This window comes from Dyella terrae (assembly GCF_022394535.1).
In the GTDB taxonomy this organism is placed as follows: domain Bacteria; phylum Pseudomonadota; class Gammaproteobacteria; order Xanthomonadales; family Rhodanobacteraceae; genus Dyella.
The window spans coordinates 2,072,785-2,185,518 of sequence record NZ_CP089414.1; the positions used below are offsets into that span (position 1 = coordinate 2,072,785).

A 112,734-nucleotide genomic window follows, 5' to 3' on the forward strand; every position below is an offset into this window, starting at 1 on the left:
GCAATCGAAACCGGTGGAGGGATCGCGCCCGCCGCGCACGTAACGGATGTCACGCAGCTGCATGGCCAGGCTGATCAGGGTCTTGCGGAGATCGGACGTGTCGTTGGCGAGTGCTACGACGGCATTGCCAGCAACGCCAGCGTTCGGCATGTCCGCGCTGTCGGCGTCGTCATCATCGCCCCAACCGGCCGACTTATCGGCGGCTGCCTTGGTGGCGGACTGGGCCGGGGCGGCGGATTGAGCCAGCATGGCGGCCGGCGAGAACACAGCCAACTGACCCATGAGGTTCGGAGCGACGGAAGACGAAGACGGCGTGGTAGCCGGAGTGGCGGTCAGCGGTTCAGCGAAGAGCGGAAGGGAAGTGAGCAGTGCACCAGCAAGCGCAGCAGCGGCGAGAATTCGCTTCGTTGGCATGTGGGACAAATCCCTTTGCGGTTCGTTAGTTACGCCGCCGTTACTTCCGACGGGCCGTGATGGAGCCGTGAACTTATCAAAGGGATGCGGGGCGTTTGTTCGGATGGGGTTAACTGAACCCTGTCGTTTCGAAATTTGGCACAGCCTATGCTTTGACCCTAAGTCCATGATCTAGAAAAGAAACATGTTTCAAATTGGTTACATATTGATCAATTAGTAAACTATTTATTCAGTTCGGTACCGTATGTTTTGAGACATGTCTCACACCAAAAATCGCCGTACCGACCCGAATCTCGGTCGCTCCCTCGGCGATGGCGAGGGGAAAATCCCCGCTCATGCCCATCGAAAGGCGCGGCAAATCGTGCCCCCGGCCCTGTTCCGCGTCCCGCAGTAGTCGTAACTGGTGGAAGCAGGCACGAACCGCAGCCGGATCTTCCGATTGCACCGCCAGCGTCATCAGGCCACGCACTCGCAGGCGGTCGTAGCCGCGCAGCGCGTCCAAAAAGGCAGGCAATCCATCGGGCGCCAGACCGTGCTTGCTCTCCTCCGGGGAGGTCTTGACCTCAATGAGCACGTCGATGGTGCGGCTCTCGATCTCCAGCCGCCGCTGCAGCGCATCGGCGAGCTCCAACCGGTCGAGCGACTGCACTTCGCTGGCCAGCCGCGCCACGTCTTTTGCCTTGTTGGTCTGCAGATGCCCGATCACCACCCACGCGATGTCCTCGCCCGCCAGCGCCTCGGACTTGCTACGGATTTCCTGCACTTTGTTTTCGCCGAAGCGATGCAAGCCCAACGCCATGGCCGCCCGCACCATTTCAGGGCCGAACGTTTTGCTGACAGGCAGGATCGATACCTCGCCCGGATCGCGACCTGCGGAGCGGCACGCGTCGTCCACGCGTTCGCGCACCGATACCCAGTTCGCGGCGAGATAAGAGAAGTCGTTTGAAGAATCGGTCATCACTGGCAACCCCTGCATGTCCGCACGGGCATCAGGCCAGTCGATACCGGCGCCCGGCGCGGGCGAAAAATGCGTTGCCCCGGCACATGGCCGGGGCAACGGTCAGCGTCAGGCCTTGGCGCCCTGTTCGAAATGACGGGCGACCACGTCGGCCACCACCATCGAGACCTTCTTGCCGGTGGGGATATGCAGGAACTCGTTCGGACCGTGCGCATTGGAGTGCGGGCCCAGTACGCCGGTGATGAGGAACTGCGCCTTGGGGAACTTCTCGCCCAGCATGCCCATGAACGGGATGCTGCCGCCCTCACCCATGTAGGCAGACGGTGCGCCGAAGTAGGTTTCCGATGCCTTGGCGACTGCTTCTTCCAGCCATGCCGACAACTGCGGGGCGTTCCAGCCGCTGCCGTCTTTTTCCAGCTTGAAGGTGACCTTGGCGCCGTACGGCGGATCCTTCTCCAGCAGCTGCTTGAGGAACTGGCCAGCCTTGGCACCGTTGAGCGTCGGTGGCACACGCAGGCTGAGCTTCACCGAGGTCTTCGGACGCAGCACGTTGCCGGCGCTTTCCAGCGGCGGCATACCGTCAACACCCGTGACAGCCAACTGCGGGCGCCAGGTGCGGTTGAGCACAAGCTGGGTGAGGTCGTCGGTCACCGGATGCATGCCTTCGACAAACGGGAACTTGTCGTACACCGCCGTGCCCAGCACTTCGGCAGACTTCTTCGCCTGTTCGATACGCTGCGGCGGGATATCGACGTACAGCTCCTTCGGCTTGATCGTGCCGGTCTCCTGATCTTCCAGGCGGCTCAGCAGTTCGCGCAGGATGCGGAAGCTCGACGGCACCACGCCCGACGCATCACCCGAGTGCACGCCCTCTTCCAGCACCTGCACAGTGAGCTCGCCACCGGTCATGCCGCGCAGCGAGGTGGTAAGCCACAGCTGATCGTAGTTGCCGCAACCCGAGTCGAGGCACACCACCAGCGACGGGTTGCCGATGCGATCAGCCAGATGGTCGACGTAGTACGGCAGATCGTAGCTACCCGATTCTTCACAGGCTTCGATCAGCACAACACAACGCGCATGCGGTACACCCTGCTCGTGCAGCGCCAGCAGCGCCGCCAGCGAACCGAAGATGGCGTAACCGTCGTCCGCGCCACCGCGACCGTAGAGCTTGTCGCCCTTGATCACCGGCGTCCACGGGCCCAGGCCTTCGGCCCAACCGGTCATTTCCGGCTGTTTGTCGAGATGGCCGTAGAGCACGACGGTATCATCGCCCGTGCCCGGCACTTCGATGTAGATGAGCGGCGTGCGGCCTTCCAGGCGCACCACCTCGAGCGTGGCGCCGGGCAGCGACGACAGCTTGCTGCGCGCCCACGTCTCCATCAGTTTCACCGCGGCATCCATGTAGCCGTGTTCCACCCACTTGGGATCGAACATCGGCGACTTGTTCGGAATGCGGATGTACTCGACCAGCTGCGGCACGATCTCGTCATCCCACAGTCCGCTGATGAAACGGTTGAGGCGGGCGGTATCCATGAGTGACTCCTGCAGCGTGAGAAAAGAGGGCCATTGTATCAGCCCCGGCGAGAGCTCCCGTCCGAACGCCCACGCTGCGCCGGGCACAAATCGCCATGGAAGCTTCCGCTTGGCCGACAGTTTTTTGCGTGACGTCTCGGCACAGTTTTCCTGCGGCCACGAAGAGGCCGCGTCAACCAAGGGAACACATTATGTTCAAGCAGATCGCAGCAACGTTGCTGGCCCTGGCATTGGCCTGGCCGGTCTTCGCAGCTACGCCCGTCAACGTCAACAAGGCGGACGCGGCCACGCTGGCCAGCTCGCTGGACGGCGTCGGCCCAACCAAGGCCGCAGCCATCGTCGCTTACCGCGACGAGCACGGTCCGTTCAAGAGCGCCGACGACCTGTCGCACGTGAAGGGCATCGGCCCGGCCACACTGGAACGCAACCGCAGCGCCATCCTGCTGGGCGATGCCGATGCCCCGGCCAAGCCCGCAACGGCACCGGCAACGACCAAGCCCAGCACCAAATCGACCAAGGCCAGCGGGCAATAACCAAACCCGTCAAGCACTTGCGTACAAGAATCGTATCCGGCGAGGTCTGGAAACCCTCGCCGGATGCGCCTACACTCGGCCGCCTTGCCATCGGTTAGGGCTGCCATGATTGTTCCGCGTTACCGCATAGCCGCGTCGAACATCGCTGGTGCGGGTCAGGGGTTGTTCTTACTTGAAGATGTCGCCGCCGGGCAGATTGTGTCGGCGCCGGACGCTATTGACCGCACATATCGCTACGACGAGCTGACCGGCTCGCCGGAGCTATCGGCACAGCTTTACGCGAGCGCTCGCTGGTTCGAGGACCGCTACACCGTGTCCCCGGACTGGCCCGACGAGTGCTACGTCAACCATAGCTTCGCGCCCACGGGGTTGTGGCATCTGGGTTTCGTGTTTGCCGCACATGACTTGCCCGCCGGCACAGAAATCACGGTGGATTACCGCCACCTGTTACCTCCGGGCGAGGAAGAGGCCTTTGTCGACGCTGACACCGGGCAGCGCATCGTAGGCCTGCCATGGATCGAAAGCCTTCGGACGAGCACGCACGCTTTGGCGGCACTGCTCGATGGCACCCGACTTGCTTGCTGAAGATCATGATCGACATACCTGTTATTGAAACCGCGCGCCTGCGCCTTACCGCTCTCGCCGAGCGACACTTCGACGATTACGCCGCCATGCTCGCCGACCCGGCCAGTACGCGCTGGATCGGCGATGGCCAACCGCTGGACCGCACCAACGCGTGGCGCTCACTCGCCATGTTGATCGGCCATTGGCAGCTTCGCGGCTACGGCATGTGGGCGCTGGAGCTGAAGGGCACCGGCGAATTCATCGGACGCGCCGGACTGATGTGCCCCGAGGGCTGGCCCGATCTCGAGTTGGGCTGGATGCTCAAACCGGAGTTCCGACACCACGGTTACGCCACCGAAGCCGGCAGCGCCATCCTCGATTTCACATGGCACACCCTGAGCTCGCCACGGGTGATCAGCCTGGTGAGGATTGGCAACGAAGCCTCCGACCGCGTGGCCGAACGGCTCGGCGGCGAACACATTGAAGACATGGATTTCTTCGGCGCGCACAACCACGTGTTCGCCTATTACCCGCCCTGCCCCGAGAAGCGTCGCGCCTGGGCATGAGCCACCTCAGCCATCTGCCCGCCGATAGCCTCCAGGGTGAACACTGTGCCAAGGGCACTGCTTTCATCACGCCAATCGCGAGCGGGCCGGAGGATAAGGCGTGGGAATGGCAGATGACCCTGATCAACATGGATCAGGAAGTCGAATTTCCCGCACATGATGACCTGCGGCGGCAGTTCGTGCCGCTCGACGCCTCTGTGGACATCACTTTCCCTGACGGTCGCACACAACACCTGTCGCGCTTCCAGATGGCGGAATTCGATGGCGCCAACGATCCACAGGCCTGCCTGCCGAGTGTTCCCACACGCACGTTCAATCTCAAGTTGCGCGGCGACGCACAGGGCGAACTGATGGCACGCCCGCTCAACGGCACCATGGTGCTACTGGCCCCGTCGGGCTGGCGCTGGTTCGTGTTGTTGCTGTCAGGTCGTGCCAATGTGATCGCCGATCACCGCTCGCAGCAGTTGGAAGCGAATGACATGCTGTGGATCGACCCGATTCCCGGTCATCCCATCCGCATCGAAGGCGGCGGCGAGATCGTGCTGGCTCGCTTGCCCACTGCCAAAACGCATCAATAGACGTCGCGCCGGTAGCGCCCTTCTTCGCGCAAGCGTTCAACGGCTTCGTCACCCAAGGTTTCACGCAACACTGCATCGACACCGGGCGCCATACCGGCAAGGCTGCCGCACACGTAAATCGCGGCGCCCGCCTCAACCCATTGCCGCAGCACGTCACCGCAGGCACGCAGGCGATCCTGAACGTACGCGCGCGATTCATTCTCGCGCGACCAGGCAAGATCAAGCCGTTCAATATGGCCTTGTCGTTGCCAGCGCTGGATCTCGTCGCCGTGGTAGAAATCGCGGGCCGATTCGCGCTCGCCGAACAGCAACCAGTTTCGATGCCTGCCTGCTTCGATGCGCGATTTCAGCAAGGCTCGCAGACCAGCAAGCCCGGTGCCGTTACCAATCAGCACCATCGGCCGATCACCGACTGGCACATGAAACCCAGGGTTGGAGCGAATGCGCAACGCGACCTCGCCGCCCACGTCGGCGTGCATGGTCAGCCAGCCGGAGCCGATACCCGATGAACCATCCTCGCGTTGCATTTGACGGACGAGCAAATGGAGTGCGCCATCCGACGGCACCGAGGCAATGGAGTATTCGCGATGCGGCAGAGCCTGCAATCCGGCCACGATGTCCAACGGTGTTTTGCCCTGTACGTCGCCCCGTTCGGGAAGATGACTGGCGATCAGCCATTCGCGTAGCGACGCGCGGCGACCTGCCCGTTCAACGAAGACATCGCCCTCAAGCCCGCATGCCGCCAGCCAGTCGTCAACCTCGCCAGGGGCATGTCGAGGCCCAATCTCCACCAGATCACCCGCCCGCCACAACGCCTTACCTTCGAGCGGACGCAGCGCCAAATGAAAACATGGGCCGCCCAAGCTGCCGGGATTAAGCCGCATGCGCTCGACCAGTTGCCAGCGCTGATAGTCGGGCACCTGCCAGTCCGGCAACTCGGCGTCACCGGATAGCAGCGCCAGATGATGCTGCCAATGCCGCAGCGCCGATGGATCGCCATTGTCCACTTCCACCGCATCGAACAGTGCCGTCGCACCGCTTTGCCGCAGCCAATGCTGCAGGGCGCGGCCGAATCCGCAAAAATCCTCGTAGTCGCTGTCGCCCAACGCCAGCACACCGTAGTGCAACGACGCCAGCGCCCGCGGCTCGCGCATGCAGTGCGTGACAAAGCGTGCGGCGTGATCCGGTGCGTCACCTTCGCCTGTCGTGCTGACAACGAACAACACCCGACGCGCGTCGGTGAGCATCACCGCATCCACATGCCCAAGCTCCACCAACTGCACTGGCACGTTGGCATGCTGGAGGCTTTGCGCGGTTTGCCTGGCCCACTGTTCCGCCACGCCAGTCTGGCTTGCATACGCAACGAGCAGTATGTCGGTCGCCGCCTGCTCCTGAGGCGAAACGAGCGCCGCTTGTCTGCGGGATCGTTCCCGCCGATGCCATCCGAGCCACGCCGTGAAACCCAACCACGCGAGCAATGCGGCGAGCGCGCAGACCCAACGCAGCACACCCGGCGAATGCCATTCCCACTCGCCCGCATGCAGCGCCATCAACCCCAGCATCAATGCAGCGAGCAACAGGCAAAGCAGGACGTTGCCCCACGCGGGACGTGGTGTGGACGCAACGACCCGCCTGCTCATGATGCCAGCGCTGCCTCGAACGCCGGTGACATGCGTTCTTCCAGCCCACGATCACCATGCAGGATAAACATCACGGCAAGCCCGCGCTCACGGGCATAAGCCATGCCCTGCTCCGGACCAAGCACCGTCATCAGCGTACCCATCGGGATCGGCTTGCATCGCGTCGACGGCCAGCACACTGACTGAGGCAACGGTATGCGGCACCGGTCGCCCGGTCCGTGGATCGATATGGTGCGAATAGGTCACGCCATCGACGTCGAAGCGGCGGCGGTAATCACCTGATGTGGCAATGGCGCGACCCGACAGGCAAACCACTTGGCTGAGTTGGTCGACGTTCTGCACCGCGCCAGTTACGGCGCCTGGACGCTCGATGCCGATACGCCACGGCGAGCCATCGGGCTTCCTGCCCTTACCTTTCAGCTCGCCACCGACTTCAACAAGCCACGCATCGATGCCCATGCTGTCCAGATACCGCCCGAGCAGATCGACGCCGTAGCCCTTGGCCACCGACGATAGATCGAGGTAGATGCCACCCGGCTGAAACACGCTGTGCGTCGCGGCGTCGAGCTTGAGTTGCCACCAACCGACGCGCTCGCGCGCATGCTCGATCGCATCGCCCGGCGGCGGCTCACGCCGTGCAGCGTCCGGACCGAAACCCCATAAATTGACCAGTGGTCCGATGGTGGGGTCGTATGCGCCATCACTTTCGCCGGCTACCTGCAATGCGTGCCTGACGACCTCAAAGCATTCGGCGGGAAGCACGTGCCACGTTCCGGCGGGCGCCGCGTTGAAACGTGACAACGCCGAGCCGGGCTTGTACGTGCTCATCTGTCCATCGACCAGATCGAGCACGGCCTGAATGCCCTTCGCGCGTGACACCAGCGACAGCTCGGCCGGCATCACCGCGCGTGCCGACCAGAACGTGCCCATGGTCTCACCTTGCACGGACTGCACGATGAGATCGCTCATGGACGCCATACCCGCACGCTCCGCTCAATGCAGTAAAGATGCATTACTGCGGCAACACTTCCAGCGTGGCCGCGTACGACAGACGACGCACCTTGGCCTGCTTGATGCTCGACTTGTCGTCCTGCGTGCTCGCACTCACCCAATACATGCCCGCATGCGGCCAGGTGATGCTGAACTTGCCGTCCTTGTCGGTGGTGACGTCGAGCTCGTCCTGCGCGTCGCGATAGCGGGTTTCACCGGCAATCGCCATCACCTTGAGGTTCGACGCCGGCTTGCCGTCCAGCAGCAGCTGGAACGTGGCCGCCTCGCCCGAGGCGAGATCGGTGACTCGCGTCACCGGCACCAGCTCAAGCCCCTTGCCGGCGGGCTTGAGCGCGCCGTCGCTGGGCTTGCCGTTGGTGACGAACGTCTCCACGCGATTGATCGACTCGGACACTTCAACGTTCTTCGCGTTCGACGGGATGGTCTTCGCAAGGTCCGCCGCATCGCCGCGCCAGCGCTTCTTCTGGCCATCCACTTCGTAGCTGGCGAACAAGCCGCCGTTCACGGCCGCGATCTTGTAAGTGCCCAGCTGAGTCAGGTGCACGTCGAACACACTGCGGTACTGGCCGGTAAGCGCGTTCTCCGGCTTGGCCGTCTGGCCGTCAGGCGTGGTGATGGCCACGCGATCCAATGCCACCGGCATGTGATCGGGATAGAACAGATCGTTGGAAACGGCGGCGTCCACCGTCACCCACGGATCGGCGCCGGACACGTTGGTGGCCGAGGGCACCATCCACATTTTGTGCGCTTGCGCGGTGAACGGAAGCGCCAAGGCGAGGGCCAGCGCGCCCCACTTCAGGGAAAGTTTGATCATGTCGTCGTTCTCCTTCGATTACGGGGCTAGGTCGACCTTGACGGAACCCAGCTCGCTGCTACCTTGCGCGGCCAACTGCTGCGACGCCGTCGCCGGCCACGTGAACGGCACACGCACGACCTCGCGGCCGCCTACTTCGCGCGCGGCTTCCACTACCAGCTCGTACTTGCCCGGAGCCAACTGGCCCAGCGGCGCCTTGCCTTCATGGAAACTCAGCTTCTGGTCGCCGGACGGACGCGTCGCGCCGGACACGCCATCCACCGGCATCTGCAGTTCGCGGCCACCACGTCGCCACCACTGGCGCAGCTCGGGCAGCCACTTGGTACCGGCGCCCTCTTTCGACTCCTTCTGCGCGTACCACACAGCCAACTGCGCGGCGACGGTGTGATCCTCACGCTCCACCCAGACGGCGGTATAGGGGCGGTGATACTCCGCGACGTTGAGCTGCGGAATCTGCACGGTGACGTTGAGATCGGCGGCGACAGCCGGTGCCGCCAGCAAGATGGCGGGAAGGGTCAGAGAAAGACGGCGCATGATTTCCTCGGTTGGGTGCGAGAAGAAAAAGTGAGAGCGTGAGCGATGCAAAACCGCGCACAGCAGGCCAGGAAAATCCCGTTGCGCGTCCGTTCGCCCTTCATGTCAGTGGATGAAGATCAACGCGAGTAGCAGGGGCAACACCAGCCCGAACGCCACCAACGGCCAGGTGGCGCCGCGCTGCGCCGCATGCATTTTCAGCAGCAGCAGGCCGGTGACCGAGAAGATCACGCAGGCCAGCGCGAAGACGTCGATGAACCAGCCCCATGCAGGGCCCGCGTGGCGTCCCTTGTGCAGGTCGTTGAGATACGCGATGACGCCGCGCGAACTGCGCTCGGTTTCCACCTTGCCGGTTTCGCGGTCGATGCTTATCCAGGCGTCGCCACCGGGGCGCGGCATGGAGATATAGATTTCGTCGGACGACCAGTCGCCCGTGCGACCGGCGACGTCCACGTCCAGCGCGCCGGCGATCCAATCCGCCACGGCAGCGGGCAGTGCCGCGCCCTTGCGCTCGTCATCGCCGCCAACGGCCTTGAGCAGCGGTGATGGCAGTTGCGCACTGCGGTGCACGGTCGTCGTCTGCGCCTCGATCTGGCCCGCATGGTTGAGCGTGAAACCGGTGACGGCGAACAACAGCATGCCGACCAGACACAGCGCGGAGCTGATCCAGTGCCATTGATGGAGCTGCTTGAGCCAGAACGCGCGGCTCGGCGCCGCACCGTTCTTCTGCAATTTGTTGTCGTGCGACCGCACCGCTGATTCCATGCCTGCCTTCAGAGCCTGTTGATGGTCGCGTAGAGCCTGTTCAATGTCTCCACGTGGCCCGCGCCGGGAGCTGTTTGCGCGCAGGACAAGTGAAGAACGAAGGAGTGTACGTCCGTACACGACTGAGTGATGACGCTGGCCTGCGGGCAAACAGACCCGGCCTGAAGGTCGTCCACCCCAAGCGCCTAGCGCGCGGTCCGCAGCTTGACCTGACCACCAGTCAGGCGCTGCGCTGCAGCCCGCGCGCTGGGCGCTTGGGGTGAACAACGCGGGCTACGTGGAGACATTGAACAGGCTCTTTGATCAGCCCAACATTGCATGACAAGCCATGCAACCGAGTCGCCTTGCCCGCTGTCTCATCACCCGCCAGAGCGTTAAGCTGCCCACCTGGGCGGCCTGTTCCTGGCACCGAGCCGGAATCTTGCCACAAATGAGAATCACTCGCAATTCAATGACCTTGCGCCGCGCACTCCCCACGCGCTGGCCCACCGCCCCTTCCGGACAATGACATGCGTATCCTGATTGCCGAGGACGATCCCTCCATTTCTGCTGGCGTCAGCGCCTCGCTGCGCCAGGGCGGTCACGCCGTGGACAGCGTGGCTGATGGCGCCAAGGCGGACGCCGCTCTACGCGACACGCCCTATGACCTGCTGATCCTCGACCTGGGCCTGCCCAACCTCGACGGTGCCGACGTGCTGCAGCGACTGCGCAAGCGCGGCACCGGACTCCCCGTGCTGGTGATCACCGCCCGCGAAGGCTTGCGCGAACGTGTGCGCGTGCTCGACCTCGGCGCCGACGACTATCTGGTGAAGCCCTTCGCGCTCGCGGAGTTCGAAGCACGCGTGCGCGCCCTGCTCCGCCGCTACACCTCGCAAGGTGCGCCCGAGCTCACCATCGGTCGGCTGCGCCTGGACCTTCCCGGTCACCGCGCATGGATCGACGACAAACCGCTGGAGCTCACCGCCCGCGAGTTCGGCCTGCTCGAAGCCCTCGCCGCACGCCCCGACCGCGTGACTAGTCGCGCGCAGTTGGTCGAAGCCTTATGCAGCTGGGACGAGGAACTCACCGACAACGGCCTGGACATCGCTATCTACCGACTGCGCCGCAAGCTGGCCGACTCCGGCACGCAGGTGCGCACCATTCGCGGCCTGGGCTACCTGCTGGAAGAAGCGAAGGAAGATAGGGAAACACAGGCATGAACAAGGCGACGCCGAAGCGGGACGATCCGTGGCTCTACCGCATGCTCGAGCCCGATGGCCGTCCCAGCCTGCGTCGCCGTTTGCTTTCCTCGCTACTGGTTCCGTTGATGCTGTTGCTTGCGGTGGAAAGCCTCATCACCTATGGCGGCGCGCTGATCTACTCCAACCACGTGCACGACCGCGACCTGGGCGACGACGCCATGACGCTCGCGCAGATGCTCAGCCAGGAAGACCTCGGCGGACAGATTTCACCGCAAGCCCGTTTCCTGCTCGAGTACGCGCCGGAAGGACACAACTATTTCAACGTCAGCAGTCAGAAGCACGGCCTGCTGGCTGGCTCCGCCGAACTGCAACCAGCACCATTGAGCGCGGCGAGTTCCGACGGCGAGCCTGCGCTCTACTCCACGTCGCTCTATACGCCCCGGCAGAAACTTCGCGAACTGCGCGCTGCCACGGTACGCATCCCCAACCTGCAGGACCCGAGTGACCAACTCACGGTCACCATGGCCGAGACGTTCCATGACCGTCATCAACGCGCGCGGGAAATCCTACTGCTCAGTATTCCGGCGCAAGCGCTGCTGATCGCCAGCGTGTTCTTCCTGGTGTTCTATGGCGTGCGCGTCGGCCTGCGCCAGATCGATCCGCTCACCGCGCGCCTCGCCGCGCGCGAGCACGACCTTGCGCCAATCGGCGATGCCGACGTGCCGGTGGAAATCCTCCCGCTCACACGCACCATCGACGGTCTGTTCGCCCGCCAGCGCGGCATGCTGGCCCTGCAGGAACGTTTCATTGCGGATGCGGCCCATCAGCTCAAGACGCCACTGGCGGGGCTGCGCGTGCATGTCGAGCGCGCGCAGATCGACCCCAGCAAGGAAACCGTCGCCGACGCCCTGCAACACATTCTTCGCCTCACCCAGCGGGCCAGCCGCACGTCCAGCCAGTTGCTCGCGCTCACGCGCGCGCAATCACCCGAACTGAGCGAAACCGCACCACTGGCACTCCTCGATCTCGCACAACTGATTCCTGAGCTGCTGGGCGTACGCGTGCACGATGCCATTGCCGCCAACGTCGACCTGGGCTACGAAGGGCCGGCTGGCCCGGTATGGATCGACGGCGACCGCCTGTCACTGCAAGAGATGCTGGACAACCTCATCGACAACAGCCTGCGATACGCCGGTCGCAACAGCATCCTCACTGTCGGCGTGTCGGTGCTCTCTGAAGGCCCCTGCATCAGCGTGGAAGACAACGGACCGGGCGTGCCCCCGGCCTTTCTCGAACGACTGGGCGAACGTTTCTTCCGCGTGCCGGGCATGACGGAAGAAGGTACGGGACTCGGCTTGGCCATCGTGCAGCGCATTGCCGAACGCCATCGTGCCCTGGTCCGCTTCCTCAACGGCAGCCCGGGCGGCTTGCGCGTGGAAGTGGTGTTCCCGCCAGCGCGCACGTCGCGCACGCCGAGTTAGGACAACACGCGCGCGGCTCCATTGACCTCACGCGCGCTACCTTTAACGCCGAACACCCACAGGCTCGCCCCCGCCAGCAGCCACACGCTGAGACCACCGTAGAGCATGACCCACTGGAAGCCCTGGGCGAGCGCGCCATGCACGACGTGCGGAGCCAGTGCCACCGGCTGCCCACCCGCCATGGCCACGGCCACCGAATGACGCACTTCTGCATCGCCGGACATCACCCGCGACAAAGCCGCGCTAGTGCCGGCGACCAGAATCAACCCCATCAACGCGATGTTGATCGCCAGCGAAATCATTCGCGCACTCATATCGATACCTGAGGCCATGCCGGCGCGCTCCGAGGGTACGGAGCCGGTGGTCGTATTGGTGACCGTGGTGTTGGTTAGCCCCAGGCCAATACCCGCGACGACGCAGCCGGGTAGCATGCTCAACCAGCTCGGCTGGGTTACACCGCTGCCCCACTTCATCAGAAAGAAGCCCGCTCCGATGGTGAACAACCCGCCGGGAATCACCCAACCCGCGCGGTAGCGATGCGCCAACCGCTCCGCCACGGGCGGCACCACCAGCGTGGGCAAGGTGTAAGCGAGCAGTGCGCTTCCCGCAACGACGTCGCCATAGCCGAGCACATCGTGGAAATAGACCGGCAGATAGATCATGAAAGGCCAGAAGCTGGCATTCATGCCCGCCGACCCGAGCAACGCACCCGAGAACGGACGGATGCGAAACACCGAGAAGTCGACCATCGGCCGCGCCGCCCATCGCTCGATCACCACGAAGGCGACCAAGCACAACAGGCTCAACGCAGCAATGACGATGGCCTGCGTACTCGCAAAGCCCATGTCGCCACCTTGGGTAATGACATAGGCCACACCGAACACCGCTAGCGACAAGGTCACGATGCCGCCGATATCCAGACGCTGCGCATGCGGGTCGCGCGACTCCACGGCACCACGCCATGCCAGCGCCAAAGTAACCAGCGCCAGCGGCCCATGCACCAGGAACACCCACTGCCAGCTCGCCAGCGCCGCGATGGCGCCACCGATGATGGGACCAAAGCCCAGCCCGATACCGAAGATCACGCCCCACGACGCAAACGCCTTCACGCGCTCAGCTGGTTCAGAAAACTGATGCGAGAGCACCGCCACCTGGCAGATCAACATGGCACCGCCGCTAGCGCCTTGCAGAAAGCGCCCGGCGATTATCACTGGCATGTTCCAAGCCAAGCCACACAGCAACGACGTGACGCCGAACAACGCGATGCATACAAGGAACAGCCGCTTGCGCCCATAGCGGTCGGCCACCGTACCCGTACCCATCAGCACGCTGGTGCAGGCGATGGTGTACGCGTTCATGACCCACTGCATATCGCGAAAATCGCCGTGTAGCACACGCGCCAGCGTGGGCAGGATGGCTGGCACGCTGGAGATCTCCAGCCCGAACATCAACGAGGACAGGCATACCGCGGCCAACGCCATGCGGTTGCGGGAGACGGAAGAAGACATGGATGTGCTCCGTGCGGGAGCAGCTACTATATCGACGCCAAACAGGCACCATTGACTCCAATTCATCCCACCAATGCTTCCATGAAAGAACCAATCAATCGACGTGCAGATGATCGGCTGGATGGTGTCGCCACCTTTGTGCAGGTGGTGGAAGCCGGCAGTTTTGCCGTGGCCGCGGAACGCCTGAGCCTCACCCGCTCCGCTGTGGGCAAGATCATCGCCAGGCTGGAGGCGCGGCTGGGCGTGCGACTGCTCCAGCGCACCACGCGCGCACAAAACCTCACCGAGGATGGTCAGGCCTATTACGAACGCTGCGTGCGCGCCTTGGCCGAACTGGATGCCGCCGAGGCTGCGCTGGACGACGGGCGACAGCAACCGCAGGGCCGCTTGCGCGTAAGCCTGCCCATTGCGTTTGGCCATCTATGCGTGGCGCCGGTGTTGATGGAGCTGGCGCGCCGACATCCATCGCTGAGCATCGACATGTCCTTCAGCGACCGCAAGGTAGACCTGATCGAGGAAGGCTTCGATCTTGCCTTGCGCATTGGCGAATTGCGCGACAGCAGCAGTCTGGCCGCACGCAAGCTGGGACTGCAATACGTGAGCATCGGCGCCTCGCCCGACTACATCGCCCGGCATGGCTTGCCTTCGCGGCTGGAAGAAATCGAGGCGCACGCTGCCATCGGCTACTCGCGCGCTGGTGTCGTCTCGCCCTGGCATCTGCGCGATGACGCCGGCCAAACGACGCCTTTGCGCATCCAGCCGCAGCTAAGCACCGATGATGTACAGATGATCGCGGCGGCAGCCATTGCCGGCTTCGGTCTGGCGCGCCTGCCGTCATGGCTGTTGACGCGCTACGTCAAAAGCGGCGAGCTGGTGACCGTCAGGGGACGTTGCAGCCTCGCACCGCAGGAAATCCACGCCGTATGGCCCACCACGCGCTACATGCCGTCCAAGACACGCTGCGCTATCGATGCGCTGGTGGCGGCGATCCCCGCCATGCTCGACGACTGAAAAAAATACGGCGACGCATAGGCGCCGCCGTTGTCACACTTCCCCTGCATGGGAACAGCTTGAGACAAACCTTCATCGGACGCCGTGGGTTTCCCCCCACGGCGCCGCATGGACTTACATTTCCTTCTTGGCCTTGGTCAGCAACTGGTCGAGCAGCGCGATGGCCAGGTCGATCTCTTCGTGCGTGATGTCGAGCGACGGCGCGAAGGTGATCACGTTCTTGTACCAGCCGCCCACGTCGAGCACGAGGCCGATCTTCTTGCCGTTGTGCTCCAGGTCGCCAGCGAGGCCGATGTCCACCATCTTGTCCAGCAGCGCCTTGTTCGGCGTGAAGCCGTCCTCGGTGCAGATTTCGGCGCGCAGCGCGAGGCCCAGGCCGTCGACGTCGCCGATTTCCTTGTGACGCTTCTGCAGGTCGCGCAGGCCTTCGAGGAAGTGCGCGCCCTTCTTCGGCACGCTGGTCTCGTAGTCCAGCTCGTAACCCATTTTGATCACTTCCAGACCCAGCGCGGTACCCAGCGGGTTGGAATTGAAGGTGGAATGGGTGGAACCCGGCGGGAAGATGGTCGGGTTGATCAACTCTTCGCGTGCCCACAGACCCGACAGCGGATTGAGGCCATTGGTCAGCGCCTTGCCGAACACGACCACATCCGGCGTCACGCCGAAGTGCTCGATCGACCACAGCTTGCCCGTGCGCCAGAAACCCATCTGGATTTCATCGACCACCATCAGGATGCCGTACTGGTCCAGCACCTTCTTCAGATCCTTGAAGAAGTTCATCGGCGGAATGACGTAACCGCCAGTGCCCTGGATCGGCTCGACATAGAAGGCCGCGTATTCAGCCTGGTTGACCTTGGGATCCCACACGCCGTTGTATTCGGTTTCGAACAGACGCGCGAACTGGCGTACGCAGGCGTCCGAGTACTCTTCCGGCGTCATGCCCTTCGGGCGGCGGAACGGATAAGGGAACGGCACGAACATCGCGCGCTCGCCAAAATGGCCGAAGCGACGACGGTAGCGGTAGCTGGAGGTGATGGACGAGGCGCCCAGCGTACGGCCGTGGTAACCGCCCTCGAAGGCGAACATCAGGCTCTTGCCGCCGGTGTAGTTACGCACCAGCTTCAGCGAATCTTCCACCGCCTGCGCGCCGCCGACGTTGAAGTGCACGCGGCCCTTCAGGCCGAACTTCTGCTGGGCGTCGACCGCGATGGTCTTGGCCAGCTCGATGCGGGTCTGGTGCAGGTACTGACTGGCAACCTGCGGCAGCACGTCGATCTGGTTCTTCAGCGTGTCGTTCAGGCGCTTATTGCCGTAACCGAAGTTGACCGCCGAGTACCACATCTGCAGGTCGAGGAAGCGCGTGCCGGCGGTGTCGATCATCCAGCTGCCTTCGCCATGGCGGAAGATCTTCGGCGGGTCGACGTAGTGCACGGTGTCGCCAAACGAGCTCCACTCAGCCTCGTCAGCCAGCAGCTGCGCGTCGGGAATCACGACGCCAGCGGCGTTCTTGTCGTAAGCGGTCATAGGGAAAATCCGAAAACGTTTGAAAGGGGGCGATCAGGAGGGGGATCTGATCAGGAAACCATGGCGAGCGCGGGCGAGGCCGGCGCGTGTTCGGCAAGCAGGCTCCCGTCAAGCAGGCGCGGCAGCAGCTCCAGCGCATCCTCGAAACCGGTGATCGGCATATATGGGATGCCAGCGGCACGGCAATGTTCGATCAGGCGATGCTTGGCGAAGACGAAATCGACGCGGTCGGCAGCACAGAAATCGGAAGCGCCATCGCCGATCAACAGCGTCTTGGTGCCACCCTTGCTAGCCTGCGCAGCGACGGCGCACTTACAAGTACCGCTACGGCAACCCTCGGCCTGGAACGGCGAGGTGAGCTGCCACTTCTGCGGCGGCGTAGCGGGCGCAAGATGGTTGGCTGCCAACGGCAGATCGTCCAGGCCATAACGGCCGAGGATCTTGCGGATGGCATAATCCAAACCGTCGCTGACCACGTGCATCGGCGTGCCGGTGGCGCGGGCCATCTTCACGAAATCCGGGAAATGGTGATCAATCCACAGGGAGGACAAGTGCTTGTCCAGCTCTTCCTGAGTCATGTCCAACAGGCCAACCTGGCCGGTCATGCATTCACGCGAGCCGATGCGACCGGCGCGCCAGTCCTGCTCAAGCGTTTCCCAGCCGGGGCGGCCGAAACGGTCGAGCAGCGAGTCGATCACGTCCTCAACGGAGATGGTGCCGTCAAAGTCGCAGAGGATGGTCCAACCAGTCACTAGGTGCAGCTCCACTCTTGCAGGATGGTGACACAATAGGTTTCACCCCCTTTCGGCCTCCTTTCTTTCCGAAAGAAGCTGCGTAAACGTCTTCCTTTGATACCTGCCTTCAGGCATTCCTATAAGCCAGTTGTAGGCAAGGTCCGGTATCCTTTGCCATCCCCCCATTTCAACGTAGTCCGAAACCCCAGGAATTTCGTGTTTCAGCGTCGAAACAACCCGGATCTACCGAACATGGAAGCTGCGCCTCGCCGGGATCGCCCTCTGTTCACCAGCAGCTTGCTGGCGTTCAGTCTCGTGGTACTGGCGGGCTGCTCTGCCCGCCCTTGCCCGAGCTCAAACCGCCGCTCCCTGATGCCTGGCGCAACGCGCCGGCTGGCGTCGCGCCACCCTCCGCCGACCTGCGCGGCTGGTGGCAAGCGCTGGGCGACCCTGCCCTGGACGATCTGGTCAATCGAGCCCTGCAGAACAACCTCGACGTGGCTCAGGCCGCTGAGCGGCTGCGTGCGGCGCGCACGGCCAACCACCACTCCCGCGATGGCTACCTGCCCTCGCTGCACGGTCGCACCAACGACGTCATCGACCCGGACACCACAGCTTCCTATTTCGTGGCCGGTTTCGACGCGCTGTGGGAATTGCCGCTGTTCGGCGCATGGCAAAGCAGCAAGCGCGCATCGCAAGGGCAGGAAAACAGTGCGAAGGCCGCCCTGCGCGGCGTCCGTGTGTCCCTGGTGGCCGAAGTCAGCCGGCGCTGGATCGAGCTGCGTTCGGCCCAGGAACAGGCACGCCTGCTCACGGGCATCCGCGACGCGCAGAAGGAAAAGCTTCGTCTTGTGCAGGTACGCGAACAACTGAAGCTGGCGCCACCGACCGACGTGGCCAAGGCCCAGGCCGACCTGGCCCGAGCCGAGGCCGCCCTGACCGAGCCCCAGCAGGCGATCAACGCCAGCGCACAGCAACTGGCCTTGCTGCTTGGGCAGCCCGAACCTGATCCGGCGTGGCTCACTCCCGGCCCGCAGCCGCGCCTGGGCGAATGGCAGCTCACCGCTGCGCCCGCCGACATGCTGCGCGCCCGGCCGGAAATCGCCAGCGCCGAAGCCGACGTGTTGCGCGCCGCGGGCGAACTTGGCATGAGCCGCGCGGATATCTGGCCGCATATCGGCCTCGGTGCATCGCTGCAATGGTCGGCCAACATCCTGTCCAACTATCGCGTGCATACGGGCGAGGCCATCTCCTCTTTTGGCCCGATCATCGACGTGCCGCTGTTCGATTGGGGACAGCGCGTCGCCGCCGCACACGTCAAGGACCACCAGCTCAAGGCCGCCGTGTATGCCTACCGACAAGCGGTGCTGCAAGGTGTCGCCGAAGCGGAAACAGCCATGGGCGACCTGGAGCAGTTGCGTACGCGCGAAGACGCCTCGCAGCGGGTTACCCAGGCACTGGATGGCAGCATGGCTGCCCTGCACAAGCGCGCAGAGCTCAATCTCGGCAGCGGCATCGATGTGCAGGATGGTCTGATCGACAACCAGCGCGCGCAGCTCGAACTGGTCACCGCCATTGCCGCACGCGATCTGGCCTACGTCTCGCTGTACAAGGCCCTGGGCGGCGCGCCCATGCCCAAGCCACCGATGCCCGCCAAGGCGCCGGGTACCGGGAGCACGGACTGATGGTCGCGCTTGCACGCAAGACCCTCGTCTACGAGTGGCGTCGTTTTCTCCCCGCTGTCGTGGCGGTGGGCTTTGCCGGCCTGTTGCAGTTGCTACAGGTCGCCCTGGTGCTCGGCATCTTCGGCAGTGCCGCCGTGTATATCACCGGCTCGTCGGCCGACCTGTGGGCGGGCTATCCCGGCACGCAGAGCGTCAACCTCGGACGATCCATCGACGCGGGCGTGGAAATGCGTTTGCGCATGGACCCGGCCGTGACCGCCGTCGAACCGTTCCATTGGGTGGATGCCGACTGGCGCGGCCCAAGCGACACCGGTGGCGTATCGGTATTCGTCTCCGGCATCAACGCGCGACCGGATGGCATGTTGTTCGCGCATGCCCTGCCTCCCAAGCTACGCGTGCGCCTCAACGAACCCGACGCGGTGATCGTCGATCGCGCTGACCTGGAAAACCTGGGCGTCAAAGTCGGCGACAGTGCTGTCATCAACGGTCACCACGTACGCGTGGTGGGCGTAAGCAACGGCCTGCGTGCGCTCGGTGGCGTCAATGTGGTGGCCTCCCTCGCGACGGCAGCGTCACTGGACACCGACCCGTCCAACAGCAACCGCATGACCTACTTCGTGGCAAAGCTACGCGATCCGGCAGAAGCCAAGGAAATCGCCGCGCGATTGCGCGGCAACCGGGCGTTCGGCAACTACGACGTATGGACCGCCAGGGATTTCGCCCGCCGCTCACAGATGTACTGGATATTCGACACCGGCGCCGGTGCTGGTGTGCTGTTCCTGGCCGGCATCGTGTTCCTGGTCGGCGTGGTGATCACCAGCCAGACCCTGGTCGCTGCGGTCATCGGTTCGATTCGTGAATACGCCACGCTCAATGCGCTCGGCGTAGGCGTGGGCGCACTGCGCAAAGTGGTGATGGAACAGGCGTTCTGGGTGGGCGCCCTGGGGCTGCTCGGCAGCGCCGTGCTCGGCGTCCTCGCCATGGCGCTTGCGCGCAGCCGCAACGTGCCGGTGGCGCTGGGTCCATGGGTAACCGTGGCCTGCCTGTCGCTATGCATGGGCCTTGCGATCGTGTCGGGACTGGCGGCCATGCGCAGTCTGCGCCGCGCCGACCCGGCCACGTTGTTGAGGTAACCGATGAGTCAGGCATCTCCCCTTCCTCAATCCAAGCCGTCGATATCGCTGCAGGCGCGCAACGTCAACAAGTCGTTCACGTCGGGCGACATCCGCAGCACGGTGCTACACGACCTCACGCTGGACGTGCGGGCCGGCGAACTCACGCTGATTTCCGGCCCATCCGGCTGTGGCAAGAGCACGCTGTTGGCGATCCTGAGCGGCTTGCAGCGGCCGGACGGTGGCCAGGTCATGGCGCTTGACCAGGATCTCGAACAGCTCGACAGCCGCGCGCTGGAGCGCTTCCGCCTGCTGCACACCGGCTTCGTCTTCCAGGGCTTCAACCTCTTTCCCGCGCTCAATGCGTTGGAACAGGTAGAACTTCCCCTGAGCTATCTGGGCCTGTCCCGCGGTGAAGCACGCCGCCGCGCCATGGCCTCGCTGGAAGAAGTCGGCATGGGGCCGCGTATGGGACTTCGACCGTCCGAGCTCTCCGGCGGCGAAAAGCAGCGCGTCGCCATCGCGCGCGCGTTGGCCAAAGAGCCGGACCTGCTATTTGCCGACGAACCGACCAGCGCGCTCGACGCCGCCAACGGCCAGATCGTCATCGACATTCTCCACCGCATCGCCCGCGCGCACGGCACCACGGTACTGTGCGTCAGCCACGACCCGCGACTGGTGGGACACGCCGACCGCGTGCTCGCCATGGAGGATGGCCGTATCCTTAGCGACCGTGTGCCCACCCCGACGCCCATGCCGGCGTCTGGCCACGAGGAACCTTCTGCATGACCCTGCGTTTGCTTCATTCCATCCTTGCGGTCGCCCTTGTTGCGCCGGCCCTCGTCGGCTGCTCGCATGGCGACAACGGCAAGTCGGACACACAGGCCGCACCCGCCGCTTCCTATGTAGCGGTTGCGCGTGGTCGCATCGATATCGAGGGCGGCCTGCTCAAACTGAGCATGCCGCGCGAAGGTGTCGTGGCCGACATCAAGGTCCGCGAGGGTGACCATGTTCATAAGGGCCAGGTGCTGGCCGTGCTGGATACGCGACCCGCACAGTTGGCCGTAAGCGCTGCCGAAGCGGAGCAGAAGCAGGCCCAGGCGCAGGGCAATGTGCTTGAGGCGCGTCTGAAGGCGGCGCAACAGCGTGCCAGTCGCCTGCAAGCCGCCGCAGCGGCAGGCGCAGGCGACGGCCAGAGCGCCGACGATGCAAGGGACAGCGCCACGCAATTGCAGGGCGAACTCGACAACGCACACGCCGCCCAAGCGATGGCTCAACAGAAGCTCGAAGCCGCGCGCTACGAGCTGTCGCAACGCAGCCTGATCGCACCCATCGATGCACAGATCGTCGAACGCGACATCCAGCCGGGCGCGACGGCCTCGCCGCAGGGTGGCGTCGCCTTCGTGTTGCTGCCGGAAGGCGCGCGTATCGTCCGCGCCGAGCTCAATGAATCCTTTGTCAGCGCCGTGCACGACGGCATGCAGGCACAGGTGGTGGACGACAGCGGTAGCGGCGTTCCGCCACTGCGCGCGCACGTGCAGCGCATCGGCGCCGTGTTCGGCCCCAGCGCGCTGGAAGAAGATCCGTTGATCCGCGCCAATACCCGCACCGTCGAGTGCGTACTGGCGTTCGACGAGCCGCCGCCGCCTTCGCTACGTATCGGTCAGCGCGTGATCGTGCAGTTCGGTGACAACGCTGCAGCCGCGCCGGCAAAGCCCCGTTCCTGAGTCGTGCCCGCATGAGCCGTCGCTGTTTTCTGCCCGCATCGCTGATACGCGTTGCTGCACTGATGCTGACGTTGACGGCTTCGGCGAGCGCTCTGGCGGACGACGTAACCGAGGGCCCCACCGATATGTTCGGCGCAGGCATGCAACGCATGCCTGCATGGGTGGGCTCCAAGGACCACCGCAACCAGGCCATTCCCTATATCCAGGCCGAACTTCCCTGGCACATCACCCTGTCCACGCTCGACGGCCTGACGGTCGACCTGATTCACGGTGATCAATGGCGCGGCGGCCTGTACGGCAACTACATGTGGGGCCGTGATCGCCAAGAACTCGGGCCAAAACTCGGTGGCGTCGTCGATTCACTCAGCCCTCGCATCAACGGCGGTGGCTATCTGGAATACCAGGCCACGGCGCAACTCAACCTGGGCACCGAGCTCAGCCATGACACGCAGGGTGCGGGCGCCTATCTCAACCTGTATGCCGACTACGACCTGCCCGCGATCGGCTATCTCAATCACAGCCTTCAGTTGCAATGGCAGGCCATGAACGGCCCAGCGATGCGCCGCTTTTTCGGCGTCACGCCGGATCAGGCGACCAAACTCGACATCGACCCGTGGTCTCCTGGCGCCGGCGGTCAGCAGGTCGCCCTCGAGTACGACGCCTACATGCCGACCAGCCTGCACACAGGCTTCGCTTTCGCGGTCAACTACACGCGCCTGCTCGGCGATACCGCCAACAGCTCGCTAGTGCGCAGCTACGGCTCACGCAACCAGCTCACGACGACGCTGGCGTTCGTCTATCGGCTTTGAGGTCCTTGGTTATTTCGCAGGTAACGACTGCGAGAATTCGATCGCCGCATCGAGCAGCCGGCGACGCATGACATCGTCGCCATAGACCGACGGTGCAATCCGCACCCAGCCTTCCATGCGTCGGCTACCGGACATCATTGGCTCGATGCCCTCCACCTTCAGCGCCCAACCGTCCCTGCCCTTGCCCAGTCTTGCCAGCATGCCGTCGTGGCGCGCGCCACAAAGCAGATTGCCGCGCATGAGCCACGCCCAACCGCCGAACATCGCCTTCGCGGTGACGTCGTGCACTTCCGCAAGATCATCGTTGACGAGTTCTTCCAATCCCCGGTCGCGAGCCACAGCGCCTCTCCGTGAATGACCTAGCGGTCGTCGCGCGTCCAGATCTGTCCATCCACCTCATGCACGGGAAAACTCGCGATAGGCTCATAGGCTGGCGGGCAGGTCACCGCACCTGTGCGCACGTCGAAGCGCGCGCCATGGCGTGGACATTCGACGTCGAAACCGTGCACCTCGCCACCGGCGAGTTCGCCGCCGTCATGGCTGCACACGTCCTCGATGGCGTAGAGGTCACCATCGATGTTGTAGACGGCGATGGCGGTGTCACCATCCCACACAACTTTGAATTCACCGGGCAGCATTTCGCTGCGCGTACCGACGAAGATCCAATCCGCCAGGTTCACGCCGTCACCTCGTCCAGCGGCTTGCTCAACCATACGAAGCGCAGGTCGTCACGCCGTGGAATGCCAAAACGCGGCTGCCCGTAGGGGAACGGACGCGTCTCGCCGGTAAGCCGGTAGCCGCGGCGCTCGTACCAGGCAATCAGTTCCTCGCGCTGCTCGATCACCGACATGCGCATCGACGTGGCATGCCACGTCTCCCTGGCGAGGCGCTCGGCCTCCGCCAGCACGGCACGGCCAAGGCCCGCACGCTGCAACAGAGGGTTGACGGCAAACATGCCGAAATAACCGGACGTGTCCTGCCGCTCGATATGGCAACAGGCCACCAGCTCGCCGCCCTGTTCCGCCAGCAGCACCAGGCTACCGTCAGAGCCGATCAGCTCGGCGACGTTCTCGACATCGGTGCGCTGCCCATCAAGCAGGTGGGATTCGGTGGTCCAGCCGCGCTGGCCGGATTCGCCGCGATAGGCGGACTCGACCAAGGAGACGACCGCCGCGACATCGTGGCCGATTGCCACGCGAAAGCTGAGAACGGAAGGGTTGTGCATCAGCCGATGATAACGGGAGCCTTGGCCCCGCGGCATCACCGGAAGACGGCAGGCGTTGCACCTGCCGTCCGGGCCCTAGCTCAGCGCGGGCTCACCACCAGCACACCAAACCCTTCCACTGCCTTGCCCTTGGCGGCAGCGGTGGCCGCGGCGAGGTAAACGGTATGTGTCTGCGGATCGAGCACCAGCGTCCGCGCGCTCGGCTGCGTCGGCAGGTTGCCCACCAGGTGATAGTGGTCCGCATCGTCCTGCACGACGACGCTGAGCTGGCCCTCTTCACCCGGGCTGAGTACCACCTTGCGCTGTGCATCGAACACCACGGCATCCGGATCCTTGCTGATCGCCACCTTGGCCACCTGATGACCGTCGTTGGCATCCGTCACGATCATCCAGCCGTTGGCACACACCGAGAACAGCCGGTGATTGGCCTTGTCCAACGCGAGGCCGGTCGGACCATCGCACGGCGCCAGCGGCCACACGTTCAACACTTTCCTGTTGGCAAGGTCCACCCGCACGAGCTGGCTCTTGTCCTCGAGATTGAGGAACAGCTGTCCCGTGCCATCGCTCACCGCGAATTCCGGCCGCCCCGGCACCGCGATGGTCGTCAGCTCTTTGGCAGTCTGCACATCGATCACGCTGATGTTGCTGCTGTGCCCATTCATGGTCAGCAAATGGCCCGAGGCATCGTCGAACACGATGGCGTCCGGGTCCTTGCCGCTGATGGCGATGTGGCCGGTGACCTTGAGCGCATCCGTATCCACCACCGTCACGTTGTCGCCGTGTCCGTTGCTCACGAAAGCCTGATGCTTCGCGGGAAGCAGCGCTACGCCGTGCGCGTGCTGCATGCCCGGAACCTCACCCTGCAACTTGCCCGTTGTGGCGTCGACCACCATCACCCTATCGTCGCGGGCAATGAACAGGCGATGCGAGGCCGCATCGAGACTGAGATAGTCCCAGCCACCCGGACCACCCAGCGTGTAGTGCTGGGTCACTGCATACGGCATGTCGGGAGCGGCAGCCATGGAGGGCGCGGCCAGCGCGGCAGCCAGCCACAGCGCGTGCGGCATCCAACGGAGAGAAGACTTGTTCATGCGATTTTCCTGAGCGGTCATAAGGGATCAGAGCTTGAAACGGACGCCGGCCATGTAGGTCTGGCCATAGAACTCACGCTGGATCGGGCGATCGGCCGCCGGACCTTCGGTGAACTTCAGGCGGGTGTTGGTGAGATTCTTGGCGTTGAAGAACACCGACCACTGGTCGTCGAAGGCATACGTCGCCCCCAGGTCCAGCGAGAAGCGCGGCTGCGACCAGACGTCGGTGGCCGACGAACTGCCGACACCGAAGATGTCCTTGCTCACGTAGTACGCGCCGATGTTCGCGCTGAAGCCGCCCAGGTCGTAGAACAGCATGAAGTTGCCGGTATTTCGCGACGTCGACGGCAGCTGCGAGTGCTCGCCGGGACGGATCTCGCCACTGGAATCCACATAGGTGTAGTTCGCACCCACACCAAAGCCGGCCAGCCATCCAGGCAACGTAGAGAACTTCTGCTGATAGTTCAGCTCGATGCCGCGGGCGTGCGCGCTGTTGATGTTGGCGAAGGTGTACACCTTGGCCGCACCGGTAAAGCCGGCGAACAACCCGTTGTTCGGGAACGTCACGCCCTGCTCTTCTTTGTTGATGATGTAGTTGCTCAACTCCTTGTCGAACACGCCCGCCGACGCGATGCCGCCGTTGTCGAGGTAGTACTCCAGCGACAGGTCAAAGTTGTCGCTGGTGGTGGGCTTCAGGTTGGGATTGCCCTGCGTGACGCTGTCCGACGAAGGATCGATCAGCGTCGAGGTGGTGAGCTGGTTGAAGCCCGGACGGGCAATGGTCTTGGAGTAGACCGCGCGGCCGATCAGCGACTCCGCGAACTCATAGCGGAGCTGCACCGTCGGGAAGAAATTGTTGTAACTGTGGCCCACCGAAATCGGCGTCGCGCCAGCAAACGCACCCGTGCTCGGATCGAGCAGCACTTCGTTGCCGCCATAGGCCCCCACGGTGCGCTCCCAGCGCACGCCAGCGAGAATGTCCAGCTTTTCGACTGGCTTGAACTGATACTGGCCGTACACGGCGTAGACACTTTCCTTGCCATTGGACGCGCCCTGCGCCTCGGCCTGCTGGTCGGCTAGCGGATTCGCCTCGGGGAACAAACCCTGGTTGTTCACGTAGAGGTCGCGCAAGCCCGCCGCATACAGGTTAGGGCCGTTCTGATAGTGCCCGTCGTAGAACGTCACTGGCTTGCCGCCGATGAACTGCGTCATCGCTAGTGCCGGGGGCACGGCGTTGAAACTCGTGATCTCGCTGTGGCGATCCTTCTTGCGCGCGCTTACGCCGAACTTGACGTTCTCGTCGCCGCCCTCGAACCAGCTGGTGGGGATGGTGACGTTGAACGCGCCGGTGTATTCCTGCGTGTGGTCGTGCTCGGTGCTGTTCTGGAAATCGGACAGCGTATAGGCCGACGGATCCAGCGGGTTGCCATTGAGCGGATTGAAACGAGGGTAACGCGGATCGCTGATGTTGTCGTAAGCCACCGTATAGGTATTGGGGTTGGCGAACGTACTGTTGTAGTCGTGCGGCTTGTTGTACGTGCCGTAGGTTGCGGCCAGCAGGTAATCGATATTGAAGTCGTGGAAATGGTTCTCGCCGCCGATGGAGGCCACGCGCGTGGCGATGGTTTCGCGCTCATCGCGCAGCGTCTTGTCGTAGGTGACGTTGGGGTCGATGAAGCCATTGGGGTTGGACGGATCGACCGTCACCGAACCCGTGCCGCCACCGAACATGTTGTAGGTCAGGCGCTGGCGGTTCACCGACTCGGTATAGCCTGCCTTGAAGTAGCGCACGTACCATCGATTGTCATCGTCAGGCTGGTAGTTCAGTTCGCCGCCGTAGCCGATGCGGCGCCGGTGGTACTGGTAACGCCGCTGCTCGAAGTCGTTCATCACCTTGTCGGGCGTACCATTGGCCTGGTCGTCCGCGTACGAGCCTTCGATGTCGTCGACGCCGCGCTTGTCTTCGTAGTACGCCAGGGTGCCGATGAAGCTGAAGGCATTGCCGGGCCCGAAGCGGCTGCCGCCGGACACCTGATAGTCCTTGATCGGCGTGTCGCGCAGGCTCTCGAGACCGGTGCCAAGCTCCAGCTCAAGGAACTGGTCCTTGCCCGGCGGTACCTGCTTGGGCGTGATCTCGATCGTGCCGCCCAGGGCTTCGGCATCCTGGTCCGGCGTGTTGGTCTTGGTCACGGTGATGGCGCCGATCAGACCTGTAGGGATCGAGTCGAAGGCCACCGCGCGACCACCACCCATCGGTGATGCTGGGTTGGTCGGCGGCAGACGCACGCCGTCGAAGGTGGCACCGTTGAGGTCGGCGTCCAAGCCGCGGATATTGATGAAGCGCCCCTCGCCCGTGTCGCTTTCCAGCGAAATACCGGGAATACGGCGCACAGCCTCGGCTGCATTCACGTCGGGCAGCTTGCGGATCTCGGTGGCGGGCTGCACGTTCACCAGGTTGGGCGCCTCCTGCTGGATGCTGCGCGCCATGTCCAGCGGCGTGGTCTGTGCCGTCACCTTCAACGCCTGCAGTGTCTTCGCAGCGCTACCCAGTTCCACATCCTGCTCAATCGTCTGACCGGCGTGCAGCATCACCTGCCGTTGCACGGGCGACTGCCCGTCGGCGCTGACCACCAGGTTGTAGTTGCCGGGCTCGACACCTTCCAGCTCGTACGTGCCGTCTTTCCCGGTCACCACGCTGCGGTTCAGTTCGCTCAGCGCCACCTGTGCGCCGGCCACCGGATGATGGTCGTTTTCAATGATGCCTTTGAGGGAGGCGAAGCCAGCCGCGTGAGCCATGCTCGCACCGGTCAATGCAGCGACGCCCACAAGAATGCTGCCTGCACGTTTTGCTGCCATGAGTGAACCCTTGGATGAATGAATGCCCGGACGGTCTTGCGCCACGCTGTCGAGCGACAAGCGCGCTGTCATCCAACAGACACTAAGGAACTGCTATGACTAGCAAGATGCAGGGGCCTTACCTATCGGTAAGGAACCGCGTGACGTGGTTCGCGTTCGCAGCCACATGCACAGGCAAGCCATTGGAACGATGCCCATGAGAATCCTTATCGTGGAAGATGACCGCGAGACCGCCGCGCACATCGCCGCCGGCCTCCACGCCAGCGCCACGCACATCGACAGCGCGCATGACGGTTATGCGGGCCTCACCATGGCTGCGCGCGAACGCTATGACGTGATCATTGTCGACCGCATGCTGCCCCGCCTCGACGGCGTATCGATGGTGCGAGAGTTGCGCCATGCCGGCCGTGAAACGCCGGTGCTCATGGTCTCCGCACTGGGGGAAGTGAACGATCGCGTCGAAGGCCTCAACGCCGGTGCCGACGACTACCTGACCAAGCCTTTCGCCATGATCGAACTGCGTGCCCGCTTCGCCGCGCTGTCGCGCAGGCCGCATATGACGGACCATGCGACGCTACTACGTGCCGCCGATCTCGAACTTGACCGCATCACGCGCGAGGTACGGCGTGCGGGCCAGCCACTCGAATTGCAGCCCAGGGAATTTCGCCTGCTGGAATACCTGATGATGCACCAGGGCCGCGTGGTGACACGCAGCATGCTGCTCGAACATGTATGGGAGTTCCACTTCGATCCGCAGACCAGTGTGATCGAGACGCACATCAGCCGCTTGCGCAACAAGATCGATCGCGACTTCGAGCGGGAGTTGCTGCATACCGTGCGCGGCGCCGGGTATTGCCTGCGTGTCGAGGATTAACCCCTTACGTACCGCCGCGTTCCGCATGACGCTGATCCAGGCATCGTTGTTCGCGGTATTGGTGGCCGCCCTGCTCGGGATCGCATGGTGGAGCGTCAGCGACTATGCCGAGGCTCAGCTGCGCGCCAACGTCAAGACCGACATGGCCAGCCTGCTTCAGGCGGCGGCAGATCGCACGCTGGACATGCAGATCCGCCAGCGCGTGGCTGTCATGCCGGTGGGACCGGACTATTACCTGCTCGCCGATGCCGCTGGCAACCGCATCGCCGGCAATCTGCGTTACCACCCGAGCGTTGCCGGCTGGCAGACGGTACCTCTCCAGGGCGCCTTGGGCAAAGACAACAGCGACGCCGACGAAGTACATCTCTACGCAACGCGCCTGCCCGATGGCCGCTGGCTGGTTGCCGGTAGCGACAACCGCAGCGTGGTGGAGCTGAGCGAGTTGCTGAGTCGCCGCTTCCTGGAGATCGGCATTTCCGCGTTGCTGCTCGTGCTCCTGACCGGCGGCATCAGCGGCTGGCTCTACATGCGCCGCATCGATGCACTGGGCGAGCTTGCCGAGCGCGCACTGGAGGGCGAAGCGGATTTCGTCATCGCACGCTCCGGCAAGAATGACGAATTCGACCGGCTGGCCAATCGCTTCCATCGCATGCTCACCCGCATGCACGTGCTGATGGACGGGATGCGCCAGGTGTCCAACGACATCGCCCACGACCTGCGCACGCCGCTGATGCGCATGCGCCAGCGCCTGGAGTCCGGCAGTAACCCTCACGCCAACGAAATGGGGCTGCGCGACAGCCTGCAACGCGCGCTTACCGAGGTGGACGATCTGCTGGCCACCTTCCGCGCGTTGTTGCGCATCGCCAGCGTGGAGTCCCGCCAACGCCGCTCGGGGTTCGACGAACTCGACCTGTCCGCACTGTTCGACGCACTGGCGGAAACCTACCGGCCCGTCGCCGAAGACCTCGGCCAGCAACTGTCGGCGAATATCGAAGCGGGGCGACGCCTGCGCGGCGACCAGGCGCTGCTGACCCAGATGCTGGCCAATCTGATCGAGAACGCGCTGCACCACACCCCGGCGGGTTCACGCATCCATCTGGACCTGCAGAGCAGCGCTGATCGCCTCATCGGCCGCGTCACCGACTCGGGCTCCGGCATTCCCGTCGCGGACCGCGAACGCGTGCTGCGGCGCTTCGTGCGCCTGGACAGCAGTCGCAGTACCCCAGGCAGTGGCCTGGGCCTGGCGCTGGTCAGTGCCGTCGCTGACCTGCATGGAATACAGCTTTCGCTGCGCGATGCGGATCCAGGGCTGACGGTGGAGCTGGACTTCCCTCTCGCCGCCTGAGCAGCGCGGGCCAATTGCAGCGCCATGCGCTGCGCGTACCGTTCAACGCGCCGCCGCGCGACGCGCCGCTGGCAGGCCGGCCAGTGCCAGCAGGGCAAAACTGCCGAACAGCCAGGGAACGGCGCGGCGTGCGCCTTCCAGACCACCCGGATCACTCAAACCTGCGGCATTGACGATGAGACCAGCCATCGCCGCACCCAACGCCATCGCATACAACTGCACCGTGGAAATGGAGGCGGAAGCGAGTGCGCCGTCCTCGGCGGGCACGCTGGACAGCAGGCTGCTCAGCAAATGCGGCCAGGCCAGGCCGATGCCAAGACCCACGCCCGCCATCGCCATGCACAGCAGTGCCAGCCCGATGCCATCGGCAAAGCCCTGCGTCTGTCGCAACATCAGGCCAAGCCATACGAGCGCCAAGGCCATCAACCATGGGCCGCTGCGCATGGCCCAGGCCGCGAAGCGCGCGCCACGTCCGGCGCTGATCATGGATCCAAAGCTCCACCCTCCCGCCATCACCGCGGTGAGATAGCCGGCCGCCAGCGGCCCGTGCCCGTGCACGACCTGCAGGAAATACGGCACAAAGATCTCGGCGTTACTGCCAATCACCAGCGCGGCCATGACCGCGTAGATCGCGCGAAGCCGGGATGGCTGGTAGGCCAGCGCAGGCAGCAGGCGCAACGAAGCGCGCCGATCCAGCCACGCAATGGGCGCCGCCAGCAACAAGCCAGCGGCGACACCCAGCACCTGCCACATAGCAGCATGGCTGAGGCTGGCCAACGAAATGACCAGCGCCGATAACGTCAGCAACAGCAGGCGCAGGCCAGGCAAGCGGAACGGCTCGTCGCTGCGCGCGCCGGCCGGCAGCCAGCGAATCACCACCACAGCCAGCACGGCGGCCACAGGCAGCAGCGACCAGAAGGCATCGCGCCAGTGGCCCCACTGCGCAAAGACGCCACCAATGGCCGGGCCGGACAAGGTGGCAATGCCCCACATCGCCGACACCAGGCCCATCGCCCGCGGCCACAACCCTGGCTCGAACACTTCGCGAATCAACACGTAAGCGAGCGACACCAGTACGCCGCCGCCAAGACCCTGCAACGTACGCCCGGCCAGAAGCGTCGGCATGTCACCCGCCATGGCGCAAATGACCGTACCCAGCACGAACGCCATCAACGACGACAGGTAGGCGTTTTTGCTACCCCATCGCCGCGCCAGCGGAGCGGCAGCGCTTGCGCCAACGATGGATGCGATCACGAACAGCGTGGTGTTCCACGCGTAGTACGCCATGCCGCCGATCTCGGCCACGGTGGATGGCATCAGCGTGGTAACCATGTAGATGTTGATGGCGTGCAATGCGGTGCCGCCGGCCAGCGCCAGGCAACGCGTGCCGTTGCGGCCGCTGAGCAATTCGCGCCAACTGGGAGATGTGGCGATGGTGGACATGAAACCTCGACAGTGCGCGCACGCGCGCCTAATATCCAAGAATGTCCTTGCATATTAGTCGAGACGGTCGGAATTAAACAAGAATGAACTTGGAAAATAGATCCGAGGCCACAGCCGAACGCATCCTGTTCCAGCTCAAGACCGTCGGCCCGCAAGGCACTGCGGCGCTGGCCGATGACCTGGGTCTAACCACGGAAGCCGTGCGCCAGCAGGTGCAGAAATTAGCGGAAGCAGGCCTGATCGCCGGCGAAGCCGAGCGCGGCAGTGGCGCCGGGCGTCCGCGCCAATGTTGGGCACTGACCCAAGCCGGGCACGCACGCTTCCCGGATACCCACGCACAACTGGCGGTCGAGCTGATCGATTCCATGCGCACACTGTTCGGTGACGCGGGCGTCGACCGCCTGATCGACGCCCGCCGCGACGACAGCCGGCGCCATTACATCGATCATCTGGGCAGCGCACGCACCACCGGCGAACGCGTTCGGCGCTTGGCCGAACTGCGCGAACGCGAAGGCTACATGGCGCGAGCGGAGCGCGACGGCCGCGACTGGCTGCTCATCGAGGACCACTGCCCCATCTGCGCGGCGGCCCGCGCGTGCCAGGGCTTTTGCCGCAGCGAGCTGATGTTGTTCCAGGATGTGCTCGGCCCGGAAGTGCAGGTCACACGTGAACAGCATCTGCTGACGGGTGGACGACGCTGCACCTACCGCATCACCCGCCGCTGAAGCCGTCGGTCGCCCCGCCATCGCGCCGCACAATGACCTTCGACACTGTCGGCTGACTGACGTCGCTCCCTAGCCTCAGCATCGGGGCCACGTGTCCCGTGTATACGACCGGATGCGCACAGCGCGTCCCTATTGGGAGATTCCATGAAGAACCGCATTGTGAAACCGCTCGCGCTTGCCGTGGGCCTGAGCCTGTGCACCGCTGCACTGGCCGCCCCCTCCGGCTCCTTCGACGTGAAGGAACTGGACACCGGCAAGAACGTCTGTAACGACTTCAACGGCTTCGTCAATGCGAAATGGCTCGCCGCCAACCCGATTCCCGCCGACCGCACACGCTGGGGTTCGTTCGATGCGTTGCGCGAAGACAGCCTGAATGTGCAGCACGGCATCGTGGATAAAGCCGCCAAGGATGCCGCGACCGCCAAACCCGGCTCTATCGAGCAGAAGATTGGCTACTTCTATGCCTCGGGCATGGATGAAGCTGCCATCGAGAAGGCGGGCTTTGATCCCATCAAGCCCGAACTGGCACGCATCGACGGCCTGAAGAGCGGCAAGGACATCGCAAGCTACATCACGGAAAACTACGCCAAGGGCAACCCGGTGGCGTTCCGTTTGTATGGCAACGCGGACTTCAAGGATTCCAGCCGCCAGATTGCCTACGCCAACCAGGGTGGCCTGGGCTTGCCAACCGCCGACTACTACAGCAAGCCGGATTTCGAAAAGATCCGCACCGAATACGTGGCGCACATCGCCCGCACGCTGCAACTGGTCGGCGTGAGCGACGCGGATGCGCAGAAGCAGGCCAAGACCGTGATGGCGCTGGAAACCCGTCTCGCTGCTGCCTCACTGGTGCCCACCGAACTGCGCCAGCCGGAAAATCGCTACCACTACATCAGCATCACCGATGCCGACAAAGTAACGCCGCACTTCGAATGGGCTGCGTTCTTCAAGGCCCAGGGTGCCGATGTGAAGGACGGCTTCTCGTTGTCACAGCCGAAATTCTTCGCCGAGTTCGACAAGATGCTGGCCGACGTCCCGGTGAACGACTGGCAGGCCTACCTGCGCTTCCACGCCATCGACGCGGCGTCACCGTACCTGTCCAAGCCATTCCAACAGGAAGATTTCGCCTTCAACGCGCAAACGCTCAACGGCCAGAAGGAAATGAAGTCACGCTGGAAGCGCACGCTGGACAGCGTAGAAGGCGGCATGGGCATGGCATTGGGCCAGCTCTATGTGACACAGACCTTCTCACCGGAATCGAAAGCGCGTGCTGAACAATTGGTCGGCGATCTGCGCGCCGCCTACAAGACGCGCATCGAAAACTTGCCATGGATGAGCGACGCCACCAAGAAGAAAGCGCTGGAGAAGTGGGCCACCTTCACGCCCAAGATCGGCTACCCGGACAAGTGGCGTGACTGGAGCGGCCTGACCATCAAGTCCGACAGCAGCTACTTCGAGAATGTGCAGGCCGCCGACCAGTTCAACTACGCCTACATGATCGGCAAGATCGGCAAGCCGGTGGACCGCACCGAATGGGGCATGACGCCGCAAACGGTGAACGCGTATTACAACTCGCTGAAGAATGAGATCGTGTTCCCCGCCGCCATCCTGCAGTCGCCGTTCTTCGACGCCAAGGCGGATGATGCACTCAACTACGGCGGCATCGGCGCGGTAATCGGCCATGAGATGGGCCACGGCTACGACGACCAGGGCAGCAAGTTCGATGCGCAGGGCAACAACGTGAACTGGTGGACCGACGAAGATCGCAAGGCTTTCGAAGCGCGCACCGATCTGCTCGCCGACCAGTTCAACCACTACGAAGCGCTGCCTGGCAAGTTCGTCAACGGCAAGCTGACCATGGGCGAGAACATCGGTGACCTCGGTGGCCTCAACGCCGCGTACGACGCGTTGCAGATGGCGCTCGCCCGCAACCCGGCCGAAGCGAAGAAGAAGATCGACGGCTACACGCAGGACCAGCGCTTCTTCCTCAATTGGGCGCGCGTATGGCGCGGAAGCATCCGTCCAGAGGCACAACTCACCTTGCTCAACACCGATCCGCACGCACCGGCGCAGTTCCGCGCCATTGGTGCACCCTCGAATATGCTGGCGTTCGCGCAGGCATTCCAATGCAAGGCCGGTGACACCATGGTCCGCCCGGCCGATAAGCAAGTGAAGATCTGGTAACCATCGTTACCGATCGTCTGAAACAAAACGCCGCGGTCATACCGCGGCGTTTTGTTTTCTGCGTAAAGCGTGGCTCGCCAATCATGCCCAGCCAGCCGCATTTGGAGTGAGCTCACGAGGCACCGATCATCCCTCGCTCGTGAGAGCGATGCGTCGCAGTAACAAAGGTTGGCAACTACAAGCTGAGAATATTTAGCGTCACGGTGCCCGACAAACTCGTCACACCCTGCGGAGTGAAGCAGGCGCCGTCCACAATATCCTGAAAGTCTGGCAAGACCACCACCAGGGTAGCGGTACTCCCCCCACCAACACCGGACATCACCGTCCCCGTGAATGTCGCTGTCAACGTTCCATCAACGGCGATCGCATCCACCACCTCCGTGTAATTCACCACACTCTGGCTGCCGTTGCTCCAGTAGTAGGTTTCCGTTGTGTTCGTCGGCTGGAGAGTCGCCGCGATGTCACAGTCCACAAGAAAATTCCCCTGCACCGTGGATGTTCCACCATTCAAGTTGGATGGCACACCGATCTTTACCGGACAACCGGTGAGATTTTGCGTAGCTGCGAATTGTACCGTTCGCTCCGTATCGATTATTCCGGGAGTGAACGTATAGGCTGTGGAGCCCGTACACAGCACCTCCAAGACAGCCGCATTCGCAACAGGAGCGAAACCCATGGCCAGCAACCCCACCACGAGAGAAACTGCACCAACGATCATGGATCGGAAGAAACCTCGAATCGCAAAAGTACTCATGACAGCACCTCCAGCGAAGGGAAATATTCGATCACTTGCCCATTACCAACCCTGCGACAACTCGGCCGCGCTCACCTTTCCACATTAAGTGTCGACCCAAACCAAGCGACTGGCGCGCAGATGCAAGCGGACAGGCATGACGCGCTCACCCACCAGAAGCGAAAGAGAACACCGTGCAACGTTGAATCAATCACGATGCAATTTCCCCACGGAATGGCGCAAGCCAAAGCCCAGGGCGAAAACCGTGGATCTCAAACGCAAACAATATTTGGACGTCTCTGATGACGAGACGAACGAACCCGGATATCTCTGACGCCCCTTATGCCCAACATCCTCTGGGGCACACTCACTAGCAGAGCACAGGATGCGTTAACGCCCAGTCGCCGCTACGTGGATATCCACCATCACCGTATGCGCATCCACTGACGTTGAACATGGGCATCACAGACGGAGATGCCGAAGATCGTAGCAACCATGACGGGGGAAATTACCAACCACTTCACCGTATTCCTACGCACTCATGCGCCCCCCCAAGAGTGCGACAGGCAATCACACCAGTCGCTTGCGCATTTCCATCAATGCCGTGATGTACGCATCAACTTGTTCGCAGGCGTTATAGAACGCGAGCAAGACACGCAACAGCGCAGATGCTCGCGGACTTTTTATTTCCGAAGCTCACCAACTGCCGGAAGCGCCACCGCCACCCGAACTGCCTCCGCCACCTGAATAACCCGACGACGACGAACCAGAGCTACTGCTACCCGAACCGCCGCGCCTTCTCCGGCTCTCCGTACCCACCAAGCCAGCGCCAGCAGGACCGGTCCAGGTGATCAGCTGTCCAAGGGTTGGCGGCCATGCTTCGACGGCGGATTTGCGCTTGCCCGTTCCACCGTGCTCGTATTCATAGCGCATACGCCGGCGACGCCAGAGCATCGCCACCAGCACATGCGTGGCATACGCCAGCACCACCGCCCACCACGGCCAGACCAGCAGCAACAGCGGCAAGGTGAGCGGCCCAAGCAGGAACAGCATCCACCAGCTTCCGCCTTCCTTCGACATCCACGCGAACAGCAAGCAGAACAACAGCACACCCACCATGAACCAGCCGGCGCCGGACTTCCAAAAGCCCATGCGCGCGATCACCTGATTCGGCGTTTCCTGCGGCGGCGCTGCCGCTGCGGATGCATCCCCATCGAGGACGCCCAGTACACCGTCCACACCCGATTCGACGCCAGCGACATAGTCGCCATCCGCGAAATGCGGCCGCATGCGCTCACGGATAATGTGCGAACTAGCCAAGTCGGTAAGCGTGCCTTCCAGCCCGTAACCCACTTCGATGCGCATGCGGTGGTCATCTACAGCCACAACGATCAGGACACCGTTGTCCACGCCCTTCTGGCCCAGCTTCCACTGCGCGAACACGTCGTTGGCGTAGCTTTCGATGTCCTGCCCGTCCAGGCTGCGGACCGTCAGCACCACCACCTGCTCGCCGGTGCGCTGTTCGTGCGCCGCCAGCTTCGCCTCGATAGCGGACGCATCCTTGCCCAGCACGTGAGCATCGTCGTTCACTCGCCCCTGCAAGGCCGGCACATCGGTGGCGTGAAGCTGGAAAGCCAGCATCAGCAACAGCACGCCAAAAACATGCCGTACATGGCGAAACGTAGAGATTTTCAAGGCAACTTGCTCCATGTCATCCATTTCCATGCGTGCCAGTGAACGCGCCAAGCATACCGCTGCCTCGGCAGAACTTCAGATGCATCCGGGTGATACGTTCCATTGGCGGGACTATAGTCGCGCAACGCCCCTTCCTCAGAACACTCTATGAAAATCATTGCCGCAACGCTGCTCGTTCTCGCCTTGTCGGCCTGCGCCACGTCATCGCCGACGCCAGAGCACAACGATACGAAGCCATCCATCGGCATGGCCAACCCGGCCTCCGTGGCCTGCATCAAGCAGGGCGGCAAGCTCGACCTGCGGCAGGACATGGCAGGCAACGTCAGCGGCATCTGCGTATTCCAAGATGGCAGGCAGTGCGAGGAATGGGCTTTGTTTCGCGATAACCAATGCGTGATGCCCGACAAGAAGCCGTGACGCAAAGACAACACGGTGAATGAGTTAGGGCAGCAGCCGCTGCAGCGCTTCAAACGTCCGGTCGACATCGTCCATGGTCGTGCGCCAGTTGCAGATCGCTGCGCGCAGGATAGGTTGGCCATGCAGGGACGATGGCGATACATAAGCCGTACCATCGGCATGCAATGCCTTCTGCAGGCGGGCAATGGCCGCTGCATTTGCATCCACTGGCGCGAAGCACACCACGTTGAGCCGCACGGGTGCCGCCAGGCGCCAGCGTGGATCACCCGCGATCAGTTCGCCCAGTCGCTTCGCCGCCCCACAGTTGCGCTCGACCATCTCAGCGTAACCATCGCGGCCGTAGGCCTGCAGGGTCATCCACAAGGGAAGCGCGCGGAAGCGTCGTGAGTTCTCCGGCGCAAGGTGTAGGAAGTGATCGGGTATCGGCTCAGGCACGGGCAAGTAGGCCGAATGGTTCTGAAAGACTTCCAACTGCAGCGGCAGGTGCGCGGTGTAGGCAATGGCACAGTCGTAAGGCACGTTAAGCCATTTGTGCGCATCCACCGTCACCGAGTCCGCCGCTTCGATGCCCGCCATCAGCGTACGCCGAGGCACTGATGCCGCGGCCACGCCACCGAACGCCGCATCCACATGCAGCCAGAAACGATGCTGCCGCTTGAGTTCTGCCAACGCGGCCAGATCATCGAAATCGACCGTATTTACCGTACCTGCACTCGCGACCACGATGCTCGGCTGGTCGCCACGCTCGCGCAGCAGTCGTGCGAGCTCATCTACCCGCAAAGCCTCACGACCATCCTGCTGGGGAATCACATGGATGGCATGGCGACCCATGCCCGCCATGCTCAACGCCTTGAGCGTGCTCGAATGTGCACTGCCCGCGAACACCGGCACCGGCGGCAGGCCGTGTAAGCCCTCCGCAGCGACGTCGCGACCGTACTCGTGCCCCACCCATTGCCTTGCCATCGCCATGCCAACGTAATTGGCCATGGTGGCGCCGGTCACGCAGGTGCCCGTCCAGGCCGAAGGCCAGTCGAGCAACTGCCGCAGCATATCCACCGCCTGCAACTCGATCACTGACGCGCAGGTGTCGCCGTTGCGCTGCGTGTTCTGGTCGTACGTGCTGACCAACCAGTCGGCCGCGAGCGCCGCAGGCGTGCCGCCGCCGGTCACGAAACCGAAGTACCGCGCTCCTGGGCTACCCGAGAGCATCGCATCGTAGTCTCGGTGGAACTGTTCCAACGCTTCGAGTGCACCCATTCCCTGCTCGGGCAGCACAACATGCGCGGACACGTCGCGCGGCAGGCTGGCCGCCACGGGCCGCTGGTCGAGTCCATCAAGGTAGGCGCCTGCTAGCTCGCGCGCGCGATCGAGGATCGCGTCCATCGCGGCGAGGTCATTCTTCAGGTGCGTGTGCATGCGATTCCTTCGTAGCCAGTGACATCCCTGCCCTTGCTGCGCTTACATCAGCAGCTTGCGCACCTTCAGCAACGCCGTGATGAATGCATCCACTTCCTCGCGCGTGTTGTAGAACGCGAGCGAGGCGCGCAGCGTGGCTGGCACTTTGAAGAACTGCATCAGCGGATGGGCGCAATGGTGACCCGAGCGCACAGCCACGCCCTGCAGATCCAACAGCGTAGCGAGATCCGTAGCCTGCGCACCCTCGATCAGGAAGGAAATAACCGGCTCCTTGTCCAGCGCTTCGCCGAACAGGCGCAGGCCGGGAATATCCCGCAGCCGCTCCGTCGTGTAGGCAAGCAACTGCTGCTCCCACGCGTGGATGGCGTCGAAGCCGATCGAATCGTAGTAATCGATGGCAGCACCCACACCGGCGAAGCCAGCGATATTCGGCGTACCCGCCTCGAACTTGTGCGGCGGGGCGGCGAAGGTGGTGCCGGAGAAACTGACCTCGCGGATCATCTCACCGCCGCCGAAGAACGGCGGCATGGCTTCGAGATGCTCCTTGCGCGCCCACAACGCACCGGTGCCGGTGGGCGAAAGCATCTTGTGACCGGTGAAGGCATAGAAGTCGCAACCGATCGCCTGCACGTCTACCGGGCGGTGCGGCACAGCCTGTGAACCATCCACCACCAGCGGGATGCCGCGCTTGCGGCATTCGCGGGCAATTTCACGCACGGGGTTGACCGTGCCCAGCACGTTGGACACGTGCGTGACACAAGCCAGCTTCACGTCGGGCGTGAGCATCTCGAAGTATTTCTCGAGGATCAGTTCGCCGCGATCGTCGATAGGTGCGGCCTTCACGGTCGCACCCGTGCGCGAGGCGACGATCTGCCACGGCACGATGTTGGCGTGATGTTCCATCACCGTGGTGAGGATGCTGTCGCCTTCTTTCAGACGCGGCATCGCATAGCTGTAGGCGATCAGGTTCATAGCCTGCGTCGTGCCCGAGGTGAGGATCACCTCGTTGCGCGACGTCGCATTGACGAAGCGCGCCAGCTTATCGCGGGAACCTTCGTAGGCCGCGGTGGCTTCCTCGCCGAGCAAGTGCACGGCGCGCGACACGTTGGCGTTGCGCAACCGGTAGTGCTGGTCCACCGCTTCGATCACGCTCAACGGCTTCTGGCTCGTATTCGCGTTGTCGAAATAGATCAGCGGCTTGTCGTGCACGGTGCGCGACAGCAGCGGGAAGTCCGCGCGGACGCGCTGCACGTCGAAAACGGTGGGGCTCGGTCGGGTCTGTGCGTTCATCGTGATCCTTTCGCCAAGATGCCGTCGCTCGCCGCTCAGGCGGAGGGAAGGTGTGCCATCAGCTGCGTGTTGATGTGTTCGCGCAGCCCATCGTCCGCCAGCCCGCCGAACACAGCGCGGCAGAACGCTGCCGTGAGCATGGCGCGCGCTTCGGCCAACGGAATGCCACGCGAGCGCAGGTAAAACAGCGAACGCTCGTCAAGCTGGCCAACGGTGGCGCCGTGCGCAGCCTTCACTTCATCCGCGTAGATTTCCAACTCGGGTTTGGTATCGATCTCGGCCTGGCCGGACAACAAGAGATTCTTGCTGCTGAGGCTGGCATCGCTGCCATCCGCGCCCGCGGCCACCACGATGGCGCCGCGGAATACGCCGCGCGAACGCTCGTCAGCTACGCCCCGCCATACCGATTCGGACGTCGTATTCAACGCCTGGTGACGAATCGACATCTGCGTATCCATGTGCTGCCGCCCGCGCAGCGTGAACACGCCGCGCGTATCCAGCCGCGACTTGTCGCCCGCCAGCACGGCATGCAGGTCATGGCGCACCAGCGAACCGCCGAGTTCCATCGCGTACAGCGCCGCGTGCGCATCTGCATCGAGGTGAATGCTGTCGTGGCGCACCAGCGTGCTGCCCTCCGACGCGTCCTGCAACGTCACATGGCGCAACTTGGCACCCTGACGCAGCACGATGTCGGCCACCTGCGTACCCAGGTCTTGCTGTGCGCCGGACGACACATGCTGCTCGACGAGCGAAAGCTCCGCGCCTTCGCCCAGTTCGATCACATGACGCACGTGCCATGCCAGCGGGCCTTCAGCCGGTGCACCGATGAACAGCAGACGCACGGCCTGCTTGATGTGGATTCCTGCAGCGACGCGCAACACCACGCCGTCGCCGGCCAGCGCCGCGTTGAGGCGTGCAAAGACGTCACCGCCCTCGCGATAGTGCCGTGACAAGGCGAAGCGCAGCGGTTCGGCATCACTCTGCAGTGCCTGCGATAGCGGCTGCAGGCTCAAGCCTTCCGGCAGTGGGTCGACGCGCGACAGATCGGGGCGGAACACACCGTTGACGAAGACCAGCGAGGGGCCGTCGACACCGGGCAAGGCAAAATCTTTCACGTCGATGGAACGCGTGGCCGCCTGCGCGTCGCCCGGCGCAAACCGGCGCTGACCCAGCGCACGGAGCGCGGTGTACTTCCAGGCCTCCATGCGCGTGTCCGGCAGGCCACCGGCGGCGAACGCCTCGAGATTCTCGCGACGCGCGGCATCCAGCCAGCCGATGCCGCTGCCCGGCAGGCGTGCCTGCGCGGCAGCCTCCAGCAGCGAGTCGACGAAGGGCGTGCGCTGCGGCTCACTCATGCTGAGGCTCCAGTCAGTGCGGGGTCCTTGTCGTTCACCCACGCATAGCCCTGCTCTTCCAGCTTCAGCGCCAGCGTCTTGTCACCGCTCTGCACAATGCGGCCGTCGGCCAGCACGTGTACGAAATCCGGCTCGATATAATCGAGCAAGCGCTGGTAATGCGTGATGACGAGGAAACCGCGTTCGGCCGAACGCAGTGCATTCACACCCTGCGCGACCTGCTTGAGCGCGTCGATGTCCAGACCCGAATCGGTTTCGTCGAGGATCGCCAGCTTCGGCTCCAGCACGGCCATCTGGAAAATCTCGTTGCGCTTCTTCTCGCCACCCGAGAAACCTTCGTTCACCGCGCGGTGCAGCAGCTCGTCGGAGATCTGCATGATTTTCAGCTTCTCGCGCACCAGCTTGAGGAACTGCATGGAGTCCAGTTCCTTCTCGCCGCGCTGCTTGCGCTGCGCATTGAGCGCGGCGCGCAGGAAGTAGGTGTTGTTCACGCCCGGGATTTCCACCGGATACTGGAAGGCCAGGAACACACCGGCGGCGGCGCGCGCTTCCGGCTCCAGCGCGAGCAGATCGACGCCGTTGAAGGTCACCGTGCCTTCGGTCACTTCGTAACCGTCTCGGCCCGAGAGTACGTTACCCAGGGTGGACTTACCGGCGCCGTTGGGCCCCATGATCGCGTGCACCTCGCCCGGGTTCACGGTAAGCGTGAGGCCCTTAAGGATGTCCTTGCCCTCGACGCGGGCGTGCAGGTTCTCGATCTTCAGCATGGTGGTTTCTTCAGTTGGCGGCGCCGTGGCGTCGCAGTTTCAAATGGTGGGTTTGGGCTTGCCGTGATCGCGCGAAGCGGGATCAGCCGACCGCGCCTTCCAGCGACACTTCGAGCAGCTTCTTCGCTTCCACCGCGAACTCCATCGGCAGTTCGCGGAAGACTTGCTTGCAGAAGCCATCGACGATCATCGACACAGCGTCTTCCTCGCCGATGCCGCGGCTACGGCAGTAGAACAGCTGGTCATCGGAAATCTTGGAGGTGGTGGCTTCATGCTCGACAATGGCGGTCGGGTTCTTCACCTCCATATACGGGAAGGTGTGAGCGCCGCACTTCTTGCCGATCAGCAGGCTGTCGCACTGCGTGTAGTTACGCGCGCCCTCAGCACCCTTCTCCACCTTGACCAGGCCGCGATAGCTGTTGGAGCTACGCCCGGCACTGATACCTTTGGAGACGATCTTCGACTTGGTGCCCTTGCCGATGTGGATCATCTTGGTGCCGGTGTCGGCCTGCTGGTGATGATGCGTCAGCGCGACCGAGTAGAACTCGCCTACCGAGCGATCACCACGCAGCACGCAGCTGGGGTACTTCCAGGTGATGGCCGAGCCGGTTTCCACCTGCGTCCACGAGATCTTCGAATCGTTGCCGCGGCAGTCGCCGCGCTTGGTGACGAAGTTATAGATACCGCCGACGCCATTCTCATCGCCTGGGTACCAATTCTGTACGGTCGAATACTTGATCTGCGCTTTTTCCAGCGCGACCAGTTCAACGACAGCCGCATGCAACTGGTTTTCGTCGCGCATCGGCGCGGTACAGCCTTCCAGATACGACACGTAGGCGCCGTCTTCGCACACGATCAACGTGCGCTCGAACTGCCCGGTGTTGATCGCATTGATACGGAAATAGGTGGACAGCTCCATCGGGCAACGCACGCCCTTGGGGATGAACACGAACGAGCCATCGGAGAACACGGCGGAGTTGAGCGCGGCAAAATAATTGTCGCCCACGGGAACCACGCTGCCGAGGTACTGCTGCACCAGCTCAGGATGTTCGCGGATGGCCTCGCTCATGGAGCAGAAGATCACGCCCGCCTCGGCCAGTTCCTTGCGGAAGGTAGTACCCACCGACACCGAGTCGAACACGGCGTCGACCGCCACACCCGCGAGCTTGGCGCGCTCGTGCAGCGGCACGCCGAGCTTGTCGTAGGTTTCCAGCAGTTTCGGGTCCACCTCGTCCAGCGATTTCGGGCCGGATTTCGGCGCGGCGTAATAGCTGATGGACTGGTAATCGATGGGCGACAGATTGAGCTTGGCCCAATCGGGCGTGGGCATGGTGAGCCAATGGCGATACGCCTTCAAACGCCATTCGGTCATCCACTCCGGCTCTTTCTTGAGTGCGGAAAGCTGACGCACGATGTCTTCGGACAGGCCGACCGGCAAATATTCCGTCTCGATGTCCGTGGTGAAACCGGCTTCGTAGCGACGACCCAGCGCTTCGGCAACTTCAGCGTTGTCGCGAAGTGTCGTGGCGGAAAGATCACTGCGTTCGGTGGTTTCGGTAGTCATGGCATTCTTCGTGTCGTCGTGCGCGGTCGAGGGTTGCGTCGTGTTCATCCGATCGGATGGATTTCGATGCGACGACTGGGTGGTTTGAGCATGTCGGACAGGCTGACGGCGCGAAGGGCGCTGTCTACGACGCTGTTGACGTGTTGCCAGTTAGCGCGCACGCCGCATTGCGACTCGCGCTCGCACTGGCCTTCGGCGAGGCTGCATTCGGTCATGCCGATGGGGCCTTCCAGCGCTTCGACGATCTGCGCGAGAGTGATTTCCCCCGCCGGACGTGCCAGGCGGTAGCCGCCGTTGACGCCGCGAAAGGACTCCACCAGTCCGGCATGGCCGAGCGACTTCAGGAGCTTGCTCACGGTGGGCAGCTCCAGACGCGCCTCATCGGCGATCTGCGCCGTGCTGAGCACGTCGTCCGGGTGGGCAGCGATGCAAGTCATCACCACCGTGGCGTAGTCGGTGAGTCGGCTGACGCGGAGCATGGGGAATCGGCCAGGGAGACTGCGGGAATCGGTACCAAAATGGTACTGATTAATGCCTCGGGGGTCAAACCGCGGCGTCGCACCAAATACGGGATTCCGCCGCGCCTTGATGCCCTGTTTGCGGGCAATGCGAGACGCCAACGCGCGAAGTGCCCGCCTCTCCCCACTGTCATCCCTGCGAAGGCTGCGATCCAGCGCCCGTCACAACCCATTGAAGGCGCTGGATTCCCGCTTTCGCGGGAATGACGGTGTGGGGCCTCGGGCGACGTCAGCCGGTCCCCTGGCACGCATCCTGCTGCACCGCGACATATCGACCGCACGGGGAGCGCTGGGGATGAAGTGGATTACGGCCATCATCAAACCGTTCACGCTGGACGATGTCCGCCAAGCGCTAACGGAAGTGGGCGTGACGGGTATGACCGTCACCGAGGTGAAGGGTTTCGGCCGCCAGCACGGACACACCGAGCTCTATCGGGGGGCCGAATACGTGGTGGATTTCCTGCCCAAGCTGAAACTTGAAGTGGCAGTGGCAGACGAACAGCTCGACCGAGCGGTGGAAGCCATCATCGGCGCCGCGCGCACCGGCAAGATCGGCGACGGCAAGGTATTCGTTAGCGAGCTGGAGCAGGCCATCCGCATTCGCACGCAGGAGGTCGACGTCGATGCGCTCTGACCCCAAGATGGGCAAGACCCTGTTCGCCGTATCCGCCCTGCTAGCCTCTTCCCCGTTATGGGCGCAGGCAGCTGAAGCACCCACGCATATCGACAGCGGCGACACCGCATGGATGCTCACCGCCACGGCCTTTGTGCTGCTGATGACCATTCCCGGCCTGGCGCTGTTCTACGGCGGCATGGTGCGCGCGAAGAACCTGCTGTCAGTGTTGATGCAGTGCTTTGCCATCACCGCGCTGGTCACGGTGCTGTGGATGGTTTACGGCTATTCGCTGGCCTTCAGCACCGAAGGCATGCAGGTACACGTAACCAATCTGCATTCATTCGTCGGCGGACTCGATCGCGTCATGCTTGCCGGCCTGAAACCGGACTCGCGCTACCAGACGGTGCCGGAAAGCGTGTTCGTGATGTTTCAGCTCACCTTCGCCATCATCACGCCGGCGCTGATCATCGGCGCCTTCGCTGAGCGCATGAAGTTCAGCGCGCTGCTGTGGTTCAGTGGCCTGTGGCTGACCATCGTCTACCTGCCAATGGCGCACATGGTATGGAGCGGCCCGGGTTCGTTCCTTGGCGACCTGGGCGTGATCGATTTCGCGGGCGGCACCGTCGTGCACATCAATGCCGGTATCGCAGGCTTGGTGGCGTGCCTGGTGATAGGCAAGCGCCGCGGCTATCCGAACGTGCCGATGCCGCCACACAACCTGGGTTACACCGTGATGGGCGCCAGCCTGCTGTGGCTGGGCTGGTTCGGCTTCAACGCTGGCTCGGCCGTGGCCGCCAACGGTAGCGCGGGCATGGCGATGCTGGCGACGCAGGTAGCCACCGCCGCCGCGGCGCTGGGCTGGTTGTTCGTCGAGTGGATCGTGCACGGACGCCCCAGCGTGCTGGGCATTGTCTCCGGCGCGGTCGCCGGCCTCGTCGCGGTGACTCCGGCGGCCGGCACCGCCGGACCGGGCGGCGCACTGGTGCTTGGCCTCATCGCGGGCGTGGTCTGCTTCTTCAGCGCGACGCGACTCAAACACAAACTCGGCTATGACGATTCGCTCGATGTATTCGGCGTGCATGCCATCGCCGGCATCGTCGGCGCGTTGCTTACCGGCCCGCTCGCCTCACCGAAACTAGGCGGATTTGGCACGGTGGAATCGCTCTGGGGGCAGCTGTGGATCCAGGCCAAGGGCGTGGGATTCACGGTGATCTGGAGTGCGGTGCTCAGCCTGGTGATTCTCAAGCTGATCGATTGGACGCTGGGGCTGCGTGTGGATGACGAGCAGGAGCAGGTTGGCCTGGATATCTCGCTGCACGAAGAGAAAGCATACAACCTGTCGTAAATGACAGGTTCATGGCCCCTCTCTCCCCTGTCTGGGGAGGCGGATGCGGAGAGAGGGGCCGCCTTCTGGTTGGCCGGTGCGCCTACAGTTCGTGCTTAGCTGCCGCTAAGCTTTACGGCATCGCCCTTTGCAACATGCCATGACCTCCGCTTCCGAACGCGCCGCCGCACGACTGGCCTGGACCCGCGCCACCCTTGGCGACGCCACGCTTGAACTCTCCTCCGCCTCCTCGGACGCCAGCTTCCGCAGCTACTGGCGCGCGGAGCGCGGCGGCAAGACCTGGGTCGTGATGGATTCCCCACCGGCGCAGGAAGATCCTCGCCCTTGGCTCCATATCGGCGAACGCCTCGCGTCAGCCGGTATCCACGTCCCCAAGGTGTATGCCAGCGATCTCGAACAAGGCTTCTTGTTGATCGAAGACCTCGGCACACACCTCTACCTGCCTCGGCTAAACGATGAAACAGCCGACCCGCTTTATAGCGACGCGATGGATGCGCTTCTGCTCATGCAAACGCGTGTCGAGCATGCCGATCTGCCGCCGTTCGATCACGCCATGCTGATGAAGGGTTTGGAGGTGATGCCGGAGTGGTTCCTGCAGCGACACTTTGGCTACACGCCGACTTGCGGTGAGTGGGATGTGCTGGAGGCGGCGTTCACCACCATCATCCATAACGCGCTTGAACAGCCGCGTTGCTTCGTGCATCGCGACTATCACAGTCGCAACCTGCTCATCGTGGATCACAACACGCCGGGCGTGATCGACTTTCAAGGCGCGTTGTCGGGCCCGATCACCTATGACCTGGCGTCGCTGCTGCGCGACGCGTATGTCGTATGGCCGCGCCAGCGGGTGGAAAACTGGGTGGAGTCGTACCGCGGGAAGCTGCTGCACGCCGGCGTGATCGATGCCACCACGACGCGCAAGCAGTTCCTGCGCTGGTTTGATCTCACCGGACTGCATCGCCACGTGCGCGTGCTCGGCCAGTTCTACCGGTTGTGGTATCGCGATGGAAAGCCCGGCTATCTCGCCGATGTGCCGCGCGTGTACGACTACATCATCTCCGTCGCGAGCAGTTATCCGGAGCTGGCTGACTTCGTCGAACTACTGAAGCGACACGCAGAAGGTCATGACCTGACGCAGGTGAACGCATGAGGCATGCACTGATCTTCGCGGCGGGCCTAGGCGAGCGCATGCGTCCGCTCACCCATCACACGCCCAAGCCCTTGCTGACGGTGGGTGGCAAGCCACTGATCGAATGGCATCTGGAGAAGCTCGCCGCCATCGACGTGCGCTATGTGGTGATCAATACCTCACATCTCGCTGACCAGTTTCCCGAGACGCTGGGTGACGGCTCGCGCTGGGGATTGCGCATCCGCTATGCCTACGAAGGACCTACGCCGCTGGAAACCGGCGGGGGCATGCTCAATGCGCTGGGCTTGCTCGGCCCCGAACCTTTTATCGTCATCAGTGGCGATGTGTGGACCGACGTTCCTTTCGCCACCCTGCCCGTCGAGCCTCGTGGCGCAGGACATCTGCTGTTGGTGGACAACCCGCCGCATCATCCCGATGGCGACTTCGGACTCGATGCGCAGGGTTTGATCCATGACGACGGCGCACCGCGCCTCACCTACAGCGGCATCGGGGTATTTCGCCGCGAACTGCTCAACAGGTGGCAGGACGTTATCCATGACGCTGGATCGCAGCAGACGCCGCCCCGCTTCAAGCTGAGGCCGCTGCTTGAACGAGCCATCGCCCGCCAGGAACTCAGCGGCAGCCACTATCGCGGCGCCTGGACCGACGTGGGCACCGCAGAACGCCTGCGTGAACTCGACGAACGTCTACGCCGCTGAGGCAGCCGGCTGAAAGGTGGCCAGCGCAAAATCCTGCCGGTTGGATGCCACCGGACGTGGGCGGTATCCTGAAACCGCCCGGTTCTGTAGAGCGCCCCACGCTTTCTCCCACCTGCAGGACCGCATACGTTTCCTCGCAAGGTGTCGATGATGTCTGAACTGTGGTCCCATCTGGTCAGCTGGTTCGCCAGCCATGGCGTGCTGCCGGTGCTGCAGTTTCTGCACCTGGAAGGCCTTGCCGGCGACCCGAACGACATCTCCGCCTCGCTACTCATCGCTGCGTTCCAGCTCTGCGTGATCGGTCTCATCTTCCGCCCGCTGGAAAGCATGGTGCCGGCGGAGAAATGGGAAGACCGCAAGCTCACCAAGGTCGACTTCCAATACACCGTGATGATGCTGGTCGGCATCTTTCCGATCTTCAGCTTCCTTATCCTCACGCCCATCGCCAACTATTTCGGCGGCCCCGACACCGGTCCCAGCGACGCCAGCGCTTCGCCGCTCGCCATCACGCACTGGCTGCCGTGGTTGAAGCAGCATCCGTGGCTGCTGTTCGGTTGCTACTACGTCATCTACGACCTGGTGTACTACTGGATGCATCGCCTACAGCACGCGCTGCCCTGGTGGTGGGCGCTGCACAGCATGCACCACAGCACGCGCCAGATGAGCTGCTGGACGAACGACCGCGGCAGCCTTATCGACGGTTTCATCCAGTCGATGATCCTGGCCTGCGTCGGCATCGTGATGGGCGTGGAGCCTGAGCAGTTCGCTTGGCTGGTGTTGATCGGCGAGTTGGTGCAGAACTTCTCGCATGCGAATGTACGCATCGCCTTCGGCCCGGTGTTCAACCGCCTGTTGGTGTCGCCCAAGTTCCATCGCCTGCACCACATGCTGGTCGATCCCACGCGCCCGAACCTGCACAACTGCAACTTCGGTCAGGTGTTCTCGATCTGGGATGTGATCTTCGGCACCGCGCTGTACAACGAGCCGCTGCGCCCCACCGGCGTGGGCGACCCCATGGTGGACGACGACAATAACCACGGCCTCGTCGGCCTGCATTGGAATGCGGCCAAGCGCTTCTGGGGCGCGGTGCGTCGTCCGGCCGGCTGGAAGTTCGGTGAGGTCGCGTTCGGCCCGGATTACCGCCCGATACCCGTGGATCAGCTCGATCTGCATGGGTTGGCCCACCACGTACTGCAGCCGGCGCACACCAGCGAGCCGGCGGACAACGGCATCGATACCGTGACCGAGTCCGCCACCACCGCCTGAGGCGGCCGTGTAGAAGTCCTCAGCGCTGCTTGCGCTGCGGACGCTGCCTCCCGGCCACGGCAGCCGTCCCGTCGTCGCCGGGAAATAGCCGCGTCGCCATAAAGTCGACGAACACTCGCACCCTTGGCAGCAAGGTGCGCCCGGAAGGCCACACCGCCCAAAATTGTCCGTGGTCAGTGATGTGGTCGGCCAGCACCGTTTGCAGCGCGCCATCGCGTATCGCATCACGGGCGAGGAAATCGGGCATGTAAGCAAGGCCATGCCCGGCGAGAGTGGCCGCCAGCACGGCCTCCATGTTGTTGCACACAAGCGACGGGCGAAGGCGCAGCGGCCCATCTGTGGCAACGCCCCACTCCATCAATTTGCCCGTGGTGACGAAGCAATAGCGAATGCAATCGTGTCGCTCCAGATATCCAACCGACAGCGGCGTACCGTGTTCGCGAAGGTAGTCCGGCGAAGCACACAGCACGAAACGGAATGGCCCCAACCGCCGTGCTGCAAGACGCGAATCAGCCAGAGTGCCACTGCGGATGGCGACATCGATGCCTGCTTCAACCAGATCGACCAGTTGATCGCTGCAATCGAGATCCAGCGTGATTTCCGGATAGAGATCCCGGAAAGCTTTCAGATGCGGCAGCAGAAAGCGATAGCCGATGGCCGGCACGCTGACCCGTAACTGCCCCCTCGGTGCCTGCACCGCGCGTGTCATCTCCGCTTCGGCATCCTGCAGTTCGTCCAGGATTCGTCGGCAGCGCTCGAAGAACACCATGCCCTCCGCGGTGAGCCGCACCTTGCGCGTGCTGCGCAGGAACAGGCGCACGCCCATCGCCTTTTCCAGCCGGGCAATGCTTTTCCCGATAGCCGACGACGACACACCCAGTGTCCGGGCCGCGCCTGTGAAGCTCAGTGCCTCCGCGCTACGAACGAAGGCGACGATGCCCGTCAGGCTATCCATGCAGGGTTTCCATTAGAGACATACGCTCCGTTATAAGCGGACATCAAGGCCAATTATCAATGGATTAGGTAGTTCATAGCATATACCGGCCCGCCAAAGCCTCATGGCTTACGCCCACTCTTTCGCACAACGCCGGGACACTCATGAACGCCCCACACTCCATCTCCTACCCATCCGGGCGAAGTCAGCGCCTGGTATTGGCTTCGGTTTGCCTCGCCGCCATCGTGCTGCCCCTGAGCTTTTCCGGTGGCGCCATCGCAACACCCGACATCGCCCGTCAGCTCGGCGGCACGTCGGTCGCCCTTACCTGGGTGACCAATGCCTTCATGCTCAGCTTCGGCAGCCTATTGATGGCTGCCGGAGCGCTGGCCGACCAATACGGCCGCAAGCGCGTATTCGCCGCCGGCATGGCGTTGTTCGTGCTCAGCTCGATCCTGCTGGCTCTCGCACCCACCGTGTTCTGGCTGGACGTGTTGCGTGCCATGCAAGGCGTCGCCGCAGCGGCGGCACTTTCAGGCGGCTCCGCCGCGCTCGCGCAGGAGTTCGAAGGACACGCGCGGACCCGGGCCTTCGGCCTGCTGGGCACCAGCTTCGGCCTGGGCCTCGCCTTCGGTCCCGTGATCGCGGGATCGCTGATTGCATGGCTCGGATGGCGTGCGATCTTCGCTTTCATTGCCGTTATCGCTGGCGTGGCCATGAGCTTCGGCCTGCCCCGCATGCGCGAAACCCGTGATCCCGCCGCAGCGGGATTGGACTGGCCCGGAACGCTTTGCTTCACCGCGATGCTGGTACTGCTGACCTTCGGCATCATCCAGGCGCCGATCGCCGGATGGAGCAGCCCGTTGATCGTGGCGCTGCTTGTCGGTGCCGGCGTGTTGCTGCTGGCTTTCATCATGATCGAGGCACGCGTCGAGCGCCCCATGCTGGACCTGTCGCTGTTCCGATATCCGCGCTTTATCGGCGTGCAGATGCTGCCGGTGGGAACGTGCTACTGCTACATCGTGCTCGTCGTGTTGCTGCCCCTTCGCCTGATTGGCATCGAGGGCTGGGGAGAAATGCGTGCGGGACTGTTCATGCTCGCGCTCTCCGCGCCGCTGTTGTTCATGCCTCTGGTGGCATCGCGGCTCGCCCATCGCGTATCGCCGGGCCTGCTGTCCGGGCTCGGTTTTCTGATCGCCGCCGCTGGCCTTATCTGGCTCGCCCGAACCTCGTTCGCAGGCGATGCGCTTCCGATACTGCTGCCGCTTTTCCTCATCGGATCAGGTGCAGGCATCCCCTGGGGCTTGATGGACGGCCTTGCCATCAGCGTGGTCCCGAAAGAGCGCGCTGGCATGGCGACCGGCATCTTCAGCACCACCCGCGTGGCAGGCGAAGGCATCGCACTGGCCAGCGTCGGCGCCATGCTCGCGTGGATCATCCAGTCCACGCTGTCCCATACGTCGCCGGGCCTGTCGCAGACGTCGATGGCAGCCGCCTCCCAACAACTAGCGACGGGAGAACTGCGGATGGCATCCAACCTGCTCCACCCGATACCTGCTGCAGCCATCAAGCTTATCTATGCCGACGCGTTCCATGTGTTGCTCCTGGGATTGGCCGCGATCACCGTTGGCTGTGCGATCACCGTCTTCTGGGTGATTGGCGCACCCGAGGCTCATGGGTCGATCTCAACAACGCGTCGTGAAGCTACGGATACTTCGTCGTGATGATGGACGTCCAAACTAAACGCGCTCGCCATGCACTTCATGCGACGGGATACCACGCATAACCGTTATCGCCCGCATCAATCCGACCCAACCCAGGAAAAGGCGCGTGAGCCGCGGCGACGATATCGCCCCGGTGGCATGCTTCGGCAAGAAAGGTGGCGCGAGTCATTCTCGCCTGCGCCGGCTCGCTGTCGTAGCAGACCGTTACATCGGGATCGGCCAATTGCACGGATGCGACATGGAACAAGTCGCCACAGAAAACGACATCCCCCTCGTCAGTGCGCAACCGATATCCCGTGTGACCTCCGGTGTGTCCTGCCAAAGGCTCCGCCGTCAGGCAGTCGCCCCACGACGCTCCCGGATCAAAAAGCCGGTAACGCCCTTCTGCCTGATACGGCGCCAGGATCTGGCGTGCGTGTTCAAACGTCGCACGTACGCTTGCATCCACCGCCGCAGGATCGCCAGCGCCCAACCAGAAAGCGTCTTCCTCACGCGGCACGTGGATCACCGCGCGCGGAAACACGGCCACGCCATTTCGCGTCAGGCCACCGATGTGGTCAGGATGAAGATGGGTCACCAACACCGTGTCGATCTGCTCAGGGCGCAGCCCTGCCGCCGCCAGCTGCGCCGACATGTCGCCGAGCGTTGCGTCTTGCAGGTCGCCGGCGCCTGCATCGACGAGCACGCGATGCGTGCGGTTCTCGATCAGAAAGGCGTTGACGTGACTGCTAACCACCTCGCCAAGGCAGGCGCGCTCCAACAAGGGTTGCATGGGCGTCTCGCCATCACGCAGAACCTCATGAACGGACAACGCGAAATAGCCATCGCACAGCGCCGTTATCGTCGTGCCACCGAGATGGAAGCGATGGAAACCCGTTATGCCGATCGGATGGTCCTGCTGCGAACCGGATGGCAAGAACACAGCATAATCGTCACTGCACATCATGGAAGCTCCTGAAGAAAGGAGCCCTAGCCTGCACGCCATCATGCCTCGCGCACACTGACACCGACGTGGGTCAGCCCTTCATGGATGTTCGGGAGTGCTGCCGTCAGCAGGCCCCAACAGGCGCACCGCGATATCCGCCAGCGCACGCACCCCGCCCATGCTCCGCAGATCCTCGTGGTAGCCCATCCAGATGTATCGCGACGGCGGTGCATCGCCCAGGTCCACGCGGGTCAGCCCGCTCGTCGCATCGCCAACAGCGTGCGGCAATACGGCCAGCCCCGTGCCTTGCTGACACAAGTGCGCCTGTAAGGCCCGATGGTTGGAGACCACCACGGGCCGCGCATGCGGGAGCGTCGCGCGCAGCCAATCCGTTTCCGGGTAGCTGTGTTCGGATGTATCCATGACGATGAGGTTTGTTCCCCGGCCGTCGCCGCGCTCGATCCGCGACTGATCGTTTCGCGCGTACAAACCGTAGTCGATGCGCAGAAGCTGGCATTGAACGACGCCGGGCTCATCGAAAGGCACCACGCGGAACACGACGTCCGCCTCGCGGCGGGATAGGTCGAAGCGCCGCGAACTCACCATCAGTTCCGGCACCACGTCGGGGTGCTCGCGCCGCAGCGCATCGATGACGGGCGGCAGAACATAGGTAGCGAACCAGTCGGCCGAGGAGATGCGCAACGGACCCGGTGTGCCGTCGTCACCCGCCAATCGACGCTGGAAGGCCATCGCCGCGCCTTCCATCTCCTCCGCCAGCGCAAGCACTCGCGCGCCGGCTTCCGTCAGAAGAACACCGTTGTCGTGCCGCTGGACCAGCGGTTGGCCCACGTCGTCTTCAAGCGCGCGAATTCGCCGCCCGACGGTGGGATGGCTGAGCTGCAGGGAACGCGCAGCGGCTCCCAGTGACCCTTGGCGCGCCACGGCGAGAAAGATGCGAACGTCACTCCATTCCATGCCCAGACTCCTGTGCGCGACCTTGGAACTGTGGGTGCGCGCGAGACGTTCGACAAGGCCGTCGGCACGGCGAGGGCATGCCCGAAACGAAAAAGGCCCGGGTTTCCCCGGGCCTTCTTTCTTCCATCGAAGTGGTGGACGCCTTACGGGCGGCGCGCCAGCTCCGGGTTTTCCTTGGTCTTGGGCATCAGATCCTGCTTGGACACACCCAGCCACAGCAGGATCGGGCTCGCCACGAAGATCGAGGAGAGCGTACCCACCAGGATACCGATCAACATGGTGATGGCGAAGCCGTGCACCGCCGGACCACCGAAGAAATACAGCGCAGCCATGGTGATGCCGGTGAACAGCGCGGTGATGATGGTTCGCGACAGCGTGTTGTTGATCGAGCGGTTGAGGATCTCCTCCGGCTCGGCCTTGCGGGCCAAGCGGAACAGTTCACGCACGCGGTCGAACACCACCACCTTGTCGTTGATGGAGTAACCGATCACCGCCAGCACTGAGGCAAGCACCGTCAAATCGAACTCACGCTGCATAAGCGCGAAGATGCCTACAGTGATCAGCGCGTCGTGGAGCTCGGTGGCGATAGCCGCCACGGCGAAGCGCCACTCGAAGCGGATGCCCAGGTACAGGCCGATGCCGAGCACCACCACGATGGCGGCGACAATGCCATCACTGCGCAGTTCTTCGCCAACGGCGGAGCCCACGTAGTCACGGCTCTTGAGCTTGGCATCGGGACGAGCCACCTGCAGCGCCTTGGTGACATCCTCGGCGATCTTGTCCAGGTTCACCTTGCCGCCGTCGGCTACGCCGGAGCTCGGGTCGTCCTTGGGCTGCAGGCGAATGGATACTTCCTTGGTACCGCCCAGGCTCTGCACCAGGGCGTGCTCCATGCCGCCCTTCTCCAGCGCGTCGCGGACTTCTCCGACCTGCACGGGGTTGTCGTAGTCCACCACCAGCGATACACCGCCGGTGAAGTCGAGGCCGTAGTTGAGTCCCTTCACCGCGATCAGCGTGATGGAGGCGATCATCAACAGAATCGCGATGCCCACGCTGATCTTCCTCATGCCGAGGAAGTTCACATTGGCGTTGTGGTTGAAGATTTCCATGTTGGATTCTCTTTATGGAAGTCCATTTCCAAGAGCGCGGCCATCCATGGCCGCACTTCTCATTAGGTGCTTAGACCGACAGCGTCTTGAGCTTGCGATGGCCGTGGATCAGCGCGGTGATCGCGTGCGTCACGGTGACCGAGGTGAACATCGAGGTCAAAATACCGATCAGCAGCGTCACGCCGAAGCCCTTGATCGGGCCCGAGCCCATCGTGGTCAGCGCTAGTGCGGCGATCAGGTGGGTGACGTTGGCGTCGAGAATGGTGGCCCATGCCTTGTCGTAACCGGCACGGATCGCGGCATGTGGCGACGAACCATTGCGCAGTTCTTATCGTATGCGTTCGCAGATCAGCACGTTCGCGTCGATCGCCATACCCAACGTCAGCACGATACCGGCAATGCCCGGCATGGTAAGCGTGACGCCGATGGCCGACATCACGGCGATCAGGATGACGAGGTTGAAGAACAGCGCCACGTCGGCCACGAGACCGAAGAGCTTGTAGTAGAGCGCGGCGGCAAGCAGCACCAGGGCGAGACCCAGGGTCACTGCGCGCAGGCCCTTGCTGATGTTGTCCTGGCCAAGGCTGGGACCGATCACGCGCTCCTCGACGATGTCGACCGCTGCGGCGAGCGAGCCACCCTTGAGCAGCAACGCCAACTCGGAGGCTTCCTTCGGACTGCGCAAGCCGGTGGTCTGGAAGTTCTTGCCGAACACGCCATTGATGGTGGCGTAGTTGATTACTTCTTCCGTGACCTTCGGCGTGCGCACTTCCTTGCCATCGACCATCTTGGTGTCGACCACGCGCTCGACATACACCACGCCCATCGGCTTGCCGACGTTGCCGGTGGTGAAGTCCAGCATCTTCTTGGCGCCTGCGGCGTTCAGCGTGACCGACACGGCGGGCGAACCGCTCTGCTGGTCGAACGTGGACGACGCATCCACCAGCTGGTCGCCGGTGACGATGATGTTCTTGCTGAGCAGGTACGGACGACCGTCGCGATCCTTGTAGAGGCGTGCGTCGGGCGGAACGATGCCGGTGCGGGCAGCGTCGATGGCCTGCTGCGGCGTACCGTAGCCCGAGCGGTATTCCAGCGTGGCCACGGCACCGATGAGCTTCTTGGCCTCGGCCGTGTCCTGCACGCCGGCCAGCTCGACCACGATGCGGCTGTCGCCCTGCTGCTGGATGATCGGCTCGGACACGCCCAGCGCATTGATACGGTTGCGCAGGGTGCCAAGGTTCTGGCGAATCGTGTTCAGCGACAGCTCGCGCAGCTTGTCCGGGCGCACCACGGCGTTGAGCGGGAAGCGGTCGCCAGTGGTGCTGCCATCCGTCACGGTGAGGTCGGGATAATCCGCCGTGATCGCGGTGGCGGCAGCAGCACGGTCTTCCGCGGACTTCAGCACCACGGACACACCCTGCCCACGCTGCGAGTTGCGCACCACCGACTCGTAGCGAATGTTCTTTTCGCGCAGCAGACTGCGGATGTCGTCCGCATAGCGCGCTTCCTGCTTGTCAACCACGTCGTCCAGATCGACCTGCATGAGGAAGTGCACGCCGCCCTGCAAGTCCAGGCCCAACGGCATCGACTTCGCGCCGATGGCGTTCAGCCAGTGCGGTACGGTGGACTTGAGGTTGAACGCCACGGTGTAGTCGTCGCCCAACGCAGCCTTGATCGCGTCAGCGGCGCTCTTCTGCACGTCGGGGTTGGCGAAGCTGGCAAGCAAATGGTCGCCATTGAGCTCAATGCCAGTATTGGTGACGTTCGCCTTCTGCAGCGCGTCGGATACCTTCTGCTCAAGCGCCTGGTCGACCGTGCCATTACGGTTGGCCGTGATCTGCACGGCAGGCACCGGCAGGAACACATTGGGCAACGCGTAGACAATGCCGAGCGCCAATACGATGGCGACCAGCGCATATTTCCAGCGTGGAAAATCACTCATGCCTTGAATCCGTCAAAAGCCGCGGCTGAGGCAGCCGCGGCGAGCAATGCTTCGTATGGACCGGGGCCCCTCCGCCCCGGCAAGTCGTCAGGACGACTTCAGCGTGCCCTTGGGCAGGACCTGCTGCACGGCGCCCTTCTGCAGCTTGATCTTCACGTTCGGCGCGATTTCGACCGTGACGAAGCTCTCACCGATCTCTTCCACGCGGCCGGCAATGCCGCCGTTCGTGACCACTTCGTCACCCTTGGCCAGACCGGAGAGCAGCGCGCGATGCTCCTTTTGGCGCTTCATCTGCGGGCGGATCATGACGAAGAACATGACCACCAACAGCAGGATCGGCAAAGCCAGGCCCATCAAGGGATTGCCCTGGGCACCGGCTGCGGGAGCGGCCTGAGCCAGCAGGAACGACATCGGAAGATTCATCAGCTTGTCTCGCAAGTGGCGGTATTGACAGACATTTCTGACAACACCTGATAAAAGATCGTGGATTATGCCACGCGCCCCCGGACCCTGCATGCGCTGCAAGGCCCACCCGACGAAGGTTCTGGCGTCGGCATGGGCGGATTCCAAGGGGCTGGACCGGTATCGGCCCTGATGGCCCCCGCACGCTCCCATCGGCGTCATCCCGGCGCAGGCCGGGATCCAGTAGCGACGACGGTGGGTTGTCGCCTAAATGCTGGACACCTTTCGCGACAACCGGCCACGATGGCAACTGGATTCCGGCCTGCGCCGGAATGACGAGCTTGAGGCCTCGTTTCAATCAGGCTGTCTGGCGGTCAAGCCGCCACGCCCCCAGCCCTGCGCGCATAGAACTCAGCCACGAAGTCGTCCAGCTTGCCGGCAGCAATCGCGTCACGCAGACCAGCCATCAGGCGCTGGTAGTGACGCAGGTTGTGCATGGTGGCGAGTTGGCTGCCGAGGATTTCATTGCAGCGATCCAGGTGGCGCAGGTAGGCCCGGCTGAAGCCGTTGCTGCAGGCGTAGCAATCGCAGCCTTCCTCGATGACGCGGGTGTCCAGCGCGTACTTGGCATTGCGGATGCGCAACGTGCCTTCGGCGGTGAACAGGAACCCGTTGCGCGCGTTGCGGGTCGGCATCACGCAGTCAAACATATCGATGCCGCGGCGCACCGCTTCCACGATGTCCTCGGGACGGCCCACGCCCATCAGGTAGCGCGGCTTGTCGGCCGGCAGCAGGGGCACGGTGAAATCCAGCGCGTGATTGCGTTCCGCCTCGGGCTCGCCCACGGCAAGCCCGCCCACCGCATAACCGTCGAAGCCGATGTTGATCAACCCCTCGGCCGAGCGCTGGCGCAGGTTCTCGTACACGCTGCCCTGCACGATGCCGAACAAGGCATTGGGATTTTTCAGATCGTCGAAGGCGCGGCGTGAACGCTCGGCCCAACGCAGGCTGAGCTCCATGGAGGTGGACGCCACTTTTTCCGTCGCGGGATACGGCGTGCACTCGTCGAAGATCATCGCGACGTCCGAATCGAGCACCTTCTGGATGCGCATCGATTCTTCCGGCGACAGGAACACCTTCGAGCCATCTACCGGTGAGGCAAACGCCACACCCTCCTCTGTGATCTTGCGCTTGTGCGCCAGCGAGAAGACCTGGAAGCCACCGGAGTCCGTCAGGATCGGCTTGTCCCAGCCGATGAATTTGTGCAGGCCGCCGAACTGCTCCACCACCTCAAGGCCGGGGCGCAGGAACAGATGGAAGGTGTTGCCCAGGATGATCTCGGCGCCGACCTCGCGGATATCCCGCGGCGTCATCGCCTTCACGGAGCCATAGGTGCCGACCGGCATGAAGGCCGGTGTTTCCACCGTGCCGCGGTCAAAGACGAGACGGCCGCGACGGGCCGCGCCGTCGGTGGCCTGGAGTTCGAAAGTCATGGAGGTCATAAGGGGAATTATCGCTTGTCCGGCGATTTCGTGCTTCAAGGGGCGTTGTCGTTGTTGTCTTCGTCCTGGCGAAGGCCAACGATATGGCTTGATTGTCGCGTTACCGCGACCTGGCCGCCTGCGCGGCGGGCGTTTCGACCTCCTGCCGGAGGCCGAGTCACTTTTCTTTGCTTGCCCAAAGAAAAGTAACCCGAAGAAAGGGCACCCCCACTTGGCGCTGGCCGGCTATGCCGGCCAGTTCGTGAGGGGTGGCCGGGCTTTTCGACAGGGCTCCTGCCCTGGCGAAAAGGGATCGGCATCCTTGCCGATCCCCCCTGCGGGCCTTTTCGTCCACCCCTCACCGCCGCACAGGGGGCCCGAAGGTCAAAAGCGCCGAGCCGAAGGCTCGTGCAGCTTCGCGGCACATCGCATTGCGGCAGGTCGCGTTACTCCTGCCCTGAGAGCGGAAAGCCAGTACACAAAGCCAAGGCAGAAGAGAAAGACGATGCCGTTCCGTAGCGAGCGATCCCCAGCGGTCGGGAAGCGTAGCGAAGCCTGCTTTAAGTCCTCTCCGCCACGGCGCGTTGCGAAGCGCTCCGATGTACCCGCTGTGTAGCGGCGAAGGTTGCCAAACAGGACGATTCCTCACCCGTTCGGGCTTATCCCCACGCAATGCAGAGCTCCTCAGCGTATCGGTGCGTTGCGGTGTAGCAGTATCGTCCAATAAGGAGATCGCCTGCTGCTGAATACCTCGAACTCCAAGGCTCGTATTCAACACTATGCTGCCGGAGCTTTAGAGGCCATTTTCTTTGGGTTACTTTTCTTTTGGGCCAGCAAATGAGGTTCTATATATACTTTCTATGTCGCTCAAGGATGACCCATGCAGGACGCACGAAACATCAAGGTCTATAGCTACTTACGCTTCAGTGATGCCCGGCAGGCAGCCGGCAGCAGCGCCGATCGACAAACCCAATACGCGGCCGCTTGGGCCATGCAGCGCCAACTTCCGCTGGATCAATCGCTCTCCCTCCGGGATGAGGGGCTCAGTGCCTATCACCAGCGCCATGTGAAGCAAGGCGCGTTGGGGACTTTCCTGCAAGCGGTCGGTGACGGGCGGATTCACGCCGGGTCTGTCCTGGTCGTGGAGAGCCTCGATCGCCTTAGTCGCGCCGAGCCCCTCCAGGCCCAGGCGCAGCTGGCCCAAATCATCAACGCAGGGATCACGGTGGTGACTGCCAGTGATGGCCGGGAGTACAACCGAGAGCGCCTCAAGGCCAATCCCATGGATTTGGTCTATAGCCTGCTGGTGATGATCCGCGCGCACGAAGAAAGCGACACCAAGAGCAAACGGGTCAAAGCAGCGATCCGCCGCCAGTGCGAGCAGTGGCTGGCCGGCACCTATCGGGGCCGTATCCGCCACGGGCAGGACCCTCAGTGGCTTCGGTGGGAAGACGGTGCATGGCACCTGATTCCGGAGCGGGTCGCGGCGGTGCAACAGGCCATCGAATGGTTTCGGGCCGGCCACGGCGCCACCACTATTGTCGATCGCCTCCAGGCGGTCGGCTTGTCCATTTCTCACCGTGGCTCGTCGGTATCGCATTTGTACAAGCTCTTTCGCCTGCCCGCCCTCCAGGGCGTCAAAACGCTGTCGATCGATGAGACCGCGTATGCGCTAACGGCGTACTACCCACCGATCCTCCGCACCGAGGCCTTCGACGAACTTCAGGTACTCATCCGCCAACGCGGACGGCGCAAGGGCAAGGGGGATATCCCCGGCATGATCACCGGCATGCGCCTCACCACCTGCGGGTACTGCGGATCAGCGATGGTGGCGCAGAACCTTATGCGTCGGAAGCGGGATGCACAGGGCCAGGTCCAAGACACGTATCGCCGTCTGGCCTGCAGCTCCGGTACCACACACCGTCGGTGTCCGGTCGGCGGCAGCACCAGCGTCGCGCCGATTGAGCGGGCGCTGCTCGACTTCTGTTCGGACCAAATGAATCTGCATGCCCTGGTCGACCCGGCCGCCGTCCATGAGCCGGCTCGGCAAAAGCTGGCTATCGCCAAAGCCCGCGCCGCGGACGTGGAAACACAGTTGGGGCGCTTGACCGACGCTTTGTTGCACGACGAGGGGGCCGCTCCCGCCATCCTCGTGCGTAAGGTGCGCGAATTGGAAGACGCGCTGGAGCCGTTAAAGCGCGAGGTGGTTCAAGCAGAACACGAGCTGGCGACGGTATCCCGGAAAGCGCCAGTCGCCGCGGACGCCTGGCGTGCCGTGGTCACGCGCGTGAAGCAGCAGGAGGCTGACGCCCGTCTTCAGGCACGCCAGCTTATCGCCGATACCTTCGCCCGGCTGGTGGTGTATCACCGCGGGGTCGAGCCGAGCGACGGCGCCGACACGGCGCTCGACTTGGTGCTCGTCCCGCATGGCGGCCCCTCGCGGGTGCTACGCATCGACCGCAAGACCGGGGCATGGCTTGCTACGGAAGACGCGATTGGAGCCCAACCACGCAGCACGGACAATGGTCGGCTATCCCAATAGAGAAGAGCGCGCCTAGTGCATGGATTTGAGGCCTTTCGACTAGCGAGAAGCAAGGACCTACAAAGCATCTCGAAAGCCACAAGAGGCGAGATGGAAGCCGATGAGCTGCTCTCCGAAGCCTTCTTTCTCGCGATGGAGATCGCGGAAAAAACGCGCCATTCTCTCAACCTCAATTTGGCTTCCGATCAGGAGCTCCTTCTTCGGTGGCTCAATGCCAAATTTGTCCGTTTCGCCGACAAGACAATGCGGCACAGCGTCAAGCTGGACGAGGGATGGGACGATGATGGGGACGATTGGAGCAGAGGTACGAGGCTAGCCAATGCGCTAACGGCTCCGGCCACTTATGACCCCCTCAATCATCAAGTGATGGTTGAAGATGATCAGCAACAGATGAGCGCAGTAGAAGCTAGCTATACCGAAGCTGCCGCCTACACGATCCTACTGATCGACCGAAGCTGGGACTTTAAGAGGCTTGCGGATGATCTCCATCTTGGCCGAACAAAAACTCTCCGAGCCAGAGTCGCGCGCGCGGCTGACAAAGCGCTCTGGCAATCTTCCTTGTTCGACGGTATCGAGCGCATAGATCCCCAGTTCATGCCCACTCGCTCTCGTGGCACCAAACGGGCTCTGACGGCCCTTCGCCATTGGTTCGCGCGATGGAAGATGTCACCGAGCACCATCTAACGCCCCATAAGCGGCGTTGGTCGCAACCGGCCGAACCAAAAAGCGGACCTGATCTAACATCCCTCCCCCTGTGACGTTGCCTCAAAGTGTCTGCTCCGGGTCGGAAGCGGTCACTCGAACCGAATCGTCACACGTCGGGATTCTGCTGCCAATCGTTCTAGGGCGGCACAGAATCGGCCATCATCAATAGTTCGCAGTTGATCGAAACTCACCAGTCGGATCGCACATTCCCCCGGCCAACCCGGGCCGCCTCCAAGGATGGCGTCACGGAAGGCATCCAAGTTGCGGCCAAAGCTTGCAGCACCCTCGGGCTTGACAGCGTCCAAATAGGCCTGCCAGAACGACGCCTCGCTTGCGAGGCCAGCGCATTCAACAACGATATCCATACTCCCCCTTTCGTTCCTTCGAACTTCCGCTGCGGGTCGAAAGCGGACTCATTAGATGAGCGCAGTATCTAGGTGTCGCTCAAGGTCCGCACCATCCACGGGCTTTCCCGCGACAAGAAGGACTCGACCTTTCCTCTGGACCTGCAAGGTCACCTCAGGACGGTCGCCCGGGTACTTCCTCAACCGAAGATCAAGCGCGTCTTCAGTCTCTGAGACAGAAATCAGGTCCCAGAGCTTGCCGGTTAGGTCGAACAGGATTCGCTCTCCGGAAATGTCCGCGAATCTTGGCGCGTAGACCCAGTGGCTCATCCGCATCTCGTGCGGCTCGACACTGACCTCGACCTCCCCACCCCAGTAAGTCTTAACCCGATCCATAGCGCCTCTCTACCCCTGATGTCCACCGAATCCGTTAGGTCTGCTTTGGGTCGGAAGCGGACATTGCGTACCCGGAAAGCCTATAGGTGGACCAAGCTCCGATCCATCCCCCTCCGGCACTAGGTAAGACCATGATCACGCGTGCAGAACGCCATCTACCCGCGTGACGCAAGCTCCTCCAACCCAAATCCGTCCATCTGATGCTTGTACGTGGATGCGCCCTTTTCTCCCCAAGGCAGTGCCTTGGGCAATGGTGAACGATGCCGGTCCCATGCCAGTCTCGATCAGCCAACGGGCGATCCCTGCGTTGAGACTTCCGGTGGCAGGATCCTCCGGCATCGCATCCCCTCCCACGAAAGCACGCACTTCGTAAGCCGCATCGCCTCGCGATGGCGCAATTAGGCCAATAGGAAGTGCGTGCAGCGAAGCGAGGTCCGGCTTTAGCGCAAGAAGCCGTGCATCATTGTTCAACATAAGCGCCAACCATCCAGCCCCGTTATCAACCCACTCAGCGTGCCGGACCTCGCTCCTTTGCAAACCAAAGGCGATGAGAATGCGCTCTACCAATGCCCCGTCGACGGCACCAGAACGCACGAGTGAAGGTGCCTCAAATGCCAAGGCGCGATCTGATATGCGTACAGGAACGAGCCCGATGGCGCATTCCTGCATCACTTGCGTATCGCGGGGCACACCACCAGCCGACAACCAAGCATGACACGTGCCGAGCGTGGGGTGCCCGGCGAATGGCATTTCGCGCAGCGAGGAGAAGAATCGGACGCGATAATCAGCACGCGGGTCGGTCGGCTCCAAAAGGAAGCAGGTTTCACTAAGGTTGGTCCAGCGTGCAAGAGCTGCCATGTCCTCGTCGGAAAAGTCATCTGCGCCATGTACCACGGCAACTGGATTACCCATGAAGGGTTCGCCAGAAAAGACGTCGATCTGGCTGAAACGCTTTGTTCGCATGCAGGTTTCGTCCTCGTGCTGAATGGATACCTAGAAAAGACTTTGTAGCCAAAAATGCCAGCTTCCAGGGCGAGGAATGATGCCTTCTCGCCCCAGCATAGGCACGCTCGCGCGTCATCGAGAAGACCTAAAACCCCGAACACGGTAGGTCGCAAAAAGGGCTTGGAGCGAGCTGCGTTCCGATGACCAAAGGCGACCTACCCGACTTGCCCCATTGTCCAGCTCATCTGGGCCACCTGCTCGATCAACCCAATAAACCAGCGTATGCCAACATCCCCCTGCTGCGCGGCTTTCCATAGCGTGCTGACCTGATGTTTCGGCGCCTCAAATGGCAGTGGGCTGATGCTCAAGCCAAGACTGCGAATCCAGATATAGGCGATATCGTCGAGCACCAAGAGCAGCGCGGATTGTTACACGCGATGACCTAAGCCCCCTCACTCGTCGCCAACAATGAGCATGTCGCCGGGAGAGCGTTCACCGTAGGGCAGTCAATTGCCAAGTCGAGGAAGTCCGCTTCGGGTCGGAAGCGGACCTTCGGTGTTTCGCCTCACTGAGGATCTGCGCGCTCTCGGCAGCTACGTGAGCGGCAACTTTTCGAGACGCATACAGAGCAGCATGGCCATTCCAAGAATGGCGTATGCGGCAAAGAAGGCGGCTAACGCCGCGGCAAGGCCCCATGTCGGATAGATGACCGCCGAGCACACAATCACACAGGCCAAAACCACCAACCCGGCTAGCGTGTTCTGTTCGACAAGCAAGCGCGACTGCCTTTTGCAGTCACCGCAACGGTACGGCCACCTCCGCGTTGCCAAAACGAGGCGGACTGCGTTCGCGCGAACGCCACAGTGTGGACAAGTATTCATATCGATGTGCCGCCGATCACGCCCTCTCCCTGCGCTGACTTGGGTAAACCTATCAGAATGACAATGTCCGCTCCGGGTCGGAAGCGGACCATGCAACAACATCAACCGCCTTCTCCCTGTTCCTCAGGCGGCCCAAATGCAGCGTAGGCGGCGATGAGAGGAACAGTCCCTGCGAGAAGCGAATAGAACGTCAGCTGATGCCATAGGGCCAATCCCGAAATCACGTATAGGATGGCCATTGCCAGCGACAGAAGGAAACCAAGAAGCGGACGCCGCTTAAGGCACATGATTGTGGCAACGCCCAAGAACCCACATGCCACCCAAACAACATGCGCAATGGTCGCCTCGCCCCTCATGCGCTGTATGACTGGCGTCGAGTTGAAAATGTGAAAGGCCAGATCGAGTCCGATCGCGAAAGGGCCTATGGACATCACGCCCACTAGCCACTGCGCTATCCATCTTGCCGAAGCTGCTGATCCCCTCATTTACCCCTTCCCTTATAGTCCATTCGTTCGCCCCGGCCATCCTAGTGCCATGTCCGCTTCGTGTCGGAAGCGGACCTTGCAGCGCCTACCTGGTAGCCCCGAATCTTGGGTCTTTGGCCAAAGCTTGTGCAAGCTCGGTCCATGCGCCCTCCAAGACCTGCCCATCGCTTTGAACGCAGACATCCGCAGCAACGCGGGTGGTAGCAACAAAAGTCTGGAACGCCGCGGAAGACAGCGCCGTGAGACTGATAAACATCATGCCCTCATGGTCATAGGGACGATATGCATCCGCGAATTCCGCTTCGTCAGGATTTGCCATTGCCCCACGTATCTCTTCAACCAAATGGTCAAAGGCCGTCGAACTCAACGGCACGCCAGCACCGTCTGAAATTAAGATTGTCCCAGCCATTTATCCCCCCCCGATTGCTTCCGACCTATGTCCGCTATGGGTCGAAAGCGGACCTAGCGAAATCTCTTTGAACTACTCAAGGAACTGAGCTGGTTCGCTGAAACGACCAGACTCGCTCAATCACCAGTCGCCCCTTGGCTTCGTTACCCCAGAACTCGCCGGCAGGCCTTGGCGTATAGGTCCCCTCGACGTCCACGTCAAACTCGACCAACGGGTGCGAGATCATATGCTCGTGAGTCGTATCGTTAAAGCGAGCAACGCTCGGGTCCACTGGATCGTTCATTTGAACGCCTTCTTGTATGACCAATCCTTTGCACCCGGGGTCATCGAGATAAGCGCCATGTCGAAGATCGGTGACGTAGTGTGCCTTGATGTGAATACGGGCCACCATGGTAGGCCCACCGTTATGCAACAACTCGCAGACCGAGACAGGCGCCTCATTGCCTCTGGACGCGTGATCGCTCGCAAGCGAATGCGATGCCGTTGCAGCCAGTAGAAGGCTGACCCCAAAACCAAAAGACGCATACCGCATGCCACCCTCCCGATACATTGCCCTGCCGAGACCCTGGTTCGAGGTCCGCTATGGGTCGATAGCCGACATTAGCGTGCGCTCTACTGACTACGGTAGTCGCCTGACTCCAAGCGCAATCAGCCTCGCCTTGCAGGCAGCCGCAAGCCCCTCATGGTCCATTAAAAGGTCATAGTCGCGACCATTGGACCTGTAACCGATGACCTCGCCGTCCATGACGTAGTCGTCGACGGTCAGCCCAGCGCCAAACAAGTAAGCATCGATCTCCTGCTCAGTCTGAGGGACGTCCATTTCTTCTCCTTTGTGACGTCCGCTGTGGGTCGGAAGCGGACCTTCCCTGCGTGCCAAAGAACCGAAAAAGGCGCCAGGGACAATTTCTGAGACCGTTGGTAGAAGACAGGACAGGTCGTTTCGCTGTTGTGCGAACGGCCGGACGCCCACCAGGCCCTACAAATTGTCCCCGACACCATTTTTCTTTGGTATCCCTAGGCGCCAAGCCGCCGACTTACGCGCTGCACTTGGCTCAGTGTCGCCGCTGGAGCCGCCTGCGTGATTTGGCCATAATCTTGCCCTAACTTCTGTAGGGCATACCGCGTACCCACCCCTAACGTTGGAGGTTCGCATCATGACTCTGAAGAGGACAGCCCGTATCGCGGGTCTATGGTATCTGGGCTTCACCCTAGGGCCGTTCTACCTACTCTATGTCCCGTCGCGGACGATCGTGCGCAATGACGCTGCTGCTACGGCGGCCCGTGTACTCGGCCACGAGACCCTATTCCGCTGGGGCATGCTCGCCGAGACGCTGGGCGCGGCCATTTTCCTCGGACTGAGCTTGGCGCTCTATCGCCTTTTCGAAGGTGTGGACCGCCACCGCGCGCGACAATTGGTTGCTCTGGTCCTCGTTTCGTCCTCGCTTGGCCTGGTGACAGTGGTCTTCAATGCGGCCGCGCTTCTCGTTCTTCGCGGTGGCGACCCCTTTGGGGCCTTCGATGACCACACACGCGCGGCTATCGGGATGCTTTTGATCCGGATGCATGGGCAAGCGATTGGCATCAACCAAGTGTTCTGGGGATTGTGGTTGCTGCCTTTTGGATCGTTGGTCGTGAGCTCACGTTTCTTGCCGCGTTGGCTCGGCTACTGGCTCTTGCTTGACGGTGTTGCATGGGTGGCCTTAAGCGTGACCTGGTTCCTCGCCCCGAATTACCAGGACGATCTCTTCCTCTATCTCCAGCCTGTGTTTCTGGCCGAGCTTGCCGCCATGCTCTGGCTCCTGATCGTGGGTGTGAGGGAACGGCGCCCTCTTGCCACAACGAATGCGTAGCAAGAATGTCCGCTTCGGGTCGGAAGCGGACGATTCAATCAATCTCAAGATTCGGGTTGTCGTTCAAAACCCACCGAAAGCGAACCTTAAAGTCGTCGACACACTGCTGGCAGACCCAGTGCCGCATATCCGATGTACACCACCCCACATGCAATTCGCCAGGCAGGCCGAGCTTCGCGAACTTGGCCCAACAGAGTGCGCAATGGTCATGATCGTCACGGACGGAGGCCGGAGCCCATTCGCGACGTGTAAGCGTGACGCCGATTAGGTGATCCGCCTGATCGGTGAGCCAGCTGTCATCCTTCTCGGCCATGTTTTCCCTTTTGAAGTCTGTCCGCTTCGGGTCGGAAGCGGACGTTGCTTTGAAAGCGCGCAGCTCAAGGCCTCCCTAGTCGGGCAGGCTAACCACCGGCTTGAAGCCGCCAAAGATCATGCGCTTGCCATCGAAAGGACAGTCAGCGGCGGCTTCCATGCGCGGATCTTGCATAAATTTCGCCATGCCGGCGTCGCGAGCGGCCTTGTCGGGCCATTCAACCCAGGAGAACACCACGGATTCATCCTGCTTAGCCTGCACGGCGCGGCGGAAATCGGTGAGCTTGCCGTCGGGCACGTCGTCGCCCCAGCACTCCACCACCCGGATGGCGCCAAACTCCAGGAAAATGGCGTCGAAAGTACGGGCGTGCGCGATGAACTGTTCGCGATTGGCGTTGGGTACCGCGATCACGAAACCATCGATGTAGGACATGATTGTCTCCTTGGCGTGAAGGGTGGCCGGTATGGTCACCTTCATGCGTGCGACGAATGAGCGCCGGCAGGATCGACACGGGCCTCTTGAGAAGCTGTCGGATGTCCGCGTTGGGTCGGAAGCGGACCTTCTCAGCATAAGCGACGAAGCTGATCGCTGAGCCTGAGCCGCAGCTTGCAGAATGGCGCCGTCATGCACGCCGTCAAAGTCCAATGCTCTCGAGATGGACGCGGACGCGACTGGCCGCCCCTCGGTCAGCGATATGGCTAGATCACTGAATACTCTTGCCCACTTGTCCCAGGTCTCTTGCCGCCATCCGTCATGAGTGGCGCTTTCCGGCATAGGACCAAATAGCTCCTCTGCCAGTGCCTTCGCCTGCTGACTTGCCTGTTCAACCGTCGAGTCCATGTGCGCCCCTGTTACTTCCACGCTTACGACAATTTGTAAGGTCCGCTGCGGGCCGGAAGCGAGCCTTAGCAATATCAGAACGGCGGCCGAAGTGCACTTTCTAAGCCAATGCGGAAATCGAAAAGTGCACTCGCATCCCCAGTTTTGTTTGGTCACTGGATCGCGCAGGCGGGGTTCTTCGCTGTGACACCCTTAGAAGCCTCTCTCTGTTGGGCCCTGAGCGCTCGCCAAACGGTCATCTTGTAGTCGAGGTCACCGCACTTCGAGTGCATGGCCACGTACTCGGCCAAGGCTCGCCGATCCGCAGGCGCCAGCGATTTGATCAGCTGCTTGGCGTTTTCTGGCCGGTCAATCTCTGCGAGCGGCATGTCCCACGCGGTACTACAACCAGCGAGAGCCGTGGCAAAGATCACTGCGGCGAGAAGAAGGGTTTTATTCTTCATGGCGTCCTTGCCCGTTGTTGGATTGTCGATGCGGTTTCTTCTTCAGTAGGCCGGGGGCCGCGCGAACTTTTTAGGCCGATCCGGAAATCGAAAAGTGCACTCTTACCCCGGTTTTGATGATGTCCGCTATGGGTCGAAAGCGGACCTTGCACCAGATCATCAGACCAGGGATGACGCGCGCATCCCAAGCTGAGGCAGGGCGTAGAGAGAAATCTGGCCGTGCCTCCATTACCCACATGGAGATCGGTAGCTGCTCAGTTCGACGCGCCTACTTGGATATCGAAGCGACCTATGGGGTAGGTGCGGACGTCATTGTCAACGGTAAAGGGGATTCGATTGACTGTTCCATCGATATGAAGATGGACGATATTTGCGTCAACCCGGGAATTGTCTGCTGCAACTACTAGGTAAGCCACGTCCGATTGATTGAATTGCACGTCGAGGGAGAGGCTTAGTGGCGTGATCCCTGACGCCTTATGGAATTCATAGCGCTTGGTCAACGGATGAACCATTTCGCCAGACGACGAAAGACCGAAGGCGACCGGCACCATCAACCGCTTATCCATGCCAAAGCAAGCGCAATAAGATGTGACGGTAAATGCCTTCAACTGCATCTGTTCCGGTTCAACCCGAAAAACCTTGTAGTACGAGGCAAATTGCGGCAGCTGCAAAACACTGTCGCCAGCATCGATCCGGCTACTGCCCTTGCCTTGGCTAAGGCCGATTGCGCCAGAGGTGACTGGTACGGCCGAAGCAGAGCTTGTGGAAGGTGAGCCGCCCATTTTGGACATATAGGTCGATCCGGGTGGGACGCTCCCGCAACCTGCCAACAAAACCACGAGCGCCATCGGCAAAACAAGACGTGTCATAACCCCCCCCTCCAATCATCAAATTTCGCGTTTGATCCCCCAGAGACCAAAGGTGCGGCTCTCACTAATAAATCATGCCAATCGAGTGGCACCGTGACAATGGGATCTTGATAAAGCGCGGGCAGCCGCCATCGCCGACCCAAAGGCCGCGCTGAAAAAAGTTGGTTTCGAAGTTCAACCGCAGGGCAATTGATTAAGTGGCGCTTGCCTCGCGCCACAGATCGGAACCGGAGTGCACCTTGCCTCAGGTCTGCCATGGGTCGAAAGCAGACTCATCGCCCCACCCGCAGCGCAGACATCAGTCCGTCCACTCAGCGCAAGAGCCTGCGTTCATGACGTCACTGATGACTACGAACTGCACTGGAAACGAGCATCACACCCGTCGAAAAAACCTGCGCATCCACATGAATCGCGAAATCATACGTCATAGCTCTTGATCCATGGCTTGCACCCACGAATCGATCTATGCTCGCGCAGCCGCGCTATGCGGCCAACGATGGAGTAGTTGCTCATGAGTCAACTAAGCGTCGATACGGAAGTGACCCCAACGATTCGCCCCCTGGCTCGCCTCACTGCCACCGCCTTCAGCGAAGAGTGGGCAGCGCCTGAGAAAGGCCACTTCCTCACCATGATAACGATGACGTCAACCATCCCTTCTCCGGCGGATGGTGGTCTGGATTACGATCGTCCGTGACGTTGATCGGTTGATTCAATGCGCCTTGGTACCAAGGCGCATTGTCACCATGGGAGATAGCCTTCATGACACGGACAGTCCACATACTTGCCTTTGAAGACGATCCGCACGCCGCTGCATTGCGCTGGGCGCTTGAACGCATGGACGTAACCGTTGAGCTTAGTTCTGGACTGGCGCAATGGCAGAAGCAGGACGTCGCCGTCGAGATAGGGCCCGGACACATAGGGCTGCGCGGCACGAGCGATGTGCCTGTCTCGGTATGGAATCGCCGCCCACAAGCACCGAAGTCCAAGCCAGGCTTGCCGGAGGATCAGGCGTTCCTTGCCGGCGAGTGGCGCACTTTTCATGAAAACCTGGTTGCGACGGCACCGCAACTGCTGCCTTCGTTCTGGGTCAACGCACCAGACGCTGCCTGGCGTGCCGAGAACAAGCTGTTGCAACTGGTAGCAGCGCGTGAGGTCGGGATGTCGTTTCCCGACACGGTGATGGGCACCAGCGCGGGCGCAGTACGACGTCTGGCTCAAGGTGGCCGCGTCGTGTTCAAGGCATTCCGTCCGCACGCATGGAAAGAAGAGGGTGGGCTTAGCGCGGCGACCACCATCCTGGATAACGACCATTTACCCGATGCGCAGGTTATCGAGTTTTGCCCGGGCATCTATCAGCGCTATGTAGAGAAGACTGCCGATATTCGCGTCACGGTGGCCGGCAATCGAATGTTGGCCGTGCGCTTGCTGGGACATTCCGGAAGCGCCTACGTCGATTGGCGGATTCATGTGCTCGACAAGGACTTCTTCGCCGAGCGGATCACGCTGCCTGTTGCACTGGAGCAGCGTATTCAGGCCTTGATGGCGTCGCTTGGCTTGGTCTTCGGTTGCCTCGACTTTGTGGTCGATGCCAACGGTGACTATCAGTTTCTGGAAGTCAATCAGGCCGGCCAGTTCTTGTTCCTGGAAGACATGGTTCCGGACATAGGAGTCATGCGCATGGTGGCTTCGTTCTTGGCTGCGGGAACACGCGACTATTCGGTGGGCCAGGATCCGACGCTCACCATGGCAGCGTTCCGCGCAAGCGAGATCTACGTCGCTTTGGCACGTCGACTACACATGGATGAGGCTTCGATTGCCTAATTTGGTCTGCGCACAGCAAAGCGTGCGATTGTCCTTGGCGAGTTCTTTCCAATGTCCGCTTCGGGTCGGAAGCAGACGCTAGATCTAGGCGTGCACTAACCACATCTGCTCGATACCCAACCGCCACTTGTCAAACTAACCCGGTATTGAACCGGGTGGCTTTCAGAAAGAAAGACAACTGCGCTTAACACGCCATCCCTGCAAAACCACACTTCACGAGAGGCACCACCCCCCGACATGTCTTGTCGCCAGCCACTGGTAGTCAGTCGCTCTCGATAGAACTGAGCAACGTCACTCGGATCCCGTTCGGAAGCATAGTTCTGTTCCGCCGTTGCGATAGTTATCCGGTCAACCAGTTTCGGCCCACCCACAAGCCAAGTGCTTGGCGGCACAGGGAGAGACGCTAATGTTGCCCTCAAGGCACCCACTGAGGCTTGGGTGTACCTGGACCCGCCAGTCCGCGCTTGCCAAAACGAATAGGCGGCAACCACGCATACAGTAGCAAGAACTAGTCTGCTGATGAGCGGACTCACGTTACTGTTCAACCGCACACCCCCTATTTCGTTCGCTAATACCTAGCACCGCAAAGGTCCGCCATGGGTCGGAAGCGGGCGTTCGTTCACTGATCACCCCTGCCGAGAATGCAGGCAGTTCAGATCAAATTGACGAAGCCAAATATCAGCGCGGCCACACCAATCAAGACCCCTATCCAGCCGTGAATAACTGCGTCCCTTCCGGAGTACGTGGTGACGCGCCCACCCTTGCTCCTGGTTCGAAGCTCGCGTTTTAGCACGCCTTTCGCACCGCTCACCAAGGCGATGATGCCGAAGACGAGCCAGAACCAGCCATCATCTCTATTGAAAAATTGAGCGCTGATAGCTTCCATCTCCTTTTCGAATCGTCGTCGCCGTCCAGCTCGGAACTGTCCGCTTTGGGTCGGAAGCTGTCATTGCTGGCTCGGAAGCCCCGCCCACCTGAAACATGCGCCATTTAGGCCTGCGTACCAACTTCTTCGCAACTTGACGCCGAAAAGCAGAACCGTCTTCCCGGAACCAACAAATGTGGAGTGTGGCGCTCCCACCACACGGCGGCCGTTGGCGAATGTGCCCGCAGCGATTCAATCGCTGTCAGCACGTCGACCGCGTAGGCTACTGAAGGCTGCTCGACGACGAGAATACCCATTAGCCGCTTGATACGAGTCAGTAGGCCACGGGCTTTGCCGAGCACTCCCTGGGTGATCCAAATACCGGGTTGTGGACCCTTGGTCTCTGCAAGCGGTAGAACCACGCCAACCCAAGCGGAACGGATTTGTTCAGGCGCCTCACCAGGGGGCATCGCGATGATGCGTATGTACCTCATGGAAGATCCCATCCTCGCACGCCAAAAAAGATAAGAGTGCCGTTAGTTCACGATGTCCGACTTGGGTCGGAAGCAGGCACTTAGCGATGAACTGAAACAGTGATCTTTGGTGCAGCCATCGATGCCACTTCGATCGTGTGATTCAGGCAGTAGATCCCCCAGTGCACAAATGGCCCGGGGAAGTCCGCCGATGCAAAGGTCACCTTCGCTAAGTAGTCGAGATATACGGACTTCGTGTATCGAACGAAAAGACGCCCCTCACCCTCCGACTCCTTAGGCTCTGGGATGTGAAAGCTCTCGTTCTGGACGGCGTAACCGATGTAGCTCTCCCAAACGATCTCAAAGATGCGGCATCCGGGTCCGTGGAGAATAGGTTTCGCCTCAGAGAGCGGCCCTGCCAGCAAGCCCAAGACTTCAAGCGGCTCTGTCGCCTGATTAAGCAGAAGGTCACTCGTGGCTTCTAGTATGACAAGGCGGAGGCAATTGTCCTCGGGCTCTGAAATGGAGCCGAGATATAGGTATTTGGCCGACCGAACGGCTTCAATCTGAGCGTCCACGTCAATCAACTTGCCAACTCCTTGATCTTTACTGGGACGTCCGCTTCGGGTCGAAAGCAGACCTAAGCCACCACGAAAACTATCCCGACTTTCGCTAGGGAAGTACTTTCCGAACGTCTAGCCGGTTGACCGGAAACTAGTCTTGCAAAGCGCCAATATTAAGATAGGTGATCTCAGATCGATCATTGAAGTTGACGACCAATCTCTTTCCGGAGCTCTGGAAGAGATATTTGCTATCAAACTTATCGAACTCTGTGGGCGGACCAAGAAGCGTGTGCACCTGCCCCTGGTTCATGTCCTTCTTTAGCCCAAACGGCAAGTCGCCTGAAAAGGCAGAAAAGCCCTGCACAGCCTGAACAAACACCTGGGCAGCAAGCACGCGGTCATTCTCAATCAACAGGTCCAGCCCCCTGCTCCTTGAGCCAATGTATCGACGAAAAGGCGGGTCCTCTTCGACCTCATCCAAAGAATAGTCCTGAATCACGCTGCGGGTATCGGCCGAACTCTCGTCCAATCCAATCAGATCTTCGATGTTGTGTGCCATTAGTTCCAAACTCCAAGCTTGGTGAAAAAGAGGCAATGACACCTTGCTTTGTCGACAATTGCTGGAAAAGTGCAGGATTTGCCTAAATTTGATGTTGCGATGGTTCGTTGCGCGCAACCAGAAAAATACTTGCTGCAATCAGGCCGACGGAAAAACCCTACCTACCTGTGGTGCGAATGTCTGCTATGGGTCGTTAGCGGACATATCACCCTACGGTAACGAGGTAGCCTTTTAGGATCGCTCGCTTCCACCCTTTGCCGTCCATGCATTGCAGGATATTGTCCTCGACGCCCTCCATTGGCGTGTACCAGTGTGACGATCGCTCCAACTGGTCCACGCATATCTTGAGGCTTGCATCAGCCGCCCCATTGCCGCAAACGGCTTGCGCGACAGGTAACGGCGCATTCTTCGGCGCCCAGCACAACGTTGCATTAGGGGCTTCCAGCATGTGCGGCTTCACCCGGACATATGGGTTGAGCTGGCTGCAACCCGCGGCCATGACGGCGATGGGCAATGAGGCCAGCAACCTGCCTATCTGGAGACGACGTTCCCTATTGGTTTGGACCATCCCTATCTTCCCTCTTTCCAGTCGCACACGACCATTTCGATAGCGCTGCATGTCCGCTGTGGGTCGGACGCGGACTCTTTCGAAATACGAATGTACCGACCGACTTACACATTGGCTCCTGGCCCTGATATGGCCAGATGACAAGAGAATCGTCGCAGGGACTTCCCCTCAAACTTACCCTCGGTAATAACCATTTGACCGCGCTCGACGAAGCCGTTCCGCTGCAGAACCTGTGCGGAGCCAACGTTTGCCACGAGGCAATGGCACAGCAGCGCCTTGAGCTTCAGTTCGACCCTCGCGTACTCCTTCACGATTCCCACGGCCGAGGTAGCGATGCCCTGGCCGTGAAAAGGAGCGGCCACCCAATAGTCCAGGTTCGCGCGCCCCAGCTCACGATTGATGTCATTGATGCTCAAGACACCCCGGAACACCTGATTCTCGGTTACAGCGAAGACCATGGCCTTTCCCTTGGCTATGCGATCTAAGACATGTTCATACCAACGGATGGCGCCATCGGCTGGATAGGGATCAGGCACATAGCTCATCGCACTGATCCTGGGGTCGGACGCGTATCTCTGGACATCCTCCAAGTGGCTTTCAGCGATGGGAATGAGCAAAGGCATGAGCGAGGCCATCCATGAGTTCGTGAAGGTTCGTTCGGTATAGGGCAATGTCCGTTTTGGGTCGGAAGCCGACGTCACTTAGGCATGCTCGAAGAAACCTCCAAGCAGCATAGTGACCAATGACCCATTCAGGAATCAATGTCTCGCGCGATAGGCTGGCCTCGGTAGGGCAAGCGCGGTGACCGGGCATGACACCGTCCAGTCGGTTTGAGCTTTCATTGCGAGCTCTGCACTATGTCGGTTGTCTTCTTGATAATGGAGAAGAACGGAGATGGAGATGCGCAAGGCGTCGAACGTCGTAGCACTCATGGCATTGACCTGGTTCGCCATACTGCTAGCGCACTGCCCGCCGGCCTTGGCACAAACGCAATCTGATGGCTTTCAATTCCTTGGAAAGCCCGGGCCTCACTCCGTCGGACTAAAGGTCGTCCACCAGTACGATCGCTCCAGGGCATTTGGGTCGACAACCGGCGGGAACGGCGACTCATCAATCGGCACTGCGGGGCCACGTCCTATTCAGACGCTCATTTGGTATCCCGCGTCTGCCAGTGACGGCAAGCCGATAACCGTTGGCAACTATGCGCAACTCTCACGATCAGAGATCCATTTCGACCGACCCGACAAGAGCAACGCATGGCTGGAGAAGCTAGCCGCATATGCCGATGTGGCGCTGCTGGCAAAAATCGATGCACCGATGGCAAAGGGACGCTTTCCGCTGGTTGTATACGCGCCAGGCCAATCGTCCGTCGCCTGGGACAATGCGGACATTTGCGAGTATCTGGCGAGCCACGGATATGTCGTTGTTGCCAGCCCATCCCTGGGTAAATCGACGCGGGATGCGGATGACAATCTTGATGACATCGAAGCGGAAGCCACCGACATTTCATTTTTGATCACCTACGCATCAACGTTGGTGGGCGTCGATTCATCCAAAGTCGCTGTCGCCGGGTGGAGTTGGGGAGGTATCTCCAACCTCTTTGCCGCATCACGCGACAACCGAATTAAGGCATTGATCGCCCTCGATGGAAGCATGCGTTACTACCCCGGACTTATTAAGCAATCGGGAGAGATTCATCCCGAACGCATGACCATACCCCTGATGTTCTTCACTCGGGGGAATCTGTCCCTTGAAGATTGGAGTCGTTATTCCACCTCTCAAAATGAGGGGCCCAGCGTACTCAACGCTTGGACGCGGGGAGATCTTTGGACAATCCACATGCTTGGCATGTCACATCCGCAGTTCTCATCGATGTACCAACGAGCCAGCTCACAGCAGAAATTTGACGACAATCGAATGGATGACTACGACCGACACGATGTCAATGTCAGCTATGCATGGGTCGCGCGTTACACGCTCGGTTTCTTGAACGCCTATCTCAAAAGCGATGCTGCTGAACGGTCTTTTCTCAGTGGCACACCCGTTGAGCACGGCGCGCCGCAGCATTTTATGACCGTCGATTTCCGCGCAGCGCAAAGCAAGCACTAATCGGCTTCGAAACTCGTCGTTTTCTCTAGCTTGCGGCTTTGGTCCGCTTCGGGTCGGAAGCGGACTCCACAAGTCACGATGTCACCGTCGACCATCCCTAACTTTCGCATCCCCAACCGACGGCCTGACCCCCGAGGGAATCTGCCTCAATTGCCAGTAGATACTCATAGTCGGAAATGCGCTCATGTGTGGGGATCATGTAAGGATGAGCTTGTACCAGCCAAAACGGCTCGCTGTCCTCGTCGTCCCCACTGAAAGACACCTTCTGCCCGCGCTTGAGCAGCGCGACAGCGAACTTCAACGCGGCATCTTCCGTTGGAAAAATGATAGAGAACGCAATCTCGCGTGGCACTGATAGGTCGTCCCCGTCTGCGGCCATCTGCCGAAGCATCGCGCCATTCGCATCGTCAGGGAAGGTCGGTTCATCATTCATTTGCAAGCTCCTGGCCCCTGGGCGCCGCCAGTACTTCGGCTCATGAGCCCGACCTGATGGTGATTGGACCTCATACAAATCCGTCCGGAAAATCGGGTAACTATCTGACCATCGCCCAGAGGAATCGAAAGCTGATTTCGAGGTAACGGCGAACCCTACTGCCCCCACCGGGCGTACTCTATTCCATGTCCGTTGGCCCCCGGGAGACCACCATGGACTACAACGCGGAAAAGATCGATGAGGCAGCTCTGGCGCTGCTGTACCTCACGCTTCACGACACACGGATGGTCTGGAAAGGTATGGACTGGGAGGTGACAGGGCGCCTCTTCGCAAAGGGACTCATCTGGGAGCCGGTGAACAAGCACAAGCAGATGACCCTGACGGGCGAAGGCCTCCTGGCGGCGGAGGCGACGTCTCGGCGGCTATTCTCTAGGCAACCCTGACGCGGCGTGAGTCGGGCCTCCGGTTTCCTTCCGAGCTGCGCGTCACTCGACTGAGCGATCGCCACCGGCTCCGCATGGTTCAAACCTCCGTTTCCTCTGACAGTGCCAGGGCGTCCTCCACCTCGATGCCCAGATAACGAACGGTGCTCTCGAGTTTGGTGTGGCCCAACAGGAGCTGGATCGCCCGTAAGTTGTGGGTTCGGCGATAGATGAGGGTCGGCTTCGTTCGCCTCATCGAGTGGGTTCCGTAGTCGGACGGCTGGAGGCCAGCACTCGCCACCCAGCGTTTTACAATGCGCGCGTACTGTCGGGTGGACAGGTGGGTCCCGGGTCGTTGCCGACTTGGGAATAGGAAGTCTTCTCGCCTCAAGCCTTTTCGGTTGATCCAGTCCATGACGGCGCGCCGGGTCTGTTCGGTGAGCTCGAATTGGACCGTTTTGCCTGTTTTGCGCTGGAGGATCTGGGCCCTGGCCCCGAGGCCACCCTCTCGGGCCAGATCGCAGACCCTGATGGCGACCAGATCGCACCCGCGAAGCTTGCTATCGATCGCCAGATTGAACATGGCCAAGTCCCGGACGCGTCGCTGCAGCTGAAGCCGGACCCTTACTCCAAAAATGTCCCGAAGCTTGAGTGGCAACTTCTGCCCAATGATCCTTCCTCGGTTCCATGGGATCAGCGGACGGCCATTTGGTTGCATGAACATGGCGATACTCCCGGGCGTTTTGAAGAGTTGCCATACTGCGCACCGGGGAATCTAGGGAACGTCTGCTACCGACCCGAAGCGGACATTATGGGTATGCTCAAAGTGGGACAGGGAAGGGGCAAATATGAGCGACGTACCCGAAGCGTTGTCGAACTTACACGACGCAACGCTGACCTCGATTGAGTTCGAGTGGAGTGCGCGCCGATGCACGCTCCGCTTTCATGGGGCGCCAGATCAGGACTTGCAACGTCCGTTTTCGATTGCCTTCGACGACGTTACCGAGATGAGCATCCCCGCCGAACGGCCCTGGGGACCATCTCAGGCATTGTTGGAAGTGGACTGCGTAGAGCCAGGCAAGTACGTACTGGTCATGCAATCTGGCGACGAAATTTGGGTGGCCGCTGGTAAGGAACCGGTTCGCACCATAGAAAGTGGATGATTCTGCTGCCTTGTACGAATCGCTTGGGAGGTCCGTGTCCAGCGCAGAGCGGACGCTAGCGACGGAACAAGAGACAGAGACGGCGACACAACCCAATTACAAGGAGGTGCTCATGTCGGATCTATCGCTGACCGGCCGACACTATGGTTTCGTGAAGATCTTGGCGTTACCCGGCATTGCACTCACCCTGGCGGCCCTCTTTGTCTTCGCCTTGCATCCCCAGTCTGGCATGTTTGGAGGCGCCTTCTACCTTCTCTTTGGATCGTGGTTCATCCCGTCTGCCATCAATCTTCTGTTGTCAGCGTGGGTCATAACGTTCATCAAGGTATCCAGAGCATGGCGCGCTGTTTTATTTGTGGGCGTATCTTTCCTGCTCGGCATGAACACGTTGCTGCCCGCTTTGATCAGCCGACGCCCGAATCCCGTCAGTTCTGCGGAGATCGTTCGAGTCATACGAATACCGCGGAGCATGAGAGTCGATGATGGACTGATGGCTCCCAGGCTACCCGGCGAAATTTTCTATACGTCATCGCCGAGCGCTCTTGGCGTACAGGTGGGCTCGAATGAGGGGTGCATGTGCATGTGGTTCACGCCGCCCGTAGGAGAGTCGACCGAATGGCAGGTTTGGCATGTCATCAACGCCTATCTCCACCGAAGGGACGCGATTGAAGGCACGACCTATCTCGATCTGAAGGGGGAAGGTCTCGATGTAAAGATGAGAAAGATGGCACTGGGTATGGCTCATTTCGACGTGCGATTTACACGCAGTGAAACGCGCAATACCGTCAATCTCCTAATCACTGTTTACGACGGCCTGGAAGTAACGGCTACATACAAGCAGGCGGACATACCCGTATGGAGCACCTTGCCGCCACAGCCCCATGCCGAGGGGTTGGGGGGCGAGTATTTCTATCGAAATGCATTGAGCATGTTAGTTCGGCATAACTTCTGGGTGTTCTACCTCGACAGTCAGATGTCCGGCTTCTCACCCGGGCCGCTCAAGGCATTTCTTCGTAGAGCGGTGGTCGTGGAATGAACAAGGCTGATGCGTGTAATGGCGCCTTCCGGTGCAGGCTCACGCCGCATGTGACACGGTCGAACTGGTACGGTGCTTAGGTCCGTGTCCGACCCATAGCGGACCCTGCCACGGGCCCTAAATTGACCACGGAGAATTGACTTGGATCGTCGTAATGCATTGAAGGTAAGTATTCTCGGGCTAGCGGCACTGACGACGCTGCCGCTGACTTCGCAGGCAAAGTCCAGCCCAGCCAAATCGAGCAAGATGGCTGCATTGGAACACCAGTTCGGCGGCACGCTCGGCGTGGCGGTCTATGACATGGAGACCGGGAAGCGATCGGGTTATCGGGCGGATGATCGATTCCTGATGTGCAGCACATTCAAGCCGCTGGCGGTCGCGGCGGTTCTCAGGCGAGTAGATGAGGGCAAGGAGTCGCTTGATCGTCGCGTCGTGTACGGGCGCGAGTCGCTGCTTTCATACGCCCCTGTAACCAGCCTGCATGCCACGGGAGAAGGGATGACGGTGGGTGAGCTGTGCCACGCGGCGATCACGGTGAGTGACAACACGGCAGGAAATCTATTGCTCACGAGCCTTGGCGGCCCCAGTGGCCTCAACGCTTTCATGCGCGACATAGGTGACAACGTCACGCGACTCGATCGCGTGGAGCCTGCATTGAATACGGTGAGTCCAGACGGCCCGCTTGATACGACATCACCGAACGCCATGATCCAGAGCGTCGAAAAGATGCTCTTCGGCGACGTTCTGGCGGAGCGGTCCCGCAAACGGCTTACCGACTGGCTCTGCGAGACGACGAACGGCCTGAGCACCATCAGAGCTGGGCTTCCAAAGGTATGGCGGGCCGGGGACAAGCCGGGACGGGGAAGTGATGGCTCAACGAACGATGTTGCCGTGGTCTGGCCATCGGGCCGAAAGCCGCTTCTTATAGCTGCCTACTACTTCAATCCCGCCATGGAAGTAAAAGATCGAGACAACGTCCTGGCAGACGTCGGTCGGATTATCGGCCACGACTTCGCTGTCTAAAACGATATCTCGAGGCGTCCGCTTCCGACCCGGAGCGGACTCATTCATCGTATGAACCTTTGGGGGCGAAGTGGGCCTGCTCGATCAATTTCTTGGCGGTTATTTTCATCAGGACTGGCATGACGACGACGCTTCTTGGCACGAAGTCGTTGAGCGTTATCGTGGAGAGAACTCGGACGCGGGTCGTGTTGCCCAAGAGATCGTGGAATTGATCCAGCGCCACCCCGATGATGAGTCGCTGGTCGCTGAGTTAAATTGCCTGGGTTGCTACTACTGGCCGGGGGCGCCGGGCTTATATCGGGCCTGGTTGTCCGAGGTCGCGGTCGCTTTGGGCTAGGCCGGGAAGCGTCGGCTTTCGACCCGAAGCGGTCCTACTTCATAGTGCATCAGTCACGAAGCCAGGCTTTGAAGGATCGGTTTACGATGCCTGTCAAACTGGGAGGTCGATATGAGCAAGCGCCTGATCATGAATCTTGTAGCGGTTTGTCTGGCCGTCTTATCGCTCCATTGTGGGCTTACGGCCACAGATCCTTACGCGGTCGCCGCCGGTTCCGTCGGAGTCACGAGTTGGACCAAAGTTTCACTTTCCATCGTGTTTGGCCTGGCAGCGTTCATTGCGCTTTGGGTTTCTTCGAAGATCAGCGCGAAAGTGCCGCAGGGCTAAGGTCCGCTTTCAACCCAAAGCGGACATGCCGGAGTCAGGCAGATTGGGGTCTTGGGGCACGGGAGTTCTGGATGAATTTCGCGAACTGGTCAATCGGCCGCCTAGTTGTCCTCGCGCTTACCCTGAGCGCGTGGACGCTCGCCAGTGCAGCAATTCAGTCGACGCCCGAGCAAATTGCCCCTACGCCGGGCGAGGAATACCGGATAGCGCCGGGTGATCTAAAGGCCGTTGAAGGCAGAGCAATCGCCGGTGATGTTCCGTTGATTAATCGACTCATCGAACACTACATGCTCTTTGTGGGTGATGAGGCGGCGGGCATATTCTGGTTGGAGCGTCTCGGCGATACGGGCGACCAGGAGGCTAGAGCTACAGTTTTGCACTATCTCCAGAGGCATCCAGCTGACGGGACAGCAGCGCATATAGACGAACTGCGGAAGCGCTGGAATGCTCCTCGGCAGTGACAACAGAATGTCCGCTTCCGACCCAGAGCGGACCCTTTTAAGGCCGTTGCCCTGTCTTCCTTTCTAACAGTTCAAGGACAAGCTGGTGCAGAAAGCGGAATTCGATGAACTGTTCGACCAAGTCATCTCGGAAGAGCTTATCCGCCGGGGATTCGTGCAACGCGGCAAGAGCTTTTTTCTGAGTGGCGGCGATAGGCAGTTGGCATGGATAAGAGGTGGCGGGCGTTTCGCGGCGCCTGGAAGCATCGCTCACCTAGTGTGTTTTAGGTACTCGTTCTTACGCGACAAGAATGAGGTCGTGCCGAAGGAAGCACCTGGCGACGCCGGAAACTATCCGTGGGTGTTTGATGCGGAGCTTTTGCCTACGACGAAAGCGCCCGACTGGCGCTTTGAAGCCTCTCGGCTAATGGGCCTCCCGTACGGTCGATACAACTTTGCGGGCGTCGCGCAATCGATCGTGAGAGCGGACTTGTCTGAGCGGCGAGATGGATTTCTTAGGTATGCCACCTGGGCAGCAAGTTTGTCAGCGGACGAGGCGGCAGCTCAAATGCGTCCGTTTGCCGACGAATATTGGGTAGCTAGGCTTTGGCTGGACGACTACGAGACAGCCAAATCCTCTGGGCTGACGACATGAATGGCATGTCCGCTCCCGACCCAGAGCGGACATGCCAGACTGGCAACTTTGACCTTCCAGTCAATGGCGTCTATCCATAGGAGGGAAACTGCGTGGAGACCATATGTCAGGCTTGTGGTTATCAAAGAAAAGTGACGGATCAGGCGCCAGATTGGGAATGCCCTTCTTGCGGCAAGGCGTATGCGAAGACCTCGGAAAAGTCACCTACATTGTTTCGATCAGACGTACGAAGTGCGGCAGTCGAACCGGTCTATCCAAAGGAACCACAGGCAGGGCCGATTACTTGGGCTGCCATATTCGGATCGGCCCTGATAATGGTCTCTGAGGTGCTGACGAAGGGGGCGAGCCACTACATGGGCTTGGTGGCGGTAGTTGCGGTTGTTATGCCCTGGGTTGCGTTGGCAATGGCTTACGCCTTTCGTGGTCAGCTATTACGCGAAGCGGGAGGTGGGGCGATTGGCGCACTTTGCCTAAGCCTGCTCATTCTGACCGCTGGCGTCGGTGGAGTCGCGCTCTTCTCTTCGCAGGTATTCGATAGCAAAAGTGCGTGGCGTCACGGCCTTCTTTTTGCCGTTCCATTTGGGTTGGTGTCTGCCATCGTAATCAGGCGTCTGCAGATCGAGATTGCGCAAGCCAGCTCTTGGTTGCTGTGGTTTTTGCCGATCCTGACGGCTTATTTATATGGTGGAGCCTTGTTTACCTTAGGCGATCGTTGGCTGGACCACACCGCTCCAGCGGTGGATGACGCAAAGATCATTGCCACGCACGTGTATTCGGGTAAGGGTGGGGGTATTTCTTACTTCGCGGATGTGGCCCCTTGGGGGGGGCGTTCGAAACGGTGCCGTGGTCATCGTCAGTCGCCGAGAATACGACACGATGGTGCCGGGCAAATCCGTGGTGTGCATGGCCGCTCATCCGGGTGCCTTGGGTCTGCCTTGGGGGGAACGAGTTCCATGCACAGAGCAGTCACCAACTGATAGGTAGTACCTCCGAGATCCGCCGGATTCGTTTCTGCATTCGGCGATGACTAAAAAGAGTCCGCTTCCGACCCATAGCGGACGTCGCTGCCCCCCCCCAAAACCGGGGCGGCAGGTCATGGGGGCTAATCGCTGGCTTCGGGGATATGTCGGTCTCTAAGCCGGACCCGGTACCCCTTGCATTGGGCTGTATCATTGCCATAGTTCGGCAGCATCGGAGATGCCCATTGATCGAGCTTCCCGTAAGAGATCCGTGTGACCTTTGTGAAACGGCAGGTCGCAAAGAAAGATGGGCGATCATCGATGAGGGCGAGCATACGCTCACGGTGATAAATCCATTGCAGTTCGAAGTCGGCCAGTGTTGCGTCATCACGCGTCGGCATGTCGCTACGCTGCTCGACCTCTCTCTTCAGGAATGCGAGGCGATTATGGTCTCGGCAAAACGTGTCGCGCAGGCGCTGGTCAAAACGTATCAGCCCCTCGGCATACTCACGTTTCAAAACAACGGGGTCTTTAGTGGGCAAGAGACACCCCACTTCCACTTTCATGTTGTACCCCGGCAGATGGGAAGCAATTGGGGCGTGGGGCCGCCACAGCTCGCGACCTTCGAGGGTGCCGGGCGTCGGAGAGGAACAACACACGACGCGGGCGGAGATTCCCAGCGTCGAGTGCGAGTTCGAGTTTCTTCCGTGCAGCTTGCTGAGACCGCAGGTCTAATTCGTTCGAATCTGCCTGAGTAGCAAGGCTTTGGAACGTTGATCGGACTGCGACGGCTAGTGAAGCGCAGCTCTTCAGCTGTAGATGTTATGAAATGGGGTCCGCTTTCGACCCAGAGCAGACCTTATGGCTCTCATTGACTAAACCACCGATCACTCATGACCGACACGCATAGTTCAACGCTCTTTGATGCCGGAAAAATGCACTGGCGAGCCTTTGTGCTGGCGTGGATTTTTCCAGTCGTGTTCCTCTTCGGTGGGCTGACTGCGGATCGCTTGGGTTACCCGGCCCTCTTCTTCTTCGCCATTCTTCCACTGTTCTTTTGGAGCTTCGTGCGAGCCAGTAGTCCGTGGAGAAGGCGCGAAATTAGCTACTGGCACGGAATGTTTTGGAGTCTCGCCGTGCCCTTTACCATTTGGGCGATCGCAGTATTTATCCATTTGGCCTTTACTGAGGGCTGAGTTAGGGCGCGCTCGGCGTTAAAAAAGGTACGTCCGCTACCGACCCAGAGCAGACCTTTCAGAGACGAGCTTGAACTATCCCGCCAAGCTATCCGGTAAGCAGTTTGTAAGGCTAGGGGTACAACGTCTGGTTGCGTAGACGAGAAAGCGGCGGTGGGCATGAGTTTGACGAGAGACCAGCTGTTCGAGCGGTTTGTGCAGCTCGACGCCGAGCTGATTAAGCTGAAAGCGGAAGGGCAGCCTGAGGAAGTCCTGTGGGAGGCATTCGAACGCCTAGCCCAAGTGCCATCGTCGGCAGTGGATCATCGGGATCGTGTTTGGTGGTGGGAGCAGCTTTACGCGACGATGGAACGCCACGGCCTGACCGAACTCAGCCGAGGGCATTTGCAGCACGAATTTCCTTGAGTCGCATGCACTTGCGAATACCACTCTCCCGTGCCAATTTGGCGGCCAAAGGGGGGGGGGGCGATGTTGCTGGAAGTGCTAGCCAATGGAGTGGCCGTTGTTGCCGTGCTGTTTTTGGCGCGCCGTGGTGCCATCGATAACAGCCGGTTGCAGTCCCGCCGGACGCGGCGAGGATAGCTTTAGACAGTGCTCCTCTCTTAAGCCCAAGCCCAGTGCATCAATTGAGCCCCGAGCGGTCAAGCGGGGCTCTTCTTTGTTGAGGGTGGCCAAGGCCCGGTTTCGACCCGAAGCGAACGCGGAAGTAATGTTGGGATTCCGTGTATAGAAGTCTTTTCCCACCGGCATCCTACTTCCCACACTGGGCTTAGCAAAGATTTGAATTAGGAATTACCGACTCCCTTTTGCAAAAGGCCTCCCTGATGTCGAAGATCACTGCGTGGATCGGTGGCTGTATCTTTGTAATTAACGGCATTTGCAGGACATATATAGAGTTCGAGGTGAAACGGCTAGGGACGCTAGTGCCCGACGCAATCCATGTCCATCGCGTACATTTCCGCGGCGTCGGTGACTACTATCTGAGCCCTCTAGTGGGTATCTACTGTGATTGGTGGATGTTGATATGGCTTGTGGGCCTCATCCTGTTCTTCACAGCGGCATCGCCAAGCAATGTTGCATCGCGGGATCGCAACACATAGCGAAGTCGTGATCTGAAATTTGATGATGGGCAAATGCGATTGTCTGCTTCCGACCCGAAGCGGACATGGCAAGTAGGCCCCTTGGCTAAAACAGCTAACGAAATGCGAGAAGGACCTTGACCCTCACCTTTGATCAGACATTCTCAGCCGACGAGGTCAGCCCTCTACCTCCGCCTGCGTTGATCAGTGCACTTGTGCCGTCAGCAGGTCGGTTCAATGAAGGTCTCTTTTCTGTACTCGACCACTCGCTGTCAACTCAGGTGCTTCGCTCTTGGCGCTGGCTTCTGGGCCAAGATGCGATTGCCTTGGTTGCGAGCAGCGTGGGAGACCTCTTTTTTTGGTCAGAGAAGTACTCGGGGATCTACTTCTTGGAGGTCCAGCGTGGAAGCTCGACATTTGTCGGAACGGATCTCGAATGGTTCTTCACTAACTTCATTACAGTTGGGGAGATCTTGGATGAAGTTCTCCATCGCCCCCTTTTTGTGAGCTTGTGTGATCGCTTACAACCTCCTCGCTATGGGGAATGCTTCATAGCCGAACCTTGGCAGCGGCTGGGCGGCAGCGGCGCTGTGGACACGTACGAAAAAGGCTCGCTGGATGTCTACACAAATCTTCTGGGTCAGGCTGTCGAGATAGCGATGACGGCTGAGCGGGCAAGGCGCCGCTAACCGTTCGTAATGTCCGCTTCCGACCCTAAGCGGACCTTCCTAAGGTGAAACACGGTAGTCTGCCAATCTGGTCAAGGATTCGATGATGGTGATGCAGTCTGAGGCAATTGCGGCCGTAGACGAGGCCTTCGGTTTTCTGGCGAAGCCTGATCATTTCACGAACTTCACGCATTGCGGTGAGTGCGCGGAGCATGACGAGCTTCTAAGAAATCGCAATCGTGAGACGCTCACATTTCAAGACGTTGGAAATCCCGGGTGGGAACCAATGTGCTTTTCAAGCGCCGAAGGCATGGCGTTCTACATGCCTTCGCTTGCTCGGCTAGCGTTTACCGATCCGCCTTACGGGTATGACTGGTACGGCTACCAACTGCTATTTCATCTCTATTCCGGCGGGCTAGACAATAAGCTTTATACGTACTGCAATGCGGCACAGAGAGCTGCGATTGCGGTCCTTATAGGTGCGATGATTGAGCTGAAAACCGCTGAAATCGAAGCGACTGGCAGCGAAGATGAATTTCTTCGGGCATACCAAATTTGGGCGCACGGAAAAGCTTGAAGTATCGATGGACTGGCTGCGGCGCGTCCGCTCCCGACCCAGGGGGCAGATTTCAAGGGGGAAAACATGGCCGAGAAGGATGACAGCTGGCTCACCGATCAGGCAGATCACCTAATCGGCGTCACGCTTATACATCGCGAATGGACTCAGGCCTCCGTCCGTGACGATCATGACCATTGCGCACTCTGTTGGGCCAAGTTCGCGAGGCTTGATCTGCCTGGCGAACTGCATGTTGGGTGGTGTACATCGGATGGGCGGCACTGGGTCTGCCAGCAGTGTGTCGATGACTTTAAGGTTCGTTTTCAGTGGATTTTGAACGACAACCTTGCGATTGATTGAAACGTCCGCTTCCGGCCCGAAGCGGATATCGGCCATTGAGCGTCAGGCTCCATGAGATGCAAAGAAAAGCCCGAAATTTCACAGGTGCCAAATGATCAAGTATCCCGTGGTGGACATCGGCGAGCTGCGTAGGATCGTGAGCGATCTCTTGGACCACGTTGAGGCCATAAACGGCCGCGAACTTCGCCTTGACCAGGATTACTACTGGAATGTCGACAGCGATCTTTTGTATGACATGGCCAAAGACGTGCCAAAGGCTGATCTGGTTGGAAGCCTTGGCGACAGCTGGGAATTCCTCCTCAACCTTCGAAAGCAGGAAGGTGATATCAAGGTTGAGGGGCCTTCGCTCATGCTTATCCATGCTGCGCCGCTATTGCGCTACATCGGAGAGAAGGTCGGTCAGTAGCAAGTGCAAAATGTCCGCTTCCGACCCACAGCGGACCTAACCGTGTGATGTCCGCTTCCGAGCCATTGATGTCGTTCGCCGAATTTCGCATAAGGGGCTTTGATGTCACTAGATACGACTGAGGAAGCAGGTTTATCGACCAAGAGCGTGGTTAAGCCAGTCAATGCGAAGGACCGCATTCACGCCATTGACATGCTTAGAGGAATCGCCCTATTCGGCGTGCTCGCGGTGAATTTGGTCGAAGAGTTCCGGGTATCACTGTTCCAGCAGTTTCTTCCTACACAGCCCTTGCTATCACCGATCGACAGCACGCTTCAGAATTTTATCTCGATATTTTTGGAGATGAAGGCGTTCGCATTGTTCTCGATCCTGTTTGGCGTGGGGCTGGCCATCCAGTCGGAACGCCTGGGGAATAGCGGATCTCGATTGCGTCTACTCATGCGGCGTTTGCTTGCGTTGCTGGCGATCGGTCTAGTTCATCTTCTACTTATTTGGAACGGCGACATCCTGACTGAGTATGCTTTGGCCGGATTCGTGGTGTTGCCGCTGCTGTGGCTACCCACTTGGAGCACAGCGCTTGCCGCATTTGGGCTACTGGCGCTCTACATCGCCATGCCGGCACTCCCCATACCAATCCCTTGGCCCTCTTTGGCCATGATGCAGCAGCACGTGCTCGAGGCGAATAGCGTTTATGCAACCGGTTCGTACGGGCAAATCCTGCGTTTCAGCTGGAACGAACTTCCCTATGTCCTACCATTGCATGAGTTCGTGTTCTCTCGCACGTTAGGACTGTTCGCGGTGGGCATGTTGGCATGGCGTGCCGGCGTGCTGCGGAGCCCTCACCGGCATAAAGCCCTTCTGCTTGTCGTGATCGGCCTTGGCTTGACGCTGGGGCTTCTCCTGAATTCGTCCGCTACGATTCACGCCGTTACGTCGTGGAATATGCCCGCTGTAACAGCCTCATGTCTTTCCAACGCCGCAGGCATTTTCATGGGGTTGGGCTATGCGGCAGCAGTTATTTCGCTGGTTGAGTTCACGAGTGCTCGGAGTGTCCTTGGCGTATTCGCTCCGCTTGGACGCATGGCATTTACGAACTATCTGTTGCAATCCGTGATCTTCAGCTGGGTATTTTTCGGCTACGGACTCGGCTATTTCGGGCGATTCGGATTAGCGGGGACTTTGCTCTTCGGAACCGTGGTCTACGGGAGCCAAATGGTGTTTAGCGTCTGGTGGCTGCGCCGATACCGATTTGGGCCCATCGAGTGGCTATGGAGGACGCTGATGTACGGGGTACGCCAGCCGATGGCTATTAGCCACGACATTATAAGAGGAGCGGCTCGCACCTCGATCTAACGTAGGATTCGCGTCAATGGGTCCGCTTGCGACCCGGAGCAGACATGGCCGTGCCGTCCTAACAAGAGATTGGAGATCATCCGTTGAAGCCGAGCACTAGCGCGAACCTCGCTTTAGCCCTAATCCTCGTTGGGTGGTTTCTTATGGGCTACGGATACCTGATGTCGATACGGGACTTCAGTCGTACCAGTCCTGGGGACTGGCAAGCGGCTTACTACGCAAGAGCGACGCTGATGACAGGTGTAGGGCTTGCTGTTGCGGCACTCTCGCTTTGGCTTTCTGGCCTTGCATTTCACGGTGCCAAGCGCAGAGCCATCGCCGTTGCAGGTTTATTTTTCTTGCCTTTTGGCGTGGTTGTTGCCGGATTCGCCCGGAATGCCCTCTGAGGCCAGCATTAGTAACCAACGTCCGCATCCGACCCGGAGGGGACCTTTCCACAGCCATGTTTTGCGAATGAAACAGGGGTAGTGATGGACTATGTAGAGAGCGTGTTGGCCAGAGCAGTCATCGTTCACTGTGAGTCCGACGGGCTGCGTGAGAGGCTCGAAGGAACGACGATGCCAGGCACTCAATCGGTTGCTATCGCTTATTCCGGCAAGCCAGAACTGGCCAACGTTTTGACGTCCCTGCAATCCCTGAAAGTACCGTTCGTATCCGCAGGTCCCAATCCGCCCTCCGACGTGTTTGAGCTTCTTGCGGCTGAGGGACTAGTTGCCGGTTCGGTCGACCGCGTCTTCTGGCGGAGTCCAGGCGAGCCCATTGTTGAACGCCTGTAACCGCGATACGAAATACGTCCGCTTCCGACCCAAAGCAGACATCGCCGTCACGGGCATTGCCCGTTGAGTCTGGGGCGAAAGTCCTTGGCGTCTTACAAGGGGAACCTTGCCGCTAATACCGGCACCCGGTTCAAAGGGGACGTTCTGACATATGGAGCCTTGTAATGAGATCTGTAGGGCGCTTAGCGAGTGTGGTCGGCTTGATGTCATGCGCGGTTTCGGCGCACGCCGGCTGGTATGTCATCCGCAACTATGAAGGGCAAGTTGGCAGCTTGCCGATACACGCCTCGCTTCAGAGTTACACCTTTGGTTCCGGACAGAATCTGGAAGGAAGCTACTACTACGACAGTCATCGCGCCCCGATCCCGCTTTACGGAAAGGCCACCGGAGGCGTGATCGCTCTATGTGAAGTCCATAACGCGGCTGAGTTCGACAAGCACATAGCTACGGGCGCGGCATTTTCTGCCGACACCTGTCCGTTTCAACTCGCGGCAGACGGCGACCATTTGCGTGGAACATGGAGCGATGGCGCCCACCGCTATGATGTTGCCCTGAAGGAAGTCGGCGCGTTAGACGATACGTCGTCAACCGCCAACATCCACGGCGAGTTGGTCATCCCCTATTGGGGGCAAACCGCGACGCACGGTTTTTTCGGCATCTACAGGAAGGTCGGCGACGGCTTGCTCGTCGATCACATTGACGTGGTCAACAAACGAACGGGAAAGACCGATCAGGTCATCTGGACCGGAAAAGCGGGTAAAGCCCTGGATCAAGAGGCACAGGATTGCTATTTTGGCTTCTACATGACGCCGATTTACATGAACGTTCAGAGTGATGGAGAGGCTGGCTCAGTTCAATTGAATTGCTACACCAAGAGCTCTCCGGACCAAGTGATACACCTTCAACTTGATTCCAAAACCGGGCGCTACCGGTCCTTGCATGCTGGAATCTGACGCCGCTCGGCCAAGGCTGATGATGTGACTTTCAGTAGTGTCTGCTATCGACCCGAAGCGGTCCTACTTCATAGTGCATCAGTCACGAAGCCAGGCTTTGAAGGATCGGTTTACGATGCCTGTCAAACTGGGAGGTCGATATGAGCAAGCGCCTGATCATGAATCTTGTAGCGGTTTGTCTGGCCGTCTTATCGCTCTATTGTGGGCTTACGGCCACAGATCCTTACGCGGTCGCCGCCGGTTCCGTCGGAGTCACGAGTTGGACCAAAGTTTCACTTTCCATCGTGTTTGGCCTGGCAGCGTTCATTGCGCTTTGGGTTTCTTCGAAGATCAGCGCGAAAGTGCCGCAGGGCTAAGGTCCGCTTTCAACCCAAGGCGGACGCCGCCCTACGCAGGACAACTTGCCCTCGGCGCGCGCGGTCATCCCCCCTCCTCGCCTGCGCGCTTCTCCCGCCGCTTTTGATGCAGGTGATGCATCTGGCCAAATGGCGCCACACGTAGGGCCATCGGTTACTCGTGGGCGCGTGGCGTGATGCAGTTTGATGCACCCGTGGACTGTAGTGAGCCCACCGGATGGCCGGCGATGGATGCATCGCGGCGATGCAGCGGCAGGGGGTCGCCAAGGGCGCTCCCTTAGCAGGACGACTCGCGCCGTTCGTCCACGATCAGCGGGGGCCTCCGGTCGCTTCGGGCCAGCCATGGCGAAGGACGCCACCGGTATCGGTTCCGGAAAAGGTAATTTTGGTAATCGGCCTCCCGAAAGGCAGGTTAACTCGTTGAATATCCGGATAAATAGGCATGATTCAAAAAGGTAATTTCAAGGTAATAAAAATTACCCTTCTTGATAAGTAATTGAATTTACCAGTAAAAATAAAGAGAAAAATTACCTTTCGTGAGGGTCATCGGATCACCCTTGAATTACCTTTTGATTACCTTTTGCCGCACGACCCAACTCGCTGTTGTTAAAGATAAATCGGGCGATCCGTCAGAAAAATTACCAAAATTACCCTTTTCCGACGAAGCCACCCATTGGGGCGACGAAGGATACGGGATGGCCTTCCTCGTTCGTCACCGTTCACCATCGACAGCCACTTAGAGCCGTTCCCCCGGGCTGCGGATCGCGTACCGGAGGCCCCACCTGCGTCGTTCGCGTATCGGCGAGAGCCATCTCGTTCGTTTCTTCCCTCAGCCCTGTCGAGGACGTCGCCCTATGACGCCCCCGAAGGAGCGATGGCGTGGATAGGGGCTCAATCGTAGGGGCCGAAGCCATGCCCCCGCGCCATGCGATAAGCCGGTGAGGCGGCTCATAATCGGTTGGCATGTCCTTGGATGGCGGTCGACCCGTTGGCCGTGATGGAACATAAGGGTCAAGCGTTAGCCACGCACCAGGGTCTTAAACGGCCTTCACGGCAAGCCCTGGCAAGGGGCGGGCAAAAAAAAGCGGCCATGAGGCCGCTCGGTCATGCCTTACTGCAGCCCAGCCGGTGGGCTCGAGAACACGCGAAGATGCCCTTCGCCGATCAGGAAATTCTTGTAGCAGGCCAGCGTGACATTCCAGGCTTCCCTGGCCACGGTGGGACCGGCCTCAATCACGTTGCCGTGCTCGTCGATAATCGCAAGCTGTGCTTTACGCCCTTCGTGTGTCCGGACGGACAACCCTTCAAAGCACACCGCCGAAAGGGTCACGCTGGCCAGTCCACCGGTAGCGGGAACACCGATCATGGCGAGACTCGCCCTGGCAAGAGCGTCTTCCACAGGGCGTAAGGTGCTAGAGCATGAGGCATGTCGTGGGGTATCCCTTGTCGTGATCGTCATGCCATAAAGCGTCGCGCACGCTCCGTGCGCCGAGCAAGGACGAGCTGTTCTGTGGGAGGCTCTACAGAACTTCTCAGGTTAGTAGGATGCGTAAAATGGCTTGACTGGCCCTGGATGCGCTGATCCGTCTCAGCGCCTAACTGCCGCATCTAGCCCCAGTAAATGCAAGGGAGGGGCGCTCCAGCACCGCCAGGCCCAACCACAAGAGCTGCAGTCGGCCTGCTCGTTCGGTGCACGGAATGCACCGGGTTTCGTTCGACGGATCGAGAGGAAACCCTGTCGGCCATCGCACAGAACTTTTCAACGCACTGCATGGCCAGCCTGCATGGTTTATATAGACTTGACTGTGGGCCAGCAAAAGAAAAGTGACTCGAGCGTCGGCAGACGATCGAAACGCCCGCTGCGCAAGCGGCCCGATCGCGGTAACGCACGAGGCGACGACCAACCACTGACGCCACTGGATCCCGGCCTCCGCCGGGATGACGGCTAAAGATGAAACCATAAGGCGAGCACCCTCCCCTCACCCCAACCCTCTCCCCAAAGGGGCGAGGGAGCTTAAGAACCACCTCGCGGCAGAATCAGCATCGAATCCCCATAGGAGAAGAACCGATACTTCTGCTCCACCGCGTGTCGGTACGACGCCAGCATGAAGTCGCGCCCCGCCATCGCCGATACCAGCATCAACAGAGTCGACTGAGGCAAGTGGAAGTTGGTCAGCAGGCCATCGACGCTGGAAAACCGGTACCCGGGGAAGATAAAGATCTGCGTTTCCCCGGCGAAAGGCTGCAATTCGCCTTCACGTACGGCGCTTTCCAACGCGCGCACCACCGTCGTGCCTACCGCGATCACGCGATTGCCCGCCGCCCGCGTGCGGCGGATCTGCTCCACCAGACTCGCGCCCACGTTGAGCCACTCGCGGTGCATCTGGTGATCCTTGATGTCGTCCGCGCGTATAGGCTGGAAGGTGCCTGCACCCACGTGCAAGGTCACGTAGCCGAACTGGACACCGAGTTCACGCAAGGTCGCGAGCATGGTCTCGTCGAAATGCAGGCCGGCGGTGGGTGCCGCGACTGCGCCGGGCTCACGTGCGAACACGGTCTGGTAGCGCTCCATGTCGCTGGCATCCGCGTGCCGTTCGATGTACGGCGGCAGTGGCATTTCACCCAGACGCAGCAGCAGGCGTTCCAGGGGATCGGGCGACTCGAAGCGCAAACGGAAAAATGGCCCGTCGCGCCCCAGCACCACGGCATGACTGCCGTCGGCCAGTTCGATACGCCCACCTTCCTTTGGCTTCTTGCTCACACCCAATTGCACGGTGGCTTCGTGCGCGCCGGTGACGCGTTCGATCAGGATTTCCACCTGTCCGCCGGTGTCCTTGCGCCCGTAAAGGCGCGCAGGCAACACGCGCGTGTCGTTGAACACCAGCAAGTCGCCTTCGCGCAGGAAGGTTGGCAGGTCGCGGAACATGCGGTCCTGGCGCGCCTGCGCCTCCATGTCGAGCACCAGCATGCGGCTGGCCGAACGCTCGGCCAGCGGTGCCTGGGCAATCAACTCGGGCGGCAACTCAAAATCGAAATCGGTTTTCTTCACGGGCGGGGTACTTGCGTCGAATGGGACATTATCGCGCAAAACCCCGCCCTGCCCTTCAAACCTGGGCTTTGCGCTTCCTGCGGCGCACCAGCCAAGCCGCGAAACCAGCCACGACGAGCACGAAAGCCCCCAGTTCGTACGGGAAGTAGTGCCGCACAGCGTGCTTCACCGCTCGCACCTGCTGGGCCCGCTTGAGCGCGCGAGCGCTGTCGAAATTCGGTTCTTCACAGGTGTGGCCGAAGTCGGTCGCCCAGCTCACGTACGCACCCTGCTTCACATAGCGCTGATAGAACGCCATGGCACGACGCTCCCGCTCGGACGGCTGGCTGGGTGCGGGATCACCGTAGTACTGGTAGTGATCCTCGTAATCCGGCGGGCCGTCCAGCATCCAGCCGGTGGCTTTGCACAGCACCGCAGCAAAGGCCTGCGAACGGGGCGGCAGCAAGTCAGCGGCCTGCGATGCCTCGTCCGCCGCGATGTAGCGGTAGTGGAAGCGATAGTCGGGCTTGGCCACGCTCTCGGCATAACGCTGGCGCTCGCCGTCGGTCACGTAATGCTGCTTCAGCGAGTCAGGCATCTGGCCACTGCCGCCCTGGAACGAGCCGCCGTTGCCCTGGAAATCCGGACCCTGCTCGTAGCCAAGGATTTCCATGCCGTTCTCGCGAGCGATCGCTGCGGCGGCATACAAGCCCTGCGCCTTGCCGATGTCCGTCCACGCGTGCTGGCCGTCGTGCATGGCCTTGGCGTAGGCGCGGGCCTTGCTGCGCAGATTGGCCAGCTCCGACTTGCCGTTGTCGTCCTGCGTGGTGATGCGCGGATCGTCATCCTTGGGGAAGTACGCGAACGCTTCGTCGTAGCGGCCCGCACGCATCAGGCGACGCGCCAGCAACCAGCGCACGTTGTCGGCCAAAGGAAACTGCATGCGGTAGTACGTGTCGGCCTGCTTGTCCTTGGGCGGATTGGGCGACTCGGGTGCATGTGCGTCGACAAAGCTCTTGAGTTCATCGACCGTCAGCACGCGCTCGGCGACGTAGGAGGCATCGTTGCCATAGCCCATGCCCACGGCGTCGCCTTCATCCTCGTACTCATTGCCATCACCACCCACGGCCGACGCCGCGTCGTACAGATGGCCCATCGCCTCGACGTACTCGCCACGCGCGAGGGCCAGCACACCGTCTTCGCCGGAGATCAGGTGCGCGTTGGCCGGCTCGATGGCGGCCTGCGGATCGTCCGTTTTCGGAAAGGCCTTCGCCGCCGCGGCGTACGCGGCGCTCGCCGCCGCCATGTCGCCCTTCTGCAGCGCAAGCTTCGCGCGCACCCATTCGGCCAGCGGGCCGGAGGATTTGTCGACCAGCCGCGCAGCCAGATCGTAGTTGCCCACCTGGTAGGCCAGCGAGGCAAGCCGGTCCGCACCGACCACATGGTCCAGCCCGCGCTTCTCGATGGCCTGCACGAGTGTCGTCAGGCGGGGATCAATCTTCGGCTTGGTCGCGGCCGTGGTGGTGCTCGCGGACGTGTCGTCCGATGCACCCTCCATGCGCGCCAGTGCATAGGCGACCAGCAGACGCTGCGGCACCGGGCTGTCGATCAGCGGATCGATCAGTTGCGGCTGGCGCATGCTGAAGTCGGCCACGGCGATCAGCGAATTCACCGCACTGTCCGACCGATGCCCAGCCTGCGCCGCGTAGAGCGTGATCGCGCGCCTGAGGTCGTCCGCCGTCAGGCCATTGCCGCAGCCATCGGTCTTGGCCGGGGCTTGGTTGTCCTTGTCACTGTCGCCGTCTGCACCATCGACGACATCCTCCGACGCGCCGTACAGAACGCCCCAACTGCACTGCGTACCATGATCGTAGAGATAGAGCCGCGCTTCCTCGCCAAAGCTGGAAACAGCCAACCCTTGCGTATCGGATGCGCCATCCACCGCGCGCGTGCGGGCGAGCCCGAAGGCCTTGGCCGCCGCCGCGCGTTCGCGCTGGAACACAGTGGCGTTAGACGCCGCGCCATTGGCCTTCGCCGCATGGATGCGGCCCAGCATGTAGGCGGCCCAGACCGAGCGGAGCTTGGCCTGATCCGGCGGCAAGACCAGCACCTGCTCGAAGCGGGCAGCGGCTTCGTCCTGCTGGTCACGGCTGAAATCCAGCGCGCCGGCCACATAAGCACGCAGGTCCGCGGGCAGATCCTTGCCCTGCTCGAACGCCTCGTCGCCGGTATGTAGATCCCGCAACGACTTGATGCGCGCCAGCTGCGCCACGCTCACGCCCAGCGATTTCGCCTCGGCTTCGTCGTTCTTCTTGTCGTCGCCGCCGTACGGAGGGGGCTCGTTACTGACCAGCTTGTCGGTGGCCGGCAACAGGTGCTGCGCCTCGAACGCGAAGCTGTTCTGCGGCACGGACTTCAGTGTCGCCTCGCGCTGATCCAGCAACTGATTGGGGAACATCGGGCCGCAAGCCCAGGCAACGGCACCGGCGAGGCCGGCCACCACCGCAGCGACAATCCATGGGCGCTTGTACATGGTTTTACCTGATAGGGGGCGCTCCGCGCCCAGACCGCGCAATTATGGCGGAAAGCCCCTGCAAATCGAGCTCAGGATTCAACATGAAGCGTTGGCGGCGTATCGCATCGCAGCCACCCCACCACAACTTGGCGCCCTGCTCGCAGCACGCCGACCCGCGTGCGCTGCAGGTACAGACCCTGTCCGCTACGTTGCAGGCCATAACCGTTGATGCCGTCAGCCGCCGCACAAGAACCTTCGACGCGGACGAGTGAAGGCAGCGGCAGATCCGCGTCGCCTTCGTTGACCAACCGCACGTCATAGCGATGCGGATCGTCCGTGCCGCCGGCAATGGCAGTCAGCGAAGCCTGCAACGGCACCCGGCCAAGCACGGACCGCCAGCTGGCCTCGCTCCATGCGCGTGCATCCTCGCCCGTCGGCAGGCGGAACCAGACGATGCCGGCCAAGCCCTCCGGCGCATCCGATTCCAGTGTCGAGACGAAGCGCTGCATCACGCGCGGGTCGGCAAACAGTTCGCTGGCCCCCTCGGCACCGACCAGTGTCAGCCGCTCGCTTTCAATCGCCGACACGCGGCCCTGATCATCCCAACTCACGCGCGTGCCGTAGGCTGGCAGCGCCACACGCCACGGCTTGTGGGTATGCCGAGCAAAGGCGCTTAACCAGCCCCGTGCAGAGTCGGGATTGAACAGCCCGGCACGCGGCGATTGCACGGCATGCACCTGCAATACGGCTTCGTCCGCCTGCGCCAATAACGCGTCCAGATGGAGGCTGTCCAGCCATGTCGGCAAGGCCGTCAGCGACAGCCGCTCGTTGGGCAGCAACGATGGCCGCAGTGCCTGAAGGAAATGCGTGTACGCAAGCAGCCGCGAGGTAGCGCAATCGTGATCGAGCTCTATGCCGGCCAGTACGAACTTCTGTTGCCGCCACGCAGCGAGGACTGCCTGTACGTCCGCAAGCAGCGTCGCCTCGTCCCACTGCTGCAATTGGCCCTCGATGCGTACCACGGCAACGACGGGCTTGCCGCTCGCCGACAGCGCGTTCCAGTCGGGCGTGAACACACGCCACCGCCCTTGCCCATCCATCTCGCCGGCCAGCACGCGCCATGCGCGTACGGATGATCCATCCTCGGCCACGGCGCGCACCAGCGCAGGCGCCCACTGTCGCTGCCACACGTAGGCATCGTTGGCGAGCGGCGTCGACCGGCCCGTGCACGCTGCAACAGCGGCAGCAACCAACAGCCATGCCAACCGGCCGATCCATCGGGACAACAAGGGAATCAAGATGCACTCGCCGGAAACCTTCCTGGCGCTATTGCACCCGAACGCGCGGGCGCTGGCTACAACCAGCCTTTCTGCCGGGCCAGCCGATAGGCTTCGATACGGTTGGTGGCGCCCAGCTTGCCGATGGCCTCGGACAGATAGTTGCGCACCGTGCCGTGCGACAGGTTGAGCTGGGCGGCGATATCGCTGGCTGATTGTCCTTCGCCAGCAAGGCGCAATACCTGCCGCTCGCGATCGTTGAGGGGGTCAGCCTCCGACCATGCCTCCAGTGCGAGTTGCGGATCGATGGCGCGGCCACCGCGATGGACCATGCGCAAGGCCTCAGCGAGATTTTCTGCCGGTGCATCCTTCAGCAGATAGCCCGACACGCCGGAATCGAGCGCGCGACGCAGGAAGCCCGGACGAGCAAACGTGGTCACGATGATCACCTTGATGGGCAGCTCATGGCGCTGGATGCGCTGAGCCAGTTCCAGCCCGGTCAGGCCCGGCATCTCGATGTCGGTGACGAGCACGTCGGGCTTCAGCCGCTGCACTTCCCTCCATGCAGCCTCGCCATCCGCTGCGGAACCAAGCACCTCGATGTCACTTTCGAGACTGAGCAGCGCGGACAGCGCGCCACGCACCATCGCCTGGTCCTCCGCCAGCAATACACGAATCATGCAGCACTCCTGTTGTTCGACTCGACGGACGGCGCACGGGGCGCGGCGTCCATAATGTTTTTCTTGATCAAGGGCACCTGCACCGTCAGCACCGTACCGCGACGCGGCGGCGACTCGATCTGCAGGCTTCCGCCCAAGGCCTGAATGCGCTCACGCATGCCGCTGACGCCATTGCCGTGCGCGCTCAGGCCGCCGCAACCATCGTCGCTGACCTGCATCTGCAGGCGTCCCTTCTCGACGGTGAAACCCACCTTCGCCGAACGCGCCTTGGCATGGCGGTGGATATTGGTCACCGCCTCGCGCAGCACCAGCGCGAGCGGGGCCTCGACTTGTGCGGGTACGCATACGTCATCGGGCAAGGCGCCGTTGAAGTCGACACCCGAGGCCTCCAGCATCAGGCGTGCCGATACCAGTTCGGCCGCGAGATCGCCGCGCCGCATACCGGTGACGGCTGTGCGCACTTCTGCCAGCGCGTGACGCGCGACGCGTTCGACCTCCTCCATCTCGCGCTGGGCGCGTTCCGGATCGATCAAGGCCAGCTTGCGCGCCAACTCCGATTTCAGCGCCACCAACGACAATGTATGCCCGAGCAAATCATGCAGATCACGACCGATGCGCTCGCGCTCGGCCAACGTGGCAAGGCGGCGGACTTCTTCCTGCGACAGGCGTAATGCAGCGTCTTTGCGATGGTTGTTCATGCGCAGGAAATGCCCGAAGCCGGACATCACGGCCACAAAACCCACCAGCAACAGAATCCATGCCGATATGTGCTGCCGCTGCGCCATGATGACGGTTGGAACGGCCAGTATCGCCAGCGCAGCCAGCCACCGACGCAAGGACGGCAGATAGGCCAGGCACATCACCGCCGACACCAGATAACCCATGGCCACGCCATTGAACGGCCACACGATGAGTCCCAACACCGCCATCGCGCTCGCGTACATGGGTAGCAAGCGATACGGTCCGGTGTACACCCGGTAATGGAAGTACAGGTACAGCGGTGCGGAGATCAGGGTCGGGAGCAGCCAGCGTTTCCAGCTCGATCCGGCATCGATCATCGGACCGACGAACAAAGCAATCACCCAGAACAAGTTCGCCATGGACTCCCAGCGCAGGTAACTGGGCGAGCCCAGCTTGCCTAGCAGGGAATCGGGATGGGTATCGAACCAGGCCTTCATGTCGCGTGCCGCTCCTGCGGCGTCCAATTCGTGGCATGGCCTTCCGGCACCCCACCTTCCGCCAGGACATCACGCAATACCGAACGCGAACGCAGAGGCACGGTGATCTCCAACCGCGTGCCCTGCCCCGGCGGAGAAACGACCACCAGCGTGCCGTCCAGCGCGCGCACGCGTTCATGCATGCCCTTGAGGCCGTTTCCGTGTACATCGATGCCGCCGCGCCCGTCGTCTTCGATGCTCAGGCGCAGGCTCTGATTGACCACGACGGCGTTCACGCGCGCCCGGCTGGCACGCGCATGGCGGGCGATGTTGGTGACCGCTTCACGCAACACCAGCGCCAAGCTCCGCTCCACCTCCACCGGCAGGGAAGGCGGTAGCTCTCCGGATTCGAACGACACTGCCGAGGACTCCAGCATCAACCGTGCCGCCGCCAACTCCGCGGCGAGATCCGTCGCGCGGATACCGGATACGGCTGTACGCACTTCAGACAACGCATGCCGCGCCACCCGCTCTGCGTCCGCCAACTCACGCTTAGCTGCCTCGCTGTCGCGGTCGAATAGCTTGCGCGACAACTCCAGCTTCAGCGTGATCAGCGACAAGGTGTGTCCAAGCAAGTCGTGCAGATCGCGCCCGATGCGCTCCCGCTCGGCCAATGCAGCAAGCCGGCGAACTTCCTCATGCGAAAGGCGCAACTCGGCTTCTTTCTCATCGCTCAAACGCTCGGCATGCACGACCAGGCCGATGATGATCGACGTCACCGGTATCCAAATCACCGCCTGCCACACGTAGTGCAGCAGCATCACCTCGGTGATGAGCGCCGCGTTGAGCAGCACCAGTGAGGCCATGTAGCGACGCAGCTCCATCCGGCAGCTGCGCAACATGATGGTGCCATACACGAAATAGGTCAGCGCGCTGGAGTACCACGGCAACAACACCAGCGACAGGGCGACCAACGCCAGCGCGAAAGAGCGCGAGCGGCGGCGCGAGGACACACAGCACTGCGCGTACAGGAATAGGAAGATCGGATAGGTGATCAGCGTGAGCAGCGCCCATCGCCACGTGTACTTGTCGAACACCGGGGTCACGAACACCCAGACCGACCACAGCAGATGGATGGCGTCCGTCCAGGGCGACTTGCCCTTCTGCACGCCGATAGCCACCAGGGAATCTGGCGCAGGGGTAAACCAAGCTCGCAGCCGCTCTCGCACTGTGTCTATCTCCCCTTGATCCACCTGCCCTTTGCGCATGCTACTTCAACCGAGGCGACGCAGGCGGCGTACCGCCAACGCGAAGCACGCCAGCCCAAAGATCAACAGCACGGCGACGTTGGAACCAACCGCGGCATGCCCCATGCCAAGCGCGCGAAGCGCCAGCGCCTGCAAGTGCGCACTCGGCCAGATGGGCGCGATCCGCTGCAGCGCGGACGGCAGCAGTGGCAGCGGAATCCACAGGCCGGACAGGAAGGACATCGGTAGATAGATGATGTTGATGATGGCCGGCGCGCCCTGCCCTTTCACCAGCGTACCCACCAGCATGCCCAGCGCGCAGAACGGCAACACGCCCAACATGCTCGTGGCGAGGAACCACCCTGCCTGCGCGGCATCCAGCGGCACATGTGCAAGACCGATGGCCATCGCCAACAGCAGCACGGCGATCACGCCGGAGCTGAGCATGGCCATCACCATCTTGCCAAGCAGGTAGGCGCCCGGCGGCATGGGCAGCGCACGCTTGAGTGTGAGCAGCCCGTTCTCGCGCTCCATGGCGAGCGAGACACCGAAGCCGAACAGGCCAGGGCTCATCACGCCGAATACGCCGTAGCTCGCGAGTAGATAACGCGCGGCGTCCCCTTCGGCGTTCTGGTGTATCACGATGCCGAACAGCAGGTAGAACATGGTCGGAAACAACAACACCGGCAGCAGGAAGCCGGGGGCGCGAAGATAGCGCACGCATTCGCTGCGTGCTTCGGCCAGGTAGGCGCCAAGCAGGCGGCGTAGAGGCATATCGCCCGTAAGCGACTTGGCATCGATGGCGGTGATGGACATTACGCGACCTCCTTTTCAGCGGCGTCTTCGCGGGTCAACTCAGTAAAGGCCTCCGCAAGGCCCGCGCGGCGTACTTCCAGTTCCGACAAGGCCGGGTCGGCATCAAGCAGGCGGCGTAGTACTTTTTCTGGTGCGTCGCTGTGTATATGGAGATGCGCATCATCGCGCTCGGCATGCGAGACGTGCGGCCAACGCATCAGCGCCGCCGCATCGAGATCGCTGATGCAACGGATGCGAGTCATCACCACGCGCGAGCGCAGCGCATCGACGCTGCCGTCGCTCAGCACGCGACCCTTGCCGAGCACGACCACGCGCTGCGCCAGCGCCTCGGCTTCTTCCAGGTAATGCGTGGTGAGCACCACCGCGCAGCCTTCCGCAACAAGATGGCGAATCGCCGCCCACAAGGTCTGTCGCGCATCGATGTCCAAGCCGACCGTGGGCTCGTCGAGAAACAGCAACTCCGGCCGACCGCAGATCGCCAGCGCGAATTGCACGCGGCGTTGCTGTCCACCGGAGAGGGCGGCATAGCGGCGCGACAACAGATCCGCGACGCCGGCCAGTTGCGCGGTTTCGTCCAACGAACGCGGCGCCGGGTAGTAGCTCATGGTCAGCCGCAACAGTTCAGATACGCGCAAGGTTGCCGGCAAAGAGGCTGACTGCAGCATCACGCCGATGCGTCGTCGCGCATCGATCTGCTGCGGGTCACGCCCGAATAGTTCCACCTTGCCGGCGTCCGTGCGCACCAACCCGAGCAATAGGCTGATGGCTGTGCTTTTTCCTGCGCCGTTGGGACCGAGCAGCGCTAGCAGTTCGCCGCGGTGCAACATGAGATTGAGACCGTCCAGCGCTGTTAAAACACCGTAACGTTTGATGGCGCCAGACAAGCTGGCGATGACTTCGACGGGCTTGGTCATGGCTCCTCCTTCCTACCCGCCATGCTAGGCAGCGCAAGGGTTTGTCAGCAGTTGCCCACGTCAGGGAACGCAGGTGACAAGCGTCACCCGGGGTTACGGCGGCGACAAGGCCGAGTTATGCTCAGTAGGTCGTTGCGTTGCCACATCCGTGATGGATCGCAATGCGACATGATCCCCCCCGGATCACGGAAACGCTGAACAGTCACGCGTTTCCACCATGCATTCGTTGACACGTCGATACGCATGCCATCGGGACGGCAGGCAAGTCGACCTTGAAGGAGGAACCCATGGGCGTGATTGATCAGCTGCGCGAACTGCGCGAATTCGGCGGCGCACCGCAGACTACTGGCCTCGACGACGCCACCATCGAGCGTTTGGCGGTGAGCCACCCTGAACTGGCGCAGGCCATCGGCGACGCGGTAGCGCGTCACCGCGAACTGCGTAGCGAACTGGGCGACTTCCTCAAGCTTGATGAAGCCGAGCAATTGACGAAGTCGCAGACGGAATTCGTCAATTTTTATCCGGACGACGCCATCAACCCGTACCTGCCGGCGGCTGCGCGCGGCCCGTGGGTGGTCAGCTTCAAGGGCGCGGTGATCCACGACAACGGCGGCTACGGCATGCTTGGCTTTGGCCATAACCATGCGGCCATCGACGCGGCGCTCGCACGCCCGCAGGTGATGGCCAACGTGATGACGCCGAGCATCTCGCAGATGCGTTTCGCCAAGGCGATGGACCGCGAGTTGGGCCGCAACCGCGGCAGCAACCCGTACGCCCGCTACCTGGCGCTCAACTCCGGCTCCGAAGCCGTGGGCCTCGCCTGCCGCATCGCCGACGTCAACGCCAAATTGCTCACCGATGCGGGCGGCCGTCATGCGGGCCGTACCATCAAGCGCGTCGCAGTGAAGGGTGCCTTCCACGGTCGCACCGACAAGCCGGCGCTCTATTCCGATTCCACCCGCAAGACCTACCTGCAGCACCTGGCCAGCTATCGCCATGAGGACACGCTGCTCACCGTGCAGCCGTACGACATGGCGCAGTTGGAAGCCGTGTTTGCCGACGCGGACAAGAACGGCTGGTTCATCGAGGCGATGTTCCTCGAACCCGTGATGGGCGAAGGCGACCCGGGCCGCGCGGTGACGCCGGAGTTCTATCAGAAGGCCCGCGCACTCACCGAAGCACACGGTTCGCTGCTGCTGATCGACTCCATCCAGGCCGGCCTGCGTGCGCACGGCGTGCTGTCGATCACCGACTATCCCGGCTTCGAGAAGCTCGCGCCACCGGATTTCGAAACCTTCTCCAAGGCACTCAACGCGGGCCAGTATCCGCTGTCCGTGCTTGCTGTCACCGAGCGTACCGCCGACCTGTACCGCAAGGGCATCTACGGCAACACGATGACGGCCAACCCGCGCGCGCTGGACGTGGCGCTCGCCACGCTCAACGAGCTCACCGACGAGGTGCGCAACAACATTCGCGTGCGCGGCAAGGAATTCGTCGACAAGCTCAACACGTTGAAGAACGAGCTGGGCGGCCTGATCACCAAGGTGCAGGGCACCGGCCTGCTGTTCTCGTGCGAGCTGTCGCCGGAGTTCAAGTGCTACGGCGCGCACTCCATCGAGGAATACATGCGCGAGCGCGGTGTGGGCGTGATCCACGGCGGCACCAACTCGCTGCGCTTCACCCCGCACTTCCTGGTGAGCAGCGACGAGGTCGACCTGGTTGTTTCGCACGTTCGCCAGGCCTTGCTGCACGGTCCGCGCAAGCTCAAGTCCGAAGCGGCATAAGCCACACCCGGAGCCAGCATCGCCCGCCCGACGGCGGCGATGCTGGCTGCTTCCCCGCATTGCGCCGCGTCCGCTTGATGCGGAAGCCCTGAAAAGCGCAACAGACTTCGCAAAAACGAACGAAGTCGCGACTTCCTTCGCGAAACTGTCGCAATAACTTACTAGCCTCGTCCCCGATGGGTCCATCCCGGCCCCAGGTAAAGGGAGTGGTTAATGAAAGCTACGCACGTCCGGCGCGCCCTTGTGGCAGCGCTGCTCGTCATGCTGTCGGCGACTGCCGCACACGCAGACGATCTGAGCATCAGCCAATTTCGAGTCCGTGGTCCGGCCGGCGGCAACGACGAATTCGTCGAGCTGTTCAACAGCGGCAGCAAGGCGCTGGACCTGTCCGGTTACAAGTTCAACGCATCCAACGCGAGCGGCACCGCAGGCACACGCCTGACGCTGCCCAGCGGCACGTCCATCGGCGCAGGTTGCTACCTGTTGCTGGCCAATGGCGCCAGCGGCGGCTACTCCGGCAATGTGGCCGGCGATATCAAGTACAGCACTGGCGTCACCGACGACGGCGGCCTGGCCATCCTCAATGGTGCGGGCAAACTGATCGACCAAGTGGGTCTGTCGGCCGGCTCGGCCTATCAGGCGGGTACGCCGTTAGCCTCGCTGGGCACCACCAACGCCGACAAGGGCTATGCCCGCAGCACCGACGCCGCCGGCCTGCCGCGCAACACCGGCAATAACCAAGCGGACTTCGTCGTCGTCTCGCCCACCACGCCGCACAACAGCACCAGCACCTGCGTGGTGATGGGCCAGTCGTTCTCCATCGCCGACGCCAGCGTCACCGTGCAAGGCGCCACCGACGTCAAGATGCCTTTCACCGTCACCCTCACTCAGCCCGCTCCGGCCGGCGGCGTGACCGTGCAGGCGACCACCCACGACAGCACGGCCACCGTTGCCAATGGCGACTACGACGCACTCGACACCACCCTGAAGATCGCCGAGGGCCAGACCCAGGCCAGCTTCAATGTGGTGGTGCATGGCCGTACCACGCCGAGCGACGACAAGGCTTTCGAGGTGAAGCTCAGCCAGCCGGGCGGCAACATCCCGCTGGCGCGCGACACTGCGCTGGGCGCCATCCTTTACAACATCCCCGTTGCTGCCGAGATCTGGCAGATCCAGGGCCGCGAACAGATTTCTCCGCTGGTCGGCAAACCGGTGAAGACCACGGCCAACGTCGTCACCGCTGTCGGTCCCGCGGGCTTCACCATGCAGACGCCGGATGCACGCGCCGACGCCGATCCGCTCACCTCCAACGGCATCTACGTCTATACCGGCGGCAAGCCGACCGCGACAGTGGGCGACGTGGTGGATGTGGATGCCACCGTCGACAACTACTACAACCTGCCCGAACTGAAGAACGCGACCGTCACCGTGAAGGCACACGGTAGCCGCCTGCCGGCGCCGGTGGTGTTTGGCGACAAGATCCCTTCGTCCAATCCCGACAAGCTGTCGTGCGGCGCCACCAACTTCCAGTGCTTCGTTGGCATGCGCGTGGTGATCGAGAACGGCATGATCAACACGGGTAACAAGCGTTTCAGCACGCAGCCGTATGCCGAAGTCAGCATCACGGCGAACGGCAAGCGTTCGTTGCGTCTGCCGGGAGTGCGCTACGGCGTGCCGGTGCCCGCGGGCGTGGAACTGCCCAACTGGAGCGGCAACCCTGAAGTGTTCAAGATGAACACGGCGGACTTCGGTGCCGTGCCGGCGAATACCCCGTTCGTGGCGGGCAGCACGTTCCGCGCGGAAGGTGTCATCTCGTACGACTTCGGCGCGTACACCTTTATCCCGACCAAGATCACGCTCAAGCGTGCGGCGGAGATGCCGCGTTCGGTGTCACCGACCGCCCCCTACGCACTGCGAATCGGCGCGTTCAACACCGAGCGTTTCTGCGACAGCGACTTCAACACCACCTTCACCTGCAGCGGCAACAGCAAGGAGCCGACCGCTGACGAGGTAGCCCTGAAGACGCAGCGTCTGTCGGCCTACATCGGCACCGTGCTGAAACTGCCGGACGTGTTGTCGGTGGAGGAAGTAAAGAGCCTGTCAGTGTTGCAGGGCCTCGCCCAGCAGTTGAACGGCGAGTACCGCACCAAGTACCAAGCCTATCTGCTGCCGGGACATGACCCCAGCGGCATCAACGTGGGTTTCCTGGTACGCAGCGACCGCGTCCGCGTGGTGTCAGTGCAGCAACTGGCTGCCGACGAAAACTGGAACGACAACGGACAGACCGCCTTCGTGCACGACCACCCGCCGCTATTGCTCACCGCAGAGGCCCGTGGTGTGCGCTTCCAGGTGATCTCGGTGCACACCAAGGCGCGCACCAATGTTGACAAGGATGACGCTGGCGCCGTGCGTGACCGTCAGAAGCGATTCCTGCAGGCATCCTCGCTGGCTCGTCAGGTGCAGAAGCTGCAGACCACCAATCCGTGGCAGCCACTGATGGTGGTGGGCGACTTCAATGCCTATCAGTTCAGCGATGGCTGGGTCGACGTGGTCGGGCTGATCTCTGGCAAGTACAAAGACAGCGAGAACCAGCTGAAACTCGGCAAGAACATCGTGCAGCCCGCGTTGTGGAATGCGGTGGAATCGGTGCCAAAGAACGATCGCTACTCGTTCCTGTTCACCGAGAAGTTCGGTCCCATCCAGGGCTATACCCAGGCGGGCTCCGGCAACTCGGGGCGCGAAGTGCCGACCGTGCAGGTGCTGGACCATGCGCTGCTGAACTATGCCGCGCGACTTCGCTTCGTAGAAATGCAGTACGGCCGTGCCGACCTCGATGCACCGGCACAGACCGCCGCCGACGCTGTCACGGCCACTGACGCGCGCAAGGCGATCGGCGTGTCCGACCATGACGGCTTCGTGGTGGATCTGTTCGTACCGGGCAAGCTGGGCCAACAGAAGCCCCGTGGCTACGACGAGCATCGGGACGATGACGACGATGACCACGGCAAAGGACACGGCTGGGGCCACTAAGCCCTGACCCCTGCCCACTGAAAAGCCACGCCCGTCGCCGGGCGTGGCTTTTCTCTTTATGGCCGGTGACACCGTTCGCTTCCAGCACGGGGATATCAGGCTGCTGCATGGCTGAATGATCTGTAGCGCTGGCCGGGAATGACCCTCCCCGACAGCCTGCCTGCAGGCATAGACTTGCGCCACCGGCACTCGCCGGTCATCAAGGAGGGTACCCGCATGTCTTCGCGTTTGAGCCTGATGGTAGCCAGCGTTGCGCTGGCATTTGCCGCATCCACCGCTTTCGCCGCGCCCCAGGCCGCAACCAGCAGCGCGCCTGCCAAGAATGCACAGCAGCAACGCATGACTGACTGCAACAAGCAGGCGACGGGTAAGACCGGTGACGACCGCAAGACCTTCATGAGCAGTTGCCTGAAGGGCGAAAGCCCGGCCGCAGCGCCAACCAAGATGACGCAACAGGAAAAGATGAAATCCTGTAACGCCGACCCGCAAGCCAAGTCGCTCAAGGGCGACGCACGCAAGCAGTTCATGAGCACCTGTCTGAGCAGCCAGCCCAGCGCCGCTCACTAAAACCCGAGCGTGTTGCGAGGGTGCCGGCCTTGGTCGGCACCCTTTTTTTGTTTGTGCTTAAGCAAGCCCTGTTATGCTGCGCACTCACCTCCACTGGGATTCGCCGCCGACATGCGCCTCTAAGCCACTCCCTTGCCGACTGACACGCCGCCTTCGTGCGCGCGTTGCGTCTGGCTACGAGTGACAGGGCGGTCGACATCCGCGCGCTTTCGCGCAGACCCCCTGTCGTATGCCACTCCCCTACCGGAGGGTCTATGACAGCTATTGCCATACACACACACCAACTCACTTTCGCGCCGCCCGGGCGCGATCCCGTATTCCAGGATCTGGACGTCTCCTTCACCGTCGGCCGCCATGCATTGGTCGGACGCAATGGCAGCGGCAAATCGCTGCTGGCGCGCATCCTCGCCGGCCAAGTCTCACCGACGCAGGGCAACGTGGTCCGCCACGTGGCACTCGACTATCTGCCGCAGCGATGGCCGGTGTTCGCCGGAGGCGTGGCCGAGGCGCTCGGCGTAAATCGTAAACTGGATGCCCTGCAGCGCATCGAGGCCGGCAGCGTCGATCCGCTGGATTTCCAGGCGATCGACGAGGACTGGGGCATACGCGAACGCCTGCGCCGTTGGTTCGACGAGGCTGGCGTGCCTAGTGATGAAACGCGCCCATGGGAAAGCCTTAGTGGTGGCGAACGCGTACGCCTGCGACTGACCGCCATGTTCGAGCAGACACATCATTTCCTGATACTCGACGAACCCGGCAATCACCTGGACCGGCGCAGCCGTCACTGGCTACGTGAATGCCTGCGCATGCATATAGGCGGCTATTTGCTGATCAGCCATGATCGCGAATTGCTGGCCGATGCCCAGACCATCGATGACCTCTCTCCGCGCGGCATGCAGCGTTATGGCGACGGTTTCGCCGCGTACCTGACGCAGCGGGAGGCCGAAACCGAGGCGGCGGAACAGCAGTTGGATCATGCGCGGCGCGAACAAAAGGCGCTTGATCGCCGGCAGCAACAAGATCGCGAGCGTCTTGAGCAACGCCAGCACAAAGCCGACCGCGAGCGCGGCAACGCCAACATCGCCACCATTCTGCTGGACCGCCGTAAGCAACGCTCGGAAGACACCGGTGCCCGCTTGCGCACCGCACAGCAATCACAGCAGGAGCGACAACGCGAACGGCTGACCGAAGCACGAACACGTGTTGACTTGCATCGCTCCCAGCGGTTCGACCTCGGCACGCTTCCGGCCACGCATGCGTCTTTGCTGCTCGAAGGTGTGATCCTCCCGCACGGTCACACCGAATCCATCGATCTGCACCTCGCACCGGGTGAGCGCCTGCATCTATGCGGTGACAACGGCAGCGGCAAGTCGAGCCTGCTTGCCGTCATCATGGGCCACCAGTCGCCACGTGCGGGGCGCATGCGGCGCGGCGCGCGCGTGCTGCTGATCGACCAGCACTACAGCCTGCTACAGGACGACCTGAGCGCACTGGACAACCTGCGTACGCTGTCACCCGGCCACACCCCCACGCGCTATCGCGAATACATCGCCGGCATTGGCCTGCGCGCCGAGCGGGCCGATTTGCCTGCACGGCTATTAAGCGGCGGCGAGCGGGTGAAGCTGGCCTTGCTTGCGCTGGACAGTGCACTGGAGCCCTATGAGCTGCTTCTGCTCGACGAACCGGACAGCCATCTCGACCTGGACAGCCGCCGCCTGCTCGAACAGGCACTCGCCACCTATCGCGGCTCGCTGATCCTGGTAAGCCACGATGCCGCGTTGATCGAGCAGGCGGGCATCGAACGCTGCTTCCTTTTGCGCAAACCCCTCGCCCTCGTCACACAGCGTGAGTGACAATTGCGTGACCCACGCAGCCAGGTTTACCCATGAAGATCGTCGAAGTCCGCCATCCCCTGATCCAGCACAAACTCGGCCTGATGCGCCGCGCCGGCATCAGCACCAAGGAGTTCCGCGAACTCGCCTCTGAAGTGGCCTCGCTGCTTACCTACGAGGCCACCAAGGATCTGGAAACGGTCGAGCAGCACATCGAAGGCTGGGCCGGCCCGCTCACCGTGCATCAGATCAAGGGTAAGAAGGTCACCATCGTACCGATCCTGCGCGCAGGCCTGGGTATGCTGCCCGGCGTACTCGACATGATCCCCGCCGCCAAGGTCAGCGTGGTCGGCCTGCAGCGCGACGAGGAAACGCTCAAGCCGATCACCTACTACGAGAAGCTCACCGGCCGCATGGACGAGCGCATTGCGATCATCGTCGATCCCATGCTCGCCACCGCCGGCACACTGGTCGCCACGGTGGACATGCTGAAGGCCGCCGGCTGCAAGCGCATCAAGGGTCTGTTCCTGGTCGCCGCACCCGAGGGCCTCAAGCGTATCGAGGCGGCTCATCCGGATGTGGAGATCTACACGGCATCCATCGACGAGCGCTTGAACGAGCACGGCTACATCCTGCCCGGCCTCGGCGATGCGGGTGACAAGATCTTCGGCACCAAGCAACTGCCCGCCAGCTAAGCGCCATCACCGCACACCATCCAACAGCCCCGTCATCACTGGCGGGGCTTTTTTGTGGTCCGACGGAATGAGAAGTGCAGCACAAAAGTCATGGGGTCGACATCTTCCCGTGCGATCTTTGCCGCGCTTCCATGCCACCCCGAAATCACCATAACAATTTGAATTAGAAGAATATTTTTTTGATTTATGGCTAAAGTTGCCGCGCGGTGAGCCGACAGCTCTTGCAGTACCCTCACCCCCGGATTCCCCCATGTTCAAGCTATCCAAGCGGATCACCGGACTGACGCTACGTCAGCGTCTGTTGCTGCGCCTGTTGGCCATCGTGGCCTTGCTGGCGATCACCTGCGTGGCGGGTGTGGTGCAACTGCATCGCGCCGACACGCGTATCCAGGGTTTGGTGGAAGGCTCGCTCAGCCCAGTGGCCGATGTAGGCCGCGTGCAGAACGACTACAACAGCACCCTGCAGGTACTGGTGCACGCCGTCATGTCCCAACTGCCCTCCGCCGTGGATGACGCGCACACGCGCATCCACGCGGATCGCGTGGATGGCGAGCGCCATTGGAAAGCGCTGCTCGGCAGTGAACTGGCACAGGAACAGGCGCAGACGCTCAAGATGGCCGCCGCGCATCGCGCCGATGCCGACCGCACGATCGATGAGACGCTCGCCTTGCTCGATGCCGGCCAGTTCGATATCGCCGGCCTCAAGCTCACCACCGAGGTGCAGCCGGCGTACGAGCCGCTGCAAAGCGATTTCGCCAATCTGTTCCAGGCTGCGCTGGCCAAGGGCAACCAGCAGGTGGCGATGCAGCACGCGGCGGACCGCGACGGCATGATCCTGTTGCTCGTCCTGCTGGGTGTGGCGCTGGTCGTCACCATCGTGATGGACGGTGCACTCATGCGCTCGCTGATGCAGCGCCTGACCCGCGCCACCCACGTGGCCGAACGCATTGCTGCCGGTACGCTGGGCGAAGCGGTAGAAGCCGGCGCGAACGACGAACTAGGCAAGCTGCTGCGCGCACTGGCGTCGATGGATACACAACTCACGCGCGTGCTCACCGAGGTTCGTACGGGCGCGGCATCCGTGGGCGAACGCGCGCGCCGCCTTGCACAGGACAACGACGCGCTAAGCGAGCGCACGCAGGCCCAGGCCGCCAGCCTTGAAGAAACCGCCGCCTCGATGGCGCAGATGGCCGACACGGCCACACAGGGCGCGGGCCATGCCGATGGTGCAGCCTTGGCGGCACGCGACGCGCTGGCACACGCCGAGCACGGACGTCACGTGGCCAGCGAGGCCATCGACTCGATGCTCGCCATCGAAAAGGCCAGCCGCGATATCTCGGAAATCGTCGATCTGGTCGACAGCATTGCCTTCCAGACCAACCTGCTCTCGCTCAACGCGGCGATCGAAGCCGCGCAGGCCGGAGAGCGCGGCCGCGGCTTCGCCGTAGTAGCGACGGAAGTGCGGCAGCTCGCGCGTCGCTGCGTCGATGCGGGCAAGGACATCCGCCGCCTGGTGGAGCGCAGTAGCGAAGCGGTCGACATCGCACGCGAGCGCGTGTCCCGTTCCGGCGAGGCGCTGGACGGTATCGTGTCCGGTATGGGCAGCATGTCCGAACGCGTCATGCAGATTTCTCGCACCAGCCAGTCGCAGGTCAGCGGCATCACCCAGATCAACCGCGCCGTCATGGAGATGGACGGCATCACCCAGGCGAATGCCGATCTAGTGGAAGACATCAACTTCACCGGGCGCGCATTGGCCGCCGATGCTGACACGCTGATGCGGCAAGTCGCCTTCTTCCGCCTTCCCGAGAAGGGCGGCGATCATGGGACGGCGCACGACGCGCGTCCTCCATCCGCAATGACGCAAAACGCTCAGGCCATCGCGGCCTGACATCCAGCAGGGCATGTCAGTCAGTCTCGCTTACCAATACAAGCCGCACGCCATGCTCGAGCGCGCACTTCTCGCA

General features: G+C 61.6%; 114 protein-coding genes and 2 pseudogenes (2 of these 116 cut by a window edge). 56 read left to right on the plus strand and 60 right to left on the minus strand.

What is annotated here, in order from left to right; all coding sequences use genetic code 11:
- From DYST_RS08800 to DYST_RS08810, 3 genes are all read right to left on the minus strand, one after another.
- Positions 1-414: the 5' portion of a C40 family peptidase gene (locus DYST_RS08800; RefSeq protein WP_239951363.1), read on the minus strand. It extends 309 nt beyond the left edge of the window; only the first 414 of its 723 coding nucleotides appear in the window; it begins with the start codon at positions 412-414; its stop codon lies off the left edge, out of view.
- Between the two features lie 229 nt (positions 415-643).
- Complete coding sequence (locus DYST_RS08805) at positions 644-1,372, minus strand: YggS family pyridoxal phosphate-dependent enzyme (RefSeq protein WP_239951365.1); 729 nt, start codon at positions 1,370-1,372, stop codon at positions 644-646.
- 108 nt (positions 1,373-1,480) lie between these two features.
- Positions 1,481-2,905, minus strand: a complete 1,425-nt coding sequence (locus DYST_RS08810; RefSeq protein WP_102302568.1) for a M20 family metallopeptidase — start codon at positions 2,903-2,905, stop codon at positions 1,481-1,483.
- 191 nt (positions 2,906-3,096) lie between these two features.
- Here DYST_RS08810 and DYST_RS08815 point away from each other — a divergent pair, with 191 nt between their 5' ends.
- The 4 genes from DYST_RS08815 (at position 3,097) to DYST_RS08830 (ending at position 5,146) form a co-directional block, all read left to right on the plus strand.
- Entirely contained in the window at positions 3,097-3,438 is a 342-nt protein-coding gene (locus DYST_RS08815) for a ComEA family DNA-binding protein (protein WP_102302569.1), read from the plus strand.
- A gap of 105 nt (positions 3,439-3,543) precedes the next feature.
- A complete protein-coding gene (locus DYST_RS08820; RefSeq protein WP_239951367.1) occupies positions 3,544-4,023 on the plus strand; it encodes an SET domain-containing protein in 480 nt (159 codons plus the stop codon).
- A 5-nt stretch (positions 4,024-4,028) separates the two neighbouring features.
- Positions 4,029-4,568, plus strand: coding sequence for a GNAT family N-acetyltransferase (locus DYST_RS08825; RefSeq protein ID WP_239951369.1), 540 nt, complete (start codon positions 4,029-4,031; stop codon positions 4,566-4,568).
- Positions 4,565-5,146 (plus strand): HutD family protein, encoded by a 582-nt coding sequence (locus DYST_RS08830; protein WP_275666949.1) that lies wholly within the window; start codon positions 4,565-4,567, stop codon positions 5,144-5,146. The genes DYST_RS08825 and DYST_RS08830 overlap by 4 nt, the downstream gene beginning before the upstream one ends.
- Here DYST_RS08830 and DYST_RS08835 read toward each other — a convergent pair.
- The 5 genes and pseudogenes from DYST_RS08835 to DYST_RS08855 form a co-directional block, all read right to left on the minus strand.
- Complete coding sequence (locus DYST_RS08835; protein ID WP_239951373.1) at positions 5,140-6,786, minus strand: sulfite reductase subunit alpha; 1,647 nt, start codon at positions 6,784-6,786, stop codon at positions 5,140-5,142. The genes DYST_RS08830 and DYST_RS08835 overlap by 7 nt on opposite strands.
- A pseudogene (locus tag DYST_RS08840) lies at positions 6,783-7,764 on the minus strand (FAD:protein FMN transferase). Before DYST_RS08840 ends, DYST_RS08835 begins: the two are co-directional and overlap by 4 nt.
- A gap of 34 nt (positions 7,765-7,798) precedes the next feature.
- Positions 7,799-8,611: a DUF4198 domain-containing protein gene (locus DYST_RS08845; RefSeq protein WP_239951375.1), complete on the minus strand. Its 813-nt coding sequence runs from the start codon at positions 8,609-8,611 to the stop codon at positions 7,799-7,801.
- A gap of 18 nt (positions 8,612-8,629) precedes the next feature.
- Complete coding sequence (locus DYST_RS08850) at positions 8,630-9,145, minus strand: DUF2271 domain-containing protein (RefSeq protein WP_239951377.1); 516 nt, start codon at positions 9,143-9,145, stop codon at positions 8,630-8,632.
- 105 nt (positions 9,146-9,250) lie between these two features.
- A complete protein-coding gene (locus tag DYST_RS08855; protein ID WP_239951379.1) occupies positions 9,251-9,910 on the minus strand; it encodes a PepSY-associated TM helix domain-containing protein in 660 nt (219 codons plus the stop codon).
- Between the two features lie 509 nt (positions 9,911-10,419).
- Here DYST_RS08855 and DYST_RS08860 point away from each other — a divergent pair.
- The gene (locus DYST_RS08860; RefSeq protein WP_102302576.1) at positions 10,420-11,109 is read left to right on the plus strand and encodes a response regulator; all 690 of its coding nucleotides are present in this window, start codon (positions 10,420-10,422) and stop codon (positions 11,107-11,109) included.
- Between the two features lie 41 nt (positions 11,110-11,150).
- Positions 11,151-12,572 carry a sensor histidine kinase gene (locus tag DYST_RS08865; protein WP_102302621.1) on the plus strand — a complete coding sequence of 474 codons (1,422 nt, stop codon included), beginning with the start codon at positions 11,151-11,153 and terminating at the stop codon, positions 12,570-12,572.
- On the opposite strand, the gene DYST_RS08870 is transcribed toward DYST_RS08865, so the two are convergent.
- Entirely contained in the window at positions 12,569-14,080 is a 1,512-nt protein-coding gene (locus DYST_RS08870; RefSeq protein ID WP_239951380.1) for an MFS transporter, read from the minus strand. The genes DYST_RS08865 and DYST_RS08870 overlap by 4 nt on opposite strands.
- Before the next feature lie 81 nt (positions 14,081-14,161).
- On the opposite strand from DYST_RS08870, the gene DYST_RS08875 reads away from it, so the two are divergent.
- Positions 14,162-15,091 (plus strand): LysR family transcriptional regulator, encoded by a 930-nt coding sequence (locus DYST_RS08875; RefSeq protein ID WP_239951382.1) that lies wholly within the window; start codon positions 14,162-14,164, stop codon positions 15,089-15,091.
- 114 nt (positions 15,092-15,205) lie between these two features.
- On the opposite strand, the gene DYST_RS08880 is transcribed toward DYST_RS08875, so the two are convergent.
- Complete coding sequence (locus DYST_RS08880; RefSeq protein WP_102302579.1) at positions 15,206-16,615, minus strand: aspartate aminotransferase family protein; 1,410 nt, start codon at positions 16,613-16,615, stop codon at positions 15,206-15,208.
- A gap of 50 nt (positions 16,616-16,665) precedes the next feature.
- On the minus strand, positions 16,666-17,367 hold the full coding sequence (locus tag DYST_RS08885) for an MtnX-like HAD-IB family phosphatase (protein ID WP_239951383.1): 702 nt from the start codon (positions 17,365-17,367) through the stop codon (positions 16,666-16,668).
- Positions 17,368-17,693: 326 nt separating this feature from the next.
- Between DYST_RS08885 and DYST_RS08890 the strand changes: the two genes are divergently transcribed.
- Genes DYST_RS08890 through DYST_RS08910 form a run of 5 tightly spaced genes read left to right on the plus strand, consistent with a single transcriptional unit; the run spans position 17,694 to position 22,682 of the window.
- Positions 17,694-19,034, plus strand: a complete 1,341-nt coding sequence (locus DYST_RS08890; RefSeq protein WP_239951384.1) for a TolC family protein — start codon at positions 17,694-17,696, stop codon at positions 19,032-19,034.
- Positions 19,034-20,167 carry an ABC transporter permease gene (locus tag DYST_RS08895; protein WP_239951385.1) on the plus strand — a complete coding sequence of 378 codons (1,134 nt, stop codon included), beginning with the start codon at positions 19,034-19,036 and terminating at the stop codon, positions 20,165-20,167. The genes DYST_RS08890 and DYST_RS08895 overlap by 1 nt, the downstream gene beginning before the upstream one ends.
- Before the next feature lie 3 nt (positions 20,168-20,170).
- A complete protein-coding gene (locus DYST_RS08900; protein WP_239951386.1) occupies positions 20,171-20,935 on the plus strand; it encodes an ABC transporter ATP-binding protein in 765 nt (254 codons plus the stop codon).
- Positions 20,932-21,873 (plus strand): efflux RND transporter periplasmic adaptor subunit, encoded by a 942-nt coding sequence (locus DYST_RS08905; RefSeq protein WP_239951387.1) that lies wholly within the window; start codon positions 20,932-20,934, stop codon positions 21,871-21,873. Before DYST_RS08900 ends, DYST_RS08905 begins: the two co-directional genes overlap by 4 nt.
- Before the next feature lie 11 nt (positions 21,874-21,884).
- Complete coding sequence (locus tag DYST_RS08910; protein WP_239951388.1) at positions 21,885-22,682, plus strand: MipA/OmpV family protein; 798 nt, start codon at positions 21,885-21,887, stop codon at positions 22,680-22,682.
- Between the two features lie 9 nt (positions 22,683-22,691).
- Here the strand turns inward: DYST_RS08910 and DYST_RS08915 are convergent, their stop codons facing one another.
- The 5 genes from DYST_RS08915 to DYST_RS08935 form a co-directional block, all read right to left on the minus strand.
- Positions 22,692-23,021, minus strand: a complete 330-nt coding sequence (locus DYST_RS08915) for a TfoX/Sxy family protein (RefSeq protein WP_239951389.1) — start codon at positions 23,019-23,021, stop codon at positions 22,692-22,694.
- 20 nt (positions 23,022-23,041) lie between these two features.
- Positions 23,042-23,356 carry a non-heme iron oxygenase ferredoxin subunit gene (locus DYST_RS08920; RefSeq protein WP_102302623.1) on the minus strand — a complete coding sequence of 105 codons (315 nt, stop codon included), beginning with the start codon at positions 23,354-23,356 and terminating at the stop codon, positions 23,042-23,044.
- A gap of 2 nt (positions 23,357-23,358) precedes the next feature.
- Positions 23,359-23,907, minus strand: coding sequence for a GNAT family N-acetyltransferase (locus tag DYST_RS08925; protein ID WP_239951390.1), 549 nt, complete (start codon positions 23,905-23,907; stop codon positions 23,359-23,361).
- Between the two features lie 80 nt (positions 23,908-23,987).
- Positions 23,988-24,998 carry a YncE family protein gene (locus DYST_RS08930; RefSeq protein ID WP_239951392.1) on the minus strand — a complete coding sequence of 337 codons (1,011 nt, stop codon included), beginning with the start codon at positions 24,996-24,998 and terminating at the stop codon, positions 23,988-23,990.
- 27 nt (positions 24,999-25,025) lie between these two features.
- Positions 25,026-27,854, minus strand: coding sequence for a TonB-dependent receptor (locus DYST_RS08935; RefSeq protein ID WP_239951394.1), 2,829 nt, complete (start codon positions 27,852-27,854; stop codon positions 25,026-25,028).
- 196 nt (positions 27,855-28,050) lie between these two features.
- On the opposite strand from DYST_RS08935, the gene DYST_RS08940 reads away from it, so the two are divergent.
- Both DYST_RS08940 and DYST_RS08945 read left to right on the plus strand, forming a co-directional pair.
- Positions 28,051-28,728, plus strand: coding sequence for a response regulator transcription factor (locus DYST_RS08940; RefSeq protein ID WP_239951396.1), 678 nt, complete (start codon positions 28,051-28,053; stop codon positions 28,726-28,728).
- Entirely contained in the window at positions 28,715-30,073 is a 1,359-nt protein-coding gene (locus tag DYST_RS08945; protein WP_239951398.1) for a sensor histidine kinase, read from the plus strand. Before DYST_RS08940 ends, DYST_RS08945 begins: the two co-directional genes overlap by 14 nt.
- 42 nt (positions 30,074-30,115) lie before the next feature.
- On the opposite strand, the gene DYST_RS08950 is transcribed toward DYST_RS08945, so the two are convergent.
- A complete protein-coding gene (locus DYST_RS08950; RefSeq protein ID WP_239951399.1) occupies positions 30,116-31,516 on the minus strand; it encodes an MFS transporter in 1,401 nt (466 codons plus the stop codon).
- An 89-nt stretch (positions 31,517-31,605) separates the two neighbouring features.
- Here DYST_RS08950 and DYST_RS08955 point away from each other — a divergent pair, with 89 nt between their 5' ends.
- Positions 31,606-32,241 (plus strand): helix-turn-helix transcriptional regulator, encoded by a 636-nt coding sequence (locus DYST_RS08955; RefSeq protein ID WP_239951400.1) that lies wholly within the window; start codon positions 31,606-31,608, stop codon positions 32,239-32,241.
- Between the two features lie 144 nt (positions 32,242-32,385).
- Positions 32,386-34,425, plus strand: coding sequence for a M13 family metallopeptidase (locus DYST_RS08960; RefSeq protein WP_239951401.1), 2,040 nt, complete (start codon positions 32,386-32,388; stop codon positions 34,423-34,425).
- 175 nt (positions 34,426-34,600) lie between these two features.
- On the opposite strand, the gene DYST_RS08965 is transcribed toward DYST_RS08960, so the two are convergent.
- On the minus strand, positions 34,601-35,179 hold the full coding sequence (locus DYST_RS08965) for a hypothetical protein (RefSeq protein ID WP_102301335.1): 579 nt from the start codon (positions 35,177-35,179) through the stop codon (positions 34,601-34,603).
- 675 nt (positions 35,180-35,854) lie between these two features.
- Entirely contained in the window at positions 35,855-36,853 is a 999-nt protein-coding gene (locus tag DYST_RS08970; RefSeq protein ID WP_239951402.1) for a TPM domain-containing protein, read from the minus strand.
- 147 nt (positions 36,854-37,000) lie between these two features.
- Between DYST_RS08970 and DYST_RS08975 the strand changes: the two genes are divergently transcribed.
- Positions 37,001-37,270 (plus strand): putative hemolysin, encoded by a 270-nt coding sequence (locus tag DYST_RS08975; protein WP_239951403.1) that lies wholly within the window; start codon positions 37,001-37,003, stop codon positions 37,268-37,270.
- A gap of 24 nt (positions 37,271-37,294) precedes the next feature.
- On the opposite strand, the gene DYST_RS08980 is transcribed toward DYST_RS08975, so the two are convergent.
- From DYST_RS08980 to DYST_RS09005, 6 genes are all read right to left on the minus strand, one after another.
- Positions 37,295-38,686, minus strand: a complete 1,392-nt coding sequence (locus DYST_RS08980; RefSeq protein ID WP_239951404.1) for a pyridoxal phosphate-dependent decarboxylase family protein — start codon at positions 38,684-38,686, stop codon at positions 37,295-37,297.
- 42 nt (positions 38,687-38,728) lie between these two features.
- Positions 38,729-39,976: a cysteine desulfurase gene (locus DYST_RS08985; RefSeq protein WP_102301331.1), complete on the minus strand. Its 1,248-nt coding sequence runs from the start codon at positions 39,974-39,976 to the stop codon at positions 38,729-38,731.
- A 35-nt stretch (positions 39,977-40,011) separates the two neighbouring features.
- Positions 40,012-41,331: a Fe-S cluster assembly protein SufD gene (gene sufD / locus DYST_RS08990; RefSeq protein ID WP_239951405.1), complete on the minus strand. Its 1,320-nt coding sequence runs from the start codon at positions 41,329-41,331 to the stop codon at positions 40,012-40,014.
- Positions 41,328-42,098: a Fe-S cluster assembly ATPase SufC gene (gene sufC / locus DYST_RS08995; protein WP_199046533.1), complete on the minus strand. Its 771-nt coding sequence runs from the start codon at positions 42,096-42,098 to the stop codon at positions 41,328-41,330. Before sufC ends, sufD begins: the two co-directional genes overlap by 4 nt.
- An 82-nt stretch (positions 42,099-42,180) precedes the next feature.
- Complete coding sequence (gene sufB, locus DYST_RS09000; protein ID WP_239951406.1) at positions 42,181-43,662, minus strand: Fe-S cluster assembly protein SufB; 1,482 nt, start codon at positions 43,660-43,662, stop codon at positions 42,181-42,183.
- Positions 43,663-43,706: 44 nt separating this feature from the next.
- Positions 43,707-44,141: an SUF system Fe-S cluster assembly regulator gene (locus DYST_RS09005; RefSeq protein ID WP_102301328.1), complete on the minus strand. Its 435-nt coding sequence runs from the start codon at positions 44,139-44,141 to the stop codon at positions 43,707-43,709.
- A gap of 334 nt (positions 44,142-44,475) precedes the next feature.
- Here DYST_RS09005 and DYST_RS09010 point away from each other — a divergent pair, with 334 nt between their 5' ends.
- From DYST_RS09010 to DYST_RS09030, 5 genes are all read left to right on the plus strand, one after another.
- Positions 44,476-44,814 (plus strand): P-II family nitrogen regulator, encoded by a 339-nt coding sequence (locus DYST_RS09010; RefSeq protein WP_074547766.1) that lies wholly within the window; start codon positions 44,476-44,478, stop codon positions 44,812-44,814.
- Complete coding sequence (locus tag DYST_RS09015) at positions 44,804-46,141, plus strand: ammonium transporter (protein ID WP_239951407.1); 1,338 nt, start codon at positions 44,804-44,806, stop codon at positions 46,139-46,141. The genes DYST_RS09010 and DYST_RS09015 overlap by 11 nt, the downstream gene beginning before the upstream one ends.
- Before the next feature lie 139 nt (positions 46,142-46,280).
- Positions 46,281-47,291: an aminoglycoside phosphotransferase family protein gene (locus DYST_RS09020; RefSeq protein ID WP_239951408.1), complete on the plus strand. Its 1,011-nt coding sequence runs from the start codon at positions 46,281-46,283 to the stop codon at positions 47,289-47,291.
- Positions 47,288-47,989 (plus strand): N-acetylmuramate alpha-1-phosphate uridylyltransferase MurU, encoded by a 702-nt coding sequence (gene murU / locus DYST_RS09025; RefSeq protein ID WP_239951409.1) that lies wholly within the window; start codon positions 47,288-47,290, stop codon positions 47,987-47,989. The genes DYST_RS09020 and murU overlap by 4 nt, the downstream gene beginning before the upstream one ends.
- Positions 47,990-48,136: 147 nt before the next feature.
- Complete coding sequence (locus DYST_RS09030) at positions 48,137-49,255, plus strand: sterol desaturase family protein (RefSeq protein ID WP_239951410.1); 1,119 nt, start codon at positions 48,137-48,139, stop codon at positions 49,253-49,255.
- Between the two features lie 19 nt (positions 49,256-49,274).
- Here the strand turns inward: DYST_RS09030 and DYST_RS09035 are convergent, their stop codons facing one another.
- Positions 49,275-50,210, minus strand: coding sequence for a LysR family transcriptional regulator (locus tag DYST_RS09035; RefSeq protein WP_239951411.1), 936 nt, complete (start codon positions 50,208-50,210; stop codon positions 49,275-49,277).
- Positions 50,211-50,353: 143 nt separating this feature from the next.
- On the opposite strand from DYST_RS09035, the gene DYST_RS09040 reads away from it, so the two are divergent.
- Positions 50,354-51,913 carry an MFS transporter gene (locus DYST_RS09040; RefSeq protein WP_239951412.1) on the plus strand — a complete coding sequence of 520 codons (1,560 nt, stop codon included), beginning with the start codon at positions 50,354-50,356 and terminating at the stop codon, positions 51,911-51,913.
- Positions 51,914-51,950: 37 nt separating this feature from the next.
- Here DYST_RS09040 and DYST_RS09045 read toward each other — a convergent pair whose 3' ends face one another.
- From DYST_RS09045 to tgt, 6 genes and pseudogenes are all read right to left on the minus strand, one after another.
- Positions 51,951-52,859 carry an MBL fold metallo-hydrolase gene (locus DYST_RS09045; protein ID WP_239951413.1) on the minus strand — a complete coding sequence of 303 codons (909 nt, stop codon included), beginning with the start codon at positions 52,857-52,859 and terminating at the stop codon, positions 51,951-51,953.
- Between the two features lie 78 nt (positions 52,860-52,937).
- On the minus strand, positions 52,938-53,813 hold the full coding sequence (locus tag DYST_RS09050; protein ID WP_239951414.1) for a LysR family transcriptional regulator: 876 nt from the start codon (positions 53,811-53,813) through the stop codon (positions 52,938-52,940).
- Between the two features lie 143 nt (positions 53,814-53,956).
- On the minus strand, positions 53,957-54,922 hold the full coding sequence (gene secF, locus DYST_RS09055; RefSeq protein ID WP_102301320.1) for a protein translocase subunit SecF: 966 nt from the start codon (positions 54,920-54,922) through the stop codon (positions 53,957-53,959).
- A gap of 70 nt (positions 54,923-54,992) precedes the next feature.
- A pseudogene (gene secD / locus DYST_RS09060) lies at positions 54,993-56,864 on the minus strand (protein translocase subunit SecD).
- Positions 56,865-56,951: 87 nt separating this feature from the next.
- Complete coding sequence (gene yajC, locus DYST_RS09065) at positions 56,952-57,287, minus strand: preprotein translocase subunit YajC (protein ID WP_102301318.1); 336 nt, start codon at positions 57,285-57,287, stop codon at positions 56,952-56,954.
- 353 nt (positions 57,288-57,640) lie between these two features.
- Positions 57,641-58,768 (minus strand): tRNA guanosine(34) transglycosylase Tgt, encoded by a 1,128-nt coding sequence (gene tgt, locus DYST_RS09070; protein ID WP_239951415.1) that lies wholly within the window; start codon positions 58,766-58,768, stop codon positions 57,641-57,643.
- Between the two features lie 859 nt (positions 58,769-59,627).
- Here tgt and DYST_RS09075 point away from each other — a divergent pair.
- Both DYST_RS09075 and DYST_RS09080 read left to right on the plus strand, forming a co-directional pair.
- Positions 59,628-61,289: a recombinase family protein gene (locus DYST_RS09075; RefSeq protein WP_239951416.1), complete on the plus strand. Its 1,662-nt coding sequence runs from the start codon at positions 59,628-59,630 to the stop codon at positions 61,287-61,289.
- A gap of 90 nt (positions 61,290-61,379) precedes the next feature.
- Entirely contained in the window at positions 61,380-61,973 is a 594-nt protein-coding gene (locus DYST_RS09080; RefSeq protein ID WP_239951418.1) for a hypothetical protein, read from the plus strand.
- Between the two features lie 110 nt (positions 61,974-62,083).
- On the opposite strand, the gene DYST_RS09085 is transcribed toward DYST_RS09080, so the two are convergent.
- The 7 genes from DYST_RS09085 to DYST_RS09115 all read right to left on the minus strand — a co-directional run bounded on the left by DYST_RS09085 (position 62,084) and on the right by DYST_RS09115 (position 66,274).
- Positions 62,084-62,359 carry a barstar family protein gene (locus tag DYST_RS09085; protein WP_239951420.1) on the minus strand — a complete coding sequence of 92 codons (276 nt, stop codon included), beginning with the start codon at positions 62,357-62,359 and terminating at the stop codon, positions 62,084-62,086.
- A gap of 51 nt (positions 62,360-62,410) precedes the next feature.
- Complete coding sequence (locus DYST_RS09090) at positions 62,411-62,734, minus strand: hypothetical protein (RefSeq protein ID WP_239951421.1); 324 nt, start codon at positions 62,732-62,734, stop codon at positions 62,411-62,413.
- 135 nt (positions 62,735-62,869) lie between these two features.
- On the minus strand, positions 62,870-63,697 hold the full coding sequence (locus DYST_RS09095; protein ID WP_239951423.1) for a PhzF family phenazine biosynthesis protein: 828 nt from the start codon (positions 63,695-63,697) through the stop codon (positions 62,870-62,872).
- A gap of 197 nt (positions 63,698-63,894) precedes the next feature.
- Positions 63,895-64,089, minus strand: a complete 195-nt coding sequence (locus DYST_RS09100; protein ID WP_239951425.1) for a hypothetical protein — start codon at positions 64,087-64,089, stop codon at positions 63,895-63,897.
- 1,041 nt (positions 64,090-65,130) lie between these two features.
- Complete coding sequence (locus DYST_RS09105) at positions 65,131-65,454, minus strand: hypothetical protein (protein WP_239951427.1); 324 nt, start codon at positions 65,452-65,454, stop codon at positions 65,131-65,133.
- 76 nt (positions 65,455-65,530) lie between these two features.
- Complete coding sequence (locus tag DYST_RS09110) at positions 65,531-65,845, minus strand: hypothetical protein (protein WP_239951428.1); 315 nt, start codon at positions 65,843-65,845, stop codon at positions 65,531-65,533.
- Between the two features lie 228 nt (positions 65,846-66,073).
- Positions 66,074-66,274, minus strand: a complete 201-nt coding sequence (locus DYST_RS09115; RefSeq protein WP_239951430.1) for a hypothetical protein — start codon at positions 66,272-66,274, stop codon at positions 66,074-66,076.
- 334 nt (positions 66,275-66,608) lie between these two features.
- Between DYST_RS09115 and DYST_RS09120 the strand changes: the two genes are divergently transcribed.
- A complete protein-coding gene (locus tag DYST_RS09120) occupies positions 66,609-67,304 on the plus strand; it encodes a DUF4386 domain-containing protein (protein ID WP_239951432.1) in 696 nt (231 codons plus the stop codon).
- A gap of 34 nt (positions 67,305-67,338) precedes the next feature.
- Here DYST_RS09120 and DYST_RS09125 read toward each other — a convergent pair whose 3' ends face one another.
- From DYST_RS09125 to DYST_RS09140, 4 genes are all read right to left on the minus strand, one after another.
- Entirely contained in the window at positions 67,339-67,617 is a 279-nt protein-coding gene (locus DYST_RS09125; protein WP_239947297.1) for a hypothetical protein, read from the minus strand.
- A 75-nt stretch (positions 67,618-67,692) separates the two neighbouring features.
- Positions 67,693-68,049 carry a DUF1428 domain-containing protein gene (locus tag DYST_RS09130; protein ID WP_239951435.1) on the minus strand — a complete coding sequence of 119 codons (357 nt, stop codon included), beginning with the start codon at positions 68,047-68,049 and terminating at the stop codon, positions 67,693-67,695.
- Between the two features lie 560 nt (positions 68,050-68,609).
- Positions 68,610-68,900 carry a hypothetical protein gene (locus DYST_RS09135; protein ID WP_239951437.1) on the minus strand — a complete coding sequence of 97 codons (291 nt, stop codon included), beginning with the start codon at positions 68,898-68,900 and terminating at the stop codon, positions 68,610-68,612.
- Positions 68,901-69,154: 254 nt separating this feature from the next.
- On the minus strand, positions 69,155-69,769 hold the full coding sequence (locus tag DYST_RS09140; RefSeq protein ID WP_239951438.1) for a hypothetical protein: 615 nt from the start codon (positions 69,767-69,769) through the stop codon (positions 69,155-69,157).
- Between the two features lie 511 nt (positions 69,770-70,280).
- On the opposite strand from DYST_RS09140, the gene DYST_RS09145 reads away from it, so the two are divergent.
- The gene (locus DYST_RS09145; protein ID WP_239951440.1) at positions 70,281-70,463 is read left to right on the plus strand and encodes a hypothetical protein; all 183 of its coding nucleotides are present in this window, start codon (positions 70,281-70,283) and stop codon (positions 70,461-70,463) included.
- Between the two features lie 65 nt (positions 70,464-70,528).
- Positions 70,529-71,590, plus strand: coding sequence for a hypothetical protein (locus DYST_RS09150; RefSeq protein WP_239951442.1), 1,062 nt, complete (start codon positions 70,529-70,531; stop codon positions 71,588-71,590).
- Positions 71,591-72,242: 652 nt separating this feature from the next.
- Here the strand turns inward: DYST_RS09150 and DYST_RS09155 are convergent.
- The 5 genes from DYST_RS09155 to DYST_RS09175 form a co-directional block, all read right to left on the minus strand.
- Positions 72,243-72,476, minus strand: coding sequence for a hypothetical protein (locus DYST_RS09155; protein WP_239951444.1), 234 nt, complete (start codon positions 72,474-72,476; stop codon positions 72,243-72,245).
- Positions 72,477-73,029: 553 nt separating this feature from the next.
- Positions 73,030-73,515: a hypothetical protein gene (locus DYST_RS09160; RefSeq protein ID WP_239951445.1), complete on the minus strand. Its 486-nt coding sequence runs from the start codon at positions 73,513-73,515 to the stop codon at positions 73,030-73,032.
- A gap of 127 nt (positions 73,516-73,642) precedes the next feature.
- Positions 73,643-74,050: an outer membrane protein assembly factor BamE gene (locus DYST_RS09165; RefSeq protein WP_239951447.1), complete on the minus strand. Its 408-nt coding sequence runs from the start codon at positions 74,048-74,050 to the stop codon at positions 73,643-73,645.
- A gap of 205 nt (positions 74,051-74,255) precedes the next feature.
- Complete coding sequence (locus tag DYST_RS09170; protein WP_239951449.1) at positions 74,256-74,618, minus strand: hypothetical protein; 363 nt, start codon at positions 74,616-74,618, stop codon at positions 74,256-74,258.
- Positions 74,619-74,722: 104 nt separating this feature from the next.
- Positions 74,723-75,253: a GNAT family N-acetyltransferase gene (locus tag DYST_RS09175; protein WP_239951450.1), complete on the minus strand. Its 531-nt coding sequence runs from the start codon at positions 75,251-75,253 to the stop codon at positions 74,723-74,725.
- A gap of 265 nt (positions 75,254-75,518) precedes the next feature.
- Between DYST_RS09175 and DYST_RS09180 the strand changes: the two genes are divergently transcribed.
- Entirely contained in the window at positions 75,519-76,727 is a 1,209-nt protein-coding gene (locus DYST_RS09180) for an alpha/beta fold hydrolase (protein WP_239951451.1), read from the plus strand.
- A 97-nt stretch (positions 76,728-76,824) separates the two neighbouring features.
- On the opposite strand, the gene DYST_RS09185 is transcribed toward DYST_RS09180, so the two are convergent.
- A complete protein-coding gene (locus DYST_RS09185; RefSeq protein WP_239951452.1) occupies positions 76,825-77,160 on the minus strand; it encodes a ribonuclease E inhibitor RraB in 336 nt (111 codons plus the stop codon).
- 212 nt (positions 77,161-77,372) lie between these two features.
- On the opposite strand from DYST_RS09185, the gene DYST_RS09190 reads away from it, so the two are divergent.
- Positions 77,373-77,603, plus strand: coding sequence for a DUF6429 family protein (locus DYST_RS09190; protein ID WP_239951453.1), 231 nt, complete (start codon positions 77,373-77,375; stop codon positions 77,601-77,603).
- A gap of 79 nt (positions 77,604-77,682) precedes the next feature.
- On the opposite strand, the gene DYST_RS09195 is transcribed toward DYST_RS09190, so the two are convergent.
- Positions 77,683-78,306 carry a tyrosine-type recombinase/integrase gene (locus DYST_RS09195; RefSeq protein WP_343214865.1) on the minus strand — a complete coding sequence of 208 codons (624 nt, stop codon included), beginning with the start codon at positions 78,304-78,306 and terminating at the stop codon, positions 77,683-77,685.
- A gap of 124 nt (positions 78,307-78,430) precedes the next feature.
- Here DYST_RS09195 and DYST_RS09200 point away from each other — a divergent pair, with 124 nt between their 5' ends.
- The 7 genes from DYST_RS09200 to DYST_RS09230 all read left to right on the plus strand — a co-directional run bounded on the left by DYST_RS09200 (position 78,431) and on the right by DYST_RS09230 (position 82,563).
- Complete coding sequence (locus DYST_RS09200; protein WP_239951455.1) at positions 78,431-78,745, plus strand: hypothetical protein; 315 nt, start codon at positions 78,431-78,433, stop codon at positions 78,743-78,745.
- A gap of 112 nt (positions 78,746-78,857) precedes the next feature.
- Positions 78,858-79,781, plus strand: coding sequence for a hypothetical protein (locus DYST_RS09205; RefSeq protein WP_239947246.1), 924 nt, complete (start codon positions 78,858-78,860; stop codon positions 79,779-79,781).
- A gap of 141 nt (positions 79,782-79,922) precedes the next feature.
- Complete coding sequence (gene bla / locus DYST_RS09210; RefSeq protein WP_239951456.1) at positions 79,923-80,804, plus strand: class A beta-lactamase; 882 nt, start codon at positions 79,923-79,925, stop codon at positions 80,802-80,804.
- Positions 80,805-80,874: 70 nt separating this feature from the next.
- Entirely contained in the window at positions 80,875-81,141 is a 267-nt protein-coding gene (locus tag DYST_RS09215) for a contact-dependent growth inhibition system immunity protein (protein WP_239951458.1), read from the plus strand.
- Between the two features lie 111 nt (positions 81,142-81,252).
- A complete protein-coding gene (locus DYST_RS09220; RefSeq protein WP_239951460.1) occupies positions 81,253-81,468 on the plus strand; it encodes a hypothetical protein in 216 nt (71 codons plus the stop codon).
- Positions 81,469-81,539: 71 nt separating this feature from the next.
- A complete protein-coding gene (locus DYST_RS09225) occupies positions 81,540-81,929 on the plus strand; it encodes a hypothetical protein (RefSeq protein WP_239951461.1) in 390 nt (129 codons plus the stop codon).
- Positions 81,930-82,014: 85 nt separating this feature from the next.
- On the plus strand, positions 82,015-82,563 hold the full coding sequence (locus DYST_RS09230; protein WP_239951463.1) for a hypothetical protein: 549 nt from the start codon (positions 82,015-82,017) through the stop codon (positions 82,561-82,563).
- 470 nt (positions 82,564-83,033) lie between these two features.
- On the opposite strand, the gene DYST_RS09235 is transcribed toward DYST_RS09230, so the two are convergent.
- Positions 83,034-83,195, minus strand: a complete 162-nt coding sequence (locus tag DYST_RS09235) for a hypothetical protein (protein WP_239951466.1) — start codon at positions 83,193-83,195, stop codon at positions 83,034-83,036.
- Positions 83,196-83,686: 491 nt separating this feature from the next.
- Here DYST_RS09235 and DYST_RS24310 point away from each other — a divergent pair, with 491 nt between their 5' ends.
- From DYST_RS24310 to DYST_RS09295, 12 genes are all read left to right on the plus strand, one after another.
- Positions 83,687-84,280, plus strand: coding sequence for an HIT family protein (locus DYST_RS24310; RefSeq protein WP_428993968.1), 594 nt, complete (start codon positions 83,687-83,689; stop codon positions 84,278-84,280).
- 135 nt (positions 84,281-84,415) lie between these two features.
- Complete coding sequence (locus DYST_RS09245) at positions 84,416-84,718, plus strand: hypothetical protein (protein ID WP_239951470.1); 303 nt, start codon at positions 84,416-84,418, stop codon at positions 84,716-84,718.
- Positions 84,719-84,877: 159 nt separating this feature from the next.
- Positions 84,878-85,123, plus strand: a complete 246-nt coding sequence (locus DYST_RS09250) for a hypothetical protein (protein ID WP_239951472.1) — start codon at positions 84,878-84,880, stop codon at positions 85,121-85,123.
- 811 nt (positions 85,124-85,934) lie between these two features.
- Entirely contained in the window at positions 85,935-86,486 is a 552-nt protein-coding gene (locus DYST_RS09255; protein ID WP_239951474.1) for a T6SS immunity protein Tdi1 domain-containing protein, read from the plus strand.
- A gap of 82 nt (positions 86,487-86,568) precedes the next feature.
- On the plus strand, positions 86,569-87,042 hold the full coding sequence (locus DYST_RS09260; RefSeq protein WP_239951476.1) for a hypothetical protein: 474 nt from the start codon (positions 86,569-86,571) through the stop codon (positions 87,040-87,042).
- A gap of 66 nt (positions 87,043-87,108) precedes the next feature.
- Positions 87,109-87,381, plus strand: coding sequence for a hypothetical protein (locus DYST_RS09265; RefSeq protein ID WP_239951478.1), 273 nt, complete (start codon positions 87,109-87,111; stop codon positions 87,379-87,381).
- Between the two features lie 91 nt (positions 87,382-87,472).
- The gene (locus DYST_RS09270; RefSeq protein ID WP_239951480.1) at positions 87,473-87,787 is read left to right on the plus strand and encodes a hypothetical protein; all 315 of its coding nucleotides are present in this window, start codon (positions 87,473-87,475) and stop codon (positions 87,785-87,787) included.
- 102 nt (positions 87,788-87,889) lie between these two features.
- The gene (locus DYST_RS09275) at positions 87,890-89,140 is read left to right on the plus strand and encodes a DUF418 domain-containing protein (RefSeq protein ID WP_239951482.1); all 1,251 of its coding nucleotides are present in this window, start codon (positions 87,890-87,892) and stop codon (positions 89,138-89,140) included.
- 143 nt (positions 89,141-89,283) lie between these two features.
- Entirely contained in the window at positions 89,284-89,526 is a 243-nt protein-coding gene (locus DYST_RS09280) for a hypothetical protein (RefSeq protein ID WP_239951484.1), read from the plus strand.
- An 84-nt stretch (positions 89,527-89,610) separates the two neighbouring features.
- Positions 89,611-89,916: a hypothetical protein gene (locus tag DYST_RS09285; RefSeq protein ID WP_239951486.1), complete on the plus strand. Its 306-nt coding sequence runs from the start codon at positions 89,611-89,613 to the stop codon at positions 89,914-89,916.
- A gap of 164 nt (positions 89,917-90,080) precedes the next feature.
- The gene (locus DYST_RS09290; RefSeq protein ID WP_239947301.1) at positions 90,081-90,869 is read left to right on the plus strand and encodes a hypothetical protein; all 789 of its coding nucleotides are present in this window, start codon (positions 90,081-90,083) and stop codon (positions 90,867-90,869) included.
- Positions 90,870-91,009: 140 nt separating this feature from the next.
- Positions 91,010-91,225 (plus strand): hypothetical protein, encoded by a 216-nt coding sequence (locus tag DYST_RS09295; RefSeq protein WP_239951488.1) that lies wholly within the window; start codon positions 91,010-91,012, stop codon positions 91,223-91,225.
- Positions 91,226-92,336: 1,111 nt separating this feature from the next.
- Here the strand turns inward: DYST_RS09295 and DYST_RS09300 are convergent.
- The 9 genes from DYST_RS09300 to DYST_RS09340 form a co-directional block, all read right to left on the minus strand.
- Positions 92,337-92,591: a hypothetical protein gene (locus DYST_RS09300; RefSeq protein ID WP_239947309.1), complete on the minus strand. Its 255-nt coding sequence runs from the start codon at positions 92,589-92,591 to the stop codon at positions 92,337-92,339.
- A 648-nt stretch (positions 92,592-93,239) separates the two neighbouring features.
- Positions 93,240-94,274, minus strand: coding sequence for a tRNA preQ1(34) S-adenosylmethionine ribosyltransferase-isomerase QueA (gene queA, locus DYST_RS09305; RefSeq protein WP_239951490.1), 1,035 nt, complete (start codon positions 94,272-94,274; stop codon positions 93,240-93,242).
- 55 nt (positions 94,275-94,329) lie between these two features.
- The gene (locus DYST_RS09310; RefSeq protein ID WP_239951491.1) at positions 94,330-96,786 is read right to left on the minus strand and encodes a hypothetical protein; all 2,457 of its coding nucleotides are present in this window, start codon (positions 96,784-96,786) and stop codon (positions 94,330-94,332) included.
- A 71-nt stretch (positions 96,787-96,857) separates the two neighbouring features.
- Positions 96,858-98,054 (minus strand): DUF3142 domain-containing protein, encoded by a 1,197-nt coding sequence (locus DYST_RS09315; RefSeq protein ID WP_239951493.1) that lies wholly within the window; start codon positions 98,052-98,054, stop codon positions 96,858-96,860.
- Positions 98,055-98,122: 68 nt separating this feature from the next.
- Positions 98,123-98,725, minus strand: coding sequence for a response regulator transcription factor (locus DYST_RS09320; protein ID WP_102301313.1), 603 nt, complete (start codon positions 98,723-98,725; stop codon positions 98,123-98,125).
- Positions 98,722-99,903, minus strand: a complete 1,182-nt coding sequence (locus DYST_RS09325) for a sensor histidine kinase (RefSeq protein WP_239951495.1) — start codon at positions 99,901-99,903, stop codon at positions 98,722-98,724. Before DYST_RS09325 ends, DYST_RS09320 begins: the two co-directional genes overlap by 4 nt.
- On the minus strand, positions 99,900-101,063 hold the full coding sequence (locus DYST_RS09330) for a sensor histidine kinase (protein ID WP_239951497.1): 1,164 nt from the start codon (positions 101,061-101,063) through the stop codon (positions 99,900-99,902). The genes DYST_RS09325 and DYST_RS09330 overlap by 4 nt, the downstream gene beginning before the upstream one ends.
- A 93-nt stretch (positions 101,064-101,156) precedes the next feature.
- Complete coding sequence (locus DYST_RS09335) at positions 101,157-101,945, minus strand: ABC transporter permease (RefSeq protein ID WP_239951499.1); 789 nt, start codon at positions 101,943-101,945, stop codon at positions 101,157-101,159.
- The gene (locus DYST_RS09340) at positions 101,945-102,859 is read right to left on the minus strand and encodes an ABC transporter ATP-binding protein (RefSeq protein WP_239951500.1); all 915 of its coding nucleotides are present in this window, start codon (positions 102,857-102,859) and stop codon (positions 101,945-101,947) included. The genes DYST_RS09335 and DYST_RS09340 overlap by 1 nt, the downstream gene beginning before the upstream one ends.
- 287 nt (positions 102,860-103,146) lie before the next feature.
- Between DYST_RS09340 and DYST_RS09345 the strand changes: the two genes are divergently transcribed.
- The 7 genes from DYST_RS09345 to DYST_RS09375 all read left to right on the plus strand — a co-directional run.
- The gene (locus DYST_RS09345) at positions 103,147-104,643 is read left to right on the plus strand and encodes an aminotransferase class III-fold pyridoxal phosphate-dependent enzyme (protein WP_102301308.1); all 1,497 of its coding nucleotides are present in this window, start codon (positions 103,147-103,149) and stop codon (positions 104,641-104,643) included.
- A 213-nt stretch (positions 104,644-104,856) separates the two neighbouring features.
- Complete coding sequence (locus DYST_RS09350; protein ID WP_239951502.1) at positions 104,857-107,673, plus strand: lamin tail domain-containing protein; 2,817 nt, start codon at positions 104,857-104,859, stop codon at positions 107,671-107,673.
- A 216-nt stretch (positions 107,674-107,889) separates the two neighbouring features.
- Positions 107,890-108,240, plus strand: coding sequence for a PsiF family protein (locus DYST_RS09355; RefSeq protein WP_233202265.1), 351 nt, complete (start codon positions 107,890-107,892; stop codon positions 108,238-108,240).
- Positions 108,241-108,494: 254 nt separating this feature from the next.
- Positions 108,495-110,093 carry an ATP-binding cassette domain-containing protein gene (locus DYST_RS09360; RefSeq protein ID WP_239951504.1) on the plus strand — a complete coding sequence of 533 codons (1,599 nt, stop codon included), beginning with the start codon at positions 108,495-108,497 and terminating at the stop codon, positions 110,091-110,093.
- 32 nt (positions 110,094-110,125) lie between these two features.
- Positions 110,126-110,767 (plus strand): uracil phosphoribosyltransferase, encoded by a 642-nt coding sequence (gene upp, locus DYST_RS09365; protein WP_102301305.1) that lies wholly within the window; start codon positions 110,126-110,128, stop codon positions 110,765-110,767.
- Between the two features lie 250 nt (positions 110,768-111,017).
- Positions 111,018-112,658 carry a methyl-accepting chemotaxis protein gene (locus DYST_RS09370; protein WP_239951505.1) on the plus strand — a complete coding sequence of 547 codons (1,641 nt, stop codon included), beginning with the start codon at positions 111,018-111,020 and terminating at the stop codon, positions 112,656-112,658.
- A 13-nt stretch (positions 112,659-112,671) separates the two neighbouring features.
- On the plus strand, positions 112,672-112,734 hold the 5' portion of the coding sequence (locus DYST_RS09375) for a GGDEF domain-containing protein (protein WP_239951507.1). It continues 1,728 nt past the right edge of the window; only the first 63 of its 1,791 coding nucleotides appear in the window; its start codon is at positions 112,672-112,674; its stop codon lies off the right edge, out of view.

Excerpts from the sequence above, each read along its gene's own strand:
- DYST_RS09075 (WP_239951416.1), top strand. The coding sequence starts at position 59,628 with ATGCAGGACGCACGAAACATCAAGGTCTATAGCTACTTACGCTTCAGT.
- DYST_RS09295 (WP_239951488.1), top strand. The coding sequence starts at position 91,010 with ATGAGCAAGCGCCTGATCATGAATCTTGTAGCGGTTTGTCTGGCCGTC.
- DYST_RS09290 (WP_239947301.1), top strand. The coding sequence starts at position 90,081 with ATGAGATCTGTAGGGCGCTTAGCGAGTGTGGTCGGCTTGATGTCATGC.
- DYST_RS09050 (WP_239951414.1), bottom strand. The coding sequence starts at position 53,813 with ATGGAATGGAGTGACGTTCGCATCTTTCTCGCCGTGGCGCGCCAAGGG.
- DYST_RS09190 (WP_239951453.1), top strand. The coding sequence starts at position 77,373 with ATGGACTACAACGCGGAAAAGATCGATGAGGCAGCTCTGGCGCTGCTG.
- DYST_RS08950 (WP_239951399.1), bottom strand. The coding sequence starts at position 31,516 with ATGTCCACCATCGCCACATCTCCCAGTTGGCGCGAATTGCTCAGCGGC.
- DYST_RS08820 (WP_239951367.1), top strand. The coding sequence starts at position 3,544 with ATGATTGTTCCGCGTTACCGCATAGCCGCGTCGAACATCGCTGGTGCG.
- DYST_RS09030 (WP_239951410.1), top strand. The coding sequence starts at position 48,137 with ATGATGTCTGAACTGTGGTCCCATCTGGTCAGCTGGTTCGCCAGCCAT.
- DYST_RS09015 (WP_239951407.1), top strand. The coding sequence starts at position 44,804 with ATGCGCTCTGACCCCAAGATGGGCAAGACCCTGTTCGCCGTATCCGCC.
- DYST_RS09005 (WP_102301328.1), bottom strand. The coding sequence starts at position 44,141 with ATGCTCCGCGTCAGCCGACTCACCGACTACGCCACGGTGGTGATGACT.
- DYST_RS08850 (WP_239951377.1), bottom strand. The coding sequence starts at position 9,145 with ATGCGCCGTCTTTCTCTGACCCTTCCCGCCATCTTGCTGGCGGCACCG.
- DYST_RS09250 (WP_239951472.1), top strand. The coding sequence starts at position 84,878 with ATGAGTTTGACGAGAGACCAGCTGTTCGAGCGGTTTGTGCAGCTCGAC.
- DYST_RS09285 (WP_239951486.1), top strand. The coding sequence starts at position 89,611 with ATGGACTATGTAGAGAGCGTGTTGGCCAGAGCAGTCATCGTTCACTGT.
- DYST_RS08905 (WP_239951387.1), top strand. The coding sequence starts at position 20,932 with ATGACCCTGCGTTTGCTTCATTCCATCCTTGCGGTCGCCCTTGTTGCG.
- DYST_RS09320 (WP_102301313.1), bottom strand. The coding sequence starts at position 98,725 with ATGATTCGTGTATTGCTGGCGGAGGACCAGGCGATGGTGCGTGGCGCG.
- sufD (WP_239951405.1), bottom strand. The coding sequence starts at position 41,331 with ATGAGTGAGCCGCAGCGCACGCCCTTCGTCGACTCGCTGCTGGAGGCT.
- DYST_RS08810 (WP_102302568.1), bottom strand. The coding sequence starts at position 2,905 with ATGGATACCGCCCGCCTCAACCGTTTCATCAGCGGACTGTGGGATGAC.
- DYST_RS09180 (WP_239951451.1), top strand. The coding sequence starts at position 75,519 with ATGCGCAAGGCGTCGAACGTCGTAGCACTCATGGCATTGACCTGGTTC.
- DYST_RS09350 (WP_239951502.1), top strand. The coding sequence starts at position 104,857 with ATGAAAGCTACGCACGTCCGGCGCGCCCTTGTGGCAGCGCTGCTCGTC.
- DYST_RS09360 (WP_239951504.1), top strand. The coding sequence starts at position 108,495 with ATGACAGCTATTGCCATACACACACACCAACTCACTTTCGCGCCGCCC.
- DYST_RS08925 (WP_239951390.1), bottom strand. The coding sequence starts at position 23,907 with ATGCACAACCCTTCCGTTCTCAGCTTTCGCGTGGCAATCGGCCACGAT.
- DYST_RS09185 (WP_239951452.1), bottom strand. The coding sequence starts at position 77,160 with ATGAATGATGAACCGACCTTCCCTGACGATGCGAATGGCGCGATGCTT.
- DYST_RS09020 (WP_239951408.1), top strand. The coding sequence starts at position 46,281 with ATGACCTCCGCTTCCGAACGCGCCGCCGCACGACTGGCCTGGACCCGC.
- DYST_RS09335 (WP_239951499.1), bottom strand. The coding sequence starts at position 101,945 with ATGTCCATCACCGCCATCGATGCCAAGTCGCTTACGGGCGATATGCCT.
- DYST_RS08825 (WP_239951369.1), top strand. The coding sequence starts at position 4,029 with ATGATCGACATACCTGTTATTGAAACCGCGCGCCTGCGCCTTACCGCT.
- DYST_RS09275 (WP_239951482.1), top strand. The coding sequence starts at position 87,890 with ATGTCACTAGATACGACTGAGGAAGCAGGTTTATCGACCAAGAGCGTG.
- yajC (WP_102301318.1), bottom strand. The coding sequence starts at position 57,287 with ATGAATCTTCCGATGTCGTTCCTGCTGGCTCAGGCCGCTCCCGCAGCC.
- DYST_RS09260 (WP_239951476.1), top strand. The coding sequence starts at position 86,569 with ATGATGGTGATGCAGTCTGAGGCAATTGCGGCCGTAGACGAGGCCTTC.
- DYST_RS09170 (WP_239951449.1), bottom strand. The coding sequence starts at position 74,618 with ATGGTCCAAACCAATAGGGAACGTCGTCTCCAGATAGGCAGGTTGCTG.
- sufC (WP_199046533.1), bottom strand. The coding sequence starts at position 42,098 with ATGCTGAAGATCGAGAACCTGCACGCCCGCGTCGAGGGCAAGGACATC.
- sufB (WP_239951406.1), bottom strand. The coding sequence starts at position 43,662 with ATGACTACCGAAACCACCGAACGCAGTGATCTTTCCGCCACGACACTT.
- DYST_RS09280 (WP_239951484.1), top strand. The coding sequence starts at position 89,284 with ATGGGCTACGGATACCTGATGTCGATACGGGACTTCAGTCGTACCAGT.
- secF (WP_102301320.1), bottom strand. The coding sequence starts at position 54,922 with ATGGAAATCTTCAACCACAACGCCAATGTGAACTTCCTCGGCATGAGG.
- DYST_RS09370 (WP_239951505.1), top strand. The coding sequence starts at position 111,018 with ATGTTCAAGCTATCCAAGCGGATCACCGGACTGACGCTACGTCAGCGT.
- DYST_RS09195 (WP_343214865.1), bottom strand. The coding sequence starts at position 78,306 with ATGTTCATGCAACCAAATGGCCGTCCGCTGATCCCATGGAACCGAGGA.
- DYST_RS09355 (WP_233202265.1), top strand. The coding sequence starts at position 107,890 with ATGTCTTCGCGTTTGAGCCTGATGGTAGCCAGCGTTGCGCTGGCATTT.
- DYST_RS08910 (WP_239951388.1), top strand. The coding sequence starts at position 21,885 with ATGAGCCGTCGCTGTTTTCTGCCCGCATCGCTGATACGCGTTGCTGCA.
- tgt (WP_239951415.1), bottom strand. The coding sequence starts at position 58,768 with ATGACCTCCATGACTTTCGAACTCCAGGCCACCGACGGCGCGGCCCGT.
- DYST_RS08940 (WP_239951396.1), top strand. The coding sequence starts at position 28,051 with ATGAGAATCCTTATCGTGGAAGATGACCGCGAGACCGCCGCGCACATC.
- DYST_RS08965 (WP_102301335.1), bottom strand. The coding sequence starts at position 35,179 with ATGAGTACTTTTGCGATTCGAGGTTTCTTCCGATCCATGATCGTTGGT.
- DYST_RS09090 (WP_239951421.1), bottom strand. The coding sequence starts at position 62,734 with ATGGATCGGGTTAAGACTTACTGGGGTGGGGAGGTCGAGGTCAGTGTC.
- DYST_RS08935 (WP_239951394.1), bottom strand. The coding sequence starts at position 27,854 with ATGGCAGCAAAACGTGCAGGCAGCATTCTTGTGGGCGTCGCTGCATTG.
- DYST_RS08900 (WP_239951386.1), top strand. The coding sequence starts at position 20,171 with ATGAGTCAGGCATCTCCCCTTCCTCAATCCAAGCCGTCGATATCGCTG.
- DYST_RS09035 (WP_239951411.1), bottom strand. The coding sequence starts at position 50,210 with ATGGATAGCCTGACGGGCATCGTCGCCTTCGTTCGTAGCGCGGAGGCA.
- DYST_RS09105 (WP_239951427.1), bottom strand. The coding sequence starts at position 65,454 with ATGGCTGGGACAATCTTAATTTCAGACGGTGCTGGCGTGCCGTTGAGT.
- DYST_RS09300 (WP_239947309.1), bottom strand. The coding sequence starts at position 92,591 with ATGATCGGTGTTCCCGCTACCGGTGGACTGGCCAGCGTGACCCTTTCG.
- DYST_RS09175 (WP_239951450.1), bottom strand. The coding sequence starts at position 75,253 with ATGGCCTCGCTCATGCCTTTGCTCATTCCCATCGCTGAAAGCCACTTG.
- DYST_RS09155 (WP_239951444.1), bottom strand. The coding sequence starts at position 72,476 with ATGGAAGCTATCAGCGCTCAATTTTTCAATAGAGATGATGGCTGGTTC.
- DYST_RS09080 (WP_239951418.1), top strand. The coding sequence starts at position 61,380 with ATGGAAGCCGATGAGCTGCTCTCCGAAGCCTTCTTTCTCGCGATGGAG.
- DYST_RS09135 (WP_239951437.1), bottom strand. The coding sequence starts at position 68,900 with ATGAAGAATAAAACCCTTCTTCTCGCCGCAGTGATCTTTGCCACGGCT.
- DYST_RS08845 (WP_239951375.1), bottom strand. The coding sequence starts at position 8,611 with ATGATCAAACTTTCCCTGAAGTGGGGCGCGCTGGCCCTCGCCTTGGCG.
- DYST_RS24310 (WP_428993968.1), top strand. The coding sequence starts at position 83,687 with ATGTCGGTCTCTAAGCCGGACCCGGTACCCCTTGCATTGGGCTGTATC.
- DYST_RS09225 (WP_239951461.1), top strand. The coding sequence starts at position 81,540 with ATGAATTTCGCGAACTGGTCAATCGGCCGCCTAGTTGTCCTCGCGCTT.
- DYST_RS09095 (WP_239951423.1), bottom strand. The coding sequence starts at position 63,697 with ATGCGAACAAAGCGTTTCAGCCAGATCGACGTCTTTTCTGGCGAACCC.
- DYST_RS09130 (WP_239951435.1), bottom strand. The coding sequence starts at position 68,049 with ATGTCCTACATCGATGGTTTCGTGATCGCGGTACCCAACGCCAATCGC.
- DYST_RS09010 (WP_074547766.1), top strand. The coding sequence starts at position 44,476 with ATGAAGTGGATTACGGCCATCATCAAACCGTTCACGCTGGACGATGTC.
- upp (WP_102301305.1), top strand. The coding sequence starts at position 110,126 with ATGAAGATCGTCGAAGTCCGCCATCCCCTGATCCAGCACAAACTCGGC.
- DYST_RS09205 (WP_239947246.1), top strand. The coding sequence starts at position 78,858 with ATGTCGGATCTATCGCTGACCGGCCGACACTATGGTTTCGTGAAGATC.
- DYST_RS09265 (WP_239951478.1), top strand. The coding sequence starts at position 87,109 with ATGGCCGAGAAGGATGACAGCTGGCTCACCGATCAGGCAGATCACCTA.
- DYST_RS09110 (WP_239951428.1), bottom strand. The coding sequence starts at position 65,845 with ATGGTGGCCCGTATTCACATCAAGGCACACTACGTCACCGATCTTCGA.
- DYST_RS09115 (WP_239951430.1), bottom strand. The coding sequence starts at position 66,274 with ATGGACGTCCCTCAGACTGAGCAGGAGATCGATGCTTACTTGTTTGGC.
- DYST_RS09340 (WP_239951500.1), bottom strand. The coding sequence starts at position 102,859 with ATGACCAAGCCCGTCGAAGTCATCGCCAGCTTGTCTGGCGCCATCAAA.
- DYST_RS08880 (WP_102302579.1), bottom strand. The coding sequence starts at position 16,615 with ATGACCGCTTACGACAAGAACGCCGCTGGCGTCGTGATTCCCGACGCG.
- DYST_RS09325 (WP_239951495.1), bottom strand. The coding sequence starts at position 99,903 with ATGAAGGCCTGGTTCGATACCCATCCCGATTCCCTGCTAGGCAAGCTG.
- DYST_RS09140 (WP_239951438.1), bottom strand. The coding sequence starts at position 69,769 with ATGACACGTCTTGTTTTGCCGATGGCGCTCGTGGTTTTGTTGGCAGGT.
- DYST_RS09245 (WP_239951470.1), top strand. The coding sequence starts at position 84,416 with ATGACCGACACGCATAGTTCAACGCTCTTTGATGCCGGAAAAATGCAC.
- DYST_RS09165 (WP_239951447.1), bottom strand. The coding sequence starts at position 74,050 with ATGGCACACAACATCGAAGATCTGATTGGATTGGACGAGAGTTCGGCC.
- DYST_RS08805 (WP_239951365.1), bottom strand. The coding sequence starts at position 1,372 with ATGACCGATTCTTCAAACGACTTCTCTTATCTCGCCGCGAACTGGGTA.
- DYST_RS08930 (WP_239951392.1), bottom strand. The coding sequence starts at position 24,998 with ATGAACAAGTCTTCTCTCCGTTGGATGCCGCACGCGCTGTGGCTGGCT.
- DYST_RS09040 (WP_239951412.1), top strand. The coding sequence starts at position 50,354 with ATGAACGCCCCACACTCCATCTCCTACCCATCCGGGCGAAGTCAGCGC.
- DYST_RS09310 (WP_239951491.1), bottom strand. The coding sequence starts at position 96,786 with ATGTACAAGCGCCCATGGATTGTCGCTGCGGTGGTGGCCGGCCTCGCC.
- DYST_RS08875 (WP_239951382.1), top strand. The coding sequence starts at position 14,162 with ATGAAAGAACCAATCAATCGACGTGCAGATGATCGGCTGGATGGTGTC.
- DYST_RS09045 (WP_239951413.1), bottom strand. The coding sequence starts at position 52,859 with ATGATGTGCAGTGACGATTATGCTGTGTTCTTGCCATCCGGTTCGCAG.
- DYST_RS08975 (WP_239951403.1), top strand. The coding sequence starts at position 37,001 with ATGAAAATCATTGCCGCAACGCTGCTCGTTCTCGCCTTGTCGGCCTGC.
- DYST_RS08895 (WP_239951385.1), top strand. The coding sequence starts at position 19,034 with ATGGTCGCGCTTGCACGCAAGACCCTCGTCTACGAGTGGCGTCGTTTT.
- DYST_RS09270 (WP_239951480.1), top strand. The coding sequence starts at position 87,473 with ATGATCAAGTATCCCGTGGTGGACATCGGCGAGCTGCGTAGGATCGTG.
- DYST_RS08870 (WP_239951380.1), bottom strand. The coding sequence starts at position 14,080 with ATGTCTTCTTCCGTCTCCCGCAACCGCATGGCGTTGGCCGCGGTATGC.
- DYST_RS08855 (WP_239951379.1), bottom strand. The coding sequence starts at position 9,910 with ATGGAATCAGCGGTGCGGTCGCACGACAACAAATTGCAGAAGAACGGT.
- DYST_RS09345 (WP_102301308.1), top strand. The coding sequence starts at position 103,147 with ATGGGCGTGATTGATCAGCTGCGCGAACTGCGCGAATTCGGCGGCGCA.
- DYST_RS09220 (WP_239951460.1), top strand. The coding sequence starts at position 81,253 with ATGAGCAAGCGCCTGATCATGAATCTTGTAGCGGTTTGTCTGGCCGTC.
- DYST_RS08985 (WP_102301331.1), bottom strand. The coding sequence starts at position 39,976 with ATGAACGCACAGACCCGACCGAGCCCCACCGTTTTCGACGTGCAGCGC.
- DYST_RS08960 (WP_239951401.1), top strand. The coding sequence starts at position 32,386 with ATGAAGAACCGCATTGTGAAACCGCTCGCGCTTGCCGTGGGCCTGAGC.
- DYST_RS09120 (WP_239951432.1), top strand. The coding sequence starts at position 66,609 with ATGACTCTGAAGAGGACAGCCCGTATCGCGGGTCTATGGTATCTGGGC.
- DYST_RS08860 (WP_102302576.1), top strand. The coding sequence starts at position 10,420 with ATGCGTATCCTGATTGCCGAGGACGATCCCTCCATTTCTGCTGGCGTC.
- DYST_RS09145 (WP_239951440.1), top strand. The coding sequence starts at position 70,281 with ATGAGTCAACTAAGCGTCGATACGGAAGTGACCCCAACGATTCGCCCC.
- DYST_RS09085 (WP_239951420.1), bottom strand. The coding sequence starts at position 62,359 with ATGGATATCGTTGTTGAATGCGCTGGCCTCGCAAGCGAGGCGTCGTTC.
- DYST_RS08830 (WP_275666949.1), top strand. The coding sequence starts at position 4,565 with ATGAGCCACCTCAGCCATCTGCCCGCCGATAGCCTCCAGGGTGAACAC.
- DYST_RS08980 (WP_239951404.1), bottom strand. The coding sequence starts at position 38,686 with ATGCACACGCACCTGAAGAATGACCTCGCCGCGATGGACGCGATCCTC.
- DYST_RS09150 (WP_239951442.1), top strand. The coding sequence starts at position 70,529 with ATGACACGGACAGTCCACATACTTGCCTTTGAAGACGATCCGCACGCC.
- DYST_RS08835 (WP_239951373.1), bottom strand. The coding sequence starts at position 6,786 with ATGAGCAGGCGGGTCGTTGCGTCCACACCACGTCCCGCGTGGGGCAAC.
- DYST_RS08815 (WP_102302569.1), top strand. The coding sequence starts at position 3,097 with ATGTTCAAGCAGATCGCAGCAACGTTGCTGGCCCTGGCATTGGCCTGG.
- DYST_RS09200 (WP_239951455.1), top strand. The coding sequence starts at position 78,431 with ATGAGCGACGTACCCGAAGCGTTGTCGAACTTACACGACGCAACGCTG.
- murU (WP_239951409.1), top strand. The coding sequence starts at position 47,288 with ATGAGGCATGCACTGATCTTCGCGGCGGGCCTAGGCGAGCGCATGCGT.
- DYST_RS08865 (WP_102302621.1), top strand. The coding sequence starts at position 11,151 with ATGCTCGAGCCCGATGGCCGTCCCAGCCTGCGTCGCCGTTTGCTTTCC.
- DYST_RS09125 (WP_239947297.1), bottom strand. The coding sequence starts at position 67,617 with ATGGCCGAGAAGGATGACAGCTGGCTCACCGATCAGGCGGATCACCTA.